Here is a 102,025-nt window from a genome sequence, read left to right on the forward strand (position 1 = left end):
CAGCAGCGAAGGGCGGCAAATGGTCAGCTGTGGCCAGTCCTGCGCGCGCAATGCGTATTCCATCTCCCCTTTGACCCGGTTGTAGAACATCGAAGATCTCCGATCAGCGCCCAACGCGCTGATCACGATCAGGTGCCGCGCGCCCATTTCACGCGCACGTTTGGCGAAGGCCACCACCATGTCCAGATCAACCGCGCGGAATGCTTCTTCCGAACCGGCTTGCTTGATCGTGGTGCCGAGGCAGCAATAGGCAATGTCGACGCGCCCGCTCAGCTGCGGCAGGAACATTGCCGGGTCGCCGACCGGGTTTTCCAGGTGCGGGTGCTCGGCCAGCGGGCGGCGTGAGGGGGCCAAAACGCGGGTGATTGTCGGCTCGTTGAGCAGCCGATCAAGCAGATGTTCACCGGTCAGCCCGGTAGCTCCGGCAAGTAATACATGCTGAGGCGTCAAGTACATAGTGTTTCTCCCTTGATACTGTTCAGCTTAGTTGCTCTTTGCATCCTTGTTGCTGATAGAGACACTTTGCAGCGCTTTTCGTGCCTGTTGTTTACGCAAAAGCTGCCAGTGCGAGAGCACGGTTTTTGGCGCCCAGATCTGCGGTTCAGACGCCTCGAAGCCGTCCGCCAGTTCACGCTCGGCAACAGTGGCCTTGGCCAGCTTGAAAGCTTGCTCGAGGTCGTCGGTCTGGTTCAGGGCCTGGGCGAACAGCGCGTCGCCGAAGTAGGTGAAGTTGGCTTCTTCCGAGCAGCCGAAGGACACACGGTCGGCGCGCGAGGCGGTCATGACCAGCGTGCGTTCGTCCTTGAGGGCGGGTATGAAACCACCGGAGTAGCACGCCGAGATCACCACAATTTTGTCGCGATTTTTCAGCGGTGCGAGCACGGCGGCGAGTTCGTCGGCCGGCAGGTCGGAGAGTTCCATGCGCGGCTGGTCGAGCACCAGTTCGTGTTCGCTGGTGCCGTGGCTGGTCAGGTAGATGAAGATCAGATCTTCCGGCCCGCTGCGGTCGGCGAGTGTCAGTGCCGCGCGGCGCAGGTTTTCCCGGGTGGCCATCGGCCGGTCGACGAGGTGGTCGCGATGGTTGACCAGGCGGATCTGCCCAAAAGCGCCGAAACGGCTGGCGAGCATGTTGCTGACGTAATCGGATTCGCGCAGGAACACGCTCTGTTTGCCGTCGCCGCCGAGGGTCAGGGTGTACAGCTCGATGGCCGGGGTCGAGGCCGGCACATTGGCCAGGGCGTCTTCGAGCAAGCGGCCCTGGGCCAGCAAGCCCAGTTCGAGGCTGTCGGGCAGCAGCTTGCCGTCGGCATCGCGCACGCGCTGGCCGTTGACCCAGGTGCCGCTTTGCACGGTGCCGTCGGTCAGCACCAAGGTGCCGTGCCCCTGATAGCTGTCGCCGTCGAACTGACCGATGTAGAAACTGCCGTCGGGCAGGTTCAGCCGCCCTTGCCCTGTAAAGCGCCAATCGCTGAACTGGCCGATGTAATGACTGCCGTCGGCACCGATCAACTCGCCCTTGCCGTTCAGCGAGCCTTCCTTGAACTGGCCGAGCCAGACATCGCCGTCGGCGTTCTCGTAGCGGCCTTTGCCGTGCAACTGATTATTCTTGAACGCCCCGACGTAAATATCGCCATCGGCGCTGTTGAAGGTCCCGTTGCCTTCCAGCTGACCGTCCTTGAAATGCCCGGTGAACTGGTTGCCATTGCCGTCGCCGCGCTGGCCTTCGCCGTTGGGTTTGCCGTGGGCGAACTGGCCTTGATACGAACTGCCGTCGTCGAGCTCCAGACGGCCGAGCCCTGAGTATTGATCAGCCTTGAATTCGCCACGGTAGGTCATGCCGTTTTCTTTGAGGGTGCCTTCGCCTTCGCGCCGGCCCGCCTTGAAACCGCCGGTGTAGCTGCTGCCATTGGTGGTCAGCGTGCCCTGGCCGTCGAACAGGCCCTGATTGAAGTTGCCGCGATAGACTTCGCCATTGCTGCCGTGCCATTCACCCTGGCCGTGCCACTGGCCTTTGTCGAAACTGCCGGCGTACCAGCTGCCGTTCGGGTAATCGACGCGGCCCTGGCCTTGCAGCAAGCCGTCGACCAGATCACCGCGATAACGTCCGCCGTCCGGCAGGCGGGCGTCAGGGGGCAACAGCGATTCGCCATCGCCGCAAGCGGTGAGCATCAGGGTCAAGGCGAGGAGTGCAAGTGAGCGCATAGCGGGATCCGGGCAATTAGGCGACCGAGTATGCCGCAGCTCCATGACCTTATATAGAGACAGAAACAGCAAGAGGTCGCGAAACAGCGTGCGCTGCTTCGCATCCGGGAGGCATTACACGAAGCAGAGTGACAACGGCTCGGCGATATAGGCCGGTTTGTCCGAACCTTCGATCTCCAGCGTGGCGGTGGCCTTGAGCAACCATTGGCCGGGTTTCTTCTCGGTGACTTCGGTCAGGTCGACCTTCAGCCGCACTTTCGAGTCGACCTTGACCGGCTGAATGAACCGCACGCTGTCGAGGCCATAATTGACCACCATCTTCAAGCCTTCAGGCAGGATGAGGATGTCTTCCATCAGTTTGGGGATCAGCGACAACGACAGGAAACCGTGTGCAATGGTGCTGCCAAATGGCGTTTGCGCGGCTTTGACCGGGTCAACGTGGATGAACTGATAGTCTCCTGTGGCTTCCGCGAACAGGTTGATGCGCTCCTGATCGATGGTGAGCCAGTCGGAACGTCCAAGTTCCTTGCCGACATAATCTTTGAGCTCTGCAACGGGAACATAGGGCATTGAGACTCTCCTTGGGTTCATCGGTTTTATAGTTTTGAGTCGGGGGGATTTGACCTCCCGGATTACCACTTTAGATCACCATGGCAAATTGCTCCGGTCAACCGACCATGCTTTTGGCGAATGCCGGTCTATAGCGCTGGCATGCTTATAATGCCCGGCGCGAATTTGCGGGGAGAGGACGGATGTTGTTACGTGGCCTGACCTGGCTGGTGTTGTTCCAATTGCTGGGCACAGCCCTCAATCATTTGTTTTTGCCGGTGCTGCCGGGGCCGATCATCGGCCTGTTGCTCCTGCTGGTGTACCTGATCTGTCGCGGCCAGGTCGGCGAGCCGCTGAACCTCGCCGCCAGCAGCCTGCTGCGCTACCTGCCGCTGTTGCTGGTGCCGCCGGCCGTGGGCGTGATGGTTTACGCCAAAGATATCGCCGCGGATTTCTGGGCGATTGTCGGCGCGCTGGTGCTGTCGCTGCTGTTGTCCATGGCCTTCGCCGGTGTGCTGATGCAGCGCCTGGTCAAGCGTCACGCGCACCGCGAGGACCAGCCATGATTATCGACTGGCAGGGCGCCTGGACGTCGGTGATCCATCATCCGTTGTTCGGCATCGGCATCACCCTTGGCGCGTATCAGTTGGTGCTGGCAGCGTTCGAGAAAACCCGCTGGATCTTTTTGCAGCCGGTACTGGTCTCCATGCTGTTGGTCATCGGCGTACTGATCGGTTGCGGCCTGACGTACGCCGAGTACCGCAAAAGCACCGAGATCCTCAGCATTCTGCTCGGCCCCGCCACGGTGGCGTTGGCCGTGCCGCTGTATCTCAACCTGCGGCGGATCCGGCAGTTGTTCTGGCCGATATTTACTACGCTGGTGATAGGCGGAGTGGTCGCCACGGGCATGGGCGTGTTGCTGGGCTGGTCGTTCGGCGCCGAACACATGATCCTGATGACCATGGCGCCGAAGTCGGTGACGTCGCCGATTGCCATGCTGGTGGCCGAGCAGATCGGTGGTGTCGCGGCGCTGGCTGCGGTGTTTGTGTTGATTACCGGGGTGATCGGGGCGATCTTCGGGCCGAGCCTACTGACCCGCCTCGGCGTGCACAGCCCCGAGGCGCGGGGCATGGCGCTGGGCATGACCGCCCATGCGGTGGGCACCGCGGTGGCGATGCAGGAAAGTGAAGAGTGCGGCGCCTTCGCGGCGCTGGCGATGAGTCTGATGGGCGTGGCCACGGCGGTGTTCCTGCCGTTGGCGGTGTCGATGGTGGTGTAAGGAAATGTCTATGAGCTTGCCGCTTTTCCCGCTGAACACGGTGCTGTTTCCTGGCTGCATCCTCGACCTGCAGATTTTCGAGGCGCGCTACCTGGACATGATCAGCCGCTGCATGAAACAGGGCGGCGGCTTCGGCGTGGTGTGCATTCTCGACGGTGAAGAAGTCGGCATCGCCCCGGCGGGCTATGCGCTGGTGGGCTGTGAAGCGCTGATCACCGATTTCAAGCAGCAGGACAACGGCCTGCTGGGCATTCGGGTGCAGGGCGGCCGGCGCTTCCACGTGTTGCGCACCGAAGTCCAGCGTGATCAATTGACCGTCGCCGATGTGGACTGGCTGGAAGATGAGCCTGAACAACCACTGCAGGACGAGGACGCCGACCTGGTCGCGCTGCTCAAGGCCCTGGCCGAACATCCGATGGTCGAGGCATTGAACATGGGCACCGAGGCGACCGGGCAACAATCCCTGGCCAATCAGTTGGCCTACCTGTTGCCGTTTGCCGAAGTGGACAAGATCGACCTGTTGCAGCTCGATGATCCGCAGCAGCGACTGGATGCGATCCAGGCACTGCTCGATGAATTGCAGGGTGAATTGTTCGCCTGATCAGTAGGCGTATCGCATCATCGCGTGCGGCAAGTGCCTCAATGCGAAGAACCCGAACAGCGCCACCATGGACGGCAATATCAGCCACCAGACCTTGGGCGGCAGGGCATTGAGTGGCGTCTGGCGCTGAGTCAGGCCCAGGCTTGCCGCGCAGACGCACGACGCCAGCATGGCGCCGGCCAGCACATCCGTCGGCCAGTGCGCGCCCAGGTAGACACGCGACAAGGCAATCGCCAGCGCCGGCAGGCAACCCAACAGCAGCCAGGTCAGGCGCATCCGCGGCGGCTGGCCGCGCCCGGCCAGAACTGCGAGGGTCAGAAACAGCGCGAAGGAGCCGGAGGCGTGACCGCTGGGCATGCTGTAGCTCACCAGCGGATCACTCAAGACTTCCGGGCGCACGCGGGCAAAAAACTGTTTGGTGAAGGTGTTGCCGAGTGCGGTGACGAGCAGCGTGCTGCCCGCGAAAATCGCCTGGCGCCATTGCCGGGTCAGCAGCAGCAAACCGGTGAGCAGGGCGCTGAACAGCAGCATGTTGCGGAACTCGCCGATCAGCGTGAAGGTAACGGCGACTTCGTCGAGGGGCGGGCTGCGGTGTTCCTGCACCAGGGTCATGACACCCTGATCGAGCGCGTTCAGGTACGGGTAGCCGATAAACAGGCCCGCCAGAATCAGCACGCTCATGCCGGCAATCAGGATCGTCGCTCTACGGTGCCGACGCAGGCTGCTGGTCACGCTCAGGCCCACCATCACCGCGATGCTGCCGGCGACGATCCCGGCCTCGGGCCAGAAACCGTCCGGTAGTGGCAGGCGAATGGCGGCGCCGGTCGCCCAGCCGGGCAGCAGATAGGCGACGCTCCAGCCGGCGGCGGCCAGCAGGCTGACGGCGACGAAGCGCGGGAACGGCATGTCGAACATCCCGGCCACCATCGGCAACATCGGCCGCAGGGGCCCGATGAAGCGCCCGACCAGCAGGCTGGCGATGCCATAGCGTTGGAAGTAAGCCTCAGCGCTGGCGATCCATTCCGGGTGATGGCGCAGGCCTGGCAGGCGCCGGATGTTCTGATGGAAATGGCGGCCGATGAAGTAGGACACCACATCGCCCAGCACCCCGGCGATGAACCCCAGCAGCAATGTCTCGCTCAGCGACAGCGCACCGCTGCCGGCCAGCACGGCGACGGCGAACAACAACACGGTGCCGGGCACGATCAGCCCGGCAATCGCCAGGCATTCCACGAAGGCCACAATAAACACCGCCGCGGCCAGCCACTGCGGGTTCGCCGCCAGCCATCCGGTCACGCTATCGAGCCATGGGCCCATAAGTACCACTCCATCGAATCATCAATTGGCCAGAAGGCCGAACGCGACTTTCAACACCACGGAAACCATGCAGGAGCAAAGCCTGCTCCTGCATGGGTTGTTCAGTATTCATGTCAGCAAAAAATAATCGCGACCTTCGACCTGCCCCCGTCGCAGCGGGTTCCGCGTGCAATACGGTGCGTAAGCCGCATCGACGAAGCGGTACATCAAGTGCTCGTCACGGCCCTGGGGAATACCCAGCCGGGTCGTTTGAATGATGTGCCCGGGCGCCGGGCCGACATCCTCCACCAGCAACACCTCATGATCAAAGCGCTTGGCATCCCAGACCGGCACCTTCAACCCCAGTGCCTTGCACAGCAGCGTTTGCCCGGCGCAGAGCTTTTGCGACGGGCGAGGGCGGCCCTGGGCATCGGGGTTGTTCAGCAGCATCTGCGCCAGGCTCGACGGCCCGCTGACTTCATCGACCCACGGATAGGCTGATTTGATCAGTACCGCATTGCCGGGACCGTGGGCGCTGAAGTTCAGGGAATCGCCACCACGGGCGTAATACATATAGATGTGGCCGCCATCCAGAAACAAAGCCTTACGCTTTTCTGTGTAGCCGAGGGAGGCATGGCTGCCTTTTTCTTCGAAGTAATAGGCCTCGGTTTCAATAATCCGGGCGCTGAGCCACAGGTCGCCGACCCGATGACGGATCACTTTGCCGAGCAGATCCCGGGCCAGCGTTTGCGCATCCCGGTCGAAAAAAGCGTCCGGGAGCCCGGTGGGCAGGCTCGCAACAGGCGCACGAACAGTCAGATTGGACATGATGAACGGCGTTTATCAGGGCTGAATGAGCCGCGATGATAACAATTTGCAGCTTAATCACGGCTGAACGTCGGCAAATTGCCCTCCATTTCGACCATCCGCCCGTCACCGCTGTTAGTCGGGGGGCGCGACAGCTATAATCTGCCGCTTTACTCTTTACCAAGACCTGAGCAAAGACCGCTTCCGACCATGACTGAGTCCGTTCTCGACTACATGACCCGCCTGGGCCGCGCTGCCCGCGCAGCCTCGCGCATCATCGGCCGTGCCAGCACCACGCAGAAAAACCGCGCCTTGCAGGCGGCTGCCAATGCGCTGGACGCCGCGCGTGCCGAGCTGACGGCCGCCAATGAGCGGGATCTGGCTGCCGGTCGCGCCAATGGCCTTGAACCGGCGCTGCTGGAACGCCTGGCGCTGACCCCGGAGCGTATCGACGGGATGATCGTCGGTCTGCGTCAGGTTGCCGCGTTGCCGGACCCGGTCGGCGCCATCCGCGACATGAGCTTCCGTCCGTCGGGGATCCAGGTCGGCAAGATGCGCGTGCCGTTGGGCGTGATCGGGATCATCTACGAGTCCCGGCCCAACGTGACCATCGATGCCGCCAGCCTGTGCCTGAAGTCCGGCAACGCGACCATCCTGCGTGGCGGTTCCGAAGCGATTCATTCCAACCGTGCCATCGCCGCCTGCATCCAGCGCGGCCTGGCCGAGGCCGATCTGCCGGCCGCCGTCGTACAAGTGGTCGAAACCACCGACCGTGCCGCCGTTGGCGCGCTGATCACCCTGCCCGAATACGTCGACGTCATCGTACCCCGTGGCGGCCGTGGCCTGATCGAGCGGGTCAGCCGTGACGCGCGGGTCCCGGTGATCAAGCACCTGGACGGCATCTGCCACGTTTACGTCAGCGCTCACGCCGACCTGCCAAAAGCCCAGCGCATCGCCTTCAATGCCAAGACGTACCGTTATGGCATCTGCGGTGCCATGGAGACGCTGTTGGTGGATCAAACGATCGCCAGAGATTTCCTGCCATCCATGGCCGCCCAGTTCCGCGAAAAGGGCGTCGAGCTGCGTGGCTGCGAGCGCACCCGGGCGATCATCGATGCCGCGCCGGCCACTGAAGACGACTGGCACACCGAATACCTGGCGCCAATTCTTTCGATCCGCGTGGTCGACGGGCTGGATCAGGCCATTGAGCACATCAACCGCTACGGCTCCCACCACACCGATTCGATCGTCAGCGAAAACCTCGCGGACACCCGGCGTTTCGTGGCTGAAGTCGATTCATCGTCGGTGATGATCAATACCCCGACCTGCTTCGCCGATGGCTTCGAGTACGGATTGGGTGCCGAGATTGGCATTTCTACTGATAAGCTGCACGCCCGCGGCCCGGTGGGCCTGGAAGGCCTGACCTGCGAGAAGTACATCGTGGTCGGTGATGGCCAGTTGCGCGGCCAGGCGTCGGACTGACTTGGGCGACTTCAATCCGTCGGCTCCGGTCACCGCCTCCGAACCTGCGCCCCGGCGCATCGGCATGCTGGGCGGGACGTTCGACCCGGTGCACATCGGCCATTTGCGCGGTGCACTGGAAGTCGCCGAGTCGCTGCTGCTCGACGAATTGCGCCTGACACCCAGTGCCAGACCGCCCCATCGCGGTACGCCGCAGGTGTCGGCGCAGGACCGTCTGGCGATGGTCGAGTGCGCGGTGGCCGGTGTGGCGCCGTTGGTGGTGGACGCCCGCGAATTGCAGCGGGACAAGCCGTCCTACACCATCGATACCCTGGAACTGATGCGTGCCGAACTGGCCGCTGAAGACCAGGTTTTTCTACTTTTGGGCTGGGACGCATTTTGCGGCCTGCCCACTTGGCACCGCTGGGAAGAGTTGCTCCAGCATTGCCACATCCTGGTGCTGCAACGCCCGGATGCCGACAGCGAACCGCCGGATGCCTTGCGCAACCTGCTGGCAGCGCGCTCGGTGAGCGACCCGCTGGCCCTCAAAGGGCCGAGCGGACAGATTGCATTCGTCTGGCAGACGCCGCTCGCGGTATCCGCCACCCAGATCCGTCAACTGCTGGCCAGCGGTAAGTCGGTACGTTTCCTGGTGCCCGACGCGGTCCTGGCCTACATCGATGCGCACGGACTTTACCGTGCGCCGAACTGAATGGGAGTGCTTCAAGGCACGTGATATCGACGTGTATTGAACCACCCGAACACATGAGCAAAACGAGTTTTATATGACTGACAAAGACGTAGCTAAAGTAAAGCGCAAAGGCACATTCAAGAGCGCTCCGCTGCCGGTAGAGGCTCAAACTGGCGTGGTGCTGGCCGGCGAAGCGCTGGTCAAGGTGGCTGTTGCGGCCCTGGAAGACGTCAAGGCACAGGACATTCAGGTGATCGACGTTCGTGAAAAGCAGAGCATCACTGACTTCATGATCATCGCCACCGGTACGTCCAACCGCCAGATTGGCGCGATGCTGGACAAGGTCCGCGAAGCGGTCAAAGCCCAGGGCGTCAAGCCATTGGGTGAAGAAGGCAAGGGCGACAGCGACTGGGTGTTGCTGGATATGGACGATGTGATCGTGCACATGATGACCGCCTCGGCTCGCCAGTTCTATGACCTGGAGCGCCTGTGGGCCGGTGCCGAGCAGAGCCGTTCGGCCAGCGCTGCGCATCACAGCCCGGAAAACACCCATGAGCATTTCACCAAGCTCAACAAAGACCAGCAATAAGGGACCGCTGTGCGACTGCGACTGATCGCCGTCGGTTCACGCATGCCCAAGTGGGTGGAAGAAGGCTGGCATGAATATGCCAAGCGTCTTCCGTCCGAGCTGGCGCTGGAACTGGTGGAAATACCGCTCAACACCCGCGGCAAGAACGCCGATGTGGCGCGCTTCATCCGTCAGGAAGGCGAAGCCATGCTGGCCAAGGTCGGGCCGAACGAGCGTGTTGTGACCCTCGAAGTCCACGGCAAGCCCTGGAGCACCGAGCAGTTGGCGGTCGAACTCGATCGCTGGCGGCTGGACTCGCGCACGGTGAATTTCATGGTCGGTGGCCCCGAAGGGCTGGCGCCGGAAGTGTGCGCGCGTGCGGATCAGCGCTGGTCGTTGTCGCCGTTGACGTTGCCGCACCCGCTGGTGCGGATCCTGATCGGCGAACAGCTGTACCGTGCCTGGACAGTTCTGTCCGGCCACCCCTACCACAAGTAGTTCTGCCTCATGTCCCAGCCGATCCGCATCAAGGACCACGAAAAAGACGCCCGTCTGGTGCGTGGCCGCGTCGTGTTCGGGGCCATTGCGGTGGTGGTGCTGATCGGTGTGCTGATCGCGCGCCTGTATTTCCTCCAGGTGATCCAGTACGAGTACCACTCGACCCTGTCGGAAAACAACCGCGTCCATGTGCAGCCGATTCCGCCGACCCGTGGGTTGATCTTCGACCGTAACGGCGTAGTGGTGGCCGACAACCGGCCGAGCTTCAGCCTGAGCATGACCCGCGAGCGCTCCGGCGACTGGCAGCAAGTGCTCGACGTGATCGTCGAAGTACTGGAACTGACGCCCGAAGATCGGGTGATTTTCGAGAAACGCATGCGCCAGGGGCGTCGGCCATTCGAGCCGGTGCCGATCCTGTTCGAGTTGACTGAAGAACAGATCGCCCGCATCGCCGTGAACCAGTTCCGCCTGCCGGGTGTTGAAGTGGTCGCGCAATTGGTGCGGCATTACCCGCAGGGCGCGCACTTCGCGCACTCGGTGGGTTACATGGGGCGGATCAACGAGAAAGAGCTGAAGTCCCTCGATCCGGTCAATTACAGCGGGACCCACCACATCGGCAAGACCGGCATCGAACGCTTTTACGAGCCGGAGCTGCACGGCCAGGTGGGTTACGAGGAAGTCGAAACCAACGCGCGAGGCCGTGTGTTGCGGGTGCTCAAGCGTACCGATCCGATTCCCGGCAAGGACATTGTCCTGAGCCTGGACATCAAATTGCAGGAAGCCGCCGAAGCGGCACTCGGTGGTCGTCGTGGTGCGGTGGTGGCGCTGGACCCGGCGACCGGCGAAGTGCTGGCGATGGTCAGCCAGCCGAGCTTCGACCCGAACCTGTTCGTCACCGGGATCAGCTTCAAGGCGTACGCCGAGTTGCGCGACTCCATCGACCGGCCGCTGTTCAACCGCGTGCTGCGTGGTCTGTATCCTCCAGGTTCGACCATCAAGCCCGCGGTGGCGATTGCCGGCCTGGACTCGGGCGTGGTCACCGCCTCGACCCGGGTCTTCGACCCCGGTTATTACCAACTGCCCAACTACGACCACAAATACCGTAACTGGAACCGTACCGGCGACGGCTACGTGGACCTGGACACGGCGATCATGCGTTCCAACGACACCTACTTCTATGACCTGGCGCACAAGCTGGGGATCGATCGCTTGTCGTCGTACCTGGGCAAGTTCGGTATTGGGCAAAAGGTCTCCCTGGACATGTTCGAAGAGTCTCCGGGACTGATGCCGTCCCGTGAATGGAAACGTGCGACCCGTCGTCAGGCCTGGTTCCCGGGCGAAACGCTGATTCTCGGGATCGGTCAGGGCTACATGCAATCCACCCCGCTGCAACTGGCCCAGGCCACGGCGCTGGTGGCCAACAAAGGCGTGTGGAACCGTCCGCACCTGGCCAAGACTGTCGAGGGCGAACGGCCGAAGGACGACAATCCGATGCCGGACATCGTCCTGCGCGACCCGTCCGACTGGACCAAGGTCAACCACGGTATGCAGCAGGTGATGCACGGTGCTCGCGGTACGGCGCGCAAGGCCTCGATTGGTTCGCAATACCGCATTGCCGGCAAAAGCGGTACGGCCCAGGTGGTCGCGATCAAGCAGGGCGAGAAGTACGACCGCTCCAAGGTTCAGGAGCGCCATCGTGACCACGCCTTGTTCGTCGGCTTCGCGCCAGCCGACAACCCGAAAATCGTGGTGTCGGTGATGGTCGAGAACGGTGAGTCCGGTTCCGGCGTCGCCGCGCCGGTGGTGCGTCAAGTCATGGACGCCTGGCTCCTGGACCAGGACGGCCGTCTCAAAGCCGAATACGCCAGCCCTATCAGTGCGGAGGCTACGGCCCGTGAAGAGTAATTTCGATCGCATCCTCTCCAGCGAGGATGTGATGCGTCGCCGGGCGACGCTGTTGCAACGCATGCACATCGACGGCCCGTTGCTGATCCTGCTGCTGACCCTCGCGGCCGGTAGCCTGTTCGTGCTGTATTCGGCGAGTGGCAAGAGCTGGGACCTGTTGGCCAAGCAAGCCACGTCATTCGGCATCGGCCTGGTGTCGATGATCGTCATCGCCCAGTTCGAACCGCGCTTCATGGCCCGTTGGGTGCCCGTCGGCTATGTGCTCGGCGTGCTGTTGCTGGTGGTGGTGGACGTGATGGGCCACAACGCCATGGGCGCCACCCGCTGGATCAACATTCCGGGGGTGATCCGCTTTCAGCCTTCGGAATTCATGAAGATCCTGATGCCGGCGACCATCGCCTGGTACCTGTCCAAGCGCACGTTGCCGCCGCAACTCAAGCACGTGGGCGTCAGTCTGTTTCTGATCGGGTTGCCGTTCATTCTGATCGTGCGCCAGCCGGACCTCGGCACTTCATTGCTGATTCTGGCAGGCGGAGCGTTCGTGTTGTTCATGGGCGGGCTGCGCTGGCGCTGGATTCTCAGTGTGCTGGCCGCCGCCGTGCCGGTGGCCGTGGCGATGTGGTTTTTCATCATGCACGACTACCAGAAGCAGCGGATCCTGACGTTTCTCGACCCGGAAAGCGATCCACTGGGCACCGGCTGGAACATCATTCAGTCGAAAGCGGCCATCGGTTCCGGCGGCGTATTCGGCAAGGGCTGGCTGCTGGGGACCCAGTCGCACCTGGACTTCCTGCCGGAAAGCCACACTGACTTCATCATTGCGGTGCTGGGTGAGGAATTCGGCCTGGTGGGCATCTGCGCGTTGCTGTTGATTTACCTGCTGCTGATCGGCCGTGGCCTGGTCATTACCGCCCAGGCCCAGACATTGTTCGGCAAATTGCTCGCGGGCAGCCTGACCATGACGTTTTTTGTTTATGTTTTCGTCAACATCGGTATGGTCAGTGGCCTGTTGCCGGTCGTGGGGGTGCCGTTGCCGTTCATTAGCTACGGAGGAACTTCGCTGGTGACGCTGCTGTCAGCGTTTGGGGTTCTGATGTCGATCCATACCCATCGCAAGTGGATCGCACAAGTTTGAATAAGGTGAAGATTTCAATGCATGTAATGCATGGCTGGGCGACTCGATATGCGTCGTGGGTCGGCCTGGTGGGCATCCTTGGCACTGTGCAGGACGCGGCGGCCGGCGATTACGAAGGCACCCCCCAAGTGGCCGAATTCGTCGGTGAAATGACCCGCGACTACGGCTTTGCCGGTGAACAGCTGATGGGCGTGTTCCGCGAAGCCGAGCGCAAGCAGACGATCCTGGACGCGATCTCCAAGCCCGCCGAGCGGGTCAAGCAGTGGAATGAATATCGCCCGATGTTCATCACCGACGCGCGCATCGCCCGCGGTGTGGATTTCTGGCGGCAGCACGAGGCGGTCCTGGCCCGTGCCGAGCAGGAATATGGCGTGCCGGCCCAGGTGATTGTCTCGATCATCGGGGTTGAGACCTTTTTCGGCCGTAATACTGGCAATTACCGGGTCATCGACGCCTTGTCGACCCTCGGTTTCGACTATCCTCCCCGTGCCGAATTCTTTCGCAAGGAATTGCGTGAATTTCTGTTGCTGGCCCGCGAAGAGCAGGTCGATCCCCTGACCCTAAAAGGCTCCTACGCCGGGGCCATGGGCTTGCCGCAGTTCATGCCGAGCAGCTTCCGCGCCTATGCGGTGGATTTCGATGGTGATGGCCACATTAATATCTGGACCAACCCGGACGACGCCATCGGCAGTGTTGCCAGTTATTTCAAGCGTCACGGCTGGATCGCTGGTGAACCGGTCGTCAGCCGGGCCGATGTGCGCGGTGATCAGGTCGACGAAGGTTTGACCACCGGCATCGAACCGACTAAAACCGTCGGGGAGTTGCGGGCTCTGGGGTGGTCAAGTCATGATGCGCTGCGCGATGATATGCCGGTCACGGCATTTCGCCTGGAAGGTGACAATGGCCCCGAATACTGGATGGGCCTGACCAATTTTTACGCAATTACGCGTTATAACCGCAGCGTGATGTACGCCATGGCCGTACATCAACTGTCTGAACAGCTGGTCCAAGCACGGGGCGTCAAGTAATGCGGGCATTGCCTATGAATAAACCCCTGAAGCTGATGGCATTCGCCGCGTTGGCGGTGCTGGTCGCCAGTTGTTCGACCAGCCGCTCGCCGACCCAGAAATCTTCTTCCACCGCCGTGCGTTCCGCGCCGGGGCTGGACATCAACCGCGCCCACAAAGATGGCGCGCCGTGGTGGGATGTCGACGTATCCCGCATCCCCGACGCGACACCGACCCTGCACTCCGGTCCTTACAAGGCCAACCCTTACACGGTGCTGGGCAAGACCTACTTCCCGTTGCAGGACTCCAAGGCCTATGTTGCCTCGGGCACGGCGTCCTGGTACGGCACCAAGTTCCACGGCCAGAACACCGCCAATGGCGAGGTGTATGACCTGTATGGCATGAGTGCCGCCCACAAGACTTTGCCACTGCCAAGTTACGTTCGGGTGACCAACCTGGACAATAACAAGAGCGTGATCCTGCGGGTCAACGACCGTGGCCCGTTCTACTCGGACCGCATCATCGATCTGTCCTACGCCGCGGCGAAAAAACTCGGTTACGCCGAGATCGGCACGGCGCGAGTCAAGGTCGAAGGCATCGATCCGCAGCAATGGTGGGCCGCCAAAGGCCGTCCGGCGCCTTTGATGCTCAACGAGCCGCAAGTAGCGCAAAATACTGCGCCGACGATTACCGCGTCCGCCGGCACCGTCGAACAATGGACTCCACCGCCGCAGCAACACGCTGCAGCGGTGGTGCCCGTGCAGATCGATGCAAAAAAAAACGCTTCTGTACCAGCGTCTGGCCAGTATCTGCAGGTGGGCGCGTTCGCCAACCCGGACGCTGCAGAACTCCTGAGATCGAAGTTGAGCGGGATGGTGAGCGCTCCGGTGTTCATCAGCTCGATCGTGCGCAATCAACAGACACTGCATCGGGTGCGCCTGGGGCCGATCGGCTCGCCGGGTGAGATCCAGCAGGTGCAGAACAGCGTGCGCACGGCCAATCTCGGTTCGCCGAGCGTGGTCACCGCCGAGTAATACGTAGTACTTGATTGACGGTTCGCTTGCGGTTTTGGGGGGTGAACCTGGTTGTTGGCTCGCTGAAGAACAAAAGCCCGGCAAGGGTTCTGAGTGAACGACTGAACACGCGACAGCCCGTTAGAAAGCTGTCTGATTAGTTTTGCCTTCGGGCAGTTTCCATTAGCGATTTCGAGAGACGGATGAACATCACCACCTTTGCCAAACGCCTGTGCCTTCTAGTCCCGCTGCTCCTCTCGCCAGCCGCGTTCGCGGTCGAGATGATGCCTTCGCCGCCACAACTGGCCGCCAAAGCCTATGTGCTCATGGATGCCAGCAGCGGCAACGTACTGGTCGAGAACAACGGTGACCAGCGTCTGCCGCCTGCCAGCCTGACCAAGCTGATGACCGCGTACATCGCGACCCTGGAAATCCGTCGTGGCCAGATCGGCGAAAACGATCCGGTGACCGTCAGCGAAAACGCCTGGCGCACCGGCGGTTCGCGGATGTTCATCAAGGTCGGCTCGCAAGTGACGGTCAGCGACCTGCTGCACGGCATCATCATCCAGTCGGGCAACGACGCCAGCGTGGCGCTCTCCGAGCACATCGCCGGCAGCGAAGACGCGTTCGCCGACATGATGAACAAAACCGTCGCCGACCTGGGCATGACCAACAGCCACTTCATGAACCCGACCGGTCTGCCGAACCCCGAGCACTACTCGTCGGCTCACGACATGGCCGTGCTGGCTCGCGCGATCATCCACGAAGACCCGGCTCACTACGCGATCTACTCGCAGAAAGAGTTCTTCTGGAACGGCATCAAGCAACCTAACCGCAACCTGCTGCTGTGGCGCGACAAGACCGTCGACGGTCTGAAAACCGGCCACACCGACGAAGCCGGCTACTGCATGGTGTCTTCGGCTGTTCGTGACGGCATGCGCCTGATCGCCGTGGTGTTCGGCACCAGCAGCGAAGTGGCACGTGCCGCTGAAACCCAGAAACTGCTGACCTACGGCTTCCGTTTCTTCGAAACCCAGACCTTCTATCAGAAAGGCACCGAGCTGGCCCAGGCCCCTGTCTGGAAAGGCGCGACCAACCAGGTCAAGGCCGGCCTGGCGGAAGACCTGACCATGACCCTGCCAAAAGGCCAGCTGAAGAAGCTCGCCGCCAGCATGACCATGAACCCGCAGCTGGTTGCGCCAATCGCCAAGGGCGACGTGATCGGCAAGGTCGAAGTGAAACTGGACGACAAGGTGGTGCACAGCGCCGACCTGATCGCTCTGGACGCGGTCGACGAGGGTGGTATCTTCCGTCGCATGTGGGATAGCATCCGTCTATTCTTCTACGGCTTGTTCAACTGAATCAGTGTGGACCCGCATGGCCCCGCCCCGATCCGGAGCGGGGCCATGTCCGTTGCCACGGCTTACGAGGCCGTTACGCCATGACAGACACCGAAGTAAAGGCGCCAAAGATCGAATTCCCTGCCAATGATTATCCGATCAAAGTGATCGGCGACACCATTGTGGACATCAAGCAAAAGATCATAGATATCGTCAAGAAACACGCGACGATCAACGATGAAAAAGTGGATGAACGCCAGAGCAGCAACGGCAAGTACACCACGATCCAGTTGCACATCATCGCCACCGGTCAGGATCAGCTGTACGACATCAACAGCGAATTGCGGGCTACCGGTTTCGTGCACATGGTGCTGTGATGTCCGGCACGCTGGGCTTTCGTGAGCTCGGCCAGATGGCTTACGAGCCGGTCTGGCATGCCATGCAACGCTTCACCAACGAACGCGGCAGCGATGCCGCCGACGAGATCTGGCTGGTCGAGCACCCGCCGGTGTTTACCCAGGGTCAGGCCGGCAAGGCCGAGCACCTGTTGCTGCCGGGGGATATCCCGGTGGTGCAGGTCGATCGCGGTGGCCAGGTGACTTACCACGGCCCCGGCCAGTTGGTGGCCTACCTGCTGCTCGATGTCCGCAAGCTCGGTTTCGGCGTGCGTGACCTGGTCACCCGCATGGAGCATTGCCTGATCGAGCTGCTGGCCAGCTACGGTGTCACCGCCGCGGCCAAGCCGGATGCGCCGGGTGTCTACGTCGACGGGGCGAAAATTGCCTCCCTGGGTCTGCGGATCCGCCATGGTTGTTCCTTTCATGGACTGGCCCTTAACGTGGACATGGACCTGGAACCGTTTCGACGGATTAATCCCTGCGGCTACGCCGGGCTGGCGATGACCCAGCTGAGCGATCACGCAGGATCGATTGAATTTGCCGAGGTAAGTGCCCGGCTGCGCGCGCAGCTCGTCAAACACCTCGACTATGCTGAGCAGACGACCCTAACGGGCGGAATCGACTGATATGACTACTGATGCAGTGCAAACCATGATCCCGACGCAGGATGTCACCGAGCGTCCGGCCCCGCGTGCCAAGGTTGAAGCCGGCGTAAAGCTGCGCGGCGCCGAGAAGGTTGCACGCATCCCGGTAAAGATCATCCCGACCACCGAACTGCCGAAGAAACCCGACTGGATCCGCGTGCGCATCCCGGTTTCTCCGGAAGTCGACCGCATCAAGGCCCTGCTGCGCAAACACAAGCTGCACAGCGTGTGCGAAGAAGCGTCCTGCCCGAACCTGGGCGAGTGCTTCTCCGGCGGCACCGCGACGTTCATGATCATGGGCGACATCTGCACCCGTCGCTGCCCGTTCTGCGACGTGGGCCACGGTCGTCCGAAGCCACTGGACGTCAATGAGCCGGAAAGCCTGGCCATCGCCATCGCCGACCTGAAACTCAAATACGTGGTGATCACCTCGGTGGACCGCGACGACCTGCGTGACGGCGGTGCCCAGCACTTTGCCGACTGCATCCGCGAAATCCGCAAGCTGTCGCCGAACGTGCAGCTGGAAACCCTGGTCCCGGACTACCGTGGCCGCATGGACGTTGCACTGGAAATCACCGCCGCCGAGCCGCCAGACGTGTTCAACCACAACCTGGAAACCGTACCGCGCCTGTACAAAGCCGCGCGTCCGGGGTCGGATTACCAGTGGTCGCTGACGCTGCTGCAACGCTTCAAGCAGATGATGCCGCACATTCCGACCAAGTCCGGCCTGATGCTGGGTCTGGGCGAGACCGACGAGGAAGTCATCGAAGTCATGAAGCGCATGCGTGAACATGACATCGACATGCTGACCCTGGGCCAATATCTGCAGCCGTCCCGCAGCCACTTGCCGGTGCAGCGCTTCGTGCACCCGGATACCTTCGCCTGGTTCGCCGAGGAAGGCTACAAGATGGGCTTCAAGAACGTCGCATCCGGCCCACTGGTACGTTCCTCGTACCACGCCGACGAGCAGGCGAAGCTGGTTAAAGCCGAGCTGATGTCGTCCTGACCCAAAGAATGCCCGCGAGGCTGTCCGGCCTCGCGGGCTTTTTTTTGCCTGGAGGTTGGCTTTGCGCAACCGGCAGGCGACTGAACCTCTTCTGTTTGTCCCCGTTCCTGACTACTGTGTGCTGAAGCTTTTGCGCAGGGAGATCCATGGATGACCGTTCGACCGACCCATACACTGTTGCCTCATGCCCCGGTTCCCGCGTTGCCCGCGGAAGGCGTGATCGGTGTCATAGCGCCCGCTGGCCCGGCGGCACTGGATACCGATAAAGCCGTCGCCTGGATGCGCGCCCGCGGCTATTCGCTAAAAATCTTTCCCGGCGTCTACGAGCAGGACGGTTACCTGGCCGGCAGCGACGAGGTGCGGCTCAATGACCTGCACGGGGCGTTCGCCGATAGCGAGGTCGATGCAATCATTTGTCTTCGCGGCGGCTACGGCACGCCGCGTCTGCTGGATCGCATCGATTTCGAGTTGCTGCAAAACCATGCCAAGCCATTCATTGGCTACAGCGACATCACGGCGCTGCACCTGGCGATCAGCCGTCATGCGGGATTCGTGACTTTTCATGGTCCGCTGCTTAACGCGGACCTGTTGGGCGACAAGCAGAGACCGACCGAGTCTTCGTTTTTCAACATGCTCAGGGGCCAGATGAAGGCGGGAAGTGTGCTGACGCACCCGGTGGCCTTTGCGTTGACCACCATCGAGCCAGGCATCGCTCACGGGCGCTTGCTGGGCGGCAATCTGTCGATGATCGCCGCGACCATGGGCACGCCTTATCAAATCGATGCCGAGGGCGTCATTCTGTTCATCGAGGACATCAACGAGCCGTTGTATCGCATTGACCGGTTGCTGACCCATCTGCGGCTTGCGGGAACGCTGGGCAAGTTGCGCGGTGTGATCGTGGGGGATGTGGCCGGGGTGGAGACGGTGGCCCTGGAACGTTTGCTCAAGCAGACTTTTGAACCGTTGCGGATACCCGTGCTGAGCGGGTGGCGCAGCGGGCATTGTGATCCGAACCTGACGTTGCCGATGGGAGCGTTGGTGAGGCTGGATGCGGGGGGCAGGGAGTTGGTGTTGGAACAGGATGTGGTGTTCAGGCGATAGAAAGTTGTCGCCTGAAAGTCAGTCTTCGCGAGCAAGCCCGCTCCCACAATGGCCGGGTTCTCTCATGAGAATACGGTCATTGTGGGAGCGGGCTTGCTCGCGAAGCTTTTAGCGGTTACGCAACCCTTCAAGCAGCTTGTGCGTCGGATACCCATCCGCCGGCCAGCCAAACGACTGCTGGGCGCTGCGGATCGCTTTGCGGGTGTTGGCGCCGATGATGCCGTCGGCGGTGCCCGCGTCGTATTGCCGGGCGCTCAGCAGATTTTGCAGCTCGATGCGCTCGGAGCGGCTCAGCGGCAAATCATCCTTCGGCCAGTTGCCACTGATCAAACCTGCGCCGTTGAAGCGCTCGGATAGCAGGCTGACGGCGAGGGCGTAGGACGACGAGTTGTTGTATTTGAGGATCGCGCGGAAGTTGTCGAGCACCAGGAACGCCGGACCGCGATAGCCTGCCGGCAGCAGCAGCGCCGCCGACAGGTGCTCGGAGCCCGCTGGAACCTGTGCGCCATTCGGCAGGCTCACGCCCAATTGCTGCCACTCGGCGACGCTCTTGCGAATCGTGCCGTCGGCCAACACGTAGTTGAAGCTGCCCGGCAACTGCACTTCAAAGCCCCACGGCTGGCCTCTCTGCCAGCCAGAACTTTGCAGGTAGTGCGCAGTCGAGGCCAGGGCGTCGGCGGCGCTGCCCCAGATGTCGCGGCGGCCGTCACCGTCGAAGTCCACGGCATGGGTGTTGTAGGTGGTCGGGATGAACTGGGTCTGGCCCATGGCGCCGGCCCAGGAACCGAGCATCTTCTCCGGCTCGATGTCGCCCTGTTGCAGGATCTGCAGGGCGGCGATCAGTTGCGCATGGGCAAAGCCAGGACGCCGGCCTTCGTAGGCCAGGGTCGCCAGGGAGTTGATCACCGACTTGCTGCCCTGGAACTGCCCGAAGTTACTCTCCATGCCCCACACCGCGACCAGCGCCTGACGATCGACGCCGTAGCGCTGTTCGATGCTCTGCAGGATGTCCGCGTACTGGCTGATCAGCGCCTGACCCTTACGCACGCGCAGCGGCGACAAGGCGCCGTCAAGGTATTCCCACACCGGGCGGGAAAATTCCGGCTGGCTGCGGTCGGCGCGGATGACGCTGGCGTCCAGGCTGACATTGGCGAAGGCACGATCGAACAGGTCGGCGCGAATGCCGGCGGCCAGCGCCTCTTTGCGGAAACCCGCCTGCCATTCGGCGAAGGTCTGGGTAGGCTGGATATCGAGGTTGTCACCGCTCGGCACCACGGGCGGAATCACCGCGGGAGCTGAAGCAACGGGCAGCGTCTGAAGCGGTTGGGCGTCGGCAGCGGTAGGTTTTTCCGCGCAAGCGACAAGCAGAATGAGGCTGGAGGCAGCGATCAATTGGCGCAGATGCCAACGACGGGAAATACAAAAGGGCATGCACGGGTCCAGGGAATACGAATCAGGTGCAGACCTTAACATGTTGAGCGGTGGCTTGCCTTTCAGGCCGCCAGAAAGTAAGAAGCCTCCCAGTTGTCAGACTGGAAGGCTTCGCGGCGGTAGCTGCCTTTGCCCTTGCCGGCGCGTTCCTGACGGCTGCGGAACAGTGGCTGGGCGACGATGGATTTGGCCTTGTTGTGGCCATTACGAGATGGCTTTTTGCTCATGATCAGGTCTCTCGATTGAGTGGGGTTTTGCGGGGGGAAATAATCTGCCGAAGTTGCGGTTCTGTCCAGCCCCCTGTGGGAGCGTGTGTACCGTTATTCGGCCGGCAAGCCCAGCCGTTGACCGGCCATCAACAACGACAAGCGACTCAAGCTCATCCACGGCGAACCTGCCGCCTGACCTTTGATCTGCGCGTCGATGCGCTGCGCTTCCAGCAACAACTGCGCCCAGCGTTGCGCCGAGTAACGTTGCAGGGCTTTGCTCATCAGCGGTTTGCGCTTGTCCCAGACCGGCGGCCGGGCAGAGCTGAAAGCCTTGTCCAGCGGCACACCCTGGCTGTATTGCAGCGACAGGTTGGCCAGCAGACGTAACTCACGGGCCAGCGCCCAGAGAATCACCGGTGGCTCGACGCCTTCACCGCGCAGCCCTTCGAGCATGCGCAGGGCGTGCGCGGCCTCACCATTGAGAATCGCATCGGTCAGGCCGAAGACGTCGAAGCGGGCGCTGTCGGCCACGGCCGCCTGCACGGTCTCGACGGTGATCTGACCACCTTCGGCCATCAGCTTGAGCTTCTCGATTTCCTGAGCGGCGGCCAGCAGGTTGCCTTCGACGCGCGCGGCGATCAGTTCCACGGCGTCCTGGCTGGCGGAGAGCCCGGCCTGGGACAGGCGCTGGCGGATCCAGCTTGGCAGCTGGTTGGCATCCACCGGCCAGATTTGCACGAACTGAGTGTGCTGGCCTTCCACCAGGGCCTTGCCCCATTTGGTTTTCTGCGCGCTGCCGTCGAGTTTCGGCAGGCTGATCAGCAGCACCGTGTCTTCGGCCGGTCGCGAGCAGTATTCGATGAAGGCGGCTGCACCCTTGTCGCCGGGTTTGCCGGACGGCAGACGCAGTTCCAGGAGGCGCTTTTCAGCGAACAACGACATGCTTGCGCCAGCTTGCAGCAGCGTCCCCCAGTCGAAGCTGGCGTCGGCGGCGAACACTTGGCGTTCGTCGAAACCCTGCTGGCGGGCGGCGGCACGAATGGCGTCGGCGGCTTCCTGGCACAGCAGCGGGTCATCGCCACTGATGACGTAGACCGGCGCGAGCGCACCTTGCAGGTGTTTGGCGAGTTGGGCGGGGGCGAGTTTCATAAGAGAGGCCGAACGGGGCGCCTGAGCGCCCCGTAAGTCTTATTGCTGCGGGATTTCGATGGGCGACTGACGCGGTGTGTTCGCTTCGGCCTTCTGCGCTGCTTCCAGTGCTTCGGCTTCAGCCTTGGCTCTGGCGTCGGCGGTCTGCTGCAGTTTATCCAGTTGAGCCGGGGTGAACTGTTGCAGGCGCAGGATCATGCGTTGAACCAGCTCACGACGCATTTCACGGCGGGCATCGTTGGCCTCCTGGTCGGAGCCCACCAGGTTGTTGCCGTCGTGGATGAACACTTTCGACACTTCAAGCTTGTCGCTCAGCAGCGACAGGTCGCCATGGCCCCGGACGTCGTAGTTGAGCACGGTGGTCACCTGATACTCCCCCGTACGACCGGCACCGGCGTAGCTGAGGATGCGCTGGCTGCTCTGCTCATCGGTCAGCACCAGTTTGTAAGGTGCGCCATTGAAGACCTTGACGCCGCTGCTTTCCAGCACCTCGCGCAACTGCTTCACGGTTTCGCCATAGGCGTCACGGGCGCTCAGGTCGAGCTCCTTGATTGCCAGTTCAGTGGTGCCGGTGCCGCGCAGCTGGAAACCGCAGGCGCTCAACAGGACCGCAAGGCCCATCACCAGCAAATTGCGTTTGATCATCTTGTTGCTCCCCTTGAAACCATGTGGGCCGATCGTGCGGCCCGAAAGGTTTTACTCGGCGCCAGGCTGACCTGGCGCCTGATCCAATTAGCTGGCGACGATATTGACCAGTTTCCCGGGCACTACGATCACTTTACGAATAGTCAGGCCGTCGACGAAGCGCAGTACGTTTTCGTTGGCCCGTGCGGCCGCTTCGACTTCTTCGCGGCTGGCGCTGGCCGGCATTTCGATGTGTCCGCGCAGCTTGCCGTTCACCTGGATGACCAGTTGCAGGCTGTCCTGCACCAGTGCGCTTTCGTCCAGCACCGGCCAGCCCGCGTCGATCACCGGATCGGCATGACCCAGACGATTCCACAGCTCGTGGCTGATGTGCGGAGTGATCGGCGCCAGCAGCAGGACCACGGTTTGCAGGCCTTCGTGAATCAGCGCGCGATCCTGTTCGGTGCCTTGCGGGGCTTTTTCCAGCACGTTCATCAGCGTCATCACTTGGGCGATGGCGGTGTTGAACTTGTGGTTCTGGCCAACATCGTGGCTGGCCTGCTTGATGGCCTGGTGAATCGAACGACGAATCGCTTTCTGTCCATCGTTCAGGCTGGCGACATCCAGTTTGCCCGGCAGGCCCTGGGTCACGTGTGCTTGCGCCAGGCGCCAGACGCGCTTGAGGAAGCGATGCGAACCTTCCACGCCGGAGTCGGACCATTCCGCGCTCATGTCAGGTGGCGAGGCGAACATCATGAACAGACGGCAGGTGTCGGCGCCGAACTGGTCAATCATCGACTGTGGGTCGACGCCGTTGTTCTTCGACTTGGCCATCTTCTCGGTGCCGCCGATTTCCACCGGCAGGCCGTCGGCGATCAGCTTGGCGCTGATGACCTTGGCCTTGCTGTCGCGCTCGAGTTCAACGTCCGCCGGGTTGAACCAGGTGTACGCGCCGTTGGCTTCGCGACGGTAGTACGTCTCGGCGATCACCATGCCTTGGGTCAGCAGGTTCTTGAACGGCTCGTTGGAGCTCACCAGGCCTTCGTCGCGCATCAGCTTGTGGAAGAAGCGCGCGTAGAGCAAGTGCAGGATCGCGTGTTCGATGCCGCCGATGTACTGATCCACCGGCAACCAGTGGTCGGCCGCCGATTTTTCCACCAGACCGCCTTCATAGTGCGGCGAGGCGTAACGGGCGTAGTACCACGAGGACTCGACGAAGGTGTCCATGGTGTCGGTTTCACGCTTGGCCGCTGCGCCGCATTTCGGGCAGGTGCACTCGTAGAACTCGGGCATGCGCGCCAAGGGCGAACCGGCGCCATCCGGAACGACGTCTTCCGGCAGTACCACAGGCAGTTGATCTTCCGGGACCGGCACGTCACCGCAGCTGTCGCAGTGGATGATCGGGATCGGGCAGCCCCAGTAACGCTGGCGGCTGATGCCCCAGTCGCGCAGGCGGAACTGGGTGCGCGAGGCACCGAGGTTTTTCTTGATCAGCGCGACTTCCATGGCGTCGAACGCGCCCGCGAAGTCGAGGCCGTCGAACTCACCGGAGTTGATCAGCGTGCCGTGCTCGCCGTAGGCGTCCTGCCACGGCGCCGGGTTGGTGTCACCGGAACTGGTGCGCACCACCGACTTGATCGGCAGGTTGTACTTGTGGGCGAACTCGAAATCGCGCTCGTCGTGAGCCGGAACCGCCATAACTGCGCCGTCGCCGTAGTGCATGAGCACGTAGTTGGCGACCCACACCGGGAGTTTCTCACCGGTCAGCGGGTGTTCGACGAACAGCGAGGTCGGCAGGCCTTTTTTCTCTTGAGTGGCAACGTCGGCTTCCGCGACGCTGCCGCCCTTGCATTCAGCGATGAACGCTTGCAGCTCGGGGTTGTTCTGCGCGGCGAGGGCGGCCAGGGGGTGTTCGGCGGCCACGGCAACGTAGGTCGCGCCCATCAGGGTGTCGGGACGGGTGGTGAAGACTTTCAGTGCGCCGGTTTCGCCGATGGACTCGACGTCGTACGGGAACTGCACTTCCATGCCGCGGGATTTGCCGATCCAGTTGCGCTGCATGGTCTTGACCTGTTCAGGCCAGCCCGTCAGTTCGTCGAGGCTTTCCAGCAGCTCATCCGCGTAGGCGGTGATCTTGAAGTAGTACATCGGGATTTCGCGCTTCTCGATCAGCGCGCCGGAACGCCAGCCGCGGCCGTCGATCACCTGTTCGTTGGCCAGGACGGTCTGGTCGACCGGGTCCCAGTTCACGGTGCCGCTTTTTTTGTAGATCACACCTTTTTCGAACAGGCGGGTGAACAGCCATTGCTCCCAGCGGTAGTAATCCGGCTTGCAGGTGGTGACTTCGCGGGACCAGTCCACCGCGAGGCCCAGGCTGCGCAACTGGGTTTTCATGTAGGCGATGTTTTCGTAGGTCCACTTGGCGGGCGCTACGTTGTTCTTCATCGCGGCGTTTTCCGCCGGCATGCCGAAGGCGTCCCAACCCATGGGTTGCAGGACATTTTTGCCGAGCATGCGCTGATAACGGGAGATCACGTCGCCGATGGTGTAGTTGCGCACGTGCCCCATGTGTAGCTTGCCGCTGGGGTAAGGGAACATCGACAGGCAGTAGTAAGTCTCCTTGCCTGGCTGTTCACTGACTTCAAAGGACTTTTGCTCGTCCCAGAACGACTGGGCGGCGGCTTCGATTTCACGGGGCTGATATTGTTCGTGCATGGCTACTTTTGAACTGAATAGGGGTGGCCTAATCCTCTTCAACGCAACGCCGGACGGTGATCACGCCAAATCGGCGTTTCGCTGTCCAGACGAGCTGGAAGTGGAGTTACAGGAAGCGCCGTAGCATACATGACCGCACTCTACCGAGGGAAACCCTGATTACTGCCGCGCGTCCCGCGAAAACCGCTGCGAGGGCCGTTGGTCGCGGCACTCAGCCGGTTTGTTCATGGAAGCTAAGCTCTAAATGGGGAGCGAGTCTTATCTTCAATGAGGTGAGGGATGGTTGAGTCACAGCAAAAAGCTACGAAACCGGAGCTGTATGAAAAACTGATCGATCGTCTGGGAATAGCCCTGGACGCAGCAAAAACCGCTGGTCGGCTACGCGATGAGCGTCCCCTGGAGCTGGAACTGCGTGGCCTGAGCCCCGCAGAGTTTGCATTGGTCAAGGCGTATCTGGATCGCAGTGAGCGTGAGACACACGGATGCCTGTCAGAGGCAGTGAAGCAACTCGACGCACCACGTTCGGCCAAGATCATCTGGCTCAAGGACAAGGCACCCGGCAGGGACGCGGTAAAGGTCCGGTCTCTGCAATTCAAGTAAGGGCACTTGACGCCATGGCGTATGGTTTTTTTGAAGCATAGTCCTTCCGCATCTGTTGTCGCATTGCGTCAACCCACTTAGGCTTCGGGCATCTTCTGGAGATGCTCGATGCCTTTTCGTTACTTCGTTAAACAACTTCTGCTACCGCCCGGCATTTTGTTGCTGTTGATTCTGCTCGGCTGGTGGTTTCGTCGCTCGCGGCCGCGACTGGCCGGTGTGTGTTTTGCGTTAGGGTTTGGCGGATTGTGGCTGATGAGCCTGCCGGTGGTGGTGCAATACAGCGCCGCGGCCATTGAGCGCATTCCCCCGCTGGCGCATGACGAATGGGCGACTCTTGCGCAGCGGGCCGACGCCATCGTGGTGCTGGGCTCGGGGCGCGAACGCGGTGACCCTGCATGGGGCACCGACCAGCCGACCGACCATGCTCTGGAAAGGATGCGTTTTGCGGCCAGACTGGCCAAGGCGTCGGGTTTGCCGATCCTCACCAGCGGTGGCCTGCACTACGGCATGCCGCCGACGGAGGCCAAGCTGATGGCTGATTCGCTGCTCGAGGATTTTGGCGTCAGCGTGCGCTGGCAGGAAGGGCGTAGCCGCACCACGTGGGAGAACGCGCAGATGAGTGCCGAAGTCTTGCTGCCACAGGGCATCAAGCGGGTCGTGGTCGTGACCCAGGCGTGGCACATGCCGCGCTCGGTCTGGAGCTTTGAACGCGCCGGGTTCGACGTGGTGCCTGCGCCCATGGGGTTTTTGGGTGTGGACAACGCCCGACCGCTGGGCGGCTGGATGCCGGAAGTCAAATCGATGTGGCAGAGCGGGCAGTTGCTGAATGAGGCGGTGGGGCAGGTAGGTTATTCACTCTTCTACCGGTAGGTTTTCTGTAGGAGCGAGCAAGCTCGCTCCTGCAGAAAGAGGGGATTACACCGTCTTGGCCATCCGGTTAGCAATCAATGCCCAGCCAAACAACAGCACGCAAACCATGATCAGCGGCCACGAACGCCATTGCAGATACGGCGTCAGGTTGTGCATCGGCACCACTTCGCCGTACAAGATACCGCGCTCGAATTGCGGGATCTGCGCGGTGATCTGGCCGAACGGGTTGATCAATCCGCTGACGCCGTTATTGGTGGCACGAATCATCCAGCGCCCGGCCTCGAGTGCGCGCATCTGCGCCATCTGCAAGTGCTGCAGCGGGCCGATGGAGGTGCCGAACCAGGTGTCGTTGCTGATGGTCAGCAACAAATCGCTGCGCGCCGCCAGGCTGGCGGCAAATTCCGGATACACCACTTCGTAACAGATGAACGGTGCGATCTGGTAACCCTTGGCTTGCAGCATCGCCTGATCAGCCGGGCCACGGGCAAAGTCTGACATCGGCAGGTCGAAGAACGCGATCAGGCCGCGCAACACGTCTTGCAACGGTACGTATTCGCCGAACGGCACCAGCTTCTGCTTGAGGTAAGTGCCATCGCCTTCGCCGACGACGATGATGCCGTTGAAAAAGCGCTTCTCGTGACGAACCATCTGGCGGATTGGCACGCCGGTAATCAGCGCACTCTTACGCTCGGCTGCGAAGTTTCCCATCATGCTCAGGTAGCCCTCGGCGGACTCCTTGAGCACCGGCACCGCCGTCTCCGGCCAGATCAGCAGGTCGACCGGTTTCGAGCTGAAGCTCATGTCGCGGTACAACGCCAGTTGCGCATTGAGCTGCGCCGGGTCCCATTTCATGCTTTGTTCGATATTGCCCTGGATCGCCGCGACGCTCAGCGGTGCGCCCGCCGGGCTGGTCCAGGCATGTCCCTTGAGCGCGATGCCGGCCACCCAGGGGCCGAGCAACAGCAGGACGCCCGCGGCGATGAAAGCTTTGCGACCGGTCTTGATCAGGCGCGAAGCGTTGTAGATCAGCGCGGCCGTCAGGGCCAGGGTGAACGACACCAGCCACATTCCGCCTACCGGGGCGAGCCCGGCCAACGGGCCATCGAGCTGGCTGTAACCGGAATAGAGCCACGGGAAACCGGTGAGAAACCAGCCACGAAAGGCTTCCTGCCCGACCCACAAGGCGGCGAACGCCATGGCATCAGCCAGCGGTGCCTCATTGCGACGCAACCAACGGGCCCAGATCCACGCGGGCAGGGCAAAGAACCAGGCAATTGCCGCGGTGAAGAGCAGCATCAGGAACCCGGCCAGCAGCACCGAGGCCCCGCCGAAGTTGTGGATACTGTAGTAGATCCAGCTGGTGCCGGCGCCGAACAGGCCGAAACCGAAACACCAGCCACGGCCCAGGGCCTGACGCGGACTCAGTTCACGCAAACCGGCATAAAAGAAACCGACCGCCAGCAAGGCCAGCGGCCAGATATCGAACGGTGCCAGGGCGAGGGTAGTGATTGCACCGGCCACCACGGCCAGCAGGTTACCGGGCCAGCCGGGGCGGGTTACGCGGAGCATGTCAGTCCTTAACGGGCAATGGGAGTCAGGCGCAACAGGTGAATTCGACGGCTGTCCGCATTGAGGATACGGAAGCGATAAGGACCGATTTCAGTGATTTCATTGCGTTTCGGCAAGTGCCCGAACGCGCTCATCACCAGGCCGCCGACGGTGTCGAATTCATCGTCGGAAAACTCGCTGTCGAAAAACTCGTTGAAGTTCTCGATCGGCGTCAGCGCCTTGACCAGGAAGTCACCGCTGGGCAGCGGCTTGATGTAGCTGTCTTCTTCGACGTCATGCTCGTCTTCGATGTCGCCGACGATCTGTTCCAGCACGTCTTCGATGGTCACCAGACCGGCCACACCGCCGTATTCGTCGATGACGATGGCCATGTGGTTGTGGTTCGCACGGAACTCGCGCAGCAGCACATTCAGGCGCTTGGACTCGGGCACGAAGGTGGCCGGGCGCAACAGGTCCTTGATGTTGAAGCTGTCACCGTTCTCCTTAAGGATCAACGGCAGCAAATCCTTCGCCAGCAGCACGCCCATCACGTCATCGTGGCTTTCGCCGATGACCGGGTAGCGGGAGTGAGCCGAGTCGACCACGGCTGGCAGGAATTCGCGGGGTGTCTGGGTCGCCTTGATGCTGACCATCTGCGAGCGCGGGACCATGATGTCCCGTACCTGCAGGTCCGCAACCTGGATGGCGCCTTCGACGATGGCCAGCGCTTCGCTGTCCAGCAACTTGTTCTGATGTGCGTCGCGCAGAAGCTCCAGCAGCTCCTGACGGTTCTTCGGCTCGTGGGCAAAAGCCTGGGTGAGCTTACCCAGCCATGACTTCTGCCCGTTGCTCGATCGATCTTCGCTCATAGCGATTACTCTGAATCCTTTGTTGTCACGATAGTGGATGTTTCGGTTTCGTCGTCGTCCGCGTACGGATCGGGATAGCCCAGTTCCGCAAGCAATGTGCGTTCCAGCGCTTCCATTTCTTCGGCTTCGTCGTCATCTATATGGTCGTAACCCAGCAGATGCAAGCAGCCGTGGATGACCAGATGGGCCCAATGGGCCTCGAGTGCCTTGCCTTGTTCGGCGGCTTCGCGCTCGACCACGGCCGCGCAGATCACCAGATCGCCCAGCAGCGGGATATCGAGGAACTCGTCGGGTACATCGGCAGGAAACGACAGCACATTGGTGGCGTAGTCTTTTTGGCGCCAGGTGTGATTCAGCTCGCGGCCTTCGGCTTCGTCGACGAGGCGAATGGTCATCTCGGAGTCGGCCGTGCGTTGGCGCAACGCGAGTTCGCACCATTGGCGGAACTCGGCTTCGCTCGGGGCAGACGCTTCGGTGGCCAGTTGCAGATCAAGCTCAAGCATCGCGGCGACTGTCCTTGGGCGTTTCGTCCGCCGCACGATTCTCGAAGCGTTCGTAGGCTTCGACGATGCGTTGCACCAGCGGGTGGCGCACAACATCCTTGGGCATGAAATGGGTGAAGCTGATGCCCGGCACGTCTTTCAAGACTTCGATCACATGGTGCAGCCCGGACTTGGTGCCCTTCGGCAGGTCAACCTGGGTGATGTCACCGGTGATGACTGCCGTGGAACCGAAGCCGATCCGGGTCAGGAACATCTTCATCTGCTCGACGGTCGTGTTCTGGCTTTCGTCGAGGATGATGAAGCTGTTGTTGAGCGTGCGACCGCGCATGTAGGCCAGCGGCGCGACTTCGATCACCTGGCGCTCGATCAGCTTGGCCACGTATTCGAAGCCGAGCATCTCGTAGAGGGCGTCGTAGAGCGGACGCAGGTACGGGTCGATCTTCTGCGACAGGTCGCCGGGCAGGAAACCCAGTTTCTCGCCGGCTTCAACCGCAGGGCGGACCAGCAGGATGCGACGGATCTGCTCGCGTTCCAGCGCGTCGACCGCACAGGCCACGGCCAGGTAGGTCTTGCCGGTGCCGGCGGGGCCGATGCCGAAATTGATATCGTTACCGAGAATTTCCTTCACGTAGCGCAGCTGATTCAAGCCGCGAGGGCGAATCATGCCTTTCTTGGTGCGCAAGGCGACGGAGGGCTCCGACGGGGACACGTTGTCCAGCGCTTCGACGGCCGATTCCTGGAGGAACAGGTGAACCAGGTCCGGCGACAACTCGGTACCTTTGGTTTCCCGGTACAGGCGGCGCAGGAGGTTTTCCGCGGAGGTGGTGTGCTTGGGGTCGCCGATCAGCTCGAACTGGTTTCCGCGGTTGCGGATCTCGATGGTCAGGCGCTGTTCGATCAAGCGCAGATGCTCGTCGAACATCCCGCACAGATTGGCGAAACGGCGAGCCTCAAAGGGCTCGAGGATAAAACGATGTGGTTCTATGGGTGCGTTCAAGGTCGTATTTAGCCGCCCTGGGGCAATTGAGATGAAATCAAGGATAACGCCAGTGGCCCGGGTGCGAAAGCTCTTATACGGAGCAAATTGATTCCCGCAGCTGGCGATGAACCTGTGGGAGCGAGCCTGCTCGCGATAGCGGTGTGACAGTCGGCACATGGGCTACATGTCAGACCGCCATCGCGAGCAGGCTCGCTCCCACATTGGGTTTTCAGTGTTATTGGATCAGCGATCCGCGCAGCGAGTGCGGCTGCGCGGCGTCGATGTGCACGTCGGCGAACTGGCCGATCAAGGTGGGGTTGTCGCAGCGGAAGTTGACGATCCGGTTATTCTCGGTCCGGCCTTGCAGCTCGCCGGGGTCTTTTTTCGAGTAATCGGTCACCAGGATTCGCTGGATTGAGCCGACCATTTGTCGGCTGATCTCGAAACCTTGCTGGTTCAGGCGATGTTGCAGCGCATTCAGGCGTTCTTTTTTCAGCTCTTCCGGCGTTTCGTCGGCCAGGTCGGCGGCGGGTGTGCCGGGGCGCTGGCTATAAACGAACGAATAGGAGAAGTCGAAGCCGACGTCCTCGATCAGCTTCATCGTCTGCTGGAAATCCTTCTCGGTCTCGCCGGGGAAGCCGACGATGAAGTCCGAACTGATGCAGATCCCCGGCACGGCGGCGCGCAGTTTGCGCAGCTTGGATTTGTATTCCAGCGCCGTATGGTTGCGCTTCATTGCCGAAAGAATGCGGTCTGAACCCGACTGGACGGGCAAGTGCAGGTGTTTCACCAGTTCCGGTACTTCGGCGTGGGCCTGGATCAGGCTGTCGGAGAACTCCAGCGGATGGGAGGTGGTGTAGCGAATCCGGTCGATGCCATCGACGGCGGCGACCACGCGAATCAGTTCGGCGAGATCGGCCAGGCGACCATCATGGGTGGTTCCGCGATAGCCGTTGACGTTCTGACCAAGCAAGGTCACTTCACGCACACCGTTTTCCGCCAGGTGGATGATTTCCGCAATCACGTCATCGAATGGCCGGCTCACTTCTTCACCACGGGTGTAGGGCACCACGCAGAACGTGCAGTATTTGCTGCAACCTTCCATCACCGACACGTAAGCGCTCGGGCCATCGATGCGCGGCTCGGGCAAATGGTCGAATTTTTCGATTTCCGGGAACGAGACGTCCACTTGCGGCAGCCTGGTGGCGCGGGCGGCGTCGATCATTTCCGGCAAGCGGTGCAAGGTCTGCGGGCCGAACACCACGTCGACGTACGGTGCGCGATCACGGATGGCGGCGCCTTCCTGGCTGGCCACGCAACCGCCGACGGCGATCACCATCTCCGGGTTGGCCAGCTTCAGTTCGCGCCAGCGACCCAATTGGGAATACACCCGGTCCTGGGCGCGTTCGCGGATCGAGCAGGTGTTGAGCAGGATCACGTCGGCGTCTTCAGCGCGAGCGGTGACTTCCAGGGCCTGGTGTTCGCCCAGCAGATCGACCATGCGCGAGCTGTCGTACTCGTTCATCTGGCAACCGTGGGTTTCGATGTAAAGCTTCTTGGCCATGGACAGAGTCATCACGTGATTCAAAGAACCGCGCATTATAGGGAACATGTCCCAAGGTTCCTACCGCTGCGCGTCCGGTGGCTATGCTATAGTTCGCGCCCTCATTTTTATCCCCCGATGTGTTGCTCGCCCACATGACCAAACGTGAAGCTCCAATCTACAAGGTGATTTTCCTCAACCAGGGCCAGGTGTACGAAATGTATGCCAAGCAGATCTATCAAAGTGATCTGTGGGGCTTCCTGGAAGTGGAAGAGTTCGTCTTTGGCGAGCGCACGCAGGTGGTCGTCGACCCGAGCGAAGAGAAGCTCAAGGCGCAGTTCGAGGGTGTGGTGCGCAGTTTTGTGCCGATGCATTCGATCGTGCGCATCGACGAGGTCGAGCGCCTGGGCACACCGAAAATCAGTGAAGCCCGCGGCGCGGTCGGCAATGTGATGCCGTTTCCGATGCCGATGCCTGAGAAGTAAGGCTCAAGACCGAGTCGTCTTCATCGCGAGCAGGCTCGCTCCCACATTTGATCTCTGGGAACATGAATATCATGTTCGCAACGGTTCATTGTGGGAGCGAGCTTGCTCGCGATGGGGCCAGAAAGGTCGGTATCGAATCAGGGCAATGGCGAAAACGGCGTTCGCCCATCGGCGCTCTGCAATTCCATCAGGTACTTGCGGAAGATCTGCCCCAGTACCTGGGTCGCGACCTCGAGTTCTTCCCGAGGCATTTTCTCGGCGACTTCATCCGCGGTATCCAGCGCATCCTCCGCGCCATTGACCGCTGCCATCTTCAGCACGATGTACGCCTGAACGTTATTGGCCGGTACGCCTTCGCCGTGGAAGAACATGGTGCCGAGTTTGAATTGCGCCTGGGCGTGCCCCTGCAGCGAGGCCTTTTCGAAAAAGGCCAGGGCCTTATTGAGGTCGCGTGGGGTATTTTTGCCGTCGTAGTAGAACTCACCCAACTCGTATTGCGCTTGCGCATCCCCTTCATCCGACGCTTTCTGGCAGGCGGCGAGCGCCTGTGCCAGGTCTTGCGGCTGGGTATTGAGGGTGCAGCGACCCATCGCTGGGATTAACAACGAGTTGCCGCCTGCTTGTGCGAGCGCGAGCAGGGGCTGAAGGAGCAACAGGCAGCCCAATGCAAGGGCGCGGCCGGTGCGGTTCATGGGAATCGACTTACCTCTGAAGGGCGCGCGGACCCATCGAGGGATCCAATAAGCGCGCATTATGAAATAAGCAGGGCCAACCTTACAAAGTCTTTACTCGTTTTTCTGCTGCGCGGGGAATATCTCCTCCGGTTTGCGCGGGATTATGGGCATATCAGTAGGAAAAGACGCGGGAATGTAAGTGAAGGCTGACGCTGGCAGTCGCCAACGTCAGCGTTACAGCGTTTATTTCAATGCGGCGAATGCGCGTTCGGCGGCATCCAGGGTCAGCTTCAGTTCCGCATCGCCATGAGCGATCGAGGTGAAACCGGCTTCGAACGCGCTCGGCGCCAGGTACACGCCCCCTTCGAGCATCAGGTGGAAGAAGCGCTTGAACAGGTTGGCGTCGCTGGCCATCACGTCATCGAAGGTCACGATGTCGTCGGCACCGCTGAAATACAGACCGAACATGCCACCGGCCTGCGTGGTCACGAACGGAATGCCGGCGGCATCGGCGCGTTGTTGCAGGCCGTCGAGCAGGCGGCTGGTGTAGTCCGTCAGTTCGTCATGGAAGCCTGGACGGCTGATCAGGCGCAAAGTAGTCAGGCCCGCCGCCATCGCCAGCGGGTTCCCCGACAAGGTGCCCGCCTGGTACACCGGGCCCAGCGGTGCGATGTGCGACATGATTTCGCGTTTGCCGCCAAAGCAACCGACCGGCATGCCGCCACCGATGATCTTGCCGAAGGTGCTCAGATCCGGCGTGACGCCGTAATGCGCCTGCGCGCCACCGAGTGCGACGCGGAAACCGGTCATCACTTCGTCGAAGATCAACACCACGCCGTGCTTGTCGCACAGGGTCCGCAGGCCTTCGAGAAAGCCCGGCGCGGGAGGCACGCAGTTCATGTTGCCGGCCACTGGCTCGACGATGATGCACGCCACTTCCTGGCCGACTTCGGCGAGCAGGGTCTCTACTGCGTCGATGTCGTTGAACGGCAGGGTCAGGGTGTGTTTGGCGAACGCCGCCGGCACACCGGCCGAGCTTGGCACGCCTTGGGTCAGCGCGCCGGAGCCGGCCTTGACCAGCAGGCTGTCGGAGTGACCGTGGTAGCAGCCTTCAAACTTGATGATGCTGTCGCGGCCGGTGAAACCACGCGCCAGGCGAATCGCGCTCATGGTCGCTTCGGTGCCGGAGCTGACCATGCGCACCATCTCCATCGACGGCACGATCGAGCAGACCAGGTCGGCCATCTCGGTTTCCATTTCGGTCGGCGCGCCGTAAGACAAGCCGTGCTCCAGCTGCTTGCGCACCGCGTCCAGCACGTCCGGGTGGCTGTGGCCGAGAATCATCGGGCCCCAGGAGCCGACGTAATCGACATAGCGCTTGTCGTCTTCATCGGTGACGTAGGCACCTTCGGCGTGCTTGAAGAACAACGGTGTGCCACCAACGCTCTTGAATGCGCGAACGGGCGAGTTCACGCCACCGGGAATGTGTTTCTGGGCATTGGCAAACAGCGTTTCGGAACGAGACATGATCGGGCTCTCAAAATCAGACTTTTAATAATTCGTTGAAGGCGCGGGCGCGGCGGGTGACCTGCGCCGTGCTCTCGGCGCCAAACAGGCCGTGAACCACCGCCAGCAGATCGACCCCGTGGGCCACCAGCGGCGCGGCATTATCCAGCGTGATGCCGCCGATCGCGCAGATCGGCAGGTGCAGTTTGCCGCGGGCCTGGTCGAGCAGGTCGAGGCTGCAGGTCGGCGCACCGGGTTTGGTGTTGGAGTTGAAGAAGCGGCCAAAGGCGACATAACTGGCGCCTTCCCTGGCCGCTTGCTCGGCGAGTTCGAGTTGCGCGTGGCAGGTCGAACCGATGATCGCCTGGCGACCGAGCAGGGCACGGGCCGGAGTCAGTGGACCATCGGTTTGGCCCAGGTGCACGCCGACGTTCAGACGCGCGGCCAGTTCGGCATCGTCATTGATGATCAGATGAGTCTTGTAGCGGTCGCACAGATCGCGCAGCGCTTCGGCCTCACGCAGGCGGCGGGCCTCGTCGCTGCTCTTGTCGCGGTATTGCAGCAGAGTGACGCCGCCTTCCAGCGCCGCCTCCACGTACGACAGGAATTTACCGGCCAGGAGCTGGCTGTCGGTAATGGCGTACAGGCCACGTAATTTCATCAGGCATGCCTCTGCGCTTTACGCATCGAAAGTTACGAACAGAAATCCAGCGGCAAGCGGCGCGGTACGAACTGACCTTTGCCCAGTTGCTCGGCATCTCGCAGGGTGCGCCACGTGTAGTTAAGCGCGCTCTGCACTGCGCTGGCGAGGTTTTCACCCAGCGCCAGACGACCGGCAAGGGCACTGGCCAGCGTGCAGCCGGAACCGTGATAACTGCCAGGCAAGCGTTCACAGGTGAAGGTTTCGCGGCGACCGTCGCGGCTGTACAGGCGATTGTGGATTTGTGCTTCATCGCCATGACCGCCGGTGATCAGCAGGTGCTTGACGAACGGCAGGAGTTTTTCAGCGCATTCGTCGGCGGTGCCTTCAGGCAGTTCGGCGAGGATGCGCGCTTCGGGAAGGTTAGGGGTGGCAATGATGGCCAAGGGCAGCAAGCGTTCGCGCATGGCGTAGCCGACTTCATCCTTGCCCAGTCGTCCGCCGCCACCCGCGCGCAACACCGGGTCGCAGACCATCGGCAAGTGCGGGTGCGCCTGAAGCAGTTCGACCACAGTGTCGACCATTTCCAGAGAACCGAGCATGCCCAGTTTGACCGCCGCGACTTCGGAATCGTTGAGCACGGCGTTGGCCTGGGCCAGTACCCACTCACGGTCGAGGACGCGGAAGTCAGTGACGTTGACCGTGTCTTGCACGGTCAGGGCGGTGACGGCCGGAGCCGCATGACAACCCTGCGCGAGCAGGGCTTCGATATCTGCCTGCAAGCCGGCGCCACCACTGGGGTCGTGGCCGGAGAGACAGAGGACAACGGGGCGAGAGCTGTAGATATTCATGGTGCGCGAGCTTACCACCAGTCGACCAGCGAGTCATGACAGCGGCTACAGGAATGCGCAACACGGCCGATGCAATGTAATGGGCTGACTACGTGCACAGCTTTATTGCCCTGAGCGCCGCTGGAACGCCCGTGCTAGAGCGTTTCTGTAAAATTTTTCAATGGTGTTCAATGGCCATCAACGGCTATGCTAGAGTGGATCCAAATCAATAACAGGTAATACCGGTTATACGTCTACTCAAAGGGAATGAGGGGCTTCCTGAGATAAACCGGACAGGCCACGCTGGGGCTTAAATGCGCTATTTGCTGATGTTGCTGTTTTGCTTGCCCCTTATGGCGAGCGCAGTCGAGTTCGATGAATTCACTCAAAGCCTGCCCTTGGGCCAAACCCTGCAAGTATTCGAGGACGTTGATGGTCAGGCGACCCTTGATGAGGTCCGCGCGCAAGCCGCGGCCGGGCGCTTCAAACCCCACGACGAGGCCACGCTCAACGCCGGTTATTCGCGCTCGGCATTCTGGCTGAAAATCGACCTGCGCTATCGCCCGACCAATCCCGCCGCGCAGCGCACCTGGCTGCTGGAACTGGCCTATCCGCCCCTCGATCACCTCGATCTGTACTTGCCCGATGCTGCCGGTGCCTATCGACTGGTACGGCAGACCGGCGATGCCTTGCCGTTCGCCAGCCGCGAGATCCGTCAGAACAACTACCTGTTCGATCTCAACTTCACCCCGGATCAAGCGCAAACCGTCTACTTGCGCTTGCAAAGCGAAGGATCGATCCAGGCGCCGGTCACGCTGTGGTCGAGCACGGCGTTTCTCGAAGAGCAGCCGGTCCGCCTCTATGTGCTGGGGCTGATCTACGGCGTACTGTTGGGAATGCTGGTCTACAACCTGTTCATCTACCTCAGCGTGCGGGACACCAGCTACCTCTATTACATTTTCTACATTGCCTCGTTCGGGCTGTATCAGCTGTCGGTGAACGGGGCCGCCGTGCAGTATTTCTGGCCGAACAATCCGTGGTGGGCCAACGCCGCCACGCCATTCTTCATTGGCTGCGCCGGGCTGTTCGGCAGCCAGTTCGCCCGCAGTTTCCTGCAGACCGCCACGCTCAGCCGCTGGCTCGACCGCTTGCTGCTGGCGTTGATTGCATTCGGGGCGATCGTGGTCGGGTTGTCGCTGATGACCAGTTACGCCTTGGCCCTGCGCCTGGCGACGACCCTGGCGCTGACCTTCACCGTGGTGATTTTTGCCGCCGGGTTTTTCGCCTGGTGGCGCGGTCTGCGGGTGGCGCGGTACTTCATCATCGCCTGGTCGGCATTTTTACTCGGCGGCATCGTCAACACGCTGATGGTGCTGGGTTACCTGCCGAACGTGTTCCTGACCATGTATTCCAGCCAGATCGGCTCGGCCATCGAAGTGGCGCTGTTGTCCCTGGCCCTGGCCGACCGCATCAACGCCATGCGCGAACAACAGGCACAGACTCTGTTCGATGCCGGGCAAAAACTCGAAGTACTCAACCAGCAACTGGCGCACAGCAACAAGCTCAAGGATGAATTCCTCGCCACGCTGACCCACGAATTGCGCACGCCCATGAACGGGGTGATCGGCTCGCTGGAGTTGATGCAAACCGTCGAGATGGACCCCGAGCTGGAGCAATACCAGCAGACCGCCGCCGGTTCGGCACGGGACATGATGCGCATGGTCAACGGCATCCTCACGCTGACCGAGTTGCAGGCCGGCAAGCTCAAGGCCAATGCGTCGGCCTTCAGTTTGCGTGGTGTCGTCGACGCCTTGCGTCTGCAGTTCGAAGGCAATGCTCTGGGCAAGTCGCTGGACTTCAAGGTCGACGTCGCGCCGGGCCTTCCGGACCGCCTGCACGGCGACAGTACGAAGTTGCTGCAATGCCTGGAATGCCTGCTGGACAACGCGATCAAGTTCACCCGGGTCGGCGGCGTGGCGCTGCGGGTCACCGGTAAGCCGGTGGAGCCGGGTCGCCTGGCGCTGTCCTTCGCGGTGATCGACACAGGCATCGGTTTCACCGATCTCGGCGAGGCGACCCTGTACCAGCGCTTCTTCCAGCTCGACGGCTCGATGACCCGTGAATACGGCGGCCTGGGCGTCGGCCTGGCGATTTGTCGGCAACTGGTGGAGTTGCTGGGTGGGCATCTGACTCACCGCTCCGAACCCGGTCGCGGCAGCCGCTTCCAGCTCGATGTCGAGGTCGAACTGCCCGTGGTCGAGCGCGCGCCAACGCCCTTGATGACTCGGGAGTTGCACAACCTGCGCCTGCCCCAGGACTGCACCGTGCTGCTGGTGGATGACAACAGCATCAATCAATTGGTCATGCGCGGGATGTTGCTCAAGCTCGGGTTCCGGGTGCGCACGGCCGACAATGGTGTGGCGGCCCTGGATTTACTGCGGTGTGAAACATTCGACGCGGTATTGGTCGATTGCCAGTTGCCGCCGCTGGATGGCGTATCGGTTTGTTGCCAGATTCGCGCCTTGCCGGGCTGTGAGGAATTGCCGCTGTTCATGCTGGCCTTGAGTGCTGATCGGGAACGCTGCCCGACCGGCGCCTTGATCGATCACCTGAACAAACCGGTGAAGTTTGAAGACTTGCAGGCGGCGCTGTATCGACGGGTGCTCTGTCCAGAACAAGGCGAAAGCGCCGACAATTAGGCGGATATGCCACTTTGTTCGGCCTCGGGGCAGTGCTTAACTGACTCCCTTGGCTGACCAGAGGAGCCCCGTCATGAACATGCATCAGTTCGCCGAAACCCACGAAGTCACCAACCAGCCGCCGTCCCTGGACGGCACCAATCTGTATCGCATCGACCTGCCTTTGCAGGAGTGGTCGCGGCGTTTCGGGGCCGGTTGGGCTGAGTCGCGGATCGACGCTTATGGCGCGCTGGCCGGCGGGCCGCTGATGGAAGCGGGGTTCCTGGCCAACCAGAACAAACCGGTGTTCAGCAGCCATGACCGTTATGGTCATCGCATCGACCTGGTGGAATTTCACCCGGCCTACCATGAACTGATGCGCACGGCGATCGAACACGGCTTGACCTCGTTGCCGTGGGCCCATCCGCAGTCCGGTGCCCACGTCGCCCGCGCTTCCATGACTTACCTGCACAGCCAGGCCGAAGCCGGCAGCGGTTGCCCGCTGACCATGACGTTCGCCAGTGTGCCGGCGATGCGCCTGCAACCCGATCTTGCCGAGCAATGGTTGCCGAAGATCCTCGCCACCGAATACGACCCGCGCAACGTGGGCATGGCGCACAAGGCGGGTGTCACGATCGGCATGGCCATGACCGAGAAACAGGGCGGCACCGATGTCCGGGCCAACACCACCAAGGCCTATCCGGTTGGGGCCAGTGGCCCGGGCCAGGCCTACGAGCTGGTGGGGCACAAGTGGTTCTGTTCGGCGCCGATGTGCGACGCCTTTCTCACCCTGGCGCAGACTGACAAGGGCTTGACCTGTTTCCTGTTGCCGCGCCATCGCCCGGATGACACACGCAATCAGTTCTACATCCAACGCCTGAAGAACAAGCTCGGCAACAGTTCCAACGCCTCCAGCGAAGTCGAGTTTCGTGGGGCGCTGGCGTGGATGGTCGGCGAAGAAGGGCGGGGCGTGCCGACCATCATCGAGATGGTCGCCATGACCCGCTTCGATTGCATGGTCGGCTCCAGCTCGCTGATGCGCCAGGCCCTGACCCAGGTCAGCCATCACTGCGCCCACCGGAGCGTCGGTGGCAAGCTGCTCAGCGAACAACCGTTGATGCAGAACGTCCTCGCCGATCTGGCGCTGGAAAGCGAAGCGGCGCTGGCGTTGAGCCTGCGCATGGGCAAGGCGCTGGATCATCTGGACGACAGCCACGAAGCTAAATTCGCCCGCCTGGTGACGGCGGTGGGCAAATACTGGATCTGCAAGCGTGCGCCCGCGATGATCAACGAAGCGGCGGAATGCATGGGCGGCGCGGGCTATGTCGAGGACAGCATCCTGCCGCGCTTGTACCGTGAGGCGCCGGTGAATTCGACGTGGGAAGGTTCCGGCAACGTGCAATGCCTGGACGTGCTGCGGGCGCTGTCGAAAGAGCCGGGTGTGCTCGATGTGCTGTTCAGCGAACTGGGCGACGGCCATGGCGATAAGCGCCTGGCGGCGCACATCAACCAGTTGTACACAGCCTTCAAGGACACCAGCGACATTCAATACCGCGCGCGGCAGCTCACCGAGGACATTGCCCTGGGGCTGCAGGCCAAGCTGTTGCTGGAGGCCGGCAATGCGGCGGTGAGTGATGCGTTCATCGCCAGTCGCCTGGGTTCTGCCGGTCGGGTATACGGCGCGTTGCCGCGGGGGCTTGAAGTGGAAGCGATCGTGGCACGATCGACCCCGTTTCTATGACCCGCACGAAACCTGTGGGAGCGAGCCTGCTCGCGATAGCGGTGTGTCGGTCACGCTGATGTTGTCTGACGCGCCACCATCGCGAGCAGGCTCGCTCGCACATTGGATCTGCGCAGGACTTGGCATTTGGGCGGCACGCCACTGTTCCCGTGAAGCGACGATGCAGGCAAGATGAAGGCCTGCAAGTCAGAACACAGGATGCTGATCGTGACCGAAGCTTTTATTGTCGTTCAAACCGCCGAGCAAGCTGTGGACCAGCTTGCGCATTTGCACAATCGTGCAACCACCGCGCTGAACCAGGCGCTCAAGCGTTACCTCAAGGATCGAATTGAACCGGACGCCGAACAGCGTGCGATGTTTCGTTATCCTGAACTGCGTCTGACCTACCACTGCCAGGGCGAAGTCCCACAGACCACGCGCGCCTACGCCAAGGTTCAGTTGCCGGGGACCTACAGCGTCACCGTCACGCACCCGGCCGCTTTCCGTAAATACCTGCTGGAACAACTCGTGCCGCTGATGCACGACTTCACCGTGACCGTGGAAGTCGGCATCAGCCAGCAGAATATTCCGTACCCGTACGTGGTCGAGCAGGGCGATGAACTGGCCGGCTCCGGCGTGACCGCCGCGGTGCTGGCGCGGGTGTTCCCGAGCACCGACCTGTCTGCCGCCACCGATGGCATTGCCGACGGCCTGTACGATTGGGAAAACACCGATCCGCTGCCGCTGGCGCTGTTCGATGCCGCGCGGGTGGACTTTTCCCTGCGTCGGCTGGTGCATTACACCGGCAGCGACTGGCGCCATGTGCAGCCGTGGATCCTGCTCACCAACTATCATCGCTACGTGGACCAGTTCATCGTCCATGGCCTGGAGCAGCTGCGCAGCGACCCGCGTTTCGTGCGCATGGTCTTGCCGGGCAACGTGATCATCGAAAAGAGCATGGACCACGGCGAAGCGTCGGCGATTGCCGCGGGCGTGGTCTGGCACCGTTATCAGATGCCGGCCTATCACCTCATCGCCAGCGACGGTCATGGCGTGACCCTGGTGAACATCGGTGTCGGCCCGTCCAACGCCAAGAACATCACTGACCACCTGGCGGTGCTGCGTCCACATTGCTGGCTGATGATCGGTCACTGCGGCGGCCTGCGTCAGTCGCAGACCATTGGCGATTACGTGCTGGCCCACGCCTACATGCGCCGCGACGGGATTCTCGACCGGGTCGTGCCGCCGAACATCCCGATCCCGGCCCTGGCCGAAGTGCAGATGGCGTTGCAGCAAGCGGCCGCCAACATCACCGGCGAGAAGGGCGACGAGCTGAAAAAACGCCTGCGCACCGGCACCGTGCTGACCTACGACGACCGCAACTGGGAGTTGCGCTGGGCTCAGGAGCGGCCGCTGATCAACCTGTCCCGCGCCGTGGCGGTGGACATGGAAAGCGGCACCATTGCCGCCCAGGGTTATCGTTTGCGGGTGCCGTACGGCACGTTGCTCTGCGTCTCGGACAAACCGCTGCACAGTGAAATCAAGCTGCCGGGTTCGGCCAACGCGTTTTATGAGCGCGCGGTCAGCCAGCATTTGAAGATCGGGATCGAGGCCGTGGACCTGTTGCGCACCGAGCTCAATTCGCTGCACTCGCGCAAACTGCGCAGCTTTGACGAGCCGCCGTTCCGCTGATGGTGGTCATGGTCATTTGACGGTCGGGCCACTAGCATAGTGGGCCCTGACCGTTAGATGTCCTCTTTGCCATGTCCCGTCCCCAACGTCCCGTTTCCCGCCGCCCTGGCGCGAAACCCGCGTCACCGTCCTCAGCCCCGCGCCGCATCGCCAAAGCGCCACCGGCCGAGCCGAAGCTGATTCTGTTCAACAAACCTTTCGATGTGCTGACGCAATTCAGTGATGGAGAAGGGCGGGCGACGCTCAAGGATTTCATCGAGATTCCCGGGATCTACCCGGCAGGGCGGCTGGACCGCGACAGCGAAGGCTTGCTGCTGTTGACCAACGACGGCCAGTTGCAGGCGCGGATTGCCGACCCGAAACACAAACTGGCCAAGACCTATTGGGTACAAGTGGAAGGCGAGCCGAGCGAAGCGCAGTTGCAGCGTCTGCGCGATGGCGTCGAACTGAACGACGGCATGACCTTGCCTGCCGAAGCGCGGCAGCTGGATGAGCCGGCGTTGTGGCCGCGCAACCCGCCGGTGCGCTTTCGCAAAAGCGTGCCGACCTGCTGGCTGGAGTTGGTGATCCGTGAGGGGCGTAACCGTCAGGTGCGGCGCATGACCGCGGCGGTAGGCTTGCCGACGTTGCGTCTGGTGCGGGTCAGAATCGGTGACTGGTCGATCGAAGGGCTCGATCAGGGACAGTGGAAGGAAGTCCCGGCACGCTTATAACGAGCCGGACTCGATCAGGCCGATTACCACGCTTTTGATCACGAACGCCGCGACGCCCAGGCCCAGCACGAAGAACAGGATGAACGAGCCAAAGCGCCCGGCCTTGGATTTTTTTGCCAGGTCCCAGACGATAAAACCCATGAAAATGATCAGGATGCTGACCAGTCCGGTCATCATCCATTCTTCGAATACTGCAGGATCCATTGGACATCTCCAGCGTGGGCGGGGCTAAAAGGCGCTGGAGTATACGGCATGGGGGAGGCGCGGCGGGGTGGGCTGCGGCGGTGTGTCGCAGCTATTCGTCGCCTGGGCTGCGTGGCGCAAATCTCGTGAACGGCGCAAGAGCCCTGTAGGAGCAAGCTTGCGCGCGATGGTGGCGAACGATTACGCGGGCTGCCTGGATGCCAACGGTGTCTGGACTTCCATCGCGAGCAAGCTCGCTCCTACAGGGGGAGTTGCGTATTCAACTGCGCAGATGGGTCAGCGGCAGTTCGGTACTGTTGAGCACCTGGTTCAACACGAAACTCGAGCGCACACTCGTCACCCCTTCAATACGGGTCAGATGCCCCAGCAGCAGTTTCTGATAGTGATCCATGTCCGGCACTACCACCTTGAGCTGATAGTCGGCATCCATTCCGGTCACCAGACTGCATTCCAGTACCTGCGGCAAGGTGCGAATCGCTGCCTCGAAGTTCTCGAAGCGCTCCGGCGTGTGCCGGTCCATGCCGATCAGTACGTAGGCGGTCAGGCTCAGGCCGAGCATCTTGCGGTCCAGCAGCGCGACCTGGCGGGAGATGTAGCCGTCGTCCTCCAGCTGCTTGACCCGGCGCGAACAAGGGGACGGCGACAAGCCGATGCGTTCGGCCAGCTCCTGGTTGGAGATGCGCGCGTCGCGCTGCAATTCCGCCAAAATGCTCAGGTCGTATCGGTCGAGTTTGCTCATCAATCAGGCCTTTGTCATATCGATTGCGGCAGATTATCTATCCAGGGTTAAAAATTGCGCAAGTCATGTTTATTTGAGCAATCTTCGCAATCCTCTGTCGGCACCGCAGGCCTATGCTTATCACCAGAATCACTGCTCGGACAAACAGTCCACAGCGACTCGCCCAATCAGGCCAGTCGCGGCTGCCACCCCCACCGGGGATGTGCCGGCCCCCGAGCTGCACACTGTCCAGAAGACGGCGTGAGGTGAGCCGACGTCAAAAGCGTCGAGCACGGACGAAGTTCTCAAAGGGAGGCCGACGGGTCTCCCTTTTCTTTTGTCCGCAATTTATCGCCGGACCCTCAATAAATAAGTTGCGCGACTGATAACCTGTTGCAGAACCGGCCTGTGCTTTCCCAGTCTTACGTACAAGCCCTAACCCGCAGTGAGGAAAAGCATGAAGTCGCGCATCTGGCGTTTGGCCGGTGTTGGTTTGCTGTGTATCAGTGTCACTGCGCAATCGCTGGCCGATGAGCCGCAGAACCGTGGTCCCGAGAACGGGCAGCGGGGGGATGGTCATCAGGGCAATAATCAGGGGCATGGCGGCAACAATCAGCCGCGTCCGCAAAACAATCCGCAACAGAACCAGCCGCGGCCGCAGAACAATCCGCAGCAAAATCAGCCGCGGCCGCAGAACAACGAAATCATTCGCGGCGACAACAGCCGGCAGTTCGAGCACAACGGCCAGCCGCGCACTGGTGGCCAGTTGCAGAACAATCAGCCGCGCGATAATCAGCCCCGCGATTTCAACAATCCCGTTCGCCCACCACCGACTTCGCCACAATTGCCGGCCAATAACCTGCCGATTCAGGGCCGACCCGACACCGTGCGCCAGACCCAACAGCCACAGCGCGGTTATTACAATGACGTGCCACGGCGTAACGACAACAACAACCCGCACTGGCAGAACAACAACGGCCCGCGTCCGGATGACCATCGCTGGGCCGGACGCCCGGACGGGCACGGTAACGGCTGGGGCCCAGGCCCGCAGTACCGTCCCGGTCATATGATCGACCGTTTCCCGGACCGCGACTATCGCGTGCCCTATCGCGGCCAGGATTACTTCTTTTCCGGCGGCTACTGGTATCGCCCGCAAGGCCCGCGTTATGTAGTGGTACAGCCGCCGCGCGGAATTCGCGTCGGCTACCTGCCGGATTACGCCCGCGAAGTGTGGATCGGCGGTGCGCTGCTGTTCCTCGCGGCGGGTTCGTATTACGCCTATCAGGAAAGCACGCAGGACTACATGGTGGTCGAGCCGCCCGTGCAATCGCAGCCGCAACCGCAACCGCAACCGGTCAGCAACAATTATGACGTGGAGGCGTATCCGGCCAACGGTCAGTCACCGGAGCAGGTCAATCAGGACGGCTACGAGTGTTATCAGTATGCGGTGCAGCAGAGTGGTTTCGATCCGCGCACGGCCACCTACCAGCCGGACCCTTCGGTCGTACAGGCGTACCGTCAGGCCCAGGGCAACTGCTTGAGCAGTCGCGGTTACCAGGTCAGTTACTGAGTCGCCCTGGCCGCTGGCACCACTTCCTGCGGGTCGGCGTGCACCAGCACTTCGGCGCGCGGGTAGGCGGCCTGGATCGCCTCCGCCGCCCGGTCGCTGATACCGTGGGCGACTGACAGCGTCAGTTCCCCCGGCAACTCCAGGTGCAGTTGCACGAACCACTGGTTACCGGAAATCCGCGTGCGCAGGTCATGGGCGCCCAGGACGCCCGGCACGCTGCACGCCAGTTCGAGCATGTGCTGACTGACTTCCGCCGGCAGCTCTTCATCCATCAACACCGTGAAACTTTCCCGGGCGATTTGAATGGCGCTCCAGAGAATGTACGCGGCGATCCCCAGGCCGAACCAGGCGTCGACCTGATTCCAGCCAAACCCGGCCAACACCAGCGCGAACAGAATGCTGCCGTTGAGCAGCATGTCCGAACGGTAATGCAGGGAATCGGCGCGCACGGCGTTCGAGCCGGTGGCCTTGACCACCCGGTGCTGCAACGTCAGCAGGGCCAGGGTCAGCGCCAGGGAGAACACGATCACCCCGATGCTGATCCACGGCGCGCCCACCGGTTCGGGATGCTTCAACCGATCAAACGCCTGCAGGGCAATCAACACCGCACTGCCACCGATGAACAACGCCTGGGCCATGCCCGCCAGCGACTCGGCCTTGCCGTGCCCGTAACGGTGATCATCGTCGGCGGGACGCAAGGCGTAGTGCACCGCCAGCAGGTTGAGCAGCGAGGTGACGCCGTCGAGTGCCGAGTCGGTCAGCCCGGCGAGCATGCTCACCGAACCGCTCAACCACCACGCGATGGCTTTGGCGACGATCAACGTACAGGCCACCGCCACCGAGGCACGGGTCGCCAGCCGCAACAGGCGGGCGTGTTCGGAGCTGGAAATCATAGGTGCGGCTTATCCTTTCAGTGCCTGGTTTACGCGGCCGGTTGCAGACCGAGCAATGCCAGTTGCTGGGTGCTGCCCTTGTGCTGGATCAGGCGTGGGTCGTCCAGCGGGAAGCTGCGGCCCAGTTCGGTCTCCAGAATAGTCTGCAACTTGCGGGTGTCGACCTTGCCGTCGGCGCCGATGGCTTCCTTGAGTTTTTCCGGGGCCACCTGCGCATGCTCGCCGGGCGCGTAGTAAATCGCCCCGGAGGCGAAGTCCACCGCAAAGGCGATCAGGCCGGGAATGATGTAGAACAGCAGGCCCACGGCATCCAGCGCGGCAATGGCCGGGTCAATCTTGCCGTCGATCTGCCCGCGGCGATCGGGGTAGAAAATCGAGCCGCACGCGGTCACCTGGGTCAGCAGGGTGGCCACCAGTACACCGCCAATCAGGCGAAAGGGAACACGCATAGGAAATCTCCTGAGTCATCTGGAAAACGAAGCGTTGTCGGTATGAATTAGGACCACGACGAACGCCAGGCAGTTCGCCGTTATACTCGTGGCTCTGTTTTGGAGCCAGCATGATTTCTCTGCCGATTGATGAAGTTTTACCCGCCCTGCGTGAAGCCCTGGCTACACGCCATGAAGCCGTGCTCGAAGCACCGCCCGGCGCCGGTAAAACCACCCGGGTGCCATTGGCCTTGCTGAATGAGCCGTGGTTGGCCGGGCAGACCATTTTAATGCTGGAACCGCGGCGGCTGGCAGCGCGGGCGGCGGCGGAGCGGCTGGCGTCGGAGTTGGGCGAGAAGGTCGGAGAAACGGTCGGCTACCGGATTCGGCTGGACAGTAAAGTCGGGCCCGGCACACGTATCGAAGTGGTCACTGAAGGCATTCTGACCCGGCGCTTGCAGGACGATCCGGCGCTGGAAGGTGTGGGGTTGCTGATTTTCGACGAGTTCCATGAGCGCAGCCTCGACGCGGATCTGGCTTTGGCCTTGAGCCTGAATGGCCGGGAGCTGTTCCGCGACGATCAACCGCTGAAAATCCTCCTGATGTCAGCGACCTTGGAAGGTGAACGCCTGGCCGGGCTGCTTGATGACGCGCCGATCCTGCGCAGCGAAGGGCGCATGTACCCGGTAGCGATGCGCTGGGGCCGGCCGTTCCAGCCCGGTGAATTCATCGAGCCGCGGGTGGTGCAGACGATCCTCGACGCCCTGAATGACGAAACCGGCAGCCTTCTGGTGTTCCTGCCGGGACAGGCGGAAATCCGCCGGGTGCATCAGCAAGTGGCCGATGCGCTGGGCGAGAATCCCCACGTGTTGCTCTGCCCGTTGCACGGTGAACTGGACCTGGCCGCGCAACGCGCCGCGATCGATCCGGCGTCGCCGGGTAAACGCAAAGTGGTGCTGGCCACCAACATCGCCGAGACCAGCCTGACCATCGACGGCGTGCGCGTGGTGATCGATGCGGGGCTGGCACGGGTGCCGCGTTTCGATCCCGGCAGCGGCATGACCCGCCTCGACACGCAACGCATTTCCCGCGCCAGTGCCACGCAACGCGCGGGCCGGGCCGGGCGGCTGGAGCCGGGCGTGTGTTATCGCCTGTGGTCACAGGATCAGCACGAGCAATTGGCGGCCTACGCCAGTGCGGAAATTCTTTCGGCGGACCTTGCCGGACTGGCCTTGCAACTCGGTCGTTGGGGCGTCACGCCGGGGCAGTTGGTCTGGCTCGACGTGCCGCCAACGGCCGCTTATGCACAGGCGCAGGATTTGCTCGAGCGCCTCGGTGCGTTGGACGGTGAAGCGCTGACCCGCCACGGTCAGGCCATGGCCGAACTGCCGGCGCATCCGCGCATCGCCCACTTGTTGTTGCGCGGCCAGGCGCTCGGATTGGCGCAGATGGCGTGCGATGTCGCGGCGCTGCTCGGCGAGCGCGACATCTTGCGCGGGGCCGGGGCTGATCTGCACAGCCGGTTGGTGCTGTTGTCCGGTGAAGAACGGGCGGCACGCGGCGCTCAGGGTGGCGTGCAACGAGCGCGGCAACTGGCGCGGCAGTATCGCGGTTACCTGCGTGGCAAGGCGACGGAGCCGGTCAGTGACCCGGATCATCCGCGCTGGCTTGGCGCCTTGCTGGCGCTGGCCTATCCCGACCGTGTGGCGCAGCAGCGCCGGGCCGGTGGCGCGGAGTATCGGCTGGCCAACGGTCGCGCCGCGTTGTTCGCCGAAGCCGATAGCCTGATGAAACAACCGTGGCTGGTGATCGCTGATCTCGGCAGTCGACAAGGTCAGCGTGAGGAGCGGATTTATCTGGCAGCGGATTTTGATCCGATGTTGTTCGAGTCGGTGTTGGCCGAACAGGTGCGGGTGGTCGATCAGCTGGATTGGGACGAGCGCGAAGGCGTGTTGCGCGCCGAGCGTCAGCGCAAGGTCGGGGAACTGGTGCTCAGCCGTGAGCCGTTGACCGGGCTGGATGAGACGGCGCGCAGTCAGGCGCTGGTGAACCTGGTGCGGCGCAAAGGGCTGGAGTTGCTGCCGTGGACGCCGGAGTTGCGTCAGTGGCAGGCGCGGGTGGCGCTTTTGCGCCAACTGGACCTTGGCGGTAAGGGCGAGAGCGAGTGGCCGGATGTCAGTGATGCAGCGTTACTGAAGAGTCTTGAGCGGTGGTTGATGCCGTACCTGGGCAAGGTGTCGCGGCTCAGTCATTTTGCCAGTCTGGACCTGTCGAGCATCGTGCATAACTTGTTGCCGTGGCCGTTGCCGCAGCGGCTGGAGGAACTGGCGCCGCATCATTTGAGCGTGCCGTCGGGGTCGTCGATTCGCCTGGATTACAGCGAGCAGCCGCCGATTCTGGCCGTGCGGTTGCAGGAGTTGTTCGGCCTGGCGCAAACGCCGCGTATTGCCGGGGGGCGGCAGGTGGTGAAGTTACATCTGCTGTCACCGGCGCGGCGGCCGGTGCAGGTGACGCAGGACCTGGCGAATTTCTGGCGCAGCACGTATGCCGAGGTCAAGAAGGATCTGAAGGGTCGTTACCCAAAGCATTACTGGCCGGATGATCCCTTGGTGGCCGAGGCAACCGCCCGGATCAAACCCCGAAAATAATGACCGACCCTGTAGGAGCGAGCAGGCTCCGGGCGGCGCTCCGACGAGGGGCGCCAACGATAACGCTGACCACCTGACACGCCCGGGCGGCCTCAGGTTTTTCGCGAGCATGCTCGCTCCTACAGGTGTGGGGACGACTTTTCGGCTTTTGCGGTCAGCTGTTCGCGGCAGTAGTCGGCAAACAACTGCGCCGGTTTGGTCAGTTGCCCGCGCTTGAGCCACGCGGCCACCAGCCCTGATCCAGTGACGTCTTCGACGATGTTCACACACACCACTTTCTGCCCGTCGTAGGTGCATTCCGAATGCGGACGGGTGACCAGGATCGAGAAGCCGAACCCTCGCCCGACCATGCCCCGGACCATCTCGATCGACGGTGAGCTGAAGGCAATGTTCGGCGACAGGCCCAGTTCCTCGAACAGGCTGACGAAATAGGTGCGGCTCGGCTGCACGTCCAGCAGGATCATCGGCTCCAGGCACAAATCGCGCAGGGACACTTGCTTGAGCTGGGCAAAACGATGATCCGCCGGCAGCAGGGCATAAGGTCGCTGAGCGGGCATCAGCGGTTCGGTTTCGATGGTCGCGTCGAGGTCGTGTTCGTACAGGATCGCCAGGTCGAAGGTGCCCGAGGTCAGGCCTTGCACCAGTTCCTGCTGCTCGCCGTCGCGGATGCGGATCTTCACCCCCGGGTACAGTGCCGAAAACCCGGCAATCAACTGCGGCAAGTACAGCGGCGCGACGGTTTCGAAGCAGCCGATGTCGATCTGCCCGGACACCACGTCATTGTCCGCCAGGGCATTCTGTTCGAACTCCTTGGCCATGCGCAGCAGTTCCTGGGCCTTGCGATAGAAGCGTGCACCGCTGGGGGTCAAGGACACGCCTTGCGCGTGGTGACGGATCAGCAGTTGCACGCCGAAGCTGTCTTCCAGGCCTTTGATCGCTGTCGAGATGGCCGGCTGCGCGATGTACAACTTGCGCGAGGCCTCGGCGACGCTGCCGCATTCGACGGTGGTGATGAAGTACTTCAATTGACGCAGGTTGTAGGCAGCCACGGCAAACCTCGGGATGGATGGACACGACATCCAGGCAATTTTTGCGCCGACTGCATCCGTTCTGACGACGGTGTTGTTGTGCCTGAACAATAACCACATCGCGCGACACCGGGGAGATGGGGCTGCCCAGTTTTTTCATGGTCTGCGAAGACATTTTTACTATTTTTACTGGACTCGGGCCTGAGCGACCATCCAATGCACAAGAAAGCCCATGGAGCATCTGAACGTGTTCAAGCTTGCATATTGGCAAAAAAAAGCCGCGACGCTGGCGTTTCCCGACCAGGCCCTGATCGACGGTCAATCCCGTTCGGCGCAGTCCGGCCAGACCTTCGCCGCGATCAACCCGGCCACTGGCCAGCGACTGGCCAACCTGGCCGCTTGCGGCAGTGAAGACGTGGACGTCGCGGTGAACAACGCCCGGCAGGTGTTCGAGGCCGGCACCTGGTCGGCGCGTTCGCCGAATGAGCGCAAGCACGTGCTGCTGCGCCTGGCCGACCTGATCATGACCCATCGCGAAGAGCTGGCGCTGCTGGATTCGCTGAACATGGGCAAACCGGTGATGGACGCCTACAACATCGATGTGCCGGGCGCCGCCGGGGTGTTTCGCTGGTACGCCGAAAGCCTCGACAAACTCTACGACCAGATTGCCCCGAGCGCGCAGAACGTGCTGGCGACCATCACCCGCGAAGCCCTGGGCGTGGTCGCCGCCGTGGTGCCGTGGAATTTTCCGCTGGACATGGCCGCGTGGAAACTCGCGCCAGCCTTGGCCGCTGGCAATTCGGTGATTCTCAAACCCTCCGAACAATCACCGTTCTCCGCCCTGCGGCTGGCTGAACTGGCGCTGGAAGCCGGGCTGCCGGCGGGCGTGTTGAACGTGCTGCCGGGCCTCGGTGAACAAACCGGAAAGGCCCTCGGCTTGCACCCCGATGTCGATTGCCTGGTGTTCACCGGCTCCACCGAAGTCGGCAAATATTTCATGCAGTATTCCGCGCAGTCGAACCTGAAACAGGTGTGGCTGGAATGCGGTGGCAAGAGCGCGAACCTGGTGTTCGCCGATTGCCAGGATCTGGACCTCGCCGCCGAGAAAGCCGCGTTCGGCATCTTCTTCAACCAGGGCGAAGTCTGCTCGGCCAACTCGCGGTTGCTGGTGCAGCGTTCGATTCATGACGAGTTCGTCGAGCGCCTCAAAGCCCAGGCCGAACGCTGGTTGCCGGGGGACCCGCTGGACCCGTCGAGCAGCGCCGGAGCGATTGTCGACAGCCGCCAGACCGCGCGCATCCTGCAGTTCATCGAGCAGGCCGAACGCCAGGGCGCAACCAAGGTGTGTGGCGGCCGGCAGTCCGTCTTCAACGGCTCCGACAACTTCATTCAGCCGACGATTTTTACCGGTGTGACCCCGGACATGTCGCTGTTCCGCGACGAAGTGTTCGGCCCGGTGCTCGCGGTGACGGCCTTCGACGACGAGGCACAGGCCTTGCAACTGGCCAACGACAGCGTCTACGGTCTGGCGGCCTCGCTGTGGACCGACGACCTCAACCGCGCCCACCGCGTGGCCCGGCAATTACGCGCGGGCACGGTGTCGGTGAACAGCGTCGATGCCCTGGACGTGACCGTGCCGTTCGGCGGCGGCAAGCAGTCCGGTTTCGGCCGCGACCTGTCACTGCACTCATTCGATAAATACACCCAGTTGAAGACCACCTGGTTTCAACTTCGCTCATAACTCATAACAGCCGCTCACAACAAAAACGGAGAACTGGCGATGACCACACCACGTGAAACCCGCGACTACCAGGCCGCCGATGCTGCGCACCACATTCACGCCTTCGTCGACCAGAAAGCGCTCAACGATGAAGGGCCGCGGGTGATGGTCCGCGGCGAGCGCCTGCACCTGTGGGACAACGATGGTCGGCGTTACCTCGATGGCATGTCCGGGTTGTGGTGCACCAACCTCGGTTACGGGCGCAAGGACCTGGCCGCGGCGGCCACTCAACAGCTTGAGCAGCTGCCGTACTACAACATGTTTTTCCACACCACCCATCCGCAGGTGATCGAGCTGTCCGAGCTGCTGTTCAGCCTGTTGCCGGGGCACTACAGCCACGCGATCTACACCAACTCCGGGTCCGAAGCCAACGAGGTGCTGATCCGCACCGTGCGCCGTTACTGGCAGGTGCTGGGCAAGCCCGAGAAGAAAATCATGATCGGCCGCTGGAACGGTTACCACGGCTCGACCTTGGCGGCGACGGCGCTCGGCGGCATGAAGTTCATGCACGAAATGGGCGGCATGATCCCGGACATCGAACACATCGACGAGCCGTATTACTTCGCCCACGAAGGCAACCTGACTCCCGCCGAATTCGGTCTGCGGGCGGCGCAGCAACTGGAAGCGAAGATCCTCGAACTGGGCGCCGACAAGGTTGCCGGGTTCATCGCCGAACCGTTCCAGGGCGCCGGCGGCATGATTTTCCCGCCGGAAAGTTACTGGCCGGAAATCCAGCGCATCTGCCGTAAATACGACGTGCTGCTGTGCGCCGACGAAGTGATCGGCGGCTTCGGTCGCACCGGCGAATGGTTCGCCCATGAACACTTCGGTTTCGAGCCGGACACCCTGTCGATCGCCAAGGGCCTGACCTCTGGTTACATCCCCATGGGCGGGTTGGTCCTGTCGAAGAAAATGGCGCAGGTGCTGGTGGAGCAAGGCGGCGTGTTCGCCCACGGCCTGACCTATTCCGGGCACCCGGTGGCGGCGGCGGTGGCCATCGCCAATCTCAAGGCCTTGCGCGACGAAGGCGTGGTGACGCGGGTCAAGGACGACATCGGGCCGTACCTGCAGCAATGCTTGCGCGAGGTGTTTGGCAATCACCCGTTGGTGGGGGATATCCAGGGTGTCGGGATGGTCGCGGCGCTGCAATTGGCCGAGGACAAGACCAGCCGCAAGCGTTTTGCCAACGAGAACGACATCGCCTGGCGCTGCCGCACGATTGGTTTCGAAGAAGGGGTGATTATTCGCTCCACGTTGGGGCGGATGATCATGGCGCCGGCGCTGATTGCCAGTCGTGAGGAGGTGGATGAGCTGGTGGGCAAGACCTTGAAAGCGCTGGACCGGACGGCGCAGGAATACGGTCGGCTGTGATTTTTTAGCGTTCTTGCGGGCCTCATCGCGAGCAGGCTCGCTCCCACATTGGATCTGTGTTGATCACACATCCCCTGTGGGAGCGAGCCTGCTCGCGAATCCCATGGCCGATTCAGCACACCTTTCATGTTTTGCACCCAGCCCGTGCACCCCCGCCAACCCCGCCCTTTTACGGCGCACGCTACCCAGTTTTTTCATCACTCCCATCGACATATTTCCTAATTTTCCTAATCCCGGCCTTGGTCCAACATCGACTTCGCCAGTCAGCCGAATGCTGCCCACCCCAACGTCCAGCAGAGACCGCAGGTAGCAGCGCTTGTCCCGGCCCGCTGGCCGTACTGCCCATGACAAAACTAAATCAACAGCTTTGGGAGTGCTCCATGATCAAGTCCTTGCTTACCCGCGTTGCTCATCCACTGGCGATCACCGCCATTGCCGCCACGGTCGCCACCAGCGCCCAGGCCGGCACCCTGTCCATCGGCCATACCACCTGGGTCGGTTACGGCACGCTCTACCTGGCCCAGGACCTGGGCTACTTCAAGGAGAACGGCCTGACCGTCGAATTGCCCGTGGTCGAAGAGGCTTCGATGTACATGGCCGCGCAAGCGTCGGGCGAGTTGTCGGGCTCGGCGTCGACCATCGATGAAGTGCTCAAGTACCGCCCGCAGTTCTGCTTCAAGGCCGTTGCTGCGCTGGATGACAGCCACGGCGGCGACGGCGTGCTGGTGGGCAAGGACGTCAAAAGCCTGCAGGAACTGAAAGGCAAGGCCGTGGCGGTCAACGAAGGCTCGACGTCGCAGTTCTGGCTCTCGTACCTGCTGAAAAAACACGGCATGAGCATGAGCGACATCACCGTGCAGAACATGACCGCGGACGATGCCGCCACCGCGTTCATCGCCGGTCGTGTGCCGGCCGCCGTGACCTGGGAACCGCACCTGTCGATGGTGCGCAGCAAGCAGCAGGGCAAGGTGCTGATCGACAGCAGCAGTACGCCGGGAGTGATCGTCGACGTGGTCGCGCTCAACTGCTCGGTCATCGAGAAGCAGCCGGAAGACGTCAAGGCCCTGGTCGCCGGCCTGTATAAAGCGGTGCAGTACACCAAGGATCATCCGCAGGAAGCCTACAAAATCATGGCCAAGGGCGTTGGCGGTTACCTCGCCGATCCGAAGGAACTCGAAGCGGCCGCCCAGGGCGTGCGCTTCTACGATCAGGCCATGAGCGAAAAACTCCTCGGCTCGCCGGGCAAGCCGGGCGACAGCGAACCGCTGATCAAACTGGCCAATGAAACCGCCAGTGAACTGCAGGGCAAACCCTACAACGTCAGCAATGACGACCTGATCGACAACCGTTTCGTCACCCCGCTGTAGGAGGTTGGCATGTTCAAGCGCAATTCATGGCTGAGCCGCTGCATCACACCCAAGACCGGTTTGCCGGTCTCGGTGATCTGGAGCGCCAGCGGCCTGGCCTGGGTGTTGTTGGTCGGCCTGTGGGCCGGGTTGTCGTACGGCGGCGTGGTGCCGGGCATGTTCCTGCCGACACCGGGCGCGGTGTTCGACGCCGCCGTGCGCCTGAGCCGCGACGGCACCCTCGGTGTCCACGTGTGGGCCAGCCTCGAAGTGGTGATGGTCGGCTTCATCGTCTCCTCGCTGGTGGCGGTGCCGCTGGGGTTATTGATGGGCAGCTTCCGCATCGTCCAGGCGTTCCTCGAGCCGATGGTCAACTTCATCCGCTACCTGCCGGTGACTTCGTTCGTGCCGCTGTTCATTTTGTGGATCGGCATCGGTTTGGAACAGCGGGTCTCGGTGATCATCTTCGGCGTGTTTTTCCAGCAACTGGTGATGATCGCGGACGTGTCCAAAGGCATCTCCAAGGACCTGATCAACGCGTCTTACACGCTGGGTTCGAACCGCCGTGACGCGGTGCTGCACGTGATCGCCCCGGCCTCGCTGCCCGGCGTGCTCGACACCTTGCGCGTGACCATGGGATGGGCCTGGACGTACCTGGTGGTCGCCGAGCTGGTCGCCGCGTCCAGCGGCCTGGGTTACCTGAGCCTCAAAGCCATGCGCGGCTTTCAGGTGGACGTGATTTTCCTCGCCATCGCGATCATCGGCCTGCTGGGCCTGGTCACCGATCAACTGTTCCGTTTCCTTCGCTTGAGGATTGCCGCATGGGCTCAGTAACCGCCGTCAACCCACGTTTCGTCGCGCCGATGGCCACTGCGACCCCCACCGCGCCACGCCTGCAGGTGGACAAGGTCAGCCTGCGGTATCAGAAGCCGGACGGCGGTGTGTTCACCGCGCTGGATCAGGTGTCGTTCGAGGTGCCGGATCAGCAGTTCGCTGTGCTGGTCGGGCCATCGGGCTGCGGCAAGTCGAGTCTGCTGTACCTCACCGCCGGGCTGAATGAACCCACCGAAGGCGAAATCTACGTCGGCGGCCAGCAAGTGCAGGGGCCTGGCGCGGATCGCGGCATGGTGTTCCAGAGCTACACGCTGTTTCCGTGGCTGACCGTGCGGCAGAACGTCGAGTTCGGCCTCAAGCGCCGCGGCATGGCGGCGGCGCAGCGCAAGGAAATCGTCGATTACTACGTCAATGAAGTCGGTCTGACCGGGTTCGCCGACAACTACGCCAAGCAACTGTCCGGCGGCATGATGCAGCGCGTGGCCATCGCCCGGGCGCTGGCCAACGACCCGCAGATTTTGCTGATGGACGAACCCTTCGGCGCCCTCGACAGCCAGACGCGCCTGCAGATGCAGCAGCTGTTGTTGCGGGTGTGGGGCAACAGCAAGAAGACCGTGTTGTTCGTGACCCACGATATCGACGAGGCGATTTTATTGGGTGACCGCGTCTACGTGATGGGCGCACGGCCGGGGCGGATCAAGCAGATTCTGGACGTGCCGATCGAGCGCCCACGGACCCTGGACATGGTCATGGAACGCTCGTTTATCGAGATGAAACGCAATATTTTCGGGCTGCTGCATGATGATCTGGAGGAGGTGCATTGACCGTGCACCGTCCCTGTGGGAGCGGGCTTGCTCGCGAAGGCGGTGTGTCAGTCGACATCAATGTTGAGGGGGCAATGGCCTTCGCGAGCAAGCCCGCTCCCACAGGTTTTGTGTACGGCTGAACTACGGCGCGGCCGGTAGCAGGAATCTGGCAATCACCGGCAAATGATCGGAGATCCGCAAGGTATCGTCCTGCCGCACCATCGCCTCGACCCGCTTGATCCGCGGGCTGTAGAACTGGTAATCGACGGTCCGGTCCGGGCCGTTCAGCCCCGGGTCATTCGGGTAATGGGTCAGCCAACGCGCCCGATCGATACCGCCGGCTTCATCGTTGGTCGGGATCATCGGGTACTTGTCCCACAACACGTGCAGCGCGCTGTCGGCGGAGTAGGGCGTGCGTTGCTCGGTGGGCAAACGTCGATACTGTCCCAGCGGCAACAGGTTGAAGTCGCCACCGATCAGCCACGGCGTGCCGCGGCTTTCGTATTTGTCGAGCACCTTGGCGACAGCGGCCACCTGGGCTTGCAGCGAGTCGTCGGGCTGCATGACGCGGTCCAGGTGGGTGTTGAGCACCGCCATCTGGCCACCATCGCTCAAGGGCAGGTAACTCACCAGCAAGGCGTTTTTCGGGTTGAACTGACGGCTGATGAAATTGGCCGGGGCGACCGGCAGCTGCAGGCGTTCGGCGTGCTCGATCTGGTAGCGGCTGAGGGTCGCCAGTTGCCGGCCGACGCTGCCGAAGATGTGCGGCTGCGGAACGAAATCGGCTTTCCAGTCGTAGGCGCGGGCGCTGCACGGATACAGGTCGGCGACCCGTTCCTGGAGCAGTTTGAACTGGTTCTGGTAATCGCTGGCCTTGGCGCCGTCATCGAGTTCCTGCAGCAGGACGATGTCCGGGTTCTCGTCACGGATCACCCGCGCCACTTCATCGAGGCTGAAGGCCATGTCGGCGGGGGTCGGTTGTTCGTCGGTGCCCGCTGCCAAGTCGTTCCAGAACACGTAGCGTTTCCCCGCCAGGTACTGCACGTTCCAGCTCATGACTTTCAGCGCCTGACCGGGCACCAGGGTCGGTGCCTCAGCATTGCAGCTGACCGGCAGGACTTCCTTGGCCCCGGGGCGCCAGGTCAGGCTGTAGATCAGCAGGGCGAGCAAGACGATCACACTCAACAGGCCCAGCAGGGTGTAGCGCAGTAGACGGGTCATGGCTCGGCTTATGGCGTTACAAAAGAGGGTTCCGAGCATAACCGAGCGCAGCGCCGAAGCCCACGCTTACAGCGGGCGGTCGATTTGCTCGGGGGCATCGTCGATCAGCATGAACAAGCGGAACAACACCACGCTGGTGAACAGCTGCAAAAAGCTGTGCGCGCTGTCGAGCAGCAGGGAAATCACCGGGTTCTGCGGCTCCGGATACAGTTGCAGAGTCAAGCCCTTGAGCACCCACAACGGCCCCATCACACAGAGAATGCACACCAGGATGCGCAGGAAATGGCCGCGGGTCAGGCGCAGGCTGGCCTTCATCGCCGTCAGTGGCGCCATGCCGCGCAGCACCAGCAGGTATTCGCCAAAGGACAGCACCACCATCAGCCAGATACCCGGCAGGAAGTACAACGACAAGCCCAGCAGAATCAGCAAGGTGTTGAGCGCCGTCAGCAGGGCAAAGCGCGGCCACAGATAGGCAGCCCTCGCCAGCAGATCGCGGTTGCGCGGTGATTCACCCCGACTGCGTGCATCGAGAAACAGGATCAGCGCGGCGGTGTACAGCGGATACACCAGCAGGCCGACGATGACGCTGATGCCGGGGAAACTGTCCGGATCGGTGGAGCGATCGACCATTTGCTGCAGCAGCGCTTCGAAAATCACCAGCGGCAGGCACAACTGCACGATCTGGCCCAGATTGCGTTTGAAGAAATACAGAGAGTCACGCAGTACGTCGAACGGATTCATCAGTCGGTATCGCAGGCAATATTCAGTTACTCACTGTAACCGATGATGTATCACAGGGAGCAAACGTAAACGTTCGGTAAAGGTTATTGAAACAACTTGTTTCAGCCTCCATTAAGGTCAGGCACCGTATCCTCTTTGGAGAAGGGCAACGATTTTCCCGGCAATCTACGAGGTCGCCATGAACAGCGAAGAACAAACCCTGATCGATGGACTGTTTTCCCGGCTGCAACAGGCCGAAACGGATTCAGCCCCGCGCGACGCCCAGGCCGAGGCGCGGATCAAGGAGCACCTGACTCGCCAACCCGCGGCGGGCTACTTCATGACCCAGGCGATTCTGGTGCAAGAGGCCGCGATCAAGAGCCTCGACGCGCAGAACAAGCAACTCGCCGAGCAAGTCCAGCAATTGCAGGCCGAGTTGCAGGCCGCCAAGGCGCAGACCGCGGCCCCGGCGCCGAGCGGCGGCGGTTTCCTGTCGAGTATTTTCGGCGGCAGTTCCCGTGACACCCCTGCGCCCAGTGCGCCGCCCTCCAGTGGTGGCTGGCGTGAGCCGGGTCGGCAGTCGTTCAATTCGCCGCCCCCGCCACAAAACTTTGGTGCACCGCCACCGCCACAGCAGAACTACGCGCCGCAGCAGCCCGTCGGTGGAGGGTTCCTCGGTGGCGCCCTGAAAACCGCCGCCGGCGTGGCGGGTGGCGTGATGCTGGCACAGGGCATCAGCAGCCTGTTTCACCACAACCAGCAACCGGAAGTGGTTGAAGTGATCAGGGAAGAGCCGGCTCAGGTCAACGACCAGAGCGGCGGCAACGGTTGGGGCGACGATCAGCGCATGGCTGACAACAGCAGTGATCGGGGCGGTTACGCCGATACCGATTACAGCGACGACAGCTCGTCGTTCTTCGGCGACGATGACGATTCCTTCGTCTGACACGCCATTCGTCCGGAGCGCTGCGGCGCTCCGGACCGATTATTCGCGGAACAATCCTCCAGGCTGGCATACTGGGCCACTTTTCGGGCCCGGTGCCTGATCCTGCCTTGAGGAAAACCGGTGAAAAAAATTGCAGTGTTCGCCGACGTTCAAAACCTCTATTACACCGTGCGTCAGGCCTATGGTTGCCACTTCAACTACGCGGCGCTGTGGGCGGATATCAGCAAACAGGGCGAAATCGTCGAGGCCTACGCCTACGCGATCGACCGTGGCGACAGCAAGCAGCAGCAGTTCCAGCAGATCCTGCGCAACCTCGGTTTCATCGTGAAGCTCAAACCCTATATCCAGCGCAGCGACGGCTCGGCCAAGGGTGACTGGGACGTGGGCATCACCCTCGACATCATGGACGCCGCAGACCACGTCGACGAAGTGGTGCTGGCCTCCGGTGACGGTGATTTCGACATGTTGCTCGAACGCATCATCGCCAAGCACGGCGTGCAGGCCGTGGCCTATGGCGTGCCGGGGCTGACGGCCAATTCGCTGATCCGCGCCGCCAGTCGCTACGTGCCGATCGAAGGCGCGCTGCTGCTCAAGAATTGATTTTTACGGAGTTGAAACAGGTTTGGAACGCATAGCAGTCATCGACTTTGAAACCACCGGCATCTCCCCCAGCAGCAGCTGCCGCGCTACGGAAATCGCCGTGGTGATCCTTGAACAGGGGCGCATCGTCGAGCGTTACCAGAGCCTGATGAACGCCGGCGTGCGCGTCCCGGCTTTCATCGAACAGCTCACCGGCATCAGCAACGCCATGCTGCGCACCGCGCCCTCGGCGGAAAAAGTGATGAACGAGGTCAACGAGTTCGTCGGCTGCACGCCGTTGCTCGCGCACAATGCCGCGTTCGACCAGAAGTTCTGGGACTTCGAACTGGGGCGAATCAAACGCACACGCCTGCAGAACTTCGCCTGTTCGCTGCTGCTGGCCCGCCGCCTGATGCCCGCCGCGCCGAACCACAAACTCGGCACCCTCACCACCTTCGCCCAACTGCCCCACACCGGCCAGGCTCACCGGGCCATGGCCGATGCCGAAATGGCGGCCAATCTGACGGCGCACCTGGCGCAGGAGTTGCGGCAGAAGCACGGGTTGCGCGAGCTGTCCCATGATTTGCTGGTCAGCCTGCAGAAAGTGCCGGCGGCGAAAATCAATGAACACCTCAAGCGCCATCGCGGGTTCTAAGAACACCTCAAATCAAAGGTGGGAGCGGGCTTGCTCGCGAAGGCGGCGTGTCATTCACATTGATGTTGACTGAGGCGCCGCTTTCGCGAGCAAGCCCGCTCCCACGAGGGACGGGTTCGATCCTGTTTATTGTGTTTAATCCAGCCTGAAAATCGACGATCGATCCTACCGAACAATAAGGCTCGTCTTTCTTGCCCGCCTTTTGCGGCATCGATAACCTCTTGGACGTCGCTGACAATTCAGTGACCGGGACTGCAAGCCCGAATCAATGGGGACACTTTTGGTTCGGAGATTCGCCCATGGTTAAAATTACCCGCAACACCCTTGATAACAGTGCTGATTCAAGTCAGTCAGAAGCAGCCTATCCATCTTTAAACGACGGTAGCTTCACCCCCCAAACCTTCATCCGTCATCACATCCAACTCCGAGCACTATTGCTGCACGCCGAAGCATGGTTCTCCGCTCGCGACATTGGCCGACTGATGGGGGTGGATATCAACGGCAAGTACGTGCTCAAGCTCGACGCGGATCAGCGACAGATGATGGTTTTATCTGGACGCGAGGACTCACTGGAAACCCTGATGCTCAGCGAGTCCGGCGTGTACGCGATGCTGGTCTATCACTACTGCCCGGAAAACCGCCATTTGCGGCGTTGGCTGACCCACCATGTGGTGCCGATGTTGCGCGAAGAGACGGGCCCTGCTTCGACCCACACGCCGCATATGCGGGCAATGGAGTGGGCGGGCGGAACGCTGCGGCTGTTGCACTGGCGCAAAGAGCCGTGGGTTCGGTTGCGGGACATGCCCGGTTTGCTGTCTGCCGGTCAAAGCGGCATTTGATCGATCGCCTTTGCAGGCAGGCTTCGCTCTACAGGATCTCATCGGTCCTGTGGGAGCGGGCTTGCCCGCGATAGCGGCGGGTCAGATCAATCAGATATCGACTGACACACCGCTATCAGGCAAGTCCCGCACAGGGATCTCCTGCGTAGCCATGAGTTACCAGGAGCCGTAGGGAATGCCGAACTTTTCTATATAAGCCTTGGAGGTTCCAGACAAGGGCCGATGTTTACCGCCGGACTTACCTTCATAAGGTCCTCTCGGGTTGATGGTTCCTTCTACCCGAGCAATCTCGACCGCCTTCAGACAAGGACCGCCCAACCAGACCTTGGCAATACCGTCGGGCGCCAGACCAATGCCGACATCATCGCGGTAGTCAGTGATCCATTTCCCATCGGCCCTGCAGAAGGCTTTTTCTGGTTTGCGCATGATCTCCCTGGCTGATTCGGGAATGACGATATAGGCCTCATAAGTTTGCGGTTCGGCTAGCGACTGCCAGCGCACGTAAATCAGGTGAGGCAGGTCAGCACCTGTGACATGGCGACCCTTTCCGCCCCCATTACTGCTGACCCAGCCTTTGGCGATGCCTTGATTGTTCGGCGGCTTAGGCACAGAAGCGATCCCACCTCCTGCGCCTCGAAACACCCGCCCCTGGATATCGACCACGTCCGCCGTTTCAATCCAGACCTCCATATAAGCCGGTGCTGAGAAACCCAGGAACCAAGGTAGTTTCTGGTCGGATTGCGCGAAGCTTTGTGGGTTGAAAACCATCAACAACCCGATCAGCAGAGCTGTGCACTTATTGAATGGCCCGCATAATTTGCTGATCGGTGAGGCTGCGCGATAGTTTTTACCAAGAGCCATATGGAATCCCGAACTTTTCTATATAAGCCTTGGAGGTTCCAGACAAGGGTCGATGTTTACCGCCAGATTTTCCTTCATAAGGGCCTTTAGAATTTATTGTGCCCTCTACCCGCATTATTTCTATGGCGCTCAGACACGCACCGCCAAGCCAGACTTTGGCAATGCCACCCGGCGCCAAACCAATGCCGATGTTGTCTCGGGACTCGGTAATCCATTCGGCACCGAAGCGGCAAAAAGCCTTTTCCGGCCTGCGCATGATTTCCCGTGCGAATTCGGGTAGGGCAATAGAGGCCTCATAGGTTTGCGGTTCCGCTAGCGATTGCCAGCGTACATAAATCAGGCGGGGCAGATCGGCGCCTGTGACATACCTGCCCTTGCCGGCACCGTTGCTGCTGACCCAGCCTTTGGCGATGCCCTGATTGTTCGGCGGCTTAGGCACAGAAGCGATCCCACCTCCTGCGCCTCGAAACACCCGCTCTTGGATATCGACCACGTCCGCCGTTTCAATCCAGACTTCCATGTAAGCCGGTGCTGAGAAACCCAGGAACCAAGGTAGTTTGTGGTCGGATTGCGCGAAGCTCTTTGGGTTGAAAACCATCAACAACCCGATCAGCAGACCTGTGCACTTATTGAATGGCCCGCATAATTTGCTGATCGGTGAGGCTGCGCGATAGTTTTTACCAAGAGCCATATGGAATCCCGAATGAATCCACATAGGCTTTGGACTCATCTGAAAGCCGTCGATGTCTTCCATCGGACGTCCCTCCGTTGGGGCCTTTGGCGTTGATCGTGCCTTGGACCCGTATGACCTCGGTGGACAGCAGACATTGGCCGCCTAGCCACACTTTCGCAATTCCCCCAGGTGCCAAGCCCACGATCAACATATTCCGGTGATCCGTTATCCATTTACCGTCTGCACGACAATACGTTTTTTCACCTTGAAGCATGGTCTTGCGCGCCGATTCAGGGATCTCGATATACGCTTCATAGGTCTGCGGTTCGGCCATGGACTGCCAGCGTACATAGACCAGGCGAGGCAGGTCGGCATCCCGCACATATCGACCTTTTCCTCCGGGATGCTCAGGCCATCCTTTTGGATCACCCTTGAAACGGGCCGGTATGCCTTTACTCAGCGGCCGGGGATAACTACTCGCGGGGATTCCGCTCCCGGCGCGCCGAAATACCCGCGCATTGATATCAACGACATCTGCCGTTTCGATCCAGACTTCCATGTAGTCCCGTGAAAAAAATCTGAGACTCCAAGCGTCATACGGGAGTGATCGGTGATCGGCAAAGGCACATCCGCCCAACAATGGGATCAGCAGCGCAAAACCTAATTTGAGTATCCATGGGCACTTACTCATTGGGGTGCACCACGCGTTGATAGTTTTCGGCAGGGCGATCGATAAACACGATGTCCAGGGCGCTGTTGTTCCAGCCTTTGGCAGCGTTCCAGTTGGCAGATAGGTGGATGTTCTGCGTGCAGTACTCGCGCTCGGCGCTGGTGCGAACATGGAAGGTGAATGCGTCCGTCTGGAGGCCATGCTGCTTCAGAACTTGAGTGACGATCTGCGGCACCGTCAGGTTCTGGAAAATGCGTTGGTTGTAGCTGAACTGCAAGTAGTGCAGCGCCGGTACCAGCGTCAGGTGATAGTGGCTCAGGCGCCTGCCAACGTGCCCCGCGACCACGTTTTCGATGCGGCCATGCAGGCCTTCGCCATTGAAGCCGAATTGCAGGAACGCCGGCAGGCTGAGCAGGCTTTCCAGATCGACATTGGGGTTTTCGCTGACCAGGTCGACGCGAATGGCATAGAGCTCACTGATGGCTTCGGTGCCCTTGAAACTCAGGACTTTGAAGTCGTGGTGAACGGTGGGGATCGTCAGGGTGAATTGAGGGAAATCAGCAGGTGCGAGCATGCACTCATCCTTTTGCTTCGATAGCCCATCCTTGAGCCGAGATAAAAAGGGACGACGCTCGTGACATGCAGGGCCCGAGCGAATCGCAAGAATCCGAAACGCTATCAGCGGGCATGGAAGAATGATGTAGGAAGGGGCCTGAAGCTGTGTGCGAATGTTCTTGCGTTACTCATTGTTGCGGTGAACAGCGAGGTTCATTCGCCAATGTGGTGTGTCAGTCGACATCCTGAGCGACTGACATGCCGCCTTCGCGAGCAAGCCCGCTCCCACAGGTGTTGCGGCGCATCACCGTGATTTGAAAAGTGTACCGGCGCTATAAACAGGTTTTGTAACTTATTTTTAGCCGGTGGCCTTTCTAGAATAGCGACTCACTTGTCTTTGCCTGCGAGCTGCCCTCATGTCTGGCCTGCGCCGTTTTCCCTTACCGTTGATCGCTGCCTTTTTCGCGTTGTACGTGATTTGGGGGTCGACTTACCTGGTGATCCGCATTGGAATCGAATACTGGCCGCCGCTGCTGCTCGCCGGGATCCGCTTCGTGATTGCCGGGACGTTGATGTACGCCTTCCTGCGCTGGCGCGGGGCTCCGGCGCCGACCTGGGCGCAGTGGAAAGCGGCGGGGATCATCGGCATTTTGCTGCTCAGTTGCGGCAACGGGGCCGTGAGCGTGGCCGAGCACACTGGCGTTGCGTCGGGGGTGGCCGCATTGGCGGTGGCGACGGTGCCGCTGTTTACCTTGCTCTGCGGGTATTTCTGGGGCGCGCGCAATACCCGTCTGGAGTGGGCCGGGATCGTGCTCGGGCTGATCGGCATCGGCATGTTGAATCTCGGTTCAAACCTGCAATCGAGTCCGCTCGGCGCGATGCTGCTGGTGTTCGCGGCGGCGGTCTGGGCGTTCGGTTCGGTCTGGAGCAAACACTTGCCGTTGCCACAAGGCGCCATGGCCAGTGCCGTGGAAATGCTCGTGGGCGGCGTGGTGCTATTGATCGGCAGTGCGGTGAGCGGAGAACACCTGGACAGCCTGCCACCGATCGAAGGCTGGGCCGCATTGGCGTACCTGATCTTCTTCGGCTCGATCATCGCGTTCAACGCCTACATGTACTTGTTGAAAAACGTGCGGCCGGCGGCGGCCACCAGTTATGCCTACGTCAACCCGGCGGTGGCGGTGTTGCTGGGCATTGTGTTTGTCGGCGAAACCATCGGCATTGAAGAAGCCGTGGCCATGCTGGTGATCATCAGCGCCGTGGTATTGATCGGTTTACCGCAGTGGCGGCGGGCGCCGGTGCGACCGGCTGCGGTGGTGCAGACAGAATCGCGTGTGAATTAGGGTAAACTGCGCGGCAATTGCACTCTTGTTTGTACAACCCGCGCTGAATTTTCCTACGGTAATCCCATGACTTTCGCCACCCTTGGCCTGATCGAACCCTTGCTGCGCTCTCTCGAGACGCTCGGCTACCAGACCCCGACGCCGGTCCAGGCGCAAGCCATTCCGGCGGTGCTGGCCGGTCGTGACCTGATGGCCGCCGCGCAGACCGGCACCGGCAAGACCGCCGGTTTCGCCGTGCCACTTCTGCAATTACTGGCCATGGAAGGGCCGAAAGTCACTGCCAACTCGGTACGCGCGCTGATCCTGGTGCCGACCCGCGAACTGGCGGAGCAGGTTCACGAAGCCGTGCGCCAGTACGCCGAGAACCTGCCGCTGAGCACCTACGCAGTGTACGGCGGCGTCAGCATCAACCCGCAAATGATGAAGCTGCGCAAAGGCGTCGACCTGTTGGTGGCGACACCGGGCCGTTTGCTCGACCTGTTCCGCCAGAACGCGCTCAAGTTCAACCAGTTGCAAACCCTGGTGCTGGACGAAGCCGATCGCATGCTCGACCTGGGCTTTTCCGAGGAGCTGGGGAACATTTACCGCGTGCTGCCGAAGAAACGTCAGACGCTGTTGTTCTCCGCGACCTTCTCCGACGCGATTCGTCTGCTGGCCGGGCAAATGCTCAACGACCCGCTGAGCATCGAAGTCAGCCCGCGCAACGTCGCTGCCAACACGGTCAAGCAGTGGGTGGTCACGGTGGACAAGAAGCGCAAGCCGGAGCTGTTCATTCATTTGCTGCGCAAGGGCAAGTGGAAGCAGGTGCTGGTGTTCGCCAAGACCCGCAACGGCGTGGATGCGCTGGTGGAGAAACTCCAGGGGCTGGGCATCAATGCCGACGGCATCCATGGCGATAAACCCCAGGCGACCCGTCAACGCGCACTGGACCGTTTCAAGGCCAGCGAGGTGCAGATTCTGGTGGCCACCGACGTCGCGGCCCGTGGTCTGGATATCGAAGATTTGCCGTTGGTGGTCAATTTCGACTTGCCGATCGTGGCCGAAGACTACATCCACCGGATCGGTCGTACCGGCCGGGCGGGTTCGACCGGGCAGGCGATTTCGCTGGTATGTGCCGATGAAGTGAATCTGCTGTCGGCCATCGAGACGTTGACCCGTCAGACATTGCCGCGGCAGGTGGAACACGACTTTGAACCTGAGCACCGCGTGCCGGACACCGATGCCAGCGGCCAGGTGGTGAAGAAGCCGAAAAAACCGAAGAAGCCGAAGACGTCCAGCGGTGGTAAACGCAATTTGGGTAAATGGGTTGAGAGCGGGGAAGCTTCGGCGCCGGAGCCTTCGATCAAGCCTGTGCGCAAAGTGCCGGTGTTCAATACCGGGCCGCGTAAGCGTAAGCCTTGAGGTCATGCGGCAGTTTTCAGGACGCCTTCGTCGGAACGCCGCCCGAAGCAAGCCCGCTCATAGGTGACCGCGTTCTTTCATGAGAACGCGGTCTCAACGGCGGCGCTTCAACCACTCCACCATCCCCATCCCCGCCGCGCGCCCACTGGCGAAACACGCGGTCAGCAAATAGCCCCCCGTCGGCGCTTCCCAATCCAGCATCTCCCCCGCGCAGAACACGCCAGGCAGTTGCTTGAGCATCAAGCGTTCATCCATCGACTCGAACGTCACGCCCCCGGCGCTGCTGATGGCTTCGTCCAGCGGGCGGGTTTTCACCAGAGTCAGCGGCAACGCCTTGATCGCCCTGGCCAGCAGCGGCGCGTCAGCAAAGCATTCCGCTGGCGTCAGTTCACGCAGCAGCGCCGCTTTCACGCCATCAATCCCGAGCTGACTGTGCAAATGTTTCGCCATGGAACGCGAGCCGCGCGGTTTGCTCAGCGCCGCCTGAATCTTATCCACAGGCCGGCCCGGCAATAGATCAATGTGAATGGTCGCCAAACCGTTCAGGTTGATCGCTTCGCGAATCGACGCCGACAGCGCATAGATCACACTGCCTTCAATCCCGGTGGCGGTGATCACACATTCGCCGAGCCGCGGCACGTCGTCATTGAGGCCGATGGCGATATTTTTCAGCGGCGCACCGGCGAACTTACTGACCATCAATTCGCTCCAGGCCTGCACCTCGAAACCGCAATTGCTCGGTTGCAATGGCATCAGTCCTACGCCGCGCTGCTCCAGCGCGAGCATCCAGGCGCCATCCGAACCCAGCCGCGACCAACTGCCGCCGCCGAGGGCCAGCAGGGTCGCGTCGGGCTGGATGGTTTTTTCGCCATCGGGGCTGTTGATGCGCAAACCCCCTTGGGCATTCCAGCCGAGCCAACGATGGCGGGTGTGGATAACTACGCCGTTGTCGCGCAGGCGTTTGAGCCAGGCGCGCAGCAGGGGGGCGGCTTTCATGTCGGTGGGAAACACCCGGCCGGAGCTGCCGACGAAGGTTTCGATGCCCAGGTCATGAATCCACTGGCACAGCGCCTCGGCGCCAAAGGCGCGTAGTAGCGGCGCAATCTGCGGCGCGCGTTCGGCGTAGCGGGAGAGGAACGCCGGGTAGTCTTCGGAGTGGGTGATGTTCATGCCGCCCACGCCGGCCAACAGGAATTTTCGCCCCACGGACGGCATGCCGTCGTACAGGTCGACGTTGATTCCGGCCTGGCTCAACACTTCTGCGGCCATCAGGCCGGCGGGGCCGCCGCCGATGATAGCGACGTGTGGGGGGAGGGAAGTGTCGGGCTGGGTCATTAGAAGCGCTGCGGTATGGCGGAATAAGCCGGGCATTCTACCAGCACAGCTCAGGGTGGGAGCGGGCTTGCTCGCGAAGGCGGTGGATCAGTCAACATCCACGCTGGCTGACACACCGCCTTCGCGAGCAAGCCCGCTCCCACAGATATCATCAGTGTTATTGGGCTGATCAAAAAACAACCACCCGGTTCTAGGCTAGGTGCAGTCTGGCCTGTAGGACCTTTCACTCAGGTTATCCACAGGCAGTTCCACAGGCATTGTGGGTAAAGACTCACCGTTCAATGACAACCTGATGACGTCCACACCCGCTGTGCGCTGTGATGGAGGATGCCATGCCGTCGCGCCAATGCCTGGCGATCCTTGCTGTAGCCACCGCCAATCACTCCCACCACTGGAATATCCCGCCCCAGGCAATGGCGCATGACGCTTTCATCCCGGGCGGCAACGCCTTCGTCTGTCAGCTTCAGGTAACCGAGGGCGTCATCCTTGTGCACATCGACACCGGCGTCGTACAACACCAGGTCCGGTTGATAGAGCGGCAGCAGGTAATTCAGGGCGTCATCCACCACCCTCAGGTAATCGGCATCGCCCATGCCTTTGGGCAGCGGGATGTCCCAGTCACTGTCGGCCTTGCGTGCAGGAAAGTTCTTCTCGCAGTGCAGGGAAACGGTCACCGCGTCGGGGGTGTTGTGCAGGATGCGTGCAGTCCCGTCGCCCTGATGCACGTCGCAATCGAAGATCAGCACCCGATTCACACGACCGCTTTCCAGCAGGTAATGGCTGATCACCGCCAGGTCATTGAAGATGCAAAAGCCCGCCGGGTAGTCGTAATGCGCATGGTGCGTGCCGCCGGCCAGGTGGCAGGCCAGCCCGTGTTGCAGCGCCTGTTCCGCCGCCAGCAGCGAGCCGCCGACCGCGCGCACGGTACGCCGGGCCAGCGCTTCGCTCCACGGCAAACCGAGGCGCCGCTGGTCTTCGCGGGACAACTCGCCGCTCATGTAGCGTTCGATATAAGCAGCGTCATGGGCGAGGGCGAGAATCTCCGGTGGACAGAGTTCCGGGCGCAGCAGGTCGGCGTCCCGGGTCAGGCCGCTGTCCACCAGGTGATCGCGCAGCAGGCGAAACTTGTCCATGGGGAAGCGGTGATCCGCCGGGAACTCGGGGCTGTAGTCTTCGTGGTAGATCAACGGCAGCGGCATGTTGAAATCAGGCAGGAATGAAAGAGCGATCGTACCAGCGTTGTAGACTGGCGGCATGGTTTGGGGGAGGGCACGATGGAGCCGATACTGGAACTGGAAAGTGCGCGACTGTTGTTGCGGCAGTGGCGAGATGAGGATTTGCCGGCGTTTGCGAAGATGTGTGCCGATCCGCAGGTGATGCGTTATTTTCCGGCGGCCCTGAGTCGGCTGGAAAGTGCGTCGTTGATCGGGCGGGTCCGCGGGCATTTTGCCGAGCACGGTTTTGGCCTCTGGGCGTTGGAGCGCAAGGACACGGGCGCTTTCATCGGGTTTACCGGGCTGGGTGTGGTCGGTTTCGACGCGCCGTTTACCCCGGCCATCGAGATCGGCTGGCGCCTGGCGCGCGAGCACTGGGGCCTGGGCTATGCCAGTGAGGCGGCCTGGACCGCTCTGCGCTGCGGGTTTGACCGGTTGGCGCTGAACGAGATCGTGTCCTTCACCACCGAGGCCAACACGCCGTCGCAGAAAGTCATGCAGGCCATCGGCATGCAGCATGATTCAGCGGATGACTTCGAACACCCGAAGCTCGCGGCCGATCATCCGTTGCGGCACCATGTGCTGTACCGCATTACCCGTGAACAATGGCTGCAAACCTTGCATGGATAAGCCGGCGCGGACGTTTACAATGGCGTCAATGATGGCCTCGGCCAGAACCTGAATCGACCGCCGCAGCCAAGACTGCGCGGCATTGCGTTGTGTGAGGAGAGTCTGAATGAGCCAAGTGTTGGATGATCTGGTCGATTTGCTGACCCTGGAACCCATCGAAGAAAACCTCTTTCGCGGGCGCAGCCAGGACCTGGGTTTTCGTCAATTGTTCGGCGGTCAGGTCATCGGTCAGTCCCTGTCAGCGGCCAGTCAGACCGTCGAAGAAGCCCGGCACGTGCATTCGATGCACGGTTATTTCCTGCGTCCGGGCGACTCTGCGCTGCCCGTGGTGTATCAGGTGGATCGGGTGCGCGACGGCGGCAGTTTCAGCACCCGGCGGGTGACGGCGATCCAGAAGGGCAACCCGATCTTCACGTGCAGCGCTTCGTTTCAGTACGACGAAAAAGGCTTCGAGCATCAGGCCGAGATGCCGGTGGTGGTCGGCCCGGAAAACCTGCCGTCGGAGCTGGAGCTGGCCCAGCAGCGCGCGCACCTGATCCCCGAGCACATGCGGGAAAAACTGCTGTGCCCGAAACCGATCGAATTCCGACCGATCACCGAGGAAGATCCCTACAACCCTCAGCCGTCCGATCCGATCAAGTACGTCTGGTTTCGCGCCGACGGTGCCCTGGCCGATACCCCGGCGCTGCACAAATACCTGCTGGCCTACGCCTCGGACTTCGGTTTGCTGACTACCTCGATGCAGCCCCATGGCAAATCGGTCTGGCACAAAGACATGCAGGTCGCCAGTCTCGACCACGCGCTGTGGTTCCACGCGGACCTGCGCGCGGATGACTGGTTGCTCTACGCCATGGACAGCCCGTGGGCCGGCAACTCTCGCGGTTTCACCCGTGGCAGCGTGTTCAACCGCGCCGGGCAACTGGTGGCGTCGGTCACCCAGGAAGGCTTGATCCGTCACCGCAAGGATTGGGCATGAGTCTGGCTGAGGTGAGGCACTGGGTATTCGACATGGACGGCACCCTGACGGTGGCGGTCCATGACTTCGCGGCCATCCGCGTGGCGTTGGCGATTCCCGCCGAAGACGACATCCTGACCCACCTCGCCGCGCTGCCGGCCGATGAAGCCGCCGCCAAGCACGCGTGGCTGCTGGAGCATGAACGGGATCTGGCGTTAGGTTCGAAACCGGCGCCGGGGGCGGTGGAGCTGGTGCGTGAGCTGGCGGGTCGCGGTTATCGGCTGGGGATCCTCACGCGCAATGCGCGGGAGCTGGCGCATGTGACGCTGGAAGCCATTGGCCTGGCGGACTGCTTTGCGGCGGACGATGTGCTCGGCCGTGACGAAGCGCCGCCCAAGCCGCATCCCGGTGGATTGCTGAAACTGGCCGAAGCGTGGAAGGTGCCGGCGAGCGAGATGGTGATGGTCGGTGATTACCGTTTTGATCTGGATTGCGGCAGGGCGGCCGGGGCGCGGACGGTGTTGGTGAACCTGCCGGATAATCCGTGGCCTGAGTTGACGGATTGGCATGCGGCGGATTGTGTTGAGCTCAGGCAGATGCTTTTGGCTTGAGAGATTGGGCCGTCCGGACGAGCGCTTTCGCGAGCAAGCCCGCTCCCACAAGGAATTTCAGATCGATACAGATCGAGTGTGGGATCGGGCTTGCTCGCGAATGAGGCCCTGCCAGTCAACAAAAAACTCACTGCCCAAACAACACCTTCTGCCCCTCCGGCGACGTAAACATCCCATCCCCGTTATGCCCAACCCCTGGCACTTCAACCAGCTGTTGACTCAACCCCTGCGGATGGCGGCGTTTCAGGTACTCGAAATAACTCCGCCCGCGCGCCAATCGATAAGCGCCCTGAGCTTCGGCTTCGCAGCTTTTATCCAGCGCCGGATGATTCGGATCGATGTCCTCCTGCCCCAACAGATAAACGATATCCCGCTGGACATAATTCGCCTCCAGCTGCGCAGGCGTTTGTCCGTCAGCATACGCCGGCAAATCTGTCAGACCGTATTTCCAGCGGTTGTAGTCCGGACACTTGGCGTGACTGAAGGCCAGCGGCCTGCGCTCATCGAAATACGCGTAGGAAGACGGGTTGGCGACGACATAGCGCACGTGCACCCCGGCCGCCTTGAGCTCGGGCTGATCGTGATTCAGCAACGCATAACGCTGCACCACCTGTGCACCGCCAGAATGACCGGCGATGACCACTTCCTTCACGTCCGGAAACTGTCGCCGATCGCCGAGCCGAGCGATGATCTGGTCGAGCGCGGCGTAGGAACTCAGGGCAAACGGCGCGGTGGATAAACCGCCGGCCATCCAGTCATTGCCCTGCCAGCGCAGCACGGTATCCGCCACGGGATGCAGGGCGATGTCGGTTTCATTGAGGAACTGCGGGGCGATCACCAGGGTATTCGTGCTTTGCCCGGCCTGTTCCGCCGCGCGCTCGCCGCTCTTGCGGTAGGTTTCAGCGTTGCGCAGGCGCCCATGGATGATGATCAGCACCCGCTCGATTTTCGCCGGCGCCGGGCCGATGCCCACCGCCATCTCGCCTTCTTTCAACAACAGTCGTCCGGGGCTGATCTCCTTGACCCCATGCTCGGCGGCCTGGGTGCTTGCACAGGTGAACAACAGAACCAACAGCCACTTGTTCATCTACAGGTTTTTCGCCGCAAAGGTATCGCACTGGCCCACCTGGCCTTGCGCAAATCCGGTTTTGAACCAGCGCACCCTTTGCGCCGACGTACCATGGGTAAACGAGTCCGGCACCACACGGCCCTGACCTTGTTGCTGCAAACGGTCATCGCCGATGGCGTTGGCAGCGTTCAGGGCCTCTTCGATATCGCCCGGTTCCAGCCAGTTCAGGCGTTTCTGCGCGTTGTTGGCCCAGACACCGGCCAGGCAATCCGCTTGCAGTTCCTGACGCACCAGCAAACCACCGTCGCCTTCCATTTGCCGACCTTGTTGGCGGGCTGTCTGAATTTTCGCCGAGACACCGAGCAATGTCTGAACATGGTGTCCTACTTCGTGAGCGATTACGTAGGCTTGCGCGAAATCACCCGCGGCGGAAAAGCGTTGCGACATTTCCTGGAAGAACGACATGTCGAGGTAGACCTTCTGGTCCGCTGGGCAATAGAACGGACCGGTCGCCGAAGTGGCGAGGCCGCATGCCGAGTTCACCCGGTTGCTGAACAGCACCAGGGTCGGGTTTTTGTACTGTCGACCGGCCTGCTGGAAGATCTGGCCCCAGGTGTCTTCGGTGTCGCCGAGGATCGAGCGGACGAATTCCGCGCTTTCATCATTGGCCGGCGGGGCCTTGCGGGGTTGCGTCGAGGCCGGTGCCGATTGATCGCTCATCTGCCCGGTCAATTGGCCGAGGATCTGCAGCGGGTCCTGGCCGGTCATCCAGCCGATCCCGACAATCAGAATGATCGCGGTCAGGCTCAGACCCTTGCCGCCACCAAAGCGCATCCCACCGCCACCACCGCCGACATCATCACCACGGGCGTCGACCACGTTGTCGCTGCGTCGGCCTTTTTTCCATAGCATGTGGGAATCCTCTGATTGTCCGTTGGATGAGTGTTGCTGGTGAGTGGGAGCGGCGCCAGTCCGATCGTCCGGCTTTTCCCGGCCAGCCGGGGCAACGCTGACTTGTATTGAACGTGGATACCCCACCTAATTCCCTCCGGCGCCGGGTTTTTATCGCGTGTCACGAACGTCTGATCGCTGTAGGAGCCCGGCTTGCTGGCGCTAGCGTTTTTAAAATCGCTATCACCTGCATGCTGGCTCCTCCTACAGTTCCAGATTTGCGCATTGCCTTTTGTATTCTAGAATCAGCAAAATTCTTATGGACCCTTCCTATGGCCGGCAGTCAGATCGAACGTGTTTTCAGCGTGCTTGAGCACCTCACCAGCGATCCTCGAGGCCTGCCAATGCAAACCTTGGCCGAGCAACTCGACATCCCGAAAAGTGCGACTCACCGTTTGCTGGCCGAGCTGATTCGACTGGGTTACGTGCTGCAGAACCCGGAAAACCTGCGCTACCACCTGTCCACCAAACTGGTGGCGATGGGGTTCCGCTATCTGGCGAGCAGCGGCGCGGATGTTGTGCAGCCGGTGCTTGATCGTCTGGCCGACGCAACAGGTGAACTGGTGCGTCTGGGTGTCATCGAAGGTGAGCGGCAGGTCTGGATCGCCAAATCTCAGGGTGCGCGTTCGGGGTTGCGTTATGACCCGGACATGGGCCGCGACGCACCGCTGTTCTACACGGCCTCGGGTCATGCCTGGCTGGCCTGCATGAGCGATGCCGAGGCGTTATCGCTGGTAGAGCGGCAGGGCGGCGACCGGCCAAAAGATCTGGGGCCGAATGCACCACGCTCAAACATCGAACTGCTGGAACGGCTGCGCCTGGCGCGGGAACAGGGTTACGCCTGGGTCGAGGAAAGTTCGGCCGTGGGCACTTCTGCAATTGCCGCGGTAGTACGACATCCCGGCGATGGACGGGTGATGGGTGTGCTGAGCATTGCCGGGCCGAGCGCACGAATGCCGGGGGCTCGACTGCACGAATTGGCCCCGATGTTGCTGAAATTTACCGACGAGTTATCGGCTGCCAGCCTGGCTTCCGAGCTGTTCAAATAAGCAGATGCTTCACCGTTCATTGGGATGGAGTGTCAGGGGAAGAGGTGTCGCTTGGTGGTTCATCGCGAGCGAGCTCGCTCCTAAAGTATGTGCAGCAAACTGTGCGTTATTCGCCCACTTTTACGTTGCGGCTATGTCAGAATCTGGAACCAGGTTCTAAATTATTGGTATTCGCCAGGCACAAGGGAACCTCATGACCGTCAGCACTCCGCTCTCCGGCGTAAACCAACCCTTCAAAGGGATTTTGCTGATCGTCGTCGCCACCTTCCTTTTCTCCAGCCATGACGCCTTTTCGAAATACCTCTCCGGTTTCTACCCGATTGTCATGGTGGTCTGGGCGCGTTATCTGGTTCACACGTTGTTGATGGCCGGGATTTTTCTGCCGCAATCCGGGCTGCGCGTCCTACGCACCAAACGACCTTTGCTGCAGTTGCTGAGGGCGTTATGCCTGCTGGGCACCAGCCTGTTTTTTACCACCGGCTTGCAGTACATCCCGCTGGCCGAAGCGACGGCGGTGAACTTTCTCGCGCCGGTGCTGGTGACCGCGCTGTCGGTGCCGCTGCTGGGTGAACGCGTGACCCGAGGCCAATGGATTGCGGTGATTTGCGGATTCATCGGCGTGCTGATCATCGTCCACCCCGGCGGCGATCTGTTCACGCCCGCCGTCTTGCTGCCGCTCTGCTCGGCGTTGTTTTTCTGCTTCTATCAATTGCTCACCCGCAAGCTCAGCGAGATCGACAGCCCGACCACCAGCAATTTTTTTGCCGGCCTGTGCAACACCTTGGTGATGAGCGCGTTGGTGCCGTTCTTCTGGCAAGTGCCCAGCGTTGGGCACGGGATGATGATGGTGGCGCTGGGCGCCTGCGGGATGACGGCGCACTTGTTTCTGACCCAGGCTTTCCGTCACGCCGCGCCTGCGTTACTGGCGCCGTTTGGTTATTGCCAGATCGTGTTTGCCGGGTTGCTGGGGTGGTTGCTGTTTTCCCATACGCCGACCCTGACCACGATGGTCGGGATTGCGGTGATTTGCTGCAGCGGGCTGGCGGCGGCTTGGCAGCAGAGCCGTGAATAGCCGCGCAAGGCACGGTGGGCGCGAACCTGCTCGCTCCCACCGTGGGGTAGGACTTTTACACGGTCGGAATCTTGCGCGGTGCCATGAAGTACATCCAGGTCAGGGCGATGAAGTACATCGCCGGAATCAGGGTGAACAGCACGGTGTAGTTGTTATGGGTCACGGTGAGGATATGGCCGACCAACTGGGTCATGAACATCCCGCCGATCGCCGCACACATGCCGCCGAAACCGAACACCGTGCTCATCATGTGTTTCGGCGTGTAGTCCATCACCAGGCTCCAGATGTTCGCGGTCCAGGCCTGGTGCGCGCCGATGGCCAGGGATATCGCAAACACCGCGACCCACAGGCTGCTCGAACCCGCGGCCATGATCACACCGACGATGCAGCAGGCGAACAGGAACATCGACATCAGCCGCGCCTTGATCGGGTTGATCCCGCGTCCGATCAGGAATGAAGACAGGATGCCGCCGCCGATGCTGCCGAAGTCGGCCGTGAGGTAGATGATGATCAGCGGAATACCCATCTGGGTCACGTTGATCCCCAGGTTGTATTGCTGATTGAGGAACGGTGGCAGCCAGTACAGGTAGAACCAGAACACCGGCGCCGTCATCGAGTAGGCGAGGGCGAAGGCCCAGGTGCCGCGCATGCGCAGGATTTTCGAGAACGGTACGCGGGTCTGTTGTGGTTCGACTTCGTTCTGGATGTAGTCCAGTTCCGACTGTTTGACGCTCGGATGATCTTCCGGGTTGAAATACTTCAAACCCCACAACACCAACCAGATCCCGCCCAGTGCCGACATGCACAGGAACGCAGCCTGCCAGCCCCATACATGCAGGATCAGTGGCAGCAACATGGGCGTGAACATCGCACCGACGTTGGTGCCGGCGTTGAAGATGCCGGTGGCCACGGCACGCTCGCCGGCCGGGAACCACAGCCGCGTGGTTTTCACGCAGGCCGGGTAGTTGGCGGCTTCGGTCAGCCCGAGTATCAAGCGGCAGACCATGAAGCCGACCGCCGAGGTGGCGAGGCCATGGGCGCCGGTCGCCAGGCTCCAGAGCAGCACCGCGCAGAAGAACACGCGCTTCACGCCAATGCGGTCGATCAGGCGGCCTTGCAGGACGAAACCGATGGCGTAACCGACCTGGAACCAGAAGTTGATGTTGGCGTAGTCCATCGCCGTCCAGCTCATTTCCTTGGCCAGGATCGGCTGCATGACGCCCAGTGCGGCGCGGTCGATGTAGTTCAGGGTGGTGGCAAAAAATACCAGCGCCAGCATGCCCCAACGGGTCTTGCCGACAGCCAGGGCGCCGCGGATCTTGTCGCCGATGCCGCTGTTGGCAGAGGTCATGGAGGGACGCTCCATGGGAGAACTTTGAGAAGGAGTCATGTAGGCCACCGATTGTTTTTATAGGGTGTGCTGCTGCGTGGTTACCCGAACCCGGCGGTTCACGACCGGGCTCAATGTGCAGTCGATGTTGCGCAGTGGACAAAAAATCGTCAATTCGCCAAAGGCCATTGTGTTCGATAATCGCACGCAAAACTAACCGGATAGTACACTTTGAATTGCTGTGCCGATGCGCCCGGCCAATAATCCATTTCAAGAAAGACGCGGTGCCTGTAGGAGCCGGCTTGCCGGCGATGGCGATCTCACAGGCGCCATCGCCAGCAAGCCGCTCCTGTAGAAAGCGCGCGTAGCCCAAAACAAGACAGCCTCCACCACCGGGAGTCGAACCATGCAGCGTTCCATTGCCACCATTTCCTTGAGCGGTACCCTGCCGGAAAAACTCGAAGCCATCGCCGCCGCCGGTTTCGACGGGGTGGAGATCTTCGAGAACGACCTGCTCTACTACGACGGCAGCCCGCGGGAAATCAAACAGATGTGCGCCGATCTCGGGATCGCCATCACGCTGTTTCAACCGTTCCGGGATTTTGAAGGTTGCCGCCGCGATCGCTTGCCCCGTAACCTGGAGCGGGCCGAGCGTAAATTCGACCTGATGCAGGAACTCGGCACCGACCTTGTGCTGGTCTGCAGCAACACCTCCGCCGACGCTGTGGGCGATGAGCAAATCCTCGTCGATGACTTGCGCCTGCTGGCCGAACACGCCGGTGCGCGCGGCCTGCGAATCGGTTACGAAGCGTTGGCCTGGGGCCGGCACGTGAATACGTATCAACAGGTGTGGAACATCGTGCGGCAGGCTGATCACCCGAGCCTCGGCGTCTTGCTGGACAGTTTCCACACGCTGTCGCTCAAGGGCGACCCCAGTGCCATCGCCGAGATTCCCGGCGACAAAATATTCTTCGTACAAATGGCTGACGCACCGGTCCTGGCCATGGACGTGCTGGAATGGAGTCGGCATTTCCGCTGTTTCCCCGGCCAGGGCGAATTCGATTTGCCGGGGTTTCTCGCGCCGATCATCAAGAACGGCTACACCGGTCCACTGTCGCTGGAGATCTTCAACGACGGCTTCCGCGCCGCGCCGCCACGGGCCAATGCCGCCGACGGTCTGCGTTCGTTGCTGTACCTGGAGGAGAAAACCCGCGAACGGCTCGCGCAGGAAGCCCAAGAGGTGGCGAACACCGACATCCTGTTCGAGACCCCCAAGGCCAGCGAATACAACGGCATCGAGTTCCTCGAGTTCGCCGTGGATGAAAGCCTCGGCGCCAGGCTGGCCCATTGGCTGGAGCGGCTGGGCTTCGTCAAGGCCGGGCAACACCGCTCGAAAAACGTCAGCCTGATGCGTCAGGGCGATATCAACCTGATCCTCAACTCAGAGCCTTACTCGTTCGCCCACAGTTTCTTCGAAGCCCACGGCCCGTCGCTGTGCGCCACCGCGGTGCGGGTCAAGGACAGCCGCAGCGCGCTGGCCCGGGCCGTGGCCTACAAAGGTCAGCCATATCGTGGACTGGTCGGCCCCAACGAACTGGAGCTGGCCGCGGTGCGCGCGCCGGATGGCAGCCTGATTTACCTGGTGGACCAGGAAGCCGACGTCTACGGCATCGACTTCAACCTCCAACCAGCCGCCGTGGCCAGCGGCGGCCTCAAGCGCATCGACCACATGGCGATGGCGTTGCCCGCCGACAGCCTCGACAGTTGGGTGCTGTTCTACAAAAGCCTGCTGGATTTCGAAGCGGACGATGAAGTGGTGTTGCCGGACCCTTACGGGCTGGTGAAGAGCCGGGCGCTGCGCAGCCGCGACAGTTCGATCCGTTTGCCGCTGAACATTTCCGAGAACCGCAACACCGCCATCTCACACGCGCTGTCGAGTTATCGCGGCTCTGGTGTGCATCACATCGCGTTTGACTGCGACGACATCTTTGCCGAAGTCAGTCGCGCCAAGGAGGCGGGCGTACCGCTACTGGATATTCCGCTCAATTACTACGATGACCTGGCCGCACGCTTCGATTTCGACGATGAGTTTCTCAGCGAGCTGGCCTATTTCAACGTGCTGTACGACCGTGATCCCCAGGGTGGCGAGCTGTTTCACGTGTACACCGAACCGTTCGAAGGTCGGTTTTTCTTTGAGATCATCCAGCGCAAAAATGGCTATGCCGGTTACGGCGCGGCCAACGTCGCTGTGCGACTGGCGGCCATGGCCAAGTCCCGCAGTGGTGCGATTCGTCAGGCGAAGTTGTAGGAATTTGGTAAGCGCTCGGTTAAACCCGCACTGCGTGGCTTCCTTCACTGTGCAGTGCGGCTCATAATCGCCAGCCTGTTCAGTGATGGCCGTGAGCCCGCAATGACAATAATTTCAGAACTCTCCGCAGCGCCCGACGAACCCTTGGCCGAGCCGCGCAAGAGCCGCAAGAACAACCCGGAAAAGACCCGCGAGAACATTCTTCAAGAAGCGATCGTCGAGTTCGTCCAGCAGGGGCTTTCCGGTGCTCGCGTCGATGCGATCGCCGAGCGTATCCACACCTCCAAACGCATGATCTATTACTACTTCGGCAGTAAGGAGCAGTTGTACGTCGAGGTGCTGGAGAAACTCTACGGCGACATTCGCCACACCGAAAACCGCCTGCACCTGGCCGAGCTGGCGCCGGTGGATGCTATTCGGCGACTGGTGGAATTTACCTTCGATCACCATGACCGCAACGTCGATTTCGTGCGGATCGTCAGCATCGAGAACATCCACAACGCCGAGTACGTGAAGCGTTCCGATGCAATCAAGGCGATGAACAACACCATTCTCGACTCACTGGGTGTGATCCTGCGTCGCGGTGCCGAAGAGGGCGTGTTCCGCTCAGGGCTGGATCCGCTGGATGTGCATTTGTTGATCAGTTCGTTCTGCTTCTATCGCGTGTCGAACCGCCATACGTTTGGTGAGATTTTCCAGATCGATCTGCCGGACGAAAGCATCAAGCAGCGTCATCGGGAAATGATTTGCGAGTCGGTTCTGCGCTACCTGCAGGCCTGAGGTTTTTTTGCAGGCCGGGGTTCATTTCAATCCAGGCCATTCATGCCCTGGAAATGCGCCAGCATCCGCTGCGCATCCGGCACTACGCCACTGAACAATTCAAACGCCTTCACCGCCTGAAACACCGCCATCGTGCCGCCATCCAGGGTGCGGCAACCCATCGCGCGGGCAGTGCGCAGCAGTTCGGTTTCCAGCGGGAAATAAACGATCTCCGCGACCCACAATTGCGCGCGCAGCAGCGCTGCCGGCACCGGCATCCCCGGTAGCTTTTTCATGCCCATGGGCGTGGTGTTCACCAGACCGTCGGCCTGAGCCAGTGTGTGCGGCAGATCATGCCCTGCCACCGCGCGTCCTGCGCCAAAGTGCTGACTGAGGTTGTTCGCCAGGCTCTGCGCTCGGCTGGTTTCCACATCGAAAATGCTCAGCTGCTGTACGCCTTCGCTCAACAACGCGTGGGCGACCGCCGCGCCTGCACCCCCGGCGCCCATCTGGACGACACGCTCAACTGAAACGCCCTGCAAGCCGCGGCGGAAACCTTCGGCAAAACCCAGGCAATCGGTGTTGTGGCCGATGCGTTTACCGTCTTTCAGCACCACCGTGTTCACCGCTCCGATTCCATGGGCTTCCGACGACAACTCGTCGAGCAACGGGATGATCGCCTGCTTGCACGGGAAGGTGATGTTGAGGCCTGTGAAATTCATCTGTTCGGCGGCCATCAGCAGGTCGGGCAGGGCGTTGCTGTCGAGTTTCAACTGATCGAGGTCGATCAGGCGGTAGAGGTAACGCAGACCCTGGGCATCGCCTTCGTGTTCGTGCAAGGCGGGCGTGCGCGATGCCTGGATGCCGGCGCCGATCAGCCCGGCCAGTACGGTGGAGTTCTGGGTCACGACATTTACCCCTTCAAACGCAGGCTGAAATGTTCCAGCGCCATGCGATAGCCGTGGCTGCCGAAACCGGCCATCACCGCCGTGGCGATGGCTGAAACGAAGGAATGCTGACGGAAGGGTTCGCGGGCGTGGACGTTGGACAGGTGGACTTCGATGACCGGTAATTCACTGGCGACCAGTGCATCACGGATGGCGACTGACGTGTGGGTCCAGGCGGCGGGATTGATGAGGACCCCGGCACAGCGGCCGCGGGCGGCATGAATCCAGTCGAGCAATTCGCCTTCATGGTTGGTTTGGCGAAATTCCACCGCCAGGCCGAATTCTTCGGCGGAGCGTCCACACAACGCAGAGATGTCTGCCAGGGTTTCGTGGCCGTACGTCGCCGGTTCACGGGTGCCGAGCAGGTTCAGGTTCGGGCCGTTGAGCACCAGAACGATAGGGTTCATCGGTTTTCTCCACTTATTATTCTTGGAATGGGCTGTAGGCTCAGCCTGTGGAGATAAATTGTACTAGATGGTTACTTTAATCAATTGACCAGGCCGTGAAGCAGACGTTTCTGTGCGGTGATCGGACGAATCAACTGTTCAGTGCGGTAATTTCTCCAGCAGAAAGTCAATGAACGCCCGCAGCCGCAATGGCACGTGCCGACTTTGCGGGTAGAGCACGGTGAAGGGCCGCGAACGTCCGCCGTAGGGTTTGAGGACTTCCACCAGCGAGCCCTCAGCCAATTCTTTTTCGACGATAAAACGATAGGTCTGGAACAGTCCGGCGCTGTGTTTGGCCAGGGTCACGCCGCCAAGAACGTCGTCGGAACACCTGTAATTGCCCTCGGCGAGAATCTCCCGCTGCTCGCCGCTGTCGTTGAACAACCAGGCAATCCGCCGGCCACTGCTGGGCAAGTCGTACTGGATGCAGTCGTGACGTTCGAGGTCGTCCAGGGTTTGCGGCGTACCGGCGCGTTTCAGGTAGTCGGGGCTGGCGATCATCACCAACGCGGCGTCCTCGAGATGCCGAGCGATCAGCCCGGAGTCCGGAATCGCCCGCACGCGAATGGCCAGGTCATAGCCTTCACCGACGAAATCGATGTTGCGGTTGCTGATGTGCGACTCGACTTTCACCAGCGGGAAACGCTCCCGGAAGGCCGGCAGCAGCGGCAGGATCCGGTGATGGGCATACGTTGTGGGAATGCTGATGCGCAAGGTGCCGGACGGCTCCTGCTGTTGCCCCATTACTTCCCGTTGCGCCTCGACCAACTGTGCAAGGGCCTGACGGCATTCTTCGTAATAGCGCCGGCCGCTGTCGGTCAGTTTGACACTGCGGGTGGTGCGCGCGAACAGCCGTACCCCCAGGCGTTCCTCCATGCGCGACACCGAACGGCTCACCGCCGCCGGCGTTACGCCCGCCACCAGTGCGGCGGCGGTGAAGCTGCCGGCTTCGGCGGCCAGGCAAAACAGCTCGATGCTGCCGAGCTGAAGATCGTCGAACGTTCGCTGCATGATTGATTACACCGGGGATCAAATGAGGGGCCTGACGCCGTGTTTATCAAATTGCGGAAAGGATTGCTTACCATTTTTGCCCCGAATCGGAGCGCCCACGGCGATTTCGAAAGCTAGCCTCTGAAGCAGGCTGGATCCAATTATCGGATTGCTCAAGAAATACGCGTTGTCGTGCTCAATAACCTGACGGATGGGTTGGTATGAAATTGCTTAGCTACAAAGGGGTTTCCATGGTGATAAAAGCGCGCGATGAACACTGTCCGCCGCACGCCCATGTCGATACTGGAAGCTGGAGTGCCCGCTTCAAATTCAGTTTCTGGCACAACGGGGTCGAGTTGTGGGACGTGGTTCCCCATACGAACCGGCCGCCCGTGGCCGTGCTCGAAGGGCTGCGTGACACGCTCAGGCAACCCGCCCACTTGCGCCGCGCGCGAACGGTTTGGTGGGAAAAACTGCACACGGTCTGCCTGGACCATCAGCTGTGGGACTGGCGGAGCGGGGAAGTGGTGGTGAAAAAAAACATCGCCAGTACGACTCATCTGATTGGCTCGGCTTGCTATGAGCCGGAGACGAACAGAACCCTTTTGGGGCTGATGAGTGCCCCGGAGGGTGTGGAGATCAAGCTATGAAAACAGTGGAGGCCAGGACCCTGGCCGATCGGCCTGTGACGGACGCGTTGCTCGATGAAGCCATCAGGCGCGGACGAGTGCGCCAAAAGAGCGACTTGCAGGCGACCTCGGTGGCCTTCTTCGCGCCCTGTCTGGCGGTCAGTTTCATCGATGGCAGTGGCGTGCTGTTGCCCGTGCAGCACTATTCGGAATTCGATGATTTCGAGGTCGAGGATTTCGCTGAGCTGACCGTCGGCTTTTCCGGGACCGCCCTCTGTCATGAGGCAAAGGACCTGCACGTGTCCATCGCCGGGATGATCTCGGCGAGCAAGCCGCTGATGAACATGGCCGCCTCGGTCATTGCATCGCGCAACGGTCGCCAGAGCAGCGCCGCCAAGGCTGAGGCGGCGCGGGCGAATGGCCGTAAGGGCGTGCATCCGCGCAAGGCCGATGTCATCGAGTGAGCGCGCACAAAAAAGCCGTCGTAGTGACGGCTGATCTGTATCGGTCGGCTGCAATCAACGCCGGGTCAACAGCACCCCGGATTCCATGTGGTGGGTCCACGGGAACTGGTCGAACAGCGCACACCGAGTGATGCGGTGGGTGTCGCGCAACTGGGCGATGTTGGCCGCCAGGGTTTCCGGGTTGCAGGAAATGTACAGGATGTTGTCGAAGCGCCGGGTCAGCTCGCAGGTGTCCGGGTCCATGCCGGCGCGCGGCGGGTCGACGAAGACGCTACCGAATTCGTAGCTTTTGAGGTCGATGCCGTGCAGCCGACGGAACGGACGCACTTCGTTCAGGGCTTCGGTCAGTTCTTCGGCGGACAGGCGCACCAGCGTGACGTTATCCACTGCGTTTTCGCTGAGGTTGCTCAGTGCTGCGTTGACCGACGTCTTGCTGATCTCGGTGGCCAGCACTTTGCGCACGCGGGTCGCGAGGGGCAGGGTGAAGTTGCCGTTGCCGCAATACAGCTCCAGCAAATCGTCGGGGCGGTCGCCCAGTGCTTCGTAGGCCCAGTTGAGCATTTTCTGGTTCACGGTGCCATTGGGCTGGGTGAACGCGCCTTCCGGCTGGCGATAGCTGAAGGTGCGGCCACCGACGTCGAGTTTTTCGATCACGTAATCGTGACCGATCACTTCGCGCTTGCCCTTGGAACGGCCAATCACGCTGACGTTCAGGTCCGCCGCCAGCTTCGACGCAGCGGCGTGCCAGTGTTCATCCAGCGGGCGGTGATAGCACAGGGTGATCATCGCGTCGCCGGCCAGGGTGGTCAGAAACTCCACCTGAAACAGCTTGTGACTCAGCGCTGCGCTGGCTTGCCAGGCGGCCTTGAGCTGCGGCATCAATTGGTTGATGCGCAGGCTGGCGATCGGGAACTTGTCGATCAGGATCGGCGTGCGTTTGTCATCCTGGGAAAACATTGCGTAGTGACGCTCGCCGGCTTCGCGCCACAGGCGAAATTCGGCGCGCAGGCGAAAGTGCTGCAGCGGCGAATCGAATACGACGGGTGCCGGTGCATCAAACGGCGCCAGCAGGTCACGCAGGCGCGCGACCTTTTCTTCGAGCTGAACGGTGTAAGCCTGGGAATCAAAAGTCATGCGTTGAACCAACCCAACTTGATCACGAACAGAATCGACAGAATCACCAGCGCCGCGTTCAGTTCACGGCCACGTCCGGACAGCAGCTTGATTGCGGTCCAGGAAATGAAACCGAAGGCGATGCCGTTGGCGATGGAATACGTGAACGGCATGGCCAGCGCAGTGACCACGACCGGTGCGGCAACGGTAATGTCGTCCCAGTCTATTTCGGCCAGGCCGGAAGTCATCAGGACGGCGACGAACAGCAGCGCCGGTGCCGTGGCGAACGCTGGAACGCTGGCCGCCAGTGGCGAGAAGAACAGCGCCAGCAGGAACAGGATAGCCACCACGATCGCTGTCAAACCGGTGCGGCCACCTGCGCTGACGCCGGCTGCGGATTCGATGTAGCTGGTGGTGGTCGACGTGCCCAGCAGCGAGCCGGCCATGGCCGCCGTACTGTCTGCGATCAGCGCGCGGCCCATTTTCGGCATGTGGCCGTCCTTGCCCATCAGGCCGGCGCGTTTGGCGACGCCGATCAGCGTGCCGGAGTTGTCGAACAGGTCAACGAACAGGAACGCGAAGATCACGCTGACCAGACCGATGTCCAGTGCGCCCTTGATGTCCAGTTGCAGGAAGGTCGGCGCCAGGGATGGCGGCATCGACATCACGCCGCCGAACGGGGTGAAGCCCAGGGCAATGGACGCGATGGTCACGACCAGAATGCCGATCAGCACCGCACCGCGCACGGCGAGCGCTTCCAGGGCGACGATCAAGGCGAAGCCGAGGGTCGCGAGGATCGGCGCCGGTTGTTTCAGGTCACCGAGGCCGACCATGGTCGCCGGGTTGCTGACCACGATGCCGGCGTTGTGCAGGGCGATCAGCGCCAGGAACAGGCCGATACCGGCGGCAATCGCCGAACGCAGCGGCAGCGGGATGCTGTTGATGATCCATTCGCGGATGCGGAAGATCGACAGCAGGAAGAACAGCACCGCCGAAATGAACACCGCACCGAGCGCCACTTGCCAGGTATGGCCCATGTGCAGGACCACGGTGTAGGTGAAGAACGCGTTCAGGCCCATGCCCGGTGCGAGCGCGATCGGGTAGTTGGCGATCAGGCCCATCACCGTGGAGCCGATGGCGGCGGCCAGGCACGTCGCGACGAACACCGCGCCCTTGTCCATGCCGGTCTCGCCGAGGATGCTCGGGTTGACGAACAGAATGTAGGCCATGGCCAGGAAAGTCGTGACGCCCGCCAGAATCTCGGTCCGCACGTTGGTGTTATGTGCCTTGAGTTGAAACAGCCTTTCCAGCATGTCTGCTCCCCGTGGCGCGCCCGGCGCCGTGAATGTATCGACCTCAACAGCAAAGCACAGACCGCTGCAGGCGCCTGGTAATTTTCTGTGGGTCGGAAAAAGCCGCGCATCATACCAGCAGCGTGGGGCTGTGGCTGCTTATGGCTGCGATCGTCGCCGATGTTTTGCGTGAAAGCCAACTGCGCCATACTGCGCGCTGGTTTTGGGGAACTTGGGGATTGCATGAAAAAGCGTTCGGTTAACCTTTTTGGAGCCATGCTCGCCCTGTCGTTGGGGGCGCCAACGGCTTTGGCAGCCTCGGCGGCACCGCTGAGCCAGGTCAAGGTGCTCAAGGTCGAATCGCCCGCCTGTGGTTTTGAAGACATTGGCGAGGGGCAGGAAAAAACCCGCTGCGATCACAGCGGGCCGAACATCAAGATCTACGTACTGGAAGTCGGCTATGGCCGCGGCGCCCATGTCGGGCTCGACGGTTTTGAGGTCAATGGCACCCGCACCCCGGTCTGTGCCTTCGACAACGGCAACCTGACTGAATGCACTGTTGGCAGGAAGACCGTGGGCTACCTGTACGTTTTCGATCTGGCCGGCAAGCAGGAAGGCACGTTCACCTTCAGCAACACCTCCATCAACGCGCCGGGCAACACCCTGTCGACGCAGCTTTACATCAAGTAACGGCCCGTTCGAACCAGGGTCAGGAAAGCTGACTACGCTTTAAAGATCATTCTGTGGATGGTTCCCATGACCTTTAGAGCTCTGATTACCCTTGCCGAGGGCATCGATGACCTGCAAACCGTGACCTTGATCGATGTGCTGCGGCGCGCCAAGGTGGAAGTGGTGGTGGCCAGCATCGAGGGGCGACGCATGCTCACCTGCGCTCGCGGCACCCGATTGACGGCCGACGCGATGCTCGTGGATTTGCTGGCCCAGCCCTTCGATCTGATCGCCTTGCCCGGTGGTGCCGTTGGCGCGCAACACCTGGCAGCCCATCAACCGTTGCAGCAATTGATCAAGGATCAGGCGGCAGCCGGTCGCCTGTTCGCCGGGATCGCCGAAGCCCCGGCATTGGCCTTGCAGGCCTTTGGTGTCCTGCGGCAACGGCGCATGACCTGCCTGCCTGCCGTCAGCCATCAACTGTCGGGCTGCAACTTCGTCGATCAACCGGTAGTGGTCGATGGCAACTGCATCACCGCCCAGGGTTCCGGGGGCGCGCTGGAATTTGCCCTGGCGCTGGTGGAGCAACTCTGCGGCAAGCCCGCGCGGGCGATGGTGGCGGGGGAGTTGGTGGTGTAAAACCGGTCAGGCGTGATCCGCAAGGGGTTGATGACCGGTTGCAGAAGACGCAAAGGCCTTTTGGGTTGAAAGGATTTGGTCATGGGGCAAGTGTGAGGAGATACATCACGGGTGCACTAACGATGTATTGCACTTGGTCGGCAAATTCATGCTCGCCGCCATTTGCCGGGTCCCTCCCATCAATTCTCTTGAACACCCACACACACCGGAAGTCGTACCCCTTATGACGGCGGTTTGCCAAAACGCCGCGAACGTACGACCAACCGTGAGGTGTATATGAACGCGACCCTTCCCGACGCGGCGCCGCCGTCGTTTGCCCGTCATTCGTTGGCGATGAAGATCAATGGCCAGCCGTATCGACTTGAGATATTGCCCTGGACCACCTTGCTGGATGTACTGCGTGAGCAGTTGGACCTGATCGGTACGAAAAAAGGCTGTGATCACGGTCAATGCGGCGCCTGCACGGTGTTGCGCGATGGCAAGCGCGTGAACGCCTGCCTGACCCTGGCGGTAATGTGCGAGGGTGCCGAGCTGACCACCATCGAAGGCTTGGCCAGCGGCGATGAGCTGCACCCGATGCAGCAAGCGTTCATCAAGCACGACGCTTTCCAATGTGGCTATTGCACGCCGGGGCAGATTTGCTCGGCGGTGGGGTTGGTCAATGAAGGCCGCGCGCAAACCACCGCAGATATTCAGGAGTTGATGAGCGGCAATCTCTGTCGCTGCGGCGCCTACAGCAACATCCGCGATGCTATCGAGGAAGCGCTGCCAGCCTGCCATCCACGCAATGCGCAGGGAGATGGCCAATGAATCCTTTCCATTACAGCAAGCCTGCCTCGGTACAGGATGCAGTGCATCTCGCCGGTCCGGCCTCGCGCTTCATCGCCGGCGGTACCAACCTGCTGGATTTGATGAAGGAAAACCTCACGCGTCCCGAGCATCTGATCGACATCACGGGGTTGCCGCTGCATGACGTGCGTGAAACAGCCAGCGGCGGGGTGATGATCGGTGCGCTGGTCAGCAATGCCGACCTGGCGTGGCACCCATTGATCGAGCAGCGCTATCCGCTGTTGTCCCAGGCGATATTGGCCGGTGCATCGCCGCAATTGCGTAACATGGCCAGCACCGGCGGTAACCTGCTGCAACGTACGCGTTGCTATTACTTTTATGACGCCAGCGTGCCGTGCAACAAGCGCGAGCCGGGCAGTGGCTGTCCGGCGCGGACGGGGCTGAATCGCATCCACGCGATCCTTGGTGCCAGTGCCCAGTGCGTGGCCACGCACCCTTCGGACATGTGTGTCGCATTGGCCGCGCTGGAGGCCGTGGTCCATGTGCAGGGGCGCAATGGCGCGAGGACCATCGAATTCGCCGATTTCCATCGCTTGCCAGGGGACGCGCCGGAGCGCGACAACCAACTGGCTGAGGATGAGTTGATTCTCGCCATCGAATTACCTGCAGCCGGTTTCGCCGAACACAGTCATTACCTGAAAATCCGTGATCGTGCGTCTTACGCGTTTGCCTTGGTCTCGGTAGCGGCGGCGCTCGACATCACGGGTTCGATCATTCGTCAGGCGCGGCTTGTGCTGGGTGGCGTAGCCCACAAACCGTGGCGCGATGGCACAGTGGAAAGCGCGTTGGTGGGCAAAGCGGCGAGTCGCGAAACCTTCAGTGCCGCCGCCGATGCCTTGCTGCAAAACGCCGAACCCCTCGAACACAACGCTTTCAAAGTAACACTCGCGCGTCGCGCCATTATCCGCGCCCTGAGCAACGCCACGCAGGGAGGGCATGCCTGATGAACACCTTCACCAAACCGATGGGCCAGCCGCTGGACCGGGTCGACGGCCACCTCAAAGTGACCGGCCAGGCCCGTTATGCCGGGGAGTTCGCCGAAGCAGGCTTGCTCCACGGCAGTGTCGTGTCCAGCACCATTGCGTGCGGCCGGGTGGTCAACATCGATGCATCGAAAGCCCTGGCGTTGCCCGGTGTGGTTGCGGTGATCGATCACACCCATCGTCCGCGCATCGCCAGTTACGACAAAAGCTATGAAGACGCGGACTCGGCCGATGGCTCGCCGTTCCGTCCGTTGTACAACGATCGGGTGCTCTACAGCGGACAACCGCTGGCATTGGTCGTCGCCGACAATCTGGAGCTGGCGCGCCATGCCGGCTCGCTGATCACGATTGAATATGAAACCGAATCGCACCAGACCGATCTGCTGACGCTGCAAGGCGAAGCCCATCCGGCACCCGCCGAATTGCCCAAGCCTCGCGGGAATTTTCAGGCCGAATTCGCCGGTGCCGCCCTGAGCCTGGACCTGAATTACAGCACCCCGATCGAACACCACAACCCGATGGAGCCTCACGCCAGCACCGTGCTGTATCAGGCCGACGGCAGCCTGCACATCCACGACAAGACCCAGGGGCCGCAAAACTGTCAGTCCTATGTGCAGAAAGTCTTTGGCCTGGAGAAAGAACAGGTGCGGATTTTCGCTGCTTATGTCGGCGGTGCCTTCGGTTCCGGCCTGCGCCCGCAGTATCAATTGCCACTGGCGGTGATGGCCGCGCTGCACCTCAAGCGCTCAGTGCGCGTGACCCTGACCCGTCAGCAGATGTTCACCTTCGGCTATCGTCCGCGCACGCTGCAGCGCCTGCAATTGGGCGCGGCGGCTAACGGGCGTTTGCTGGCGGTGGCCCATACCGCCATTGGCCAGACTTCGCGCTTCGAGGATTTTACGGAACACGTGGTGGAGTGGAGCGGCATGCTTTACCACTGTGACCACGTGCAATTGACCTACAAACTGGTGCCGCTCGACGTGTACACGCCACTGGACATGCGCGCGCCGGGCGCGGCGCTCGGGCTGATCGGGCTGGAATGTGCGATGGACGAGCTGGCCTGCGCTTTGGCGATCGATCCTGTCCAATTGCGCCTGATCAATTATGCCGAGCGCAATCAGAACGAAGACAAGCCCTACTCCAGTAAAGAATTGCGCGAATGCTATGCCCAAGGCGCCAAGCGCTTCGGCTGGGATCAGCGCAGTGCAGAGCCTCGCAGCATGCGCCGGAGCCAGCAACTGGTGGGCTGGGGCATGGCCGGTGGCGTCTGGGAGGCGATGCAGCAGAAAGCCAGTGCCAAGGCGTCGCTCGACCAGCACGGCAAACTGACGGTCAGCAGCGCCACCACCGACATCGGCACCGGAACCTACACGGTGATGACGCAAATTGCCGCACAGGCGTCAGGCGTTTCCGTGAAGGACGTCACCTTTGTCCTCGGCGATTCATCATTGCCCACGGCGCCGTTGCAGGGTGGGTCATTTACTGTGTCGTCAGTGGGCACCGCGGTCCAGCAAGCCTGCGAAGCGTTGCAGGAAAAACTGCTGGCGGTGGCGCGGCAAACCTCGGCAGCGTTCAGCGGCGTGACGTCGGAGCAGGCGGTTTTTGAAGACGGCCATCTGTTGTTCGACGAGGCGCGACTGTCCCTTGCCGATCTGGTCCGCGGCAGTGGCGAGGAGGTCATTGAAGTTCAGGTGAACGCCGAGCCGGACAAAAAACGCGAAGCCTATGCCACTGCAACACATTCGGCGGTGTTCGTCGAAGTGCTGGTGGATGAGGACCTGGGGACGGTGAGGGTCAATCGCGTGGTCAGCGCCATCGCGGCGGGCCGGGTGGTGAATCCAAAAATGGCCCGCAGCCAGATTCTCGGCGGCGTGGTGTGGGGCATCGGCATGGCCTTGCACGAAGAGACGCAGACCGACCATGCGCTGGGACGTCACATGAACCACAACCTGGCCGAATACCACATTCCGGTAAATGCCGACATCGGCGACATTGAGGTGCTTTTCGTCGATGAACACGATGAAATCGTCAACGCCCTCGGGTCCAAGGGCGTGGGCGAAATCGGCATTGTCGGGGTAGCGGCCGCCGTCGCCAACGCCATTTATCACGCCACCGGCAAACGGGTGAGGGATTTCCCCATCACCCTCGACAAGCTGCTCTAGACCTTGGCTTCCTGCGCCGGCACATGCATGCGGTCGCGGTTGGCCAGGGTCGGGAACAGCTTGATCCAGACCCCGGTCACGACCAGGGTGCCGATGCCGCCCATGACCACCGCCGGCACTGTGCCGAACCAGTGGGCGGTGAGGCCGGACTCGAACTCGCCCAACTGGTTCGAAGCGCCGATGAACAGCCCGTTGACGGCGCTAACGCGGCCGCGCATTTCATCCGGCGTTTCCAGTTGCACGAAGGACGCGCGGATCACCATGCTGATCATGTCCGCTGCGCCCAATACCACCAGCACCGCCAACGAGAACCAGAACGAGGTCGACAGGCCGAACGCGATGGTCGCCACGCCGAACACGCCGACGGCGGTGAACATCACCCGACCGACCTTGCGATCCACAGAAAACCGCGCCAGCCAGAGCGACATCAATAACGCCCCGACGGCCGGCGCCGAGCGCAGCAGGCCCAGGCCCCACGGCCCGGTCAGCAGAATGTCCTTGGCGAATACCGGCAGCAACGCCGTCGCGCCGCCGAGGAGTACGGCAAACAGATCCAGGGAAATCGCTCCGAGAATATCCGGACGGCTGCGAATGAAACGAATCCCGGCCAACAGTGAATCCAGGGTCGCCTTGCCTTTGTTCAGCGGCGTTTGTCGGGCGGGCAGGTTGAGCATCAGCAGGCAGGCGATCACGTACAGGATCACCGTCGGCCCATAAACCCAGACGGTGCCGAAGGCGTAGAGCAAACCGCCGAGGGCCGGGGCGACGATGGTGGCCGATTGTTGCGCCGATTGCGCGGCGGCAACGGCACGGGGGAACAGCGCCGGGGGCACGATGCTCGGCAGCAGCGCCTGGGTGGTCGGCATTTCGAAGGAGCGGGCGGCGCCGAGCAGAAACGCCAGGATGAAGATCATCTCCCGGGTGACGTGGCCGGTAGCGCCGCCAATCGCCAGGGTCAGCGCAATCAATGCCTGCACCGACTGACAGATGGCCGCGACCTTGCGTCGATCATAGCGGTCCGCGACATGCCCGGTGTGCAGCATGAACAGCACTCGCGGGGCAAATTCCACCAGACCGACCAGGCCCAGGTCCAGCACGTTGCCGGTCAGTTGATAGAGGTTCCAGCCAATGGCCACGGTGAGCATTTGAAAGCCGCTGGCGGTGAACACCCGAGCCAGCCAGAACGCGATGAAAGGGCGGTGATGACGTAACAGCAGGGGCGCTTGGCTGGGCATCTGAGGCAAATCGTGAGCAAGGGGAAAGGCGAGGTTATCACCAACCTGTAACCAGAAGTTGCGGCGCCGGAAAATTCAGTTAGCAAGACATCTATCCGCAATTCCCTGTGGGAGCGGGCTTGCTCGCGAATGCGTGGCATCAAACAACGTGTGTATCGACTGACATGGCGCTTTCGCGAGCAAGCCCGCTCCCACAACTGAATAGGCAACGGTTGCTGAGACAACCTGTCACGCGGCAAAAGACCACACCGTCCATCGTCAAAAACCGGACTACTCTTTCACCCATGCTTGATCCAGATCAAAGCCATTCGTGGAATTGATTCGGCGGCCAGATGGCCAGACTCCCTACGTTGTGATGTTGGTAAAAAAAGAACGAATTGAAATTCGCCACACTCCATATCCGTGGGGGCAGTGGGTGCAGGCCGCAAGCCTTCAGCCGGTATTACCTGACAGAGGAAGACTTATGTTCGGTTTGGAGGCGCTTGATCTCGCCCGAATTCAGTTCGCGTTCACCATCTCGTTCCACATCCTGTTCCCGGCCATCACCATCGGCCTGGCGAGTTACCTGGCGGTACTCGAAGGCCTGTGGCTGAAAACCCACAACGACACTTACCGCGACCTCTACCACTTCTGGTCGAAGATCTTTGCCGTCAACTTCGGCATGGGCGTGGTCTCGGGGCTGGTCATGGCCTATCAGTTCGGCACCAACTGGAGCCGCTTTTCGGACTTCGCCGGTTCCGTGACCGGGCCGTTGCTGACCTACGAAGTGCTGACCGCGTTCTTCCTTGAAGCCGGGTTCCTGGGGGTGATGCTGTTCGGCTGGAACAAAGTCGGGCGCAACCTGCACTTTTTCGCCACGGTCATGGTGGCCATCGGCACGCTGATCTCTACCTTCTGGATTCTTGCCTCCAACAGCTGGATGCAAACCCCGCAGGGCTACGAGATCATCAACGGCCAGGTCATCCCCACCGACTGGCTGGCGGTGATCTTCAATCCGTCGTTCCCCTACCGCCTCATGCACATGGCCACGGCCGCCTTCGTCGCCACGGCCTTCTTCGTCGGCTCCTCGGCGGCGTGGCATCTGTTGCGCGGCAAGGACAACCCGGCGATCCGCACCATGCTCTCGATGGCGATGTGGATGGCCCTGATCGTGGCGCCGATCCAGGCGGTGATCGGTGACTTCCATGGGCTGAACACACTTGAGCATCAGCCCGCAAAGATTGCCGCGATCGAAGGTCACTGGGAAAACGTTGGCGATGAGCCGACACCGTTGATCCTGTTCGGCTGGCCGGACATGAAAGCCGAGAAAACCAAATTCGCTGTCGAAATCCCGTACCTGGGCAGCCTGATTCTCACTCACTCGCTGGATAAGCAGGTGCCGGCGCTCAAGGAATTTCCGCCCGAGGATCGGCCGAATTCGACCATCGTGTTCTGGTCGTTCCGGGTCATGGTCGGCCTGGGCTTGTTGATGATCTTCACCGGTTTGTGGAGCCTGTGGCTGCGTAAACGCGACAAGCTGTACACCTCGCGGCCGTTTCTATACCTGGCATTGTGGATGGGCCCGTCCGGCCTGATCGCGATTCTCGCCGGCTGGTTCACCACGGAAATCGGCCGTCAGCCGTGGGTGGTCTACGGGCTGATGCGCACGGCGGATGCGTCTTCCAATCACAGCTTCATGCAAATGAGCATCACGCTGGTGCTGTTCGTGGTGGTGTATTTCGTCCTGTTCGGTACCGGTCTTGGTTACATGATGCGTCTGGTGCGCAAAGGGCCGACGATGCACGAGGCCGAGGAAACGCCGGATGGTGGTCCGGGCAGGAAACGCACGCCGGCGCGTCCGCTGTCCGCCGCCGACGATCCTGCCGACGCCAATCACGGCCCCAGCCTGAAACAGGAGAGTTGAGTCATGGGTATTGATCTTCCGCTGATCTGGGCCGTGATCATCATCTTCGGCATCATGATGTACGTGGTCATGGACGGTTTCGACCTGGGGATCGGGATTCTCTTCCCGTTCATCCCCGGCAAGACCGACCGTGACGTGATGATGAACACCGTCGCGCCGGTCTGGGACGGCAACGAAACCTGGCTGGTGCTGGGTGGCGCAGCGTTGTTCGGCGCCTTCCCGCTGGCTTATTCGGTGGTGCTCTCGGCGTTGTACCTGCCGCTGATTTTCATGTTGATCGGGCTGATCTTTCGCGGCGTGGCGTTCGAGTTCCGTTTCAAGGCCAAGGATGACAAACGCCATCTGTGGGACAAGGCGTTCATCGGCGGGTCGGTGGCTGCCACGTTCTTCCAGGGCGTGGCGTTAGGCGCGTTCATCGATGGGCTGCCGGTGGTCAACCGACAATTTGCCGGGGGCTCACTGGACTGGCTGACGCCATTCACCCTGTTCTGCGGTGTGGCACTGGTGGTGGCTTACGCGCTGCTCGGCTGCACCTGGCTGATCATGAAAACCGAGGGCAAGTTGCAGGAGCAGATGCACGACCTGGCGCGGCCATTGGCGTTCGTGGTGCTGGCGGTGATCGGCATCGTCAGTATCTGGACGCCGCTGGCTCATGCGGAGATTGCCGCGCGCTGGTTCACCCTGCCGAACCTGTTCTGGTTCCTGCCGGTGCCGATCCTGGTGCTGGTGACCATGTACGGGCTGATCCGCGCCGTGGCTCGCAACGCCCATTACACGCCGTTCCTGCTGACGCTGGTGCTGATTTTTCTCGGCTACAGCGGTCTGGGCATCAGCCTGTGGCCGAACATCGTGCCGCCGTCGATCTCGATCTGGGATGCCGCCGCGCCACCGCAAAGCCAGGGCTTCATGCTGGTCGGGACGTTGTTCATCATCCCGTTCATCCTGGGGTACACCTTCTGGAGCTACTACGTGTTCCGCGGCAAGGTGACCCATGAAGACGGGTATCACTAGTCCATGCGGCAATGGCGCAAGGTTGATCCTTGCGCCATCTCAGAGGAGATCTCGATGATGGCTGGAAAACCTTCCTTGCGGGACATCGAAGCCGCAGAGAAAAAACCGCTGTGGCAGCGACTCGGCTGGCTGGCGATGATCTGGACCGGCAGCGTGGTAGCGCTGTTCATCGTCGCCAGCCTGATGCGCATGTTCATGAATGCTGCAGGCCTGTCGACCCACTGAAGACCTCAGCCCGCTTGTGCCGCGCGCTGGCGAACGCGTTCTGCGTTTATTTCCGGGCTTTTATTTCCGCGCTTTGAGGATCACGAACTTGGGCGTGGCCGCCACTTGTTCGACACCGCGGAATAACCGTGCCAGCTTGCTGTGATAACCCAGATGACGATTGCCGACGATGTACAGCGCGCCGCCGACTACCAGCGCTTCCCGGGCCTGCTGGAACATTCGCCAGGCGAGAAAGTCGCCCACCACTTGCTGCTGGTGAAACGGTGGGTTGCACAGCACCACGTCGAGTGATTGCGTTTCCTGCCCGGCCAGGCCGTCGCCGGCACGCACGATGACCTCCCGGTCGCCCAGTGCGGCGTGCCAGTTTTCGGCCGCCGACTGCACGGCCATAAACGACTCGTCCACCAGCGTGTAGTGCGCCTCGGGATTCTGCAGGGCGCTGGCAATGGCCAGCACGCCGTTGCCGCAACCGAGGTCGGCCACCCGCGCCGTTCCGAGATTCTTCGGCAAATGCGGAAGAAATGCCCGGGTGCCGATGTCCAGCCCTTCGCGGCAAAACACGTTGGCATGGTTGAGCAGCTCGATAGCCGGCGCGTCGAGTCGATAACGGGTCGGATACGGGGACGTCGCCGGAGCCTTGGCTTCAGCCGTGGCGATCAGCAGTCGAGCCTTTTTCACCGCCAATGAGGCTTGCACCGGGCCGATGTAGCACTCCAGTAAATCCCCGGCGGCACGTGGCAGGTGCTTGATCATGGCGCCGGCGATCACTTGGGCACCGGGTGCCAGTTGGCCTTGCAGGCGAATCAATTGTTCTTCCAGCAGCGCCAGGGTTTTGGGGACGCGGATCAGCACCCGGTCAAACGGGCCGCTGAACGCTTCGCTGGCCGGTACGCTCGGCACGGCATCAAACGCCTGCCCGTTGCGGATCAGATTCTTTTCCAGGCCCTGAAAGGCCAGGAACGAGTCGCCGCTGCTGGTGACCTGTACCTTGCCCGCCAGGCTGGCGGCCAACGCCCCGAAACTGTCGTTGAGCACCAAAACCCGCATATCCGGATCCGGCTGTTGTTCGGCCAGGTGATGGAGCAGGTATTCGTCGGCTGCATCGAAGGCTTGCAGCGGTTCGTTCTGCTGTTCTGGCTGGCGGATCAGGTCGAGGCGGGCGAAGGGTGTTTCGAGCAAAGGCATGGGGCGGGGCTCTGGGTGATCAACGGGAATCCCGCGGCCCAGGGGCGTTGTAGCGGGCAAGACGGTCCGAGTGTACTGCGTCGCGATGGTCTACGCGTCATCACTCTGGAGGTGCCGCAAATGTTACGTTTTTTTCTTTTGGATTACTCGCAGGTTTTATCGATTCGGTATTGAAGAGCTATTGAGGTAGCCCGCCTTGATGGCCGCGATGATTGCCGAGATCTTGTTGGCAGCACCGAGCTTTCCCATCGCACTTTGCATGTGGAAATGGATCGTACGCGCACTCAGGTTGAGAATTCTGGCGCTTTCATCTGCGGTCTTGCCAGCGGCCGCCAGTTCCAACACATCGACTTCACGGGGAGATAAATGCGCGGCAGTGGATATCAACGGTTTCCTGGGCAACGATTGCAGGGCCAGCTCATGCAGATGACGGCCCATGAAGACCGAGAAACCAAGATTTTCATACAGTTCCATTGGGGTAATCGGGCAGTGGCTTCTGGCGAGACTCAGAATGCTGCACAGGCCGCTTTCCTCGTCATGCAGCGCCTGCGACCAGCCATGCTGCAATCCCCGTGATTCCAGTTCGTGCCACAACGACGGTACGTTGGCGAAAAGTTGTTCATTCCATAACACCGGAAGCATGGATTGATTGCAATGTGCTACTACTGGATCAATTGGGCCGAAGTTCTTTTTTTGATATTCGCTGTTCCATCCGATCGGGAAATTGTTTCGTGTAACCGTTTTGGCTGGAGTGTTTTTTGTCTGATAAGTGGTTGAAAAGGCGACAAATTTAAAACCGATATTTTTTGCAAAGCTGAGTGCGACCCGATATGCGGTATCGATATCCGTAGTGCACGACAGTTGGGTAAGTTGGGACTCCTTCCAGCGCTCCATCATGTTCTCCGAAAAGGTCTGTCGTACGAGGTACAAGTCTTGGATCCAAGATCCTGTAAGCTTTGAAGTGTAGGATGATTCCTACGTTAAAGTGAGAATTTTTGGCTTTACCAAACCGTTAAAATTTAAATTTTAGGTTCTATCAACAATATGTTGATCTTCATGTAATAACTGACGCTTTGTATTGATCAGAGTAATAGCTCTAATGTTCGCCACTATTGATAATCGACGTATTTGAAAAATCAATATTAAAAGACACTACAAATCATCGGTGTTTAACGCACGTGCTTTGCGGGACACTAGAGCTACCTGTCCAACGGAGCGCCCCATGACCGCCAGCGCAGAAAAATTCACTCGCCAGACCCTGCTCGACGTCCAGCCGCTGACCCCGAACCTGTTCACCCTGCGCACGACAAGGGATCCGGGCTTCCGTTTCCGTGCAGGACAATTCGCCCGGTTGGGTGTCACCAAGGCTGACGGCAGCACGGTATGGCGCGCCTATTCCATGGTGTCGTCACCGCATGACGAATTCCTCGAGTTCTTTTCCATTGTGGTGCCGGGGGGCGAGTTCACCAGTGAACTGAGTCGGCTGGGCGTGGGCGATACCCTGCTGGTTGACCGTCAGGCCTTTGGTTACCTGACCCTCGACCGTTTCGTCGACGGTCGGGATCTCTGGTTATTATCCACAGGCACCGGCGTGGCGCCGTTTCTGTCGATCCTGCAGGACTTCGAGGTGTGGGAGCGGTTCGAGCGCATCATCCTGGTCTACAGCGTGCGTGAGGCGCAGGAGCTGGCCTATCAGGCGTTGATCGCGGACCTGGCGCAGCGTGACTATCTGGCCGAACACGCGCACAAGCTGCAGTTCATCGCCACCGTCACCCGCGAGGAGCATCCGGGCGCCTTGCATGGGCGGATCACCACGCTTCTAGAACGTGGTGAGCTGGAGCGGGTAGCGGGCCTGGCGCTGACGGTCGAGCATTCGCGGGTGATGCTCTGCGGCAACCCGCAGATGATCGACGACACGAGGGCACTGCTCAAACAGCGTGGCATGCATCTGAGCCTGAGCCGGCGCCCCGGGCAGGTGGCCGTGGAAAACTACTGGTAAAAAAAACGGCGCCCCGAAGGCGCCGTTTTCACCTGCGTCACCTCACTCCGGTCGCTGGTTCTGGAGCTTCAGCAGATCGCGAATCTCGCCCAACAGCTCTTCTTCCTTGGTCGGAACAGGCGGCAGGGTAGGGGCGACGGCCTCTTCCCGCTTCAAGCGGTTGATGGCCTTGACGCCCATGAAGATCGCGAAGGCGACGATGATGAAGTCGATCACGCTCTGGATGAACTTGCCGTAGGCCAGCACCACCGCGGGGGCGGCGCCGTCGGCGGCCTTGAGCGTAACGGCCAGGTCACTGAAGTCCACCCCGCCGATCAGCAGCCCAAGTGGCGGCATGATCACGTCACCGACAAACGACGAAACGATCTTGCCGAAAGCCGCGCCGATGATGATACCGACAGCCATGTCGACCACGTTGCCTTTGACCGCGAAGGCCTTGAACTCACTTATCACGCCCATAGGTTATTCCTTGTTACAGATGAGGTTGGTAACGCAGTGTAAATCAGCAGAATGCTTTCTGCCCGAGCCACCTGCGAACAGCGCTTGCCCTGCTGTCGACCCGATCATCGGCGAAAGGTTTAGTCGGGGCTGCACCGAATTGACGTATCTACCATGTTTCCAGCGTTAAGCCGTTGCACTTCGGCGCAACCAAAAACCGTAGTGTCTTATGGATGAAACAGTGAGGTGTCAATGCAGTTAGATGGGCAGCGGGGAATGGCAGCGCCTGGTAGTTAAAGTTCATTTTATTTTTTAAGGGATATCGCAGGCTATGTTTGTTAATTCCGAAGAGTCCATTCCTCGAGAAATGTTGTACATGAAACTTATAAGTTTCATGTTTTGTACAAGTTAGGCAGAGAGTTTATTGGTGTTGGTTCGTCGAGTTGTACTCAGGCTTCTACAACTTGGGCGACTCGTTGCGGGTCATGGATGGGCAAGTACTTATACATGCCGGAGGCCGGACAGCCGCATTGACCCTTCGACTGCGTTATCATCGCGTTTTTTGCCGGGAGTTCAGATGGCCAAGGCCAAGCGCATGTACGGCTGCACCGAGTGTGGCTCAACGTTTCCCAAGTGGGCCGGCCAGTGCGGTGAGTGCGGTGCCTGGAACACCTTGACTGAAACCCTGGTCGAGAGCGGTGGCGCTGCGGCGCCTGGCGGTCGCACCGGGTGGACCGGTCAACAGGCGCAGATCAAGACCCTGGCTGAAGTCAGCGTCGAAGAAATCCCAAGGTTCTCCACGGCTTCCAGCGAACTCGATCGCGTCCTGGGCGGCGGGCTGGTGGACGGCTCGGTGGTGCTGATCGGCGGTGACCCTGGCATCGGCAAATCGACCATTCTGTTGCAAACCCTGTGCAACCTCGCCAAGAGCATGCCGGCACTCTATGTCACCGGTGAGGAATCCCAGCAGCAAGTGGCCATGCGTGCCCGCCGTCTGGGGTTGCCGCAGGATCAACTGCGGGTCATGACCGAAACCTGCATCGAAACCATCATCGCCACCGCTCGGGTGGAAAAACCCAAGGTGATGGTGATCGACTCCATCCAGACAATTTTCACCGAGCAGCTGCAATCGGCACCGGGCGGCGTGTCGCAGGTTCGCGAGAGCGCGGCCTTGCTGGTGCGCTACGCCAAACAGAGCGGAACGGCGATTTTCCTGGTCGGCCACGTGACGAAGGAGGGCGCATTGGCCGGACCGCGAGTGCTGGAGCACATGGTCGACACTGTGCTGTATTTCGAAGGCGAGTCCGATGGCCGTTTGCGTCTGCTGCGGGCGGTGAAGAACCGTTTCGGCGCGGTCAACGAACTGGGCGTGTTCGGCATGACGGACAAGGGCTTGAAGGAAGTCTCCAACCCGTCGGCGATTTTTCTGACCCGCGCTCAGGAAGAAGTCCCGGGCAGCGTGGTCATGGCCACGTGGGAAGGCACTCGGCCGATGCTGGTGGAAGTGCAGGCGCTGGTAGATGACAGCCATCTGGCCAACCCGCGTCGGGTCACGCTGGGGCTGGATCAGAACCGGCTGGCGATGTTGCTGGCGGTGTTGCACCGGCACGGCGGCATTCCGACCCACGATCAAGACGTGTTCCTCAACGTGGTCGGTGGCGTGAAGGTGTTGGAAACCGCTTCCGACCTGGCGCTGATGGCCGCGGTCATGTCCAGTTTGCGCAATCGACCGCTGCCTCATGATTTGCTGGTGTTCGGCGAAGTCGGTTTGTCGGGTGAGGTGCGCCCGGTGCCGAGTGGGCAGGAGCGTTTGAAGGAAGCGGCCAAGCACGGTTTCAAGCGAGCCATCGTGCCGAAGGGCAATGCGCCGAAGGAAGCGCCACCGGGGTTGCAGATTATTGCGGTGACACGCCTGGAACAGGCGCTCGACGCGTTGTTCGAGTAAGTCTCCTGTAGAACTCTGTCCTTGTGGGAGCGGGCTTGCTCGCGAAACCG

98 protein-coding genes and 1 pseudogene (1 of these 99 running past the window's edge) are annotated in these 102,025 nt (G+C 61.2%); 55 read left to right on the forward strand and 44 right to left on the reverse strand.

Translation table 11 applies throughout. The features are described from left to right. The 3 genes from NTD84_RS06245 to NTD84_RS06255 all read right to left on the reverse strand — a co-directional run. Positions 1–456, reverse strand: the 5' portion of a protein-coding gene (locus NTD84_RS06245) for an oxidoreductase (RefSeq protein ID WP_262164086.1). The gene continues 186 nt to the left of window position 1, outside the view; 456 of the gene's 642 nt are visible here — the first part of the coding sequence; it begins with the start codon at positions 454–456; its stop codon lies beyond the left edge, outside the window. A 27-nt stretch (positions 457–483) separates the two neighbouring features. Continuing rightward, positions 484–2,202, reverse strand: coding sequence for a C13 family peptidase (locus NTD84_RS06250; protein WP_262164087.1), 1,719 nt, complete (start codon positions 2,200–2,202; stop codon positions 484–486). A gap of 114 nt (positions 2,203–2,316) precedes the next feature. Further along, positions 2,317–2,772: a MaoC family dehydratase gene (locus NTD84_RS06255; RefSeq protein ID WP_262164088.1), complete on the reverse strand. Its 456-nt coding sequence runs from the start codon at positions 2,770–2,772 to the stop codon at positions 2,317–2,319. A gap of 182 nt (positions 2,773–2,954) precedes the next feature. Between NTD84_RS06255 and NTD84_RS06260 the strand changes: the two genes are divergently transcribed. The 3 genes from NTD84_RS06260 to NTD84_RS06270 are packed head-to-tail and all read left to right on the forward strand — an operon-like array spanning position 2,955 to position 4,631. Further along, a complete protein-coding gene (locus NTD84_RS06260) occupies positions 2,955–3,317 on the forward strand; it encodes a CidA/LrgA family protein (protein WP_262164089.1) in 363 nt (120 codons plus the stop codon). Then, a complete protein-coding gene (locus NTD84_RS06265; RefSeq protein WP_262164090.1) occupies positions 3,314–4,030 on the forward strand; it encodes an LrgB family protein in 717 nt (238 codons plus the stop codon). Before NTD84_RS06260 ends, NTD84_RS06265 begins: the two co-directional genes overlap by 4 nt. Before the next feature lie 10 nt (positions 4,031–4,040). Continuing rightward, positions 4,041–4,631 carry an LON peptidase substrate-binding domain-containing protein gene (locus tag NTD84_RS06270; RefSeq protein WP_262164091.1) on the forward strand — a complete coding sequence of 197 codons (591 nt, stop codon included), beginning with the start codon at positions 4,041–4,043 and terminating at the stop codon, positions 4,629–4,631. Here the strand turns inward: NTD84_RS06270 and NTD84_RS06275 are convergent, their stop codons facing one another. Together NTD84_RS06275 and NTD84_RS06280 are read right to left on the reverse strand one after the other, a co-directional pair. Continuing rightward, entirely contained in the window at positions 4,632–5,948 is a 1,317-nt protein-coding gene (locus NTD84_RS06275) for a bifunctional DedA family/phosphatase PAP2 family protein (RefSeq protein WP_262164092.1), read from the reverse strand. A 108-nt stretch (positions 5,949–6,056) separates the two neighbouring features. Next, positions 6,057–6,755, reverse strand: coding sequence for a DNA-3-methyladenine glycosylase (locus NTD84_RS06280; protein ID WP_262164093.1), 699 nt, complete (start codon positions 6,753–6,755; stop codon positions 6,057–6,059). 189 nt (positions 6,756–6,944) lie between these two features. Between NTD84_RS06280 and NTD84_RS06285 the strand changes: the two genes are divergently transcribed. The 13 genes from NTD84_RS06285 (at position 6,945) to NTD84_RS06345 (ending at position 19,501) form a co-directional block, all read left to right on the forward strand. After that, positions 6,945–8,216 (forward strand): glutamate-5-semialdehyde dehydrogenase, encoded by a 1,272-nt coding sequence (locus NTD84_RS06285; RefSeq protein WP_262164094.1) that lies wholly within the window; start codon positions 6,945–6,947, stop codon positions 8,214–8,216. Between the two features lies 1 nt (position 8,217). Further along, on the forward strand, positions 8,218–8,907 hold the full coding sequence (gene nadD, locus NTD84_RS06290) for a nicotinate-nucleotide adenylyltransferase (protein WP_262164095.1): 690 nt from the start codon (positions 8,218–8,220) through the stop codon (positions 8,905–8,907). 73 nt (positions 8,908–8,980) lie between these two features. Next, positions 8,981–9,475 (forward strand): ribosome silencing factor, encoded by a 495-nt coding sequence (gene rsfS, locus NTD84_RS06295; RefSeq protein ID WP_262164096.1) that lies wholly within the window; start codon positions 8,981–8,983, stop codon positions 9,473–9,475. 9 nt (positions 9,476–9,484) lie between these two features. Continuing rightward, positions 9,485–9,952, forward strand: coding sequence for a 23S rRNA (pseudouridine(1915)-N(3))-methyltransferase RlmH (gene rlmH, locus NTD84_RS06300; RefSeq protein ID WP_007937439.1), 468 nt, complete (start codon positions 9,485–9,487; stop codon positions 9,950–9,952). Between the two features lie 9 nt (positions 9,953–9,961). Then, on the forward strand, positions 9,962–11,857 hold the full coding sequence (gene mrdA / locus NTD84_RS06305; protein WP_262164097.1) for a penicillin-binding protein 2: 1,896 nt from the start codon (positions 9,962–9,964) through the stop codon (positions 11,855–11,857). Between the two features lie 31 nt (positions 11,858–11,888). Continuing rightward, a complete protein-coding gene (gene rodA, locus NTD84_RS06310) occupies positions 11,889–12,992 on the forward strand; it encodes a rod shape-determining protein RodA (RefSeq protein ID WP_262164170.1) in 1,104 nt (367 codons plus the stop codon). Positions 12,993–13,009: 17 nt separating this feature from the next. Further along, entirely contained in the window at positions 13,010–14,020 is a 1,011-nt protein-coding gene (gene mltB / locus NTD84_RS06315; RefSeq protein WP_262164098.1) for a lytic murein transglycosylase B, read from the forward strand. Continuing rightward, positions 14,020–15,033 (forward strand): septal ring lytic transglycosylase RlpA family protein, encoded by a 1,014-nt coding sequence (locus NTD84_RS06320; RefSeq protein ID WP_262164099.1) that lies wholly within the window; start codon positions 14,020–14,022, stop codon positions 15,031–15,033. Before mltB ends, NTD84_RS06320 begins: the two co-directional genes overlap by 1 nt. A 182-nt stretch (positions 15,034–15,215) precedes the next feature. Further along, positions 15,216–16,373: a D-alanyl-D-alanine carboxypeptidase family protein gene (locus NTD84_RS06325; protein WP_262164100.1), complete on the forward strand. Its 1,158-nt coding sequence runs from the start codon at positions 15,216–15,218 to the stop codon at positions 16,371–16,373. Positions 16,374–16,453: 80 nt separating this feature from the next. Further along, entirely contained in the window at positions 16,454–16,729 is a 276-nt protein-coding gene (locus tag NTD84_RS06330) for a DUF493 domain-containing protein (protein ID WP_054052426.1), read from the forward strand. Next, positions 16,729–17,376: a lipoyl(octanoyl) transferase LipB gene (gene lipB / locus NTD84_RS06335; RefSeq protein WP_157712737.1), complete on the forward strand. Its 648-nt coding sequence runs from the start codon at positions 16,729–16,731 to the stop codon at positions 17,374–17,376. Before NTD84_RS06330 ends, lipB begins: the two co-directional genes overlap by 1 nt. Position 17,377: 1 nt before the next feature. Continuing rightward, entirely contained in the window at positions 17,378–18,400 is a 1,023-nt protein-coding gene (gene lipA / locus NTD84_RS06340; RefSeq protein WP_410017333.1) for a lipoyl synthase, read from the forward strand. A 150-nt stretch (positions 18,401–18,550) separates the two neighbouring features. Beyond that, positions 18,551–19,501, forward strand: coding sequence for an LD-carboxypeptidase (locus NTD84_RS06345; protein WP_262164101.1), 951 nt, complete (start codon positions 18,551–18,553; stop codon positions 19,499–19,501). A gap of 108 nt (positions 19,502–19,609) precedes the next feature. On the opposite strand, the gene NTD84_RS06350 is transcribed toward NTD84_RS06345, so the two are convergent. From NTD84_RS06350 to leuS, 5 genes are all read right to left on the reverse strand, one after another. After that, the gene (locus NTD84_RS06350; protein WP_262164102.1) at positions 19,610–20,932 is read right to left on the reverse strand and encodes a lytic murein transglycosylase; all 1,323 of its coding nucleotides are present in this window, start codon (positions 20,930–20,932) and stop codon (positions 19,610–19,612) included. Positions 20,933–20,994: 62 nt separating this feature from the next. Next, positions 20,995–21,159: an alternative ribosome rescue factor ArfA gene (gene arfA / locus NTD84_RS06355; RefSeq protein ID WP_262164103.1), complete on the reverse strand. Its 165-nt coding sequence runs from the start codon at positions 21,157–21,159 to the stop codon at positions 20,995–20,997. 93 nt (positions 21,160–21,252) lie between these two features. Further along, positions 21,253–22,290: a DNA polymerase III subunit delta gene (holA, locus tag NTD84_RS06360; protein WP_262164104.1), complete on the reverse strand. Its 1,038-nt coding sequence runs from the start codon at positions 22,288–22,290 to the stop codon at positions 21,253–21,255. 39 nt (positions 22,291–22,329) lie between these two features. Then, on the reverse strand, positions 22,330–22,935 hold the full coding sequence (gene lptE, locus NTD84_RS06365; protein ID WP_262164105.1) for an LPS assembly lipoprotein LptE: 606 nt from the start codon (positions 22,933–22,935) through the stop codon (positions 22,330–22,332). 87 nt (positions 22,936–23,022) lie between these two features. Then, positions 23,023–25,629: a leucine--tRNA ligase gene (gene leuS, locus NTD84_RS06370; RefSeq protein ID WP_262164106.1), complete on the reverse strand. Its 2,607-nt coding sequence runs from the start codon at positions 25,627–25,629 to the stop codon at positions 23,023–23,025. Positions 25,630–25,908: 279 nt separating this feature from the next. On the opposite strand from leuS, the gene NTD84_RS06375 reads away from it, so the two are divergent. Together NTD84_RS06375 and NTD84_RS06380 are read left to right on the forward strand one after the other, a co-directional pair. Beyond that, positions 25,909–26,229, forward strand: coding sequence for a hypothetical protein (locus NTD84_RS06375; RefSeq protein WP_262164107.1), 321 nt, complete (start codon positions 25,909–25,911; stop codon positions 26,227–26,229). 108 nt (positions 26,230–26,337) lie between these two features. Beyond that, the gene (locus tag NTD84_RS06380) at positions 26,338–27,099 is read left to right on the forward strand and encodes a YdcF family protein (protein ID WP_262164108.1); all 762 of its coding nucleotides are present in this window, start codon (positions 26,338–26,340) and stop codon (positions 27,097–27,099) included. 45 nt (positions 27,100–27,144) lie between these two features. Here the strand turns inward: NTD84_RS06380 and lnt are convergent, their stop codons facing one another. The 5 genes from lnt to miaB form a co-directional block, all read right to left on the reverse strand. Continuing rightward, positions 27,145–28,668, reverse strand: coding sequence for an apolipoprotein N-acyltransferase (gene lnt, locus NTD84_RS06385; protein WP_262164109.1), 1,524 nt, complete (start codon positions 28,666–28,668; stop codon positions 27,145–27,147). 8 nt (positions 28,669–28,676) lie between these two features. Next, positions 28,677–29,516, reverse strand: a complete 840-nt coding sequence (locus NTD84_RS06390) for an HlyC/CorC family transporter (RefSeq protein WP_262164110.1) — start codon at positions 29,514–29,516, stop codon at positions 28,677–28,679. A gap of 5 nt (positions 29,517–29,521) precedes the next feature. Then, the gene (ybeY, locus tag NTD84_RS06395; protein WP_262164111.1) at positions 29,522–30,019 is read right to left on the reverse strand and encodes an rRNA maturation RNase YbeY; all 498 of its coding nucleotides are present in this window, start codon (positions 30,017–30,019) and stop codon (positions 29,522–29,524) included. Further along, positions 30,012–31,016 (reverse strand): PhoH family protein, encoded by a 1,005-nt coding sequence (locus NTD84_RS06400; protein ID WP_262164112.1) that lies wholly within the window; start codon positions 31,014–31,016, stop codon positions 30,012–30,014. Before NTD84_RS06400 ends, ybeY begins: the two co-directional genes overlap by 8 nt. A gap of 217 nt (positions 31,017–31,233) precedes the next feature. Then, complete coding sequence (gene miaB, locus NTD84_RS06405) at positions 31,234–32,562, reverse strand: tRNA (N6-isopentenyl adenosine(37)-C2)-methylthiotransferase MiaB (RefSeq protein WP_262164113.1); 1,329 nt, start codon at positions 32,560–32,562, stop codon at positions 31,234–31,236. 134 nt (positions 32,563–32,696) lie between these two features. On the opposite strand from miaB, the gene NTD84_RS06410 reads away from it, so the two are divergent. Continuing rightward, positions 32,697–33,026, forward strand: coding sequence for a DUF1820 family protein (locus NTD84_RS06410; protein ID WP_007894425.1), 330 nt, complete (start codon positions 32,697–32,699; stop codon positions 33,024–33,026). Positions 33,027–33,163: 137 nt separating this feature from the next. Here NTD84_RS06410 and NTD84_RS06415 read toward each other — a convergent pair whose 3' ends face one another. From NTD84_RS06415 to NTD84_RS06430, 4 genes are all read right to left on the reverse strand, one after another. After that, positions 33,164–33,718: a tetratricopeptide repeat protein gene (locus NTD84_RS06415; RefSeq protein ID WP_262164114.1), complete on the reverse strand. Its 555-nt coding sequence runs from the start codon at positions 33,716–33,718 to the stop codon at positions 33,164–33,166. A gap of 225 nt (positions 33,719–33,943) precedes the next feature. Then, positions 33,944–35,227 carry a glutamate-1-semialdehyde 2,1-aminomutase gene (gene hemL / locus NTD84_RS06420; RefSeq protein WP_262164115.1) on the reverse strand — a complete coding sequence of 428 codons (1,284 nt, stop codon included), beginning with the start codon at positions 35,225–35,227 and terminating at the stop codon, positions 33,944–33,946. 16 nt (positions 35,228–35,243) lie between these two features. Next, the gene (thiE, locus tag NTD84_RS06425) at positions 35,244–35,867 is read right to left on the reverse strand and encodes a thiamine phosphate synthase (protein WP_262164116.1); all 624 of its coding nucleotides are present in this window, start codon (positions 35,865–35,867) and stop codon (positions 35,244–35,246) included. Positions 35,868–35,899: 32 nt separating this feature from the next. Beyond that, positions 35,900–36,697, reverse strand: a complete 798-nt coding sequence (locus NTD84_RS06430; protein WP_262164117.1) for a hydroxymethylpyrimidine/phosphomethylpyrimidine kinase — start codon at positions 36,695–36,697, stop codon at positions 35,900–35,902. Positions 36,698–36,990: 293 nt separating this feature from the next. On the opposite strand from NTD84_RS06430, the gene NTD84_RS06435 reads away from it, so the two are divergent. The 4 genes from NTD84_RS06435 to NTD84_RS06450 all read left to right on the forward strand — a co-directional run bounded on the left by NTD84_RS06435 (position 36,991) and on the right by NTD84_RS06450 (position 43,479). Then, complete coding sequence (locus tag NTD84_RS06435) at positions 36,991–39,375, forward strand: hybrid sensor histidine kinase/response regulator (RefSeq protein WP_262164118.1); 2,385 nt, start codon at positions 36,991–36,993, stop codon at positions 39,373–39,375. Between the two features lie 73 nt (positions 39,376–39,448). Continuing rightward, on the forward strand, positions 39,449–41,095 hold the full coding sequence (locus NTD84_RS06440) for an acyl-CoA dehydrogenase family protein (protein WP_262164119.1): 1,647 nt from the start codon (positions 39,449–39,451) through the stop codon (positions 41,093–41,095). Positions 41,096–41,266: 171 nt separating this feature from the next. Further along, on the forward strand, positions 41,267–42,766 hold the full coding sequence (gene amn / locus NTD84_RS06445) for an AMP nucleosidase (protein WP_262164120.1): 1,500 nt from the start codon (positions 41,267–41,269) through the stop codon (positions 42,764–42,766). Positions 42,767–42,912: 146 nt separating this feature from the next. Beyond that, positions 42,913–43,479 carry a pseudouridine synthase gene (locus tag NTD84_RS06450; protein WP_262164172.1) on the forward strand — a complete coding sequence of 189 codons (567 nt, stop codon included), beginning with the start codon at positions 42,913–42,915 and terminating at the stop codon, positions 43,477–43,479. Here the strand turns inward: NTD84_RS06450 and NTD84_RS06455 are convergent. After that, entirely contained in the window at positions 43,474–43,683 is a 210-nt protein-coding gene (locus NTD84_RS06455; RefSeq protein ID WP_093229943.1) for a DUF2788 domain-containing protein, read from the reverse strand. The genes NTD84_RS06450 and NTD84_RS06455 overlap by 6 nt on opposite strands. 259 nt (positions 43,684–43,942) lie before the next feature. Further along, a complete protein-coding gene (locus NTD84_RS06460; RefSeq protein WP_007937367.1) occupies positions 43,943–44,422 on the reverse strand; it encodes an Lrp/AsnC family transcriptional regulator in 480 nt (159 codons plus the stop codon). Between the two features lie 436 nt (positions 44,423–44,858). Here NTD84_RS06460 and NTD84_RS06465 point away from each other — a divergent pair, with 436 nt between their 5' ends. After that, complete coding sequence (locus NTD84_RS06465) at positions 44,859–45,971, forward strand: DUF6515 family protein (protein WP_262164121.1); 1,113 nt, start codon at positions 44,859–44,861, stop codon at positions 45,969–45,971. Here the strand turns inward: NTD84_RS06465 and NTD84_RS06470 are convergent. Together NTD84_RS06470 and NTD84_RS06475 are read right to left on the reverse strand one after the other, a co-directional pair. Continuing rightward, positions 45,965–46,864, reverse strand: coding sequence for a cation diffusion facilitator family transporter (locus tag NTD84_RS06470; RefSeq protein ID WP_262164122.1), 900 nt, complete (start codon positions 46,862–46,864; stop codon positions 45,965–45,967). The two genes, NTD84_RS06465 and NTD84_RS06470, sit on opposite strands and share 7 nt — an antisense overlap. A gap of 29 nt (positions 46,865–46,893) precedes the next feature. Next, the gene (locus NTD84_RS06475) at positions 46,894–47,313 is read right to left on the reverse strand and encodes a polyribonucleotide nucleotidyltransferase (RefSeq protein WP_262164123.1); all 420 of its coding nucleotides are present in this window, start codon (positions 47,311–47,313) and stop codon (positions 46,894–46,896) included. A gap of 110 nt (positions 47,314–47,423) precedes the next feature. Between NTD84_RS06475 and hrpB the strand changes: the two genes are divergently transcribed. Continuing rightward, on the forward strand, positions 47,424–49,940 hold the full coding sequence (gene hrpB / locus NTD84_RS06480) for an ATP-dependent helicase HrpB (protein WP_262164124.1): 2,517 nt from the start codon (positions 47,424–47,426) through the stop codon (positions 49,938–49,940). Between the two features lie 119 nt (positions 49,941–50,059). Here hrpB and NTD84_RS06485 read toward each other — a convergent pair whose 3' ends face one another. Then, entirely contained in the window at positions 50,060–50,989 is a 930-nt protein-coding gene (locus tag NTD84_RS06485; RefSeq protein ID WP_262164125.1) for a LysR substrate-binding domain-containing protein, read from the reverse strand. Between the two features lie 226 nt (positions 50,990–51,215). Between NTD84_RS06485 and NTD84_RS06490 the strand changes: the two genes are divergently transcribed. The 5 genes from NTD84_RS06490 to NTD84_RS06510 all read left to right on the forward strand — a co-directional run bounded on the left by NTD84_RS06490 (position 51,216) and on the right by NTD84_RS06510 (position 57,123). Then, positions 51,216–52,709 carry an aldehyde dehydrogenase gene (locus NTD84_RS06490; protein ID WP_262164174.1) on the forward strand — a complete coding sequence of 498 codons (1,494 nt, stop codon included), beginning with the start codon at positions 51,216–51,218 and terminating at the stop codon, positions 52,707–52,709. A 39-nt stretch (positions 52,710–52,748) separates the two neighbouring features. Then, entirely contained in the window at positions 52,749–54,119 is a 1,371-nt protein-coding gene (locus NTD84_RS06495; protein WP_262164126.1) for an aspartate aminotransferase family protein, read from the forward strand. Positions 54,120–54,499: 380 nt separating this feature from the next. Then, positions 54,500–55,486: an ABC transporter substrate-binding protein gene (locus tag NTD84_RS06500; protein ID WP_262164127.1), complete on the forward strand. Its 987-nt coding sequence runs from the start codon at positions 54,500–54,502 to the stop codon at positions 55,484–55,486. Between the two features lie 9 nt (positions 55,487–55,495). Beyond that, positions 55,496–56,299, forward strand: coding sequence for an ABC transporter permease (locus tag NTD84_RS06505; RefSeq protein ID WP_262164128.1), 804 nt, complete (start codon positions 55,496–55,498; stop codon positions 56,297–56,299). Next, positions 56,287–57,123: an ABC transporter ATP-binding protein gene (locus NTD84_RS06510; protein ID WP_262164129.1), complete on the forward strand. Its 837-nt coding sequence runs from the start codon at positions 56,287–56,289 to the stop codon at positions 57,121–57,123. Before NTD84_RS06505 ends, NTD84_RS06510 begins: the two co-directional genes overlap by 13 nt. 123 nt (positions 57,124–57,246) lie before the next feature. Here NTD84_RS06510 and NTD84_RS06515 read toward each other — a convergent pair whose 3' ends face one another. After that, the gene (locus NTD84_RS06515) at positions 57,247–58,326 is read right to left on the reverse strand and encodes an endonuclease/exonuclease/phosphatase family protein (RefSeq protein ID WP_262164130.1); all 1,080 of its coding nucleotides are present in this window, start codon (positions 58,324–58,326) and stop codon (positions 57,247–57,249) included. Positions 58,327–58,392: 66 nt separating this feature from the next. Next, entirely contained in the window at positions 58,393–59,067 is a 675-nt protein-coding gene (locus NTD84_RS06520) for a YciC family protein (RefSeq protein WP_262164131.1), read from the reverse strand. Positions 59,068–59,245: 178 nt separating this feature from the next. Between NTD84_RS06520 and NTD84_RS06525 the strand changes: the two genes are divergently transcribed. From NTD84_RS06525 to NTD84_RS06540, 4 genes are all read left to right on the forward strand, one after another. Continuing rightward, positions 59,246–59,992, forward strand: a complete 747-nt coding sequence (locus NTD84_RS06525) for a DUF2076 domain-containing protein (RefSeq protein WP_262164132.1) — start codon at positions 59,246–59,248, stop codon at positions 59,990–59,992. Positions 59,993–60,112: 120 nt separating this feature from the next. After that, positions 60,113–60,592, forward strand: a complete 480-nt coding sequence (locus NTD84_RS06530; protein ID WP_145318151.1) for an NYN domain-containing protein — start codon at positions 60,113–60,115, stop codon at positions 60,590–60,592. Positions 60,593–60,614: 22 nt separating this feature from the next. After that, positions 60,615–61,226 carry a PolC-type DNA polymerase III gene (locus NTD84_RS06535; RefSeq protein WP_262164133.1) on the forward strand — a complete coding sequence of 204 codons (612 nt, stop codon included), beginning with the start codon at positions 60,615–60,617 and terminating at the stop codon, positions 61,224–61,226. A 299-nt stretch (positions 61,227–61,525) separates the two neighbouring features. Next, positions 61,526–62,065 carry a Bro-N domain-containing protein gene (locus NTD84_RS06540; protein ID WP_262164134.1) on the forward strand — a complete coding sequence of 180 codons (540 nt, stop codon included), beginning with the start codon at positions 61,526–61,528 and terminating at the stop codon, positions 62,063–62,065. A gap of 156 nt (positions 62,066–62,221) precedes the next feature. Here NTD84_RS06540 and NTD84_RS06545 read toward each other — a convergent pair whose 3' ends face one another. The 4 genes and pseudogenes from NTD84_RS06545 to NTD84_RS06560 form a co-directional block, all read right to left on the reverse strand. Next, entirely contained in the window at positions 62,222–62,926 is a 705-nt protein-coding gene (locus NTD84_RS06545; protein WP_262164135.1) for a DUF2931 family protein, read from the reverse strand. Beyond that, positions 62,913–63,617: a DUF2931 family protein gene (locus NTD84_RS06550; RefSeq protein ID WP_262164175.1), complete on the reverse strand. Its 705-nt coding sequence runs from the start codon at positions 63,615–63,617 to the stop codon at positions 62,913–62,915. Before NTD84_RS06550 ends, NTD84_RS06545 begins: the two co-directional genes overlap by 14 nt. After that, entirely contained in the window at positions 63,604–64,290 is a 687-nt protein-coding gene (locus NTD84_RS06555; RefSeq protein WP_262164136.1) for a DUF2931 family protein, read from the reverse strand. Before NTD84_RS06555 ends, NTD84_RS06550 begins: the two co-directional genes overlap by 14 nt. Before the next feature lie 112 nt (positions 64,291–64,402). Continuing rightward, a pseudogene (locus tag NTD84_RS06560) lies at positions 64,403–64,843 on the reverse strand (contractile injection system protein, VgrG/Pvc8 family); the annotation flags it as partial. 397 nt (positions 64,844–65,240) lie between these two features. On the opposite strand from NTD84_RS06560, the gene yedA reads away from it, so the two are divergent. Together yedA and NTD84_RS06570 are read left to right on the forward strand one after the other, a co-directional pair. Then, positions 65,241–66,167 (forward strand): drug/metabolite exporter YedA, encoded by a 927-nt coding sequence (gene yedA / locus NTD84_RS06565; RefSeq protein WP_262164137.1) that lies wholly within the window; start codon positions 65,241–65,243, stop codon positions 66,165–66,167. 66 nt (positions 66,168–66,233) lie between these two features. Further along, positions 66,234–67,568, forward strand: a complete 1,335-nt coding sequence (locus tag NTD84_RS06570; RefSeq protein ID WP_262164138.1) for a DEAD/DEAH box helicase — start codon at positions 66,234–66,236, stop codon at positions 67,566–67,568. Positions 67,569–67,661: 93 nt separating this feature from the next. On the opposite strand, the gene NTD84_RS06575 is transcribed toward NTD84_RS06570, so the two are convergent. Together NTD84_RS06575 and NTD84_RS06580 are read right to left on the reverse strand one after the other, a co-directional pair. Continuing rightward, positions 67,662–68,903: a TIGR03862 family flavoprotein gene (locus tag NTD84_RS06575; RefSeq protein WP_262164139.1), complete on the reverse strand. Its 1,242-nt coding sequence runs from the start codon at positions 68,901–68,903 to the stop codon at positions 67,662–67,664. A gap of 278 nt (positions 68,904–69,181) precedes the next feature. Next, the gene (locus NTD84_RS06580; protein ID WP_262164140.1) at positions 69,182–70,102 is read right to left on the reverse strand and encodes a histone deacetylase; all 921 of its coding nucleotides are present in this window, start codon (positions 70,100–70,102) and stop codon (positions 69,182–69,184) included. Positions 70,103–70,177: 75 nt separating this feature from the next. On the opposite strand from NTD84_RS06580, the gene NTD84_RS06585 reads away from it, so the two are divergent. The 3 genes from NTD84_RS06585 to NTD84_RS06595 all read left to right on the forward strand — a co-directional run bounded on the left by NTD84_RS06585 (position 70,178) and on the right by NTD84_RS06595 (position 72,313). Beyond that, positions 70,178–70,747, forward strand: a complete 570-nt coding sequence (locus NTD84_RS06585) for a GNAT family N-acetyltransferase (RefSeq protein ID WP_262164141.1) — start codon at positions 70,178–70,180, stop codon at positions 70,745–70,747. A 106-nt stretch (positions 70,748–70,853) separates the two neighbouring features. Continuing rightward, complete coding sequence (tesB, locus tag NTD84_RS06590; RefSeq protein ID WP_262164142.1) at positions 70,854–71,723, forward strand: acyl-CoA thioesterase II; 870 nt, start codon at positions 70,854–70,856, stop codon at positions 71,721–71,723. Continuing rightward, the gene (locus NTD84_RS06595) at positions 71,720–72,313 is read left to right on the forward strand and encodes an HAD family hydrolase (RefSeq protein ID WP_262164143.1); all 594 of its coding nucleotides are present in this window, start codon (positions 71,720–71,722) and stop codon (positions 72,311–72,313) included. Before tesB ends, NTD84_RS06595 begins: the two co-directional genes overlap by 4 nt. 127 nt (positions 72,314–72,440) lie before the next feature. On the opposite strand, the gene NTD84_RS06600 is transcribed toward NTD84_RS06595, so the two are convergent. Together NTD84_RS06600 and NTD84_RS06605 are read right to left on the reverse strand one after the other, a co-directional pair. Beyond that, positions 72,441–73,400, reverse strand: coding sequence for an alpha/beta hydrolase (locus NTD84_RS06600; protein WP_262164144.1), 960 nt, complete (start codon positions 73,398–73,400; stop codon positions 72,441–72,443). Beyond that, positions 73,401–74,294 carry a neutral zinc metallopeptidase gene (locus NTD84_RS06605; RefSeq protein WP_262164145.1) on the reverse strand — a complete coding sequence of 298 codons (894 nt, stop codon included), beginning with the start codon at positions 74,292–74,294 and terminating at the stop codon, positions 73,401–73,403. Between the two features lie 311 nt (positions 74,295–74,605). Here NTD84_RS06605 and NTD84_RS06610 point away from each other — a divergent pair, with 311 nt between their 5' ends. Both NTD84_RS06610 and NTD84_RS06615 read left to right on the forward strand, forming a co-directional pair. Next, positions 74,606–75,382, forward strand: coding sequence for an IclR family transcriptional regulator (locus tag NTD84_RS06610; RefSeq protein WP_262164146.1), 777 nt, complete (start codon positions 74,606–74,608; stop codon positions 75,380–75,382). 193 nt (positions 75,383–75,575) lie between these two features. Further along, positions 75,576–76,454, forward strand: coding sequence for a DMT family transporter (locus NTD84_RS06615; protein WP_262164147.1), 879 nt, complete (start codon positions 75,576–75,578; stop codon positions 76,452–76,454). Between the two features lie 55 nt (positions 76,455–76,509). On the opposite strand, the gene NTD84_RS06620 is transcribed toward NTD84_RS06615, so the two are convergent. Next, positions 76,510–77,820, reverse strand: a complete 1,311-nt coding sequence (locus NTD84_RS06620; RefSeq protein ID WP_262164148.1) for an MFS transporter — start codon at positions 77,818–77,820, stop codon at positions 76,510–76,512. A 370-nt stretch (positions 77,821–78,190) separates the two neighbouring features. Between NTD84_RS06620 and quiC the strand changes: the two genes are divergently transcribed. Next, on the forward strand, positions 78,191–80,092 hold the full coding sequence (gene quiC / locus NTD84_RS06625; RefSeq protein WP_262164149.1) for a 3-dehydroshikimate dehydratase QuiC: 1,902 nt from the start codon (positions 78,191–78,193) through the stop codon (positions 80,090–80,092). A gap of 102 nt (positions 80,093–80,194) precedes the next feature. Then, the gene (locus NTD84_RS06630) at positions 80,195–80,872 is read left to right on the forward strand and encodes a TetR/AcrR family transcriptional regulator (protein WP_262164150.1); all 678 of its coding nucleotides are present in this window, start codon (positions 80,195–80,197) and stop codon (positions 80,870–80,872) included. Between the two features lie 26 nt (positions 80,873–80,898). Here the strand turns inward: NTD84_RS06630 and NTD84_RS06635 are convergent, their stop codons facing one another. The 3 genes from NTD84_RS06635 to NTD84_RS06645 form a co-directional block, all read right to left on the reverse strand. Then, positions 80,899–81,759, reverse strand: coding sequence for a shikimate dehydrogenase (locus tag NTD84_RS06635; RefSeq protein WP_262164151.1), 861 nt, complete (start codon positions 81,757–81,759; stop codon positions 80,899–80,901). Positions 81,760–81,764: 5 nt separating this feature from the next. Beyond that, complete coding sequence (gene aroQ / locus NTD84_RS06640; RefSeq protein WP_262164152.1) at positions 81,765–82,205, reverse strand: type II 3-dehydroquinate dehydratase; 441 nt, start codon at positions 82,203–82,205, stop codon at positions 81,765–81,767. Positions 82,206–82,343: 138 nt separating this feature from the next. Then, positions 82,344–83,255 carry a LysR family transcriptional regulator gene (locus tag NTD84_RS06645; protein WP_262164153.1) on the reverse strand — a complete coding sequence of 304 codons (912 nt, stop codon included), beginning with the start codon at positions 83,253–83,255 and terminating at the stop codon, positions 82,344–82,346. A gap of 200 nt (positions 83,256–83,455) precedes the next feature. Here NTD84_RS06645 and NTD84_RS06650 point away from each other — a divergent pair, with 200 nt between their 5' ends. Further along, the gene (locus NTD84_RS06650; protein WP_262164154.1) at positions 83,456–83,884 is read left to right on the forward strand and encodes a DUF4160 domain-containing protein; all 429 of its coding nucleotides are present in this window, start codon (positions 83,456–83,458) and stop codon (positions 83,882–83,884) included. Further along, positions 83,881–84,327: a DUF2442 domain-containing protein gene (locus NTD84_RS06655; RefSeq protein ID WP_262164155.1), complete on the forward strand. Its 447-nt coding sequence runs from the start codon at positions 83,881–83,883 to the stop codon at positions 84,325–84,327. Before NTD84_RS06650 ends, NTD84_RS06655 begins: the two co-directional genes overlap by 4 nt. A 54-nt stretch (positions 84,328–84,381) precedes the next feature. Here the strand turns inward: NTD84_RS06655 and trmA are convergent, their stop codons facing one another. After that, entirely contained in the window at positions 84,382–85,461 is a 1,080-nt protein-coding gene (gene trmA, locus NTD84_RS06660; protein WP_262164156.1) for a tRNA (uridine(54)-C5)-methyltransferase TrmA, read from the reverse strand. Further along, the gene (locus NTD84_RS06665; RefSeq protein WP_262164157.1) at positions 85,458–86,753 is read right to left on the reverse strand and encodes an NCS2 family permease; all 1,296 of its coding nucleotides are present in this window, start codon (positions 86,751–86,753) and stop codon (positions 85,458–85,460) included. Before NTD84_RS06665 ends, trmA begins: the two co-directional genes overlap by 4 nt. Positions 86,754–86,975: 222 nt before the next feature. Here NTD84_RS06665 and NTD84_RS06670 point away from each other — a divergent pair, with 222 nt between their 5' ends. From NTD84_RS06670 to NTD84_RS06690, 5 genes are all read left to right on the forward strand, one after another. Beyond that, the gene (locus NTD84_RS06670; RefSeq protein WP_262164158.1) at positions 86,976–87,422 is read left to right on the forward strand and encodes a YolA family protein; all 447 of its coding nucleotides are present in this window, start codon (positions 86,976–86,978) and stop codon (positions 87,420–87,422) included. 66 nt (positions 87,423–87,488) lie between these two features. After that, the gene (locus NTD84_RS06675; protein ID WP_262164159.1) at positions 87,489–88,040 is read left to right on the forward strand and encodes a DJ-1 family glyoxalase III; all 552 of its coding nucleotides are present in this window, start codon (positions 87,489–87,491) and stop codon (positions 88,038–88,040) included. 276 nt (positions 88,041–88,316) lie between these two features. Continuing rightward, the gene (locus tag NTD84_RS06680) at positions 88,317–88,850 is read left to right on the forward strand and encodes a (2Fe-2S)-binding protein (protein ID WP_262164160.1); all 534 of its coding nucleotides are present in this window, start codon (positions 88,317–88,319) and stop codon (positions 88,848–88,850) included. Continuing rightward, the gene (locus NTD84_RS06685; RefSeq protein WP_262164161.1) at positions 88,847–89,833 is read left to right on the forward strand and encodes an FAD binding domain-containing protein; all 987 of its coding nucleotides are present in this window, start codon (positions 88,847–88,849) and stop codon (positions 89,831–89,833) included. The genes NTD84_RS06680 and NTD84_RS06685 overlap by 4 nt, the downstream gene beginning before the upstream one ends. Next, complete coding sequence (locus NTD84_RS06690; protein WP_262164162.1) at positions 89,833–92,034, forward strand: xanthine dehydrogenase family protein molybdopterin-binding subunit; 2,202 nt, start codon at positions 89,833–89,835, stop codon at positions 92,032–92,034. The genes NTD84_RS06685 and NTD84_RS06690 overlap by 1 nt, the downstream gene beginning before the upstream one ends. Here the strand turns inward: NTD84_RS06690 and NTD84_RS06695 are convergent. Beyond that, complete coding sequence (locus tag NTD84_RS06695) at positions 92,031–93,269, reverse strand: MFS transporter (protein WP_262164163.1); 1,239 nt, start codon at positions 93,267–93,269, stop codon at positions 92,031–92,033. The genes NTD84_RS06690 and NTD84_RS06695 overlap by 4 nt on opposite strands. A 463-nt stretch (positions 93,270–93,732) precedes the next feature. On the opposite strand from NTD84_RS06695, the gene NTD84_RS06700 reads away from it, so the two are divergent. From NTD84_RS06700 to NTD84_RS06710, 3 genes are read left to right on the forward strand one after another with little or no spacing between them, the layout of a single operon-like run. Continuing rightward, complete coding sequence (locus tag NTD84_RS06700; protein ID WP_262164164.1) at positions 93,733–95,172, forward strand: cytochrome ubiquinol oxidase subunit I; 1,440 nt, start codon at positions 93,733–93,735, stop codon at positions 95,170–95,172. 3 nt (positions 95,173–95,175) lie between these two features. After that, positions 95,176–96,183: a cytochrome d ubiquinol oxidase subunit II gene (cydB, locus tag NTD84_RS06705; protein WP_123367752.1), complete on the forward strand. Its 1,008-nt coding sequence runs from the start codon at positions 95,176–95,178 to the stop codon at positions 96,181–96,183. 57 nt (positions 96,184–96,240) lie between these two features. Continuing rightward, positions 96,241–96,408, forward strand: a complete 168-nt coding sequence (locus NTD84_RS06710; RefSeq protein ID WP_262164176.1) for a DUF2474 domain-containing protein — start codon at positions 96,241–96,243, stop codon at positions 96,406–96,408. 60 nt (positions 96,409–96,468) lie between these two features. Here NTD84_RS06710 and NTD84_RS06715 read toward each other — a convergent pair whose 3' ends face one another. Further along, complete coding sequence (locus NTD84_RS06715) at positions 96,469–97,593, reverse strand: methyltransferase (RefSeq protein ID WP_262164165.1); 1,125 nt, start codon at positions 97,591–97,593, stop codon at positions 96,469–96,471. 156 nt (positions 97,594–97,749) lie between these two features. Further along, entirely contained in the window at positions 97,750–98,487 is a 738-nt protein-coding gene (locus tag NTD84_RS06720) for a LuxR family transcriptional regulator (protein WP_262164166.1), read from the reverse strand. A gap of 328 nt (positions 98,488–98,815) precedes the next feature. On the opposite strand from NTD84_RS06720, the gene NTD84_RS06725 reads away from it, so the two are divergent. Further along, on the forward strand, positions 98,816–99,592 hold the full coding sequence (locus tag NTD84_RS06725; protein ID WP_262164167.1) for a ferredoxin--NADP reductase: 777 nt from the start codon (positions 98,816–98,818) through the stop codon (positions 99,590–99,592). A 42-nt stretch (positions 99,593–99,634) separates the two neighbouring features. On the opposite strand, the gene mscL is transcribed toward NTD84_RS06725, so the two are convergent. Further along, complete coding sequence (gene mscL / locus NTD84_RS06730) at positions 99,635–100,051, reverse strand: large-conductance mechanosensitive channel protein MscL (RefSeq protein WP_262164168.1); 417 nt, start codon at positions 100,049–100,051, stop codon at positions 99,635–99,637. A 556-nt stretch (positions 100,052–100,607) separates the two neighbouring features. Here mscL and radA point away from each other — a divergent pair. Then, positions 100,608–101,975, forward strand: coding sequence for a DNA repair protein RadA (radA, locus tag NTD84_RS06735; protein ID WP_262164169.1), 1,368 nt, complete (start codon positions 100,608–100,610; stop codon positions 101,973–101,975). Positions 101,976–102,025 lie beyond the last annotated feature (50 nt).

Source organism: Pseudomonas sp. 14P_8.1_Bac3, assembly GCF_025466085.1.
Taxonomy (GTDB): Bacteria; Pseudomonadota; Gammaproteobacteria; order Pseudomonadales; family Pseudomonadaceae; genus Aquipseudomonas.

Bases quoted from the DNA above. Each gene is read 5' to 3' on its own strand.
- NTD84_RS06330 (WP_054052426.1), top strand. From the start codon at position 16,454: ATGACAGACACCGAAGTAAAGGCGCCAAAGATCGAATTCCCTGCCAAT.
- NTD84_RS06390 (WP_262164110.1), bottom strand. From the start codon at position 29,516: ATGAGCGAAGATCGATCGAGCAACGGGCAGAAGTCATGGCTGGGTAAG.
- NTD84_RS06500 (WP_262164127.1), top strand. From the start codon at position 54,500: ATGATCAAGTCCTTGCTTACCCGCGTTGCTCATCCACTGGCGATCACC.
- aroQ (WP_262164152.1), bottom strand. From the start codon at position 82,205: ATGAACCCTATCGTTCTGGTGCTCAACGGCCCGAACCTGAACCTGCTC.
- NTD84_RS06255 (WP_262164088.1), bottom strand. From the start codon at position 2,772: ATGCCCTATGTTCCCGTTGCAGAGCTCAAAGATTATGTCGGCAAGGAA.
- amn (WP_262164120.1), top strand. From the start codon at position 41,267: ATGAAGGCCTGCAAGTCAGAACACAGGATGCTGATCGTGACCGAAGCT.
- NTD84_RS06650 (WP_262164154.1), top strand. From the start codon at position 83,456: ATGAAATTGCTTAGCTACAAAGGGGTTTCCATGGTGATAAAAGCGCGC.
- NTD84_RS06520 (WP_262164131.1), bottom strand. From the start codon at position 59,067: ATGAATCCGTTCGACGTACTGCGTGACTCTCTGTATTTCTTCAAACGC.
- NTD84_RS06260 (WP_262164089.1), top strand. From the start codon at position 2,955: ATGTTGTTACGTGGCCTGACCTGGCTGGTGTTGTTCCAATTGCTGGGC.
- NTD84_RS06455 (WP_093229943.1), bottom strand. From the start codon at position 43,683: ATGGATCCTGCAGTATTCGAAGAATGGATGATGACCGGACTGGTCAGC.
- NTD84_RS06460 (WP_007937367.1), bottom strand. From the start codon at position 44,422: ATGAGCAAACTCGACCGATACGACCTGAGCATTTTGGCGGAATTGCAG.
- NTD84_RS06280 (WP_262164093.1), bottom strand. From the start codon at position 6,755: ATGTCCAATCTGACTGTTCGTGCGCCTGTTGCGAGCCTGCCCACCGGG.
- NTD84_RS06665 (WP_262164157.1), bottom strand. From the start codon at position 86,753: ATGCTGGAAAGGCTGTTTCAACTCAAGGCACATAACACCAACGTGCGG.
- radA (WP_262164169.1), top strand. From the start codon at position 100,608: ATGGCCAAGGCCAAGCGCATGTACGGCTGCACCGAGTGTGGCTCAACG.
- NTD84_RS06525 (WP_262164132.1), top strand. From the start codon at position 59,246: ATGAACAGCGAAGAACAAACCCTGATCGATGGACTGTTTTCCCGGCTG.
- NTD84_RS06685 (WP_262164161.1), top strand. From the start codon at position 88,847: ATGAATCCTTTCCATTACAGCAAGCCTGCCTCGGTACAGGATGCAGTG.
- NTD84_RS06550 (WP_262164175.1), bottom strand. From the start codon at position 63,617: ATGGCTCTTGGTAAAAACTATCGCGCAGCCTCACCGATCAGCAAATTA.
- NTD84_RS06465 (WP_262164121.1), top strand. From the start codon at position 44,859: ATGAAGTCGCGCATCTGGCGTTTGGCCGGTGTTGGTTTGCTGTGTATC.
- NTD84_RS06440 (WP_262164119.1), top strand. From the start codon at position 39,449: ATGAACATGCATCAGTTCGCCGAAACCCACGAAGTCACCAACCAGCCG.
- NTD84_RS06605 (WP_262164145.1), bottom strand. From the start codon at position 74,294: ATGCTATGGAAAAAAGGCCGACGCAGCGACAACGTGGTCGACGCCCGT.
- NTD84_RS06345 (WP_262164101.1), top strand. From the start codon at position 18,551: ATGACCGTTCGACCGACCCATACACTGTTGCCTCATGCCCCGGTTCCC.
- miaB (WP_262164113.1), bottom strand. From the start codon at position 32,562: ATGGCCAAGAAGCTTTACATCGAAACCCACGGTTGCCAGATGAACGAG.
- NTD84_RS06600 (WP_262164144.1), bottom strand. From the start codon at position 73,400: ATGAACAAGTGGCTGTTGGTTCTGTTGTTCACCTGTGCAAGCACCCAG.
- ybeY (WP_262164111.1), bottom strand. From the start codon at position 30,019: ATGCTTGAGCTTGATCTGCAACTGGCCACCGAAGCGTCTGCCCCGAGC.
- NTD84_RS06470 (WP_262164122.1), bottom strand. From the start codon at position 46,864: ATGATTTCCAGCTCCGAACACGCCCGCCTGTTGCGGCTGGCGACCCGT.
- NTD84_RS06415 (WP_262164114.1), bottom strand. From the start codon at position 33,718: ATGAACCGCACCGGCCGCGCCCTTGCATTGGGCTGCCTGTTGCTCCTT.
- NTD84_RS06630 (WP_262164150.1), top strand. From the start codon at position 80,195: ATGACAATAATTTCAGAACTCTCCGCAGCGCCCGACGAACCCTTGGCC.
- hemL (WP_262164115.1), bottom strand. From the start codon at position 35,227: ATGTCTCGTTCCGAAACGCTGTTTGCCAATGCCCAGAAACACATTCCC.
- NTD84_RS06655 (WP_262164155.1), top strand. From the start codon at position 83,881: ATGAAAACAGTGGAGGCCAGGACCCTGGCCGATCGGCCTGTGACGGAC.
- NTD84_RS06375 (WP_262164107.1), top strand. From the start codon at position 25,909: ATGGTTGAGTCACAGCAAAAAGCTACGAAACCGGAGCTGTATGAAAAA.
- mscL (WP_262164168.1), bottom strand. From the start codon at position 100,051: ATGGGCGTGATAAGTGAGTTCAAGGCCTTCGCGGTCAAAGGCAACGTG.
- NTD84_RS06435 (WP_262164118.1), top strand. From the start codon at position 36,991: ATGCGCTATTTGCTGATGTTGCTGTTTTGCTTGCCCCTTATGGCGAGC.
- NTD84_RS06715 (WP_262164165.1), bottom strand. From the start codon at position 97,593: ATGCCTTTGCTCGAAACACCCTTCGCCCGCCTCGACCTGATCCGCCAG.
- thiE (WP_262164116.1), bottom strand. From the start codon at position 35,867: ATGAAATTACGTGGCCTGTACGCCATTACCGACAGCCAGCTCCTGGCC.
- cydB (WP_123367752.1), top strand. From the start codon at position 95,176: ATGGGTATTGATCTTCCGCTGATCTGGGCCGTGATCATCATCTTCGGC.
- NTD84_RS06350 (WP_262164102.1), bottom strand. From the start codon at position 20,932: ATGCCCTTTTGTATTTCCCGTCGTTGGCATCTGCGCCAATTGATCGCT.
- NTD84_RS06690 (WP_262164162.1), top strand. From the start codon at position 89,833: ATGAACACCTTCACCAAACCGATGGGCCAGCCGCTGGACCGGGTCGAC.
- NTD84_RS06265 (WP_262164090.1), top strand. From the start codon at position 3,314: ATGATTATCGACTGGCAGGGCGCCTGGACGTCGGTGATCCATCATCCG.
- NTD84_RS06700 (WP_262164164.1), top strand. From the start codon at position 93,733: ATGTTCGGTTTGGAGGCGCTTGATCTCGCCCGAATTCAGTTCGCGTTC.
- NTD84_RS06580 (WP_262164140.1), bottom strand. From the start codon at position 70,102: ATGCCGCTGCCGTTGATCTACCACGAAGACTACAGCCCCGAGTTCCCG.
- NTD84_RS06725 (WP_262164167.1), top strand. From the start codon at position 98,816: ATGACCGCCAGCGCAGAAAAATTCACTCGCCAGACCCTGCTCGACGTC.
- lptE (WP_262164105.1), bottom strand. From the start codon at position 22,935: ATGATCAAACGCAATTTGCTGGTGATGGGCCTTGCGGTCCTGTTGAGC.
- NTD84_RS06570 (WP_262164138.1), top strand. From the start codon at position 66,234: ATGACTTTCGCCACCCTTGGCCTGATCGAACCCTTGCTGCGCTCTCTC.
- arfA (WP_262164103.1), bottom strand. From the start codon at position 21,159: ATGAGCAAAAAGCCATCTCGTAATGGCCACAACAAGGCCAAATCCATC.
- NTD84_RS06475 (WP_262164123.1), bottom strand. From the start codon at position 47,313: ATGCGTGTTCCCTTTCGCCTGATTGGCGGTGTACTGGTGGCCACCCTG.
- mrdA (WP_262164097.1), top strand. From the start codon at position 9,962: ATGTCCCAGCCGATCCGCATCAAGGACCACGAAAAAGACGCCCGTCTG.
- tesB (WP_262164142.1), top strand. From the start codon at position 70,854: ATGAGCCAAGTGTTGGATGATCTGGTCGATTTGCTGACCCTGGAACCC.
- NTD84_RS06380 (WP_262164108.1), top strand. From the start codon at position 26,338: ATGCCTTTTCGTTACTTCGTTAAACAACTTCTGCTACCGCCCGGCATT.
- NTD84_RS06325 (WP_262164100.1), top strand. From the start codon at position 15,216: ATGAACATCACCACCTTTGCCAAACGCCTGTGCCTTCTAGTCCCGCTG.
- NTD84_RS06720 (WP_262164166.1), bottom strand. From the start codon at position 98,487: ATGGAGCGCTGGAAGGAGTCCCAACTTACCCAACTGTCGTGCACTACG.
- holA (WP_262164104.1), bottom strand. From the start codon at position 22,290: ATGAAACTCGCCCCCGCCCAACTCGCCAAACACCTGCAAGGTGCGCTC.
- NTD84_RS06545 (WP_262164135.1), bottom strand. From the start codon at position 62,926: ATGGCTCTTGGTAAAAACTATCGCGCAGCCTCACCGATCAGCAAATTA.
- NTD84_RS06615 (WP_262164147.1), top strand. From the start codon at position 75,576: ATGACCGTCAGCACTCCGCTCTCCGGCGTAAACCAACCCTTCAAAGGG.
- NTD84_RS06575 (WP_262164139.1), bottom strand. From the start codon at position 68,903: ATGACCCAGCCCGACACTTCCCTCCCCCCACACGTCGCTATCATCGGC.
- NTD84_RS06595 (WP_262164143.1), top strand. From the start codon at position 71,720: ATGAGTCTGGCTGAGGTGAGGCACTGGGTATTCGACATGGACGGCACC.
- NTD84_RS06285 (WP_262164094.1), top strand. From the start codon at position 6,945: ATGACTGAGTCCGTTCTCGACTACATGACCCGCCTGGGCCGCGCTGCC.
- NTD84_RS06515 (WP_262164130.1), bottom strand. From the start codon at position 58,326: ATGACCCGTCTACTGCGCTACACCCTGCTGGGCCTGTTGAGTGTGATC.
- lipB (WP_157712737.1), top strand. From the start codon at position 16,729: ATGTCCGGCACGCTGGGCTTTCGTGAGCTCGGCCAGATGGCTTACGAG.
- NTD84_RS06410 (WP_007894425.1), top strand. From the start codon at position 32,697: ATGACCAAACGTGAAGCTCCAATCTACAAGGTGATTTTCCTCAACCAG.
- NTD84_RS06320 (WP_262164099.1), top strand. From the start codon at position 14,020: ATGCGGGCATTGCCTATGAATAAACCCCTGAAGCTGATGGCATTCGCC.
- NTD84_RS06430 (WP_262164117.1), bottom strand. From the start codon at position 36,697: ATGAATATCTACAGCTCTCGCCCCGTTGTCCTCTGTCTCTCCGGCCAC.
- rodA (WP_262164170.1), top strand. From the start codon at position 11,889: ATGCGTCGCCGGGCGACGCTGTTGCAACGCATGCACATCGACGGCCCG.
- NTD84_RS06645 (WP_262164153.1), bottom strand. From the start codon at position 83,255: ATGCAGCGAACGTTCGACGATCTTCAGCTCGGCAGCATCGAGCTGTTT.
- mltB (WP_262164098.1), top strand. From the start codon at position 13,010: ATGCATGTAATGCATGGCTGGGCGACTCGATATGCGTCGTGGGTCGGC.
- NTD84_RS06610 (WP_262164146.1), top strand. From the start codon at position 74,606: ATGGCCGGCAGTCAGATCGAACGTGTTTTCAGCGTGCTTGAGCACCTC.
- NTD84_RS06275 (WP_262164092.1), bottom strand. From the start codon at position 5,948: ATGGGCCCATGGCTCGATAGCGTGACCGGATGGCTGGCGGCGAACCCG.
- NTD84_RS06710 (WP_262164176.1), top strand. From the start codon at position 96,241: ATGGCTGGAAAACCTTCCTTGCGGGACATCGAAGCCGCAGAGAAAAAA.
- hrpB (WP_262164124.1), top strand. From the start codon at position 47,424: ATGATTTCTCTGCCGATTGATGAAGTTTTACCCGCCCTGCGTGAAGCC.
- rsfS (WP_262164096.1), top strand. From the start codon at position 8,981: ATGACTGACAAAGACGTAGCTAAAGTAAAGCGCAAAGGCACATTCAAG.
- NTD84_RS06675 (WP_262164159.1), top strand. From the start codon at position 87,489: ATGACCTTTAGAGCTCTGATTACCCTTGCCGAGGGCATCGATGACCTG.
- NTD84_RS06250 (WP_262164087.1), bottom strand. From the start codon at position 2,202: ATGCGCTCACTTGCACTCCTCGCCTTGACCCTGATGCTCACCGCTTGC.
- NTD84_RS06695 (WP_262164163.1), bottom strand. From the start codon at position 93,269: ATGCCCAGCCAAGCGCCCCTGCTGTTACGTCATCACCGCCCTTTCATC.
- NTD84_RS06540 (WP_262164134.1), top strand. From the start codon at position 61,526: ATGGTTAAAATTACCCGCAACACCCTTGATAACAGTGCTGATTCAAGT.
- NTD84_RS06270 (WP_262164091.1), top strand. From the start codon at position 4,041: ATGAGCTTGCCGCTTTTCCCGCTGAACACGGTGCTGTTTCCTGGCTGC.
- lnt (WP_262164109.1), bottom strand. From the start codon at position 28,668: ATGCTCCGCGTAACCCGCCCCGGCTGGCCCGGTAACCTGCTGGCCGTG.
- lipA (WP_410017333.1), top strand. From the start codon at position 17,378: ATGACTACTGATGCAGTGCAAACCATGATCCCGACGCAGGATGTCACC.
- NTD84_RS06510 (WP_262164129.1), top strand. From the start codon at position 56,287: ATGGGCTCAGTAACCGCCGTCAACCCACGTTTCGTCGCGCCGATGGCC.
- NTD84_RS06495 (WP_262164126.1), top strand. From the start codon at position 52,749: ATGACCACACCACGTGAAACCCGCGACTACCAGGCCGCCGATGCTGCG.
- NTD84_RS06680 (WP_262164160.1), top strand. From the start codon at position 88,317: ATGAACGCGACCCTTCCCGACGCGGCGCCGCCGTCGTTTGCCCGTCAT.
- NTD84_RS06505 (WP_262164128.1), top strand. From the start codon at position 55,496: ATGTTCAAGCGCAATTCATGGCTGAGCCGCTGCATCACACCCAAGACC.
- leuS (WP_262164106.1), bottom strand. From the start codon at position 25,629: ATGCACGAACAATATCAGCCCCGTGAAATCGAAGCCGCCGCCCAGTCG.
- NTD84_RS06620 (WP_262164148.1), bottom strand. From the start codon at position 77,820: ATGGAGCGTCCCTCCATGACCTCTGCCAACAGCGGCATCGGCGACAAG.
- NTD84_RS06555 (WP_262164136.1), bottom strand. From the start codon at position 64,290: ATGAGTAAGTGCCCATGGATACTCAAATTAGGTTTTGCGCTGCTGATC.
- NTD84_RS06670 (WP_262164158.1), top strand. From the start codon at position 86,976: ATGAAAAAGCGTTCGGTTAACCTTTTTGGAGCCATGCTCGCCCTGTCG.
- yedA (WP_262164137.1), top strand. From the start codon at position 65,241: ATGTCTGGCCTGCGCCGTTTTCCCTTACCGTTGATCGCTGCCTTTTTC.
- quiC (WP_262164149.1), top strand. From the start codon at position 78,191: ATGCAGCGTTCCATTGCCACCATTTCCTTGAGCGGTACCCTGCCGGAA.
- trmA (WP_262164156.1), bottom strand. From the start codon at position 85,461: ATGACTTTTGATTCCCAGGCTTACACCGTTCAGCTCGAAGAAAAGGTC.
- NTD84_RS06585 (WP_262164141.1), top strand. From the start codon at position 70,178: ATGGAGCCGATACTGGAACTGGAAAGTGCGCGACTGTTGTTGCGGCAG.